91 protein-coding genes, 1 tRNA gene and 1 pseudogene (1 of these 93 running past the window's edge) are annotated in these 115,343 nt (G+C 52.4%); 22 read left to right on the top strand and 71 right to left on the bottom strand.

Translation table 11 applies throughout. From position 1 onward, the window contains the following. Positions 1 to 7, bottom strand: the start of a protein-coding gene (gene obgE, locus VCU37_RS05535; protein WP_336249639.1) for a GTPase ObgE. The gene continues 1,565 nt to the left of window position 1, outside the view; only the first 7 of its 1,572 coding nucleotides appear in the window; it begins with the start codon at positions 5 to 7; its stop codon lies off the left edge, out of view. 46 nt (positions 8 to 53) lie between these two features. Here obgE and VCU37_RS05530 point away from each other — a divergent pair, with 46 nt between their 5' ends. Further along, positions 54 to 1,280 carry a GNAT family N-acetyltransferase gene (locus VCU37_RS05530; RefSeq protein WP_336249638.1) on the top strand — a complete coding sequence of 409 codons (1,227 nt, stop codon included), beginning with the start codon at positions 54 to 56 and terminating at the stop codon, positions 1,278 to 1,280. Positions 1,281 to 1,321: 41 nt separating this feature from the next. Here the strand turns inward: VCU37_RS05530 and VCU37_RS05525 are convergent, their stop codons facing one another. Together VCU37_RS05525 and VCU37_RS05520 are read right to left on the bottom strand one after the other, a co-directional pair. Then, positions 1,322 to 3,049 (bottom strand): ABC transporter ATP-binding protein, encoded by a 1,728-nt coding sequence (locus VCU37_RS05525; protein ID WP_336249637.1) that lies wholly within the window; start codon positions 3,047 to 3,049, stop codon positions 1,322 to 1,324. Positions 3,050 to 3,053: 4 nt separating this feature from the next. Further along, complete coding sequence (locus VCU37_RS05520; protein WP_336249636.1) at positions 3,054 to 4,772, bottom strand: ABC transporter ATP-binding protein/permease; 1,719 nt, start codon at positions 4,770 to 4,772, stop codon at positions 3,054 to 3,056. Positions 4,773 to 5,763: 991 nt separating this feature from the next. On the opposite strand from VCU37_RS05520, the gene VCU37_RS05515 reads away from it, so the two are divergent. From VCU37_RS05515 to VCU37_RS05505, 3 genes are read left to right on the top strand one after another with little or no spacing between them, the layout of a single operon-like run. Further along, positions 5,764 to 6,819 carry a FecCD family ABC transporter permease gene (locus tag VCU37_RS05515; protein ID WP_336249635.1) on the top strand — a complete coding sequence of 352 codons (1,056 nt, stop codon included), beginning with the start codon at positions 5,764 to 5,766 and terminating at the stop codon, positions 6,817 to 6,819. A gap of 12 nt (positions 6,820 to 6,831) precedes the next feature. Further along, a complete protein-coding gene (locus tag VCU37_RS05510; RefSeq protein WP_336249634.1) occupies positions 6,832 to 7,830 on the top strand; it encodes an ABC transporter substrate-binding protein in 999 nt (332 codons plus the stop codon). Positions 7,831 to 7,852: 22 nt separating this feature from the next. After that, the gene (locus tag VCU37_RS05505) at positions 7,853 to 8,641 is read left to right on the top strand and encodes an ABC transporter ATP-binding protein (protein WP_336249633.1); all 789 of its coding nucleotides are present in this window, start codon (positions 7,853 to 7,855) and stop codon (positions 8,639 to 8,641) included. Between the two features lie 99 nt (positions 8,642 to 8,740). On the opposite strand, the gene VCU37_RS05500 is transcribed toward VCU37_RS05505, so the two are convergent. From VCU37_RS05500 to uppS, 13 genes are all read right to left on the bottom strand, one after another. Beyond that, a tRNA-Asn gene (locus VCU37_RS05500) sits at positions 8,741 to 8,816 on the bottom strand. A gap of 123 nt (positions 8,817 to 8,939) precedes the next feature. Continuing rightward, entirely contained in the window at positions 8,940 to 9,653 is a 714-nt protein-coding gene (locus VCU37_RS05495) for a septum formation family protein (protein WP_336249632.1), read from the bottom strand. 143 nt (positions 9,654 to 9,796) lie between these two features. Beyond that, positions 9,797 to 10,819 carry a PASTA domain-containing protein gene (locus tag VCU37_RS05490; protein ID WP_336249631.1) on the bottom strand — a complete coding sequence of 341 codons (1,023 nt, stop codon included), beginning with the start codon at positions 10,817 to 10,819 and terminating at the stop codon, positions 9,797 to 9,799. Between the two features lie 94 nt (positions 10,820 to 10,913). Further along, positions 10,914 to 11,039 (bottom strand): methionine/alanine import family NSS transporter small subunit, encoded by a 126-nt coding sequence (locus VCU37_RS05485; protein ID WP_336249630.1) that lies wholly within the window; start codon positions 11,037 to 11,039, stop codon positions 10,914 to 10,916. 9 nt (positions 11,040 to 11,048) lie between these two features. Next, the gene (locus tag VCU37_RS05480) at positions 11,049 to 12,674 is read right to left on the bottom strand and encodes a sodium-dependent transporter (protein ID WP_336249629.1); all 1,626 of its coding nucleotides are present in this window, start codon (positions 12,672 to 12,674) and stop codon (positions 11,049 to 11,051) included. A 159-nt stretch (positions 12,675 to 12,833) separates the two neighbouring features. After that, the gene (locus VCU37_RS05475) at positions 12,834 to 13,649 is read right to left on the bottom strand and encodes a metal ABC transporter permease (protein WP_336249628.1); all 816 of its coding nucleotides are present in this window, start codon (positions 13,647 to 13,649) and stop codon (positions 12,834 to 12,836) included. Beyond that, on the bottom strand, positions 13,646 to 14,383 hold the full coding sequence (locus tag VCU37_RS05470) for a metal ABC transporter ATP-binding protein (protein ID WP_336249627.1): 738 nt from the start codon (positions 14,381 to 14,383) through the stop codon (positions 13,646 to 13,648). The genes VCU37_RS05475 and VCU37_RS05470 overlap by 4 nt, the downstream gene beginning before the upstream one ends. Continuing rightward, complete coding sequence (locus VCU37_RS05465; protein WP_336249626.1) at positions 14,380 to 15,435, bottom strand: metal ABC transporter substrate-binding protein; 1,056 nt, start codon at positions 15,433 to 15,435, stop codon at positions 14,380 to 14,382. Before VCU37_RS05465 ends, VCU37_RS05470 begins: the two co-directional genes overlap by 4 nt. Positions 15,436 to 15,593: 158 nt before the next feature. Next, positions 15,594 to 17,912, bottom strand: a complete 2,319-nt coding sequence (locus VCU37_RS05460; protein ID WP_336249625.1) for a putative bifunctional diguanylate cyclase/phosphodiesterase — start codon at positions 17,910 to 17,912, stop codon at positions 15,594 to 15,596. Between the two features lie 63 nt (positions 17,913 to 17,975). Then, positions 17,976 to 19,814 carry a DNA primase gene (gene dnaG / locus VCU37_RS05455; protein WP_336249624.1) on the bottom strand — a complete coding sequence of 613 codons (1,839 nt, stop codon included), beginning with the start codon at positions 19,812 to 19,814 and terminating at the stop codon, positions 17,976 to 17,978. Positions 19,815 to 19,828: 14 nt separating this feature from the next. After that, positions 19,829 to 21,175 (bottom strand): glycine--tRNA ligase, encoded by a 1,347-nt coding sequence (locus tag VCU37_RS05450; RefSeq protein WP_336250059.1) that lies wholly within the window; start codon positions 21,173 to 21,175, stop codon positions 19,829 to 19,831. A 209-nt stretch (positions 21,176 to 21,384) separates the two neighbouring features. Then, positions 21,385 to 22,320, bottom strand: a complete 936-nt coding sequence (locus VCU37_RS05445; RefSeq protein WP_336249623.1) for a GHMP family kinase ATP-binding protein — start codon at positions 22,318 to 22,320, stop codon at positions 21,385 to 21,387. Further along, positions 22,317 to 23,051, bottom strand: coding sequence for a polyprenyl diphosphate synthase (gene uppS / locus VCU37_RS05440; protein WP_336249622.1), 735 nt, complete (start codon positions 23,049 to 23,051; stop codon positions 22,317 to 22,319). Before uppS ends, VCU37_RS05445 begins: the two co-directional genes overlap by 4 nt. A gap of 165 nt (positions 23,052 to 23,216) precedes the next feature. Between uppS and def the strand changes: the two genes are divergently transcribed. The 3 genes from def to VCU37_RS05425 are packed head-to-tail and all read left to right on the top strand — an operon-like array spanning position 23,217 to position 26,279. Beyond that, complete coding sequence (def, locus tag VCU37_RS05435; RefSeq protein WP_336249621.1) at positions 23,217 to 23,732, top strand: peptide deformylase; 516 nt, start codon at positions 23,217 to 23,219, stop codon at positions 23,730 to 23,732. A 25-nt stretch (positions 23,733 to 23,757) separates the two neighbouring features. Beyond that, positions 23,758 to 24,672 (top strand): methionyl-tRNA formyltransferase, encoded by a 915-nt coding sequence (gene fmt / locus VCU37_RS05430; RefSeq protein ID WP_336249620.1) that lies wholly within the window; start codon positions 23,758 to 23,760, stop codon positions 24,670 to 24,672. A gap of 8 nt (positions 24,673 to 24,680) precedes the next feature. Then, positions 24,681 to 26,279 carry an RsmB/NOP family class I SAM-dependent RNA methyltransferase gene (locus tag VCU37_RS05425; RefSeq protein ID WP_336249619.1) on the top strand — a complete coding sequence of 533 codons (1,599 nt, stop codon included), beginning with the start codon at positions 24,681 to 24,683 and terminating at the stop codon, positions 26,277 to 26,279. Between the two features lie 68 nt (positions 26,280 to 26,347). Here the strand turns inward: VCU37_RS05425 and VCU37_RS05420 are convergent, their stop codons facing one another. The 19 genes from VCU37_RS05420 to efp all read right to left on the bottom strand — a co-directional run bounded on the left by VCU37_RS05420 (position 26,348) and on the right by efp (position 53,408). Then, on the bottom strand, positions 26,348 to 28,213 hold the full coding sequence (locus tag VCU37_RS05420) for a primosomal protein N' family DNA-binding protein (protein WP_336249618.1): 1,866 nt from the start codon (positions 28,211 to 28,213) through the stop codon (positions 26,348 to 26,350). Positions 28,214 to 28,215: 2 nt separating this feature from the next. Next, entirely contained in the window at positions 28,216 to 30,255 is a 2,040-nt protein-coding gene (locus VCU37_RS05415) for an EAL domain-containing protein (protein WP_336249617.1), read from the bottom strand. Between the two features lie 211 nt (positions 30,256 to 30,466). Then, entirely contained in the window at positions 30,467 to 32,776 is a 2,310-nt protein-coding gene (locus tag VCU37_RS05410; protein ID WP_336249616.1) for a putative bifunctional diguanylate cyclase/phosphodiesterase, read from the bottom strand. A 38-nt stretch (positions 32,777 to 32,814) separates the two neighbouring features. Next, on the bottom strand, positions 32,815 to 34,011 hold the full coding sequence (metK, locus tag VCU37_RS05405) for a methionine adenosyltransferase (protein ID WP_336249615.1): 1,197 nt from the start codon (positions 34,009 to 34,011) through the stop codon (positions 32,815 to 32,817). 96 nt (positions 34,012 to 34,107) lie between these two features. Beyond that, positions 34,108 to 34,401 carry a DNA-directed RNA polymerase subunit omega gene (gene rpoZ / locus VCU37_RS05400; protein ID WP_336249614.1) on the bottom strand — a complete coding sequence of 98 codons (294 nt, stop codon included), beginning with the start codon at positions 34,399 to 34,401 and terminating at the stop codon, positions 34,108 to 34,110. A 129-nt stretch (positions 34,402 to 34,530) separates the two neighbouring features. Continuing rightward, a complete protein-coding gene (gmk, locus tag VCU37_RS05395; RefSeq protein WP_336249613.1) occupies positions 34,531 to 35,115 on the bottom strand; it encodes a guanylate kinase in 585 nt (194 codons plus the stop codon). A gap of 30 nt (positions 35,116 to 35,145) precedes the next feature. Continuing rightward, entirely contained in the window at positions 35,146 to 35,475 is a 330-nt protein-coding gene (gene mihF / locus VCU37_RS05390) for an integration host factor, actinobacterial type (protein WP_336249612.1), read from the bottom strand. 72 nt (positions 35,476 to 35,547) lie between these two features. Next, positions 35,548 to 36,216, bottom strand: a complete 669-nt coding sequence (gene pyrF / locus VCU37_RS05385) for an orotidine-5'-phosphate decarboxylase (RefSeq protein ID WP_336249611.1) — start codon at positions 36,214 to 36,216, stop codon at positions 35,548 to 35,550. Next, complete coding sequence (locus VCU37_RS05380; protein WP_336249610.1) at positions 36,213 to 37,151, bottom strand: dihydroorotate dehydrogenase; 939 nt, start codon at positions 37,149 to 37,151, stop codon at positions 36,213 to 36,215. The genes pyrF and VCU37_RS05380 overlap by 4 nt, the downstream gene beginning before the upstream one ends. After that, positions 37,148 to 38,044, bottom strand: a complete 897-nt coding sequence (locus VCU37_RS05375) for a dihydroorotate dehydrogenase electron transfer subunit (protein WP_336249609.1) — start codon at positions 38,042 to 38,044, stop codon at positions 37,148 to 37,150. Before VCU37_RS05375 ends, VCU37_RS05380 begins: the two co-directional genes overlap by 4 nt. Beyond that, entirely contained in the window at positions 38,041 to 41,382 is a 3,342-nt protein-coding gene (carB, locus tag VCU37_RS05370) for a carbamoyl-phosphate synthase large subunit (protein ID WP_336249608.1), read from the bottom strand. The genes VCU37_RS05375 and carB overlap by 4 nt, the downstream gene beginning before the upstream one ends. Further along, positions 41,375 to 42,643, bottom strand: a complete 1,269-nt coding sequence (carA, locus tag VCU37_RS05365; RefSeq protein WP_336249607.1) for a glutamine-hydrolyzing carbamoyl-phosphate synthase small subunit — start codon at positions 42,641 to 42,643, stop codon at positions 41,375 to 41,377. Before carA ends, carB begins: the two co-directional genes overlap by 8 nt. Positions 42,644 to 42,740: 97 nt before the next feature. Continuing rightward, complete coding sequence (locus VCU37_RS05360; protein ID WP_336249606.1) at positions 42,741 to 43,625, bottom strand: aspartate carbamoyltransferase catalytic subunit; 885 nt, start codon at positions 43,623 to 43,625, stop codon at positions 42,741 to 42,743. Further along, positions 43,603 to 45,783: a GGDEF domain-containing protein gene (locus VCU37_RS05355; RefSeq protein WP_336249605.1), complete on the bottom strand. Its 2,181-nt coding sequence runs from the start codon at positions 45,781 to 45,783 to the stop codon at positions 43,603 to 43,605. Before VCU37_RS05355 ends, VCU37_RS05360 begins: the two co-directional genes overlap by 23 nt. Beyond that, positions 45,776 to 48,070, bottom strand: a complete 2,295-nt coding sequence (locus VCU37_RS05350) for a GGDEF domain-containing phosphodiesterase (protein WP_336249604.1) — start codon at positions 48,068 to 48,070, stop codon at positions 45,776 to 45,778. Before VCU37_RS05350 ends, VCU37_RS05355 begins: the two co-directional genes overlap by 8 nt. Beyond that, positions 48,043 to 50,181, bottom strand: coding sequence for a putative bifunctional diguanylate cyclase/phosphodiesterase (locus VCU37_RS05345; RefSeq protein ID WP_336249603.1), 2,139 nt, complete (start codon positions 50,179 to 50,181; stop codon positions 48,043 to 48,045). The genes VCU37_RS05350 and VCU37_RS05345 overlap by 28 nt, the downstream gene beginning before the upstream one ends. Next, positions 50,178 to 52,340 (bottom strand): EAL domain-containing protein, encoded by a 2,163-nt coding sequence (locus VCU37_RS05340; protein ID WP_336249602.1) that lies wholly within the window; start codon positions 52,338 to 52,340, stop codon positions 50,178 to 50,180. Before VCU37_RS05340 ends, VCU37_RS05345 begins: the two co-directional genes overlap by 4 nt. Positions 52,341 to 52,363: 23 nt before the next feature. After that, positions 52,364 to 52,843, bottom strand: a complete 480-nt coding sequence (gene nusB, locus VCU37_RS05335) for a transcription antitermination factor NusB (RefSeq protein ID WP_336249601.1) — start codon at positions 52,841 to 52,843, stop codon at positions 52,364 to 52,366. 7 nt (positions 52,844 to 52,850) lie between these two features. Then, the gene (efp, locus tag VCU37_RS05330; RefSeq protein WP_336249600.1) at positions 52,851 to 53,408 is read right to left on the bottom strand and encodes an elongation factor P; all 558 of its coding nucleotides are present in this window, start codon (positions 53,406 to 53,408) and stop codon (positions 52,851 to 52,853) included. Here efp and VCU37_RS05325 point away from each other — a divergent pair. Genes VCU37_RS05325 through VCU37_RS05310 form a run of 4 tightly spaced genes read left to right on the top strand, consistent with a single transcriptional unit; the run spans position 53,407 to position 56,590 of the window. Further along, complete coding sequence (locus tag VCU37_RS05325; RefSeq protein WP_336249599.1) at positions 53,407 to 53,538, top strand: hypothetical protein; 132 nt, start codon at positions 53,407 to 53,409, stop codon at positions 53,536 to 53,538. The genes efp and VCU37_RS05325 overlap by 2 nt on opposite strands. A 58-nt stretch (positions 53,539 to 53,596) precedes the next feature. Further along, positions 53,597 to 54,400 (top strand): hydroxyethylthiazole kinase, encoded by an 804-nt coding sequence (thiM, locus tag VCU37_RS05320; RefSeq protein ID WP_336249598.1) that lies wholly within the window; start codon positions 53,597 to 53,599, stop codon positions 54,398 to 54,400. Further along, positions 54,397 to 55,059, top strand: coding sequence for a thiamine phosphate synthase (gene thiE / locus VCU37_RS05315; RefSeq protein WP_336249597.1), 663 nt, complete (start codon positions 54,397 to 54,399; stop codon positions 55,057 to 55,059). Before thiM ends, thiE begins: the two co-directional genes overlap by 4 nt. A 49-nt stretch (positions 55,060 to 55,108) precedes the next feature. Next, positions 55,109 to 56,590, top strand: coding sequence for a bifunctional hydroxymethylpyrimidine kinase/phosphomethylpyrimidine kinase (locus VCU37_RS05310; protein WP_336249596.1), 1,482 nt, complete (start codon positions 55,109 to 55,111; stop codon positions 56,588 to 56,590). A 43-nt stretch (positions 56,591 to 56,633) separates the two neighbouring features. On the opposite strand, the gene aroB is transcribed toward VCU37_RS05310, so the two are convergent. The 21 genes and pseudogenes from aroB to alaS all read right to left on the bottom strand — a co-directional run bounded on the left by aroB (position 56,634) and on the right by alaS (position 82,732). After that, positions 56,634 to 57,728, bottom strand: coding sequence for a 3-dehydroquinate synthase (aroB, locus tag VCU37_RS05305; RefSeq protein WP_336249595.1), 1,095 nt, complete (start codon positions 57,726 to 57,728; stop codon positions 56,634 to 56,636). Beyond that, on the bottom strand, positions 57,725 to 58,291 hold the full coding sequence (locus tag VCU37_RS05300) for a shikimate kinase (protein WP_336249594.1): 567 nt from the start codon (positions 58,289 to 58,291) through the stop codon (positions 57,725 to 57,727). Before VCU37_RS05300 ends, aroB begins: the two co-directional genes overlap by 4 nt. Before the next feature lie 175 nt (positions 58,292 to 58,466). Continuing rightward, positions 58,467 to 59,630, bottom strand: a pseudogene (gene aroC, locus VCU37_RS05295) (chorismate synthase); the annotation flags it as partial. Positions 59,631 to 59,680: 50 nt separating this feature from the next. Beyond that, the gene (locus VCU37_RS05290) at positions 59,681 to 60,541 is read right to left on the bottom strand and encodes a hypothetical protein (RefSeq protein ID WP_336249593.1); all 861 of its coding nucleotides are present in this window, start codon (positions 60,539 to 60,541) and stop codon (positions 59,681 to 59,683) included. Beyond that, the gene (locus VCU37_RS05285) at positions 60,541 to 61,236 is read right to left on the bottom strand and encodes a type IV pilus inner membrane component PilO (protein WP_336249592.1); all 696 of its coding nucleotides are present in this window, start codon (positions 61,234 to 61,236) and stop codon (positions 60,541 to 60,543) included. The genes VCU37_RS05290 and VCU37_RS05285 overlap by 1 nt, the downstream gene beginning before the upstream one ends. 3 nt (positions 61,237 to 61,239) lie before the next feature. Then, entirely contained in the window at positions 61,240 to 62,103 is an 864-nt protein-coding gene (locus VCU37_RS05280; RefSeq protein WP_336249591.1) for a hypothetical protein, read from the bottom strand. Further along, on the bottom strand, positions 62,103 to 63,197 hold the full coding sequence (gene pilM / locus VCU37_RS05275; protein WP_336249590.1) for a type IV pilus assembly protein PilM: 1,095 nt from the start codon (positions 63,195 to 63,197) through the stop codon (positions 62,103 to 62,105). The genes VCU37_RS05280 and pilM overlap by 1 nt, the downstream gene beginning before the upstream one ends. A gap of 91 nt (positions 63,198 to 63,288) precedes the next feature. Further along, the gene (locus VCU37_RS05270; protein WP_336249589.1) at positions 63,289 to 63,753 is read right to left on the bottom strand and encodes a prepilin-type N-terminal cleavage/methylation domain-containing protein; all 465 of its coding nucleotides are present in this window, start codon (positions 63,751 to 63,753) and stop codon (positions 63,289 to 63,291) included. Positions 63,754 to 63,841: 88 nt separating this feature from the next. Further along, complete coding sequence (locus VCU37_RS05265; protein ID WP_336249588.1) at positions 63,842 to 64,318, bottom strand: type II secretion system protein; 477 nt, start codon at positions 64,316 to 64,318, stop codon at positions 63,842 to 63,844. Positions 64,319 to 64,468: 150 nt separating this feature from the next. Beyond that, positions 64,469 to 66,649 carry a type IV pilus modification PilV family protein gene (locus VCU37_RS05260; RefSeq protein ID WP_336249587.1) on the bottom strand — a complete coding sequence of 727 codons (2,181 nt, stop codon included), beginning with the start codon at positions 66,647 to 66,649 and terminating at the stop codon, positions 64,469 to 64,471. 43 nt (positions 66,650 to 66,692) lie between these two features. Beyond that, positions 66,693 to 67,469, bottom strand: coding sequence for a PulJ/GspJ family protein (locus VCU37_RS05255; RefSeq protein WP_336249586.1), 777 nt, complete (start codon positions 67,467 to 67,469; stop codon positions 66,693 to 66,695). Beyond that, on the bottom strand, positions 67,466 to 69,352 hold the full coding sequence (locus tag VCU37_RS05250; RefSeq protein ID WP_336249585.1) for a type IV pilus modification PilV family protein: 1,887 nt from the start codon (positions 69,350 to 69,352) through the stop codon (positions 67,466 to 67,468). The genes VCU37_RS05255 and VCU37_RS05250 overlap by 4 nt, the downstream gene beginning before the upstream one ends. Positions 69,353 to 69,532: 180 nt before the next feature. Next, positions 69,533 to 71,668, bottom strand: a complete 2,136-nt coding sequence (locus tag VCU37_RS05245; protein WP_336249584.1) for a type IV pilus modification PilV family protein — start codon at positions 71,666 to 71,668, stop codon at positions 69,533 to 69,535. After that, the gene (locus tag VCU37_RS05240; RefSeq protein WP_336249583.1) at positions 71,637 to 72,431 is read right to left on the bottom strand and encodes a PulJ/GspJ family protein; all 795 of its coding nucleotides are present in this window, start codon (positions 72,429 to 72,431) and stop codon (positions 71,637 to 71,639) included. The genes VCU37_RS05245 and VCU37_RS05240 overlap by 32 nt, the downstream gene beginning before the upstream one ends. A gap of 3 nt (positions 72,432 to 72,434) precedes the next feature. Beyond that, positions 72,435 to 74,867 (bottom strand): type IV pilus modification PilV family protein, encoded by a 2,433-nt coding sequence (locus VCU37_RS05235; RefSeq protein WP_336249582.1) that lies wholly within the window; start codon positions 74,865 to 74,867, stop codon positions 72,435 to 72,437. A gap of 11 nt (positions 74,868 to 74,878) precedes the next feature. Next, complete coding sequence (locus tag VCU37_RS05230) at positions 74,879 to 76,105, bottom strand: type II secretion system F family protein (RefSeq protein WP_336249581.1); 1,227 nt, start codon at positions 76,103 to 76,105, stop codon at positions 74,879 to 74,881. Positions 76,106 to 76,116: 11 nt separating this feature from the next. Beyond that, on the bottom strand, positions 76,117 to 77,241 hold the full coding sequence (locus VCU37_RS05225) for a type IV pilus twitching motility protein PilT (protein ID WP_336249580.1): 1,125 nt from the start codon (positions 77,239 to 77,241) through the stop codon (positions 76,117 to 76,119). A gap of 58 nt (positions 77,242 to 77,299) precedes the next feature. After that, positions 77,300 to 78,097, bottom strand: a complete 798-nt coding sequence (locus tag VCU37_RS05220) for a shikimate dehydrogenase family protein (protein WP_336249579.1) — start codon at positions 78,095 to 78,097, stop codon at positions 77,300 to 77,302. Continuing rightward, positions 78,094 to 79,533: an endolytic transglycosylase MltG gene (gene mltG, locus VCU37_RS05215; RefSeq protein WP_336249578.1), complete on the bottom strand. Its 1,440-nt coding sequence runs from the start codon at positions 79,531 to 79,533 to the stop codon at positions 78,094 to 78,096. Before mltG ends, VCU37_RS05220 begins: the two co-directional genes overlap by 4 nt. Before the next feature lie 7 nt (positions 79,534 to 79,540). Continuing rightward, positions 79,541 to 80,005 carry a Holliday junction resolvase RuvX gene (gene ruvX / locus VCU37_RS05210; protein ID WP_336249577.1) on the bottom strand — a complete coding sequence of 155 codons (465 nt, stop codon included), beginning with the start codon at positions 80,003 to 80,005 and terminating at the stop codon, positions 79,541 to 79,543. Further along, entirely contained in the window at positions 80,006 to 82,732 is a 2,727-nt protein-coding gene (gene alaS / locus VCU37_RS05205; RefSeq protein ID WP_336249576.1) for an alanine--tRNA ligase, read from the bottom strand. Between the two features lie 106 nt (positions 82,733 to 82,838). Here alaS and VCU37_RS05200 point away from each other — a divergent pair, with 106 nt between their 5' ends. Next, positions 82,839 to 83,240: an HIT family protein gene (locus VCU37_RS05200; protein ID WP_336249575.1), complete on the top strand. Its 402-nt coding sequence runs from the start codon at positions 82,839 to 82,841 to the stop codon at positions 83,238 to 83,240. A gap of 78 nt (positions 83,241 to 83,318) precedes the next feature. Here VCU37_RS05200 and VCU37_RS05195 read toward each other — a convergent pair whose 3' ends face one another. Genes VCU37_RS05195 through hrcA form a run of 3 tightly spaced genes read right to left on the bottom strand, consistent with a single transcriptional unit; the run spans position 83,319 to position 86,310 of the window. Then, on the bottom strand, positions 83,319 to 84,068 hold the full coding sequence (locus tag VCU37_RS05195) for an RsmE family RNA methyltransferase (RefSeq protein ID WP_336249574.1): 750 nt from the start codon (positions 84,066 to 84,068) through the stop codon (positions 83,319 to 83,321). Beyond that, on the bottom strand, positions 84,061 to 85,203 hold the full coding sequence (locus tag VCU37_RS05190) for a J domain-containing protein (RefSeq protein WP_336249573.1): 1,143 nt from the start codon (positions 85,201 to 85,203) through the stop codon (positions 84,061 to 84,063). Before VCU37_RS05190 ends, VCU37_RS05195 begins: the two co-directional genes overlap by 8 nt. A gap of 30 nt (positions 85,204 to 85,233) precedes the next feature. Further along, positions 85,234 to 86,310 (bottom strand): heat-inducible transcriptional repressor HrcA, encoded by a 1,077-nt coding sequence (hrcA, locus tag VCU37_RS05185; protein ID WP_336249572.1) that lies wholly within the window; start codon positions 86,308 to 86,310, stop codon positions 85,234 to 85,236. Positions 86,311 to 86,509: 199 nt separating this feature from the next. Between hrcA and VCU37_RS05180 the strand changes: the two genes are divergently transcribed. Further along, on the top strand, positions 86,510 to 86,986 hold the full coding sequence (locus VCU37_RS05180) for a hypothetical protein (RefSeq protein ID WP_336249571.1): 477 nt from the start codon (positions 86,510 to 86,512) through the stop codon (positions 86,984 to 86,986). Between the two features lie 32 nt (positions 86,987 to 87,018). On the opposite strand, the gene hemW is transcribed toward VCU37_RS05180, so the two are convergent. Next, on the bottom strand, positions 87,019 to 88,134 hold the full coding sequence (hemW, locus tag VCU37_RS05175; RefSeq protein WP_336249570.1) for a radical SAM family heme chaperone HemW: 1,116 nt from the start codon (positions 88,132 to 88,134) through the stop codon (positions 87,019 to 87,021). A 7-nt stretch (positions 88,135 to 88,141) separates the two neighbouring features. Beyond that, positions 88,142 to 89,950, bottom strand: a complete 1,809-nt coding sequence (gene lepA, locus VCU37_RS05170) for a translation elongation factor 4 (protein WP_336249569.1) — start codon at positions 89,948 to 89,950, stop codon at positions 88,142 to 88,144. Positions 89,951 to 90,040: 90 nt separating this feature from the next. Here lepA and rpsT point away from each other — a divergent pair, with 90 nt between their 5' ends. Next, complete coding sequence (rpsT, locus tag VCU37_RS05165) at positions 90,041 to 90,313, top strand: 30S ribosomal protein S20 (RefSeq protein WP_336249568.1); 273 nt, start codon at positions 90,041 to 90,043, stop codon at positions 90,311 to 90,313. An 88-nt stretch (positions 90,314 to 90,401) separates the two neighbouring features. Here the strand turns inward: rpsT and holA are convergent, their stop codons facing one another. Beyond that, entirely contained in the window at positions 90,402 to 91,376 is a 975-nt protein-coding gene (gene holA / locus VCU37_RS05160; RefSeq protein WP_336249567.1) for a DNA polymerase III subunit delta, read from the bottom strand. 261 nt (positions 91,377 to 91,637) lie between these two features. Between holA and VCU37_RS05155 the strand changes: the two genes are divergently transcribed. Genes VCU37_RS05155 through trpA form a run of 5 tightly spaced genes read left to right on the top strand, consistent with a single transcriptional unit; the run spans position 91,638 to position 98,052 of the window. Continuing rightward, the gene (locus VCU37_RS05155; protein ID WP_336249566.1) at positions 91,638 to 93,278 is read left to right on the top strand and encodes an anthranilate synthase component 1; all 1,641 of its coding nucleotides are present in this window, start codon (positions 91,638 to 91,640) and stop codon (positions 93,276 to 93,278) included. Between the two features lies 1 nt (position 93,279). Continuing rightward, positions 93,280 to 93,921: an anthranilate synthase component II gene (locus tag VCU37_RS05150; RefSeq protein WP_336250058.1), complete on the top strand. Its 642-nt coding sequence runs from the start codon at positions 93,280 to 93,282 to the stop codon at positions 93,919 to 93,921. Next, a complete protein-coding gene (gene trpD / locus VCU37_RS05145; protein WP_336249565.1) occupies positions 93,918 to 94,934 on the top strand; it encodes an anthranilate phosphoribosyltransferase in 1,017 nt (338 codons plus the stop codon). Before VCU37_RS05150 ends, trpD begins: the two co-directional genes overlap by 4 nt. Before the next feature lie 2 nt (positions 94,935 to 94,936). Continuing rightward, positions 94,937 to 97,186 carry a tryptophan synthase subunit beta gene (trpB, locus tag VCU37_RS05140; protein WP_336249564.1) on the top strand — a complete coding sequence of 750 codons (2,250 nt, stop codon included), beginning with the start codon at positions 94,937 to 94,939 and terminating at the stop codon, positions 97,184 to 97,186. A gap of 11 nt (positions 97,187 to 97,197) precedes the next feature. Continuing rightward, a complete protein-coding gene (gene trpA / locus VCU37_RS05135) occupies positions 97,198 to 98,052 on the top strand; it encodes a tryptophan synthase subunit alpha (RefSeq protein ID WP_336249563.1) in 855 nt (284 codons plus the stop codon). A 22-nt stretch (positions 98,053 to 98,074) separates the two neighbouring features. Here trpA and VCU37_RS05130 read toward each other — a convergent pair whose 3' ends face one another. The 4 genes from VCU37_RS05130 to VCU37_RS05115 form a co-directional block, all read right to left on the bottom strand. Continuing rightward, on the bottom strand, positions 98,075 to 100,324 hold the full coding sequence (locus VCU37_RS05130) for a ComEC/Rec2 family competence protein (protein ID WP_336249562.1): 2,250 nt from the start codon (positions 100,322 to 100,324) through the stop codon (positions 98,075 to 98,077). Continuing rightward, positions 100,321 to 101,022 (bottom strand): ComEA family DNA-binding protein, encoded by a 702-nt coding sequence (locus VCU37_RS05125; protein ID WP_336249561.1) that lies wholly within the window; start codon positions 101,020 to 101,022, stop codon positions 100,321 to 100,323. Before VCU37_RS05125 ends, VCU37_RS05130 begins: the two co-directional genes overlap by 4 nt. 184 nt (positions 101,023 to 101,206) lie before the next feature. After that, positions 101,207 to 101,617: a FluC/FEX family fluoride channel gene (locus VCU37_RS05120; RefSeq protein WP_336249560.1), complete on the bottom strand. Its 411-nt coding sequence runs from the start codon at positions 101,615 to 101,617 to the stop codon at positions 101,207 to 101,209. Continuing rightward, on the bottom strand, positions 101,614 to 102,015 hold the full coding sequence (locus tag VCU37_RS05115; protein ID WP_336249559.1) for a fluoride efflux transporter FluC: 402 nt from the start codon (positions 102,013 to 102,015) through the stop codon (positions 101,614 to 101,616). Before VCU37_RS05115 ends, VCU37_RS05120 begins: the two co-directional genes overlap by 4 nt. 68 nt (positions 102,016 to 102,083) lie before the next feature. Here VCU37_RS05115 and VCU37_RS05110 point away from each other — a divergent pair, with 68 nt between their 5' ends. Beyond that, entirely contained in the window at positions 102,084 to 103,412 is a 1,329-nt protein-coding gene (locus VCU37_RS05110) for a D-arabinono-1,4-lactone oxidase (protein WP_336250057.1), read from the top strand. A gap of 505 nt (positions 103,413 to 103,917) precedes the next feature. Here the strand turns inward: VCU37_RS05110 and VCU37_RS05105 are convergent. Beyond that, positions 103,918 to 109,470 carry a DUF3320 domain-containing protein gene (locus VCU37_RS05105; protein WP_336249558.1) on the bottom strand — a complete coding sequence of 1,851 codons (5,553 nt, stop codon included), beginning with the start codon at positions 109,468 to 109,470 and terminating at the stop codon, positions 103,918 to 103,920. A gap of 113 nt (positions 109,471 to 109,583) precedes the next feature. Between VCU37_RS05105 and VCU37_RS05100 the strand changes: the two genes are divergently transcribed. Both VCU37_RS05100 and VCU37_RS05095 read left to right on the top strand, forming a co-directional pair. Continuing rightward, positions 109,584 to 110,087, top strand: coding sequence for a ferritin (locus VCU37_RS05100; RefSeq protein ID WP_336249557.1), 504 nt, complete (start codon positions 109,584 to 109,586; stop codon positions 110,085 to 110,087). A 29-nt stretch (positions 110,088 to 110,116) separates the two neighbouring features. Continuing rightward, positions 110,117 to 110,320 carry a hypothetical protein gene (locus VCU37_RS05095; protein ID WP_336249556.1) on the top strand — a complete coding sequence of 68 codons (204 nt, stop codon included), beginning with the start codon at positions 110,117 to 110,119 and terminating at the stop codon, positions 110,318 to 110,320. A 60-nt stretch (positions 110,321 to 110,380) separates the two neighbouring features. On the opposite strand, the gene VCU37_RS05090 is transcribed toward VCU37_RS05095, so the two are convergent. The 4 genes from VCU37_RS05090 to VCU37_RS05075 all read right to left on the bottom strand — a co-directional run bounded on the left by VCU37_RS05090 (position 110,381) and on the right by VCU37_RS05075 (position 114,912). Further along, on the bottom strand, positions 110,381 to 111,109 hold the full coding sequence (locus VCU37_RS05090) for a M48 family metallopeptidase (RefSeq protein ID WP_336249555.1): 729 nt from the start codon (positions 111,107 to 111,109) through the stop codon (positions 110,381 to 110,383). Then, positions 111,109 to 112,746: an alpha/beta hydrolase gene (locus tag VCU37_RS05085; RefSeq protein WP_336249554.1), complete on the bottom strand. Its 1,638-nt coding sequence runs from the start codon at positions 112,744 to 112,746 to the stop codon at positions 111,109 to 111,111. Before VCU37_RS05085 ends, VCU37_RS05090 begins: the two co-directional genes overlap by 1 nt. Positions 112,747 to 112,863: 117 nt before the next feature. Next, positions 112,864 to 114,168 carry a ferric reductase-like transmembrane domain-containing protein gene (locus tag VCU37_RS05080; protein ID WP_336249553.1) on the bottom strand — a complete coding sequence of 435 codons (1,305 nt, stop codon included), beginning with the start codon at positions 114,166 to 114,168 and terminating at the stop codon, positions 112,864 to 112,866. A 105-nt stretch (positions 114,169 to 114,273) separates the two neighbouring features. Next, positions 114,274 to 114,912 carry a flavodoxin gene (locus VCU37_RS05075; RefSeq protein ID WP_336249552.1) on the bottom strand — a complete coding sequence of 213 codons (639 nt, stop codon included), beginning with the start codon at positions 114,910 to 114,912 and terminating at the stop codon, positions 114,274 to 114,276. Positions 114,913 to 115,343: the final 431 nt, after the last annotated feature.

The following is a 115,343-nucleotide window of genomic DNA, read 5'->3' as shown; positions in this document are numbered from 1 at the left end:
CAAACATACGTCCAGCATAGGTTGGCACCGTGCCAAGGACTAGGATCGGTCCAATGACTGACCTTACTATCCGACCGCTAACCCCAGACGAACTGCCAGATATGGTTCGTGCCTTCCAGCGTTTATTTGGGGAAGAAACAACCCCCGATTCACAGGCGGCTGAAATTGACCCCTTAGATCCCAGCCGGTGCGTCGGGGCGTTTGCTGCGGACCGGATCGTTGGACATGTCGGTATATATCCATTGGATATTGCGGTTCCAGGTGCGACCGCACCATTGTGTGCAATCACTCTCGTGTTTGTTGACACAACGCACCGGCGTAAGGGGTTGGGTAAAGCATTGATGCTTCGTGCTATGCACCAAGCAGATGAACCAGTGGCCGCCTTGTGGGCATCCCGCCCTGGGTTTTATGAACGTCTTGGGTTTGAAGCCGGTATGGCCAGCTCGTTAATGAGTATCGATGTGGGTGACACCGTACCGTTACGACCGAATGCGCCCACCCTTGATGATGTACGCCGAGTACCACCTGCAATTGCAGAAATTGATCTTCCAAGGGTGTATGACCAGGCGCGACAATTCCGTCCTGGGCTAACGAGTCGTGATACCCGCTGGTGGAAACACCGCTTTATTGGTGATGCTGAGTGGCGCCGGTTTGGAGGTGGAGAACTCCAAACCGTGGTGGCCTATCGAGACGATGAGCCCGTGGCGTATGCCATTTTCAATCTAAAATCTTCTTTCGATCATCTCGGCCCCAACCACGAAATGATCGTCCACGAAGCCGTCGCAATCAATCCTGTTGACGAAGCCGCCCTCTTAGCCTGGCTATGCCAAGTTGACCTCGTTGGCAAGGTAACCGCCTGGTGGCGACCGGCTGATGACGCACTGAACTTTTGTTTAGTACAACCTCGCCATGCCGAAACCAAAACAACCGAGTCACTGTACGTCCGCATCTTGGATGTGCCAAAAGCCATTGCGGCACGCCACTATTTTGCAGACCTATCGTGTGTAGTTCGTATCGTTGATGACCACCTAGAACGCAATAACGGGGTTTGGCGATTCACCTTGGGGGCTTCAGGAGGACGTGCCGAGCGCATTGCAGATAGCGCCGCAGTTGACTGCACGATGGATATTCGTGGTCTAGCAGCCCTCTGGCTGGGTGGGTACAGCGTGCATACCCTCATAGGCGCGCAGCTGATTACCATACACACCCCGGCACTCACCCTTGCCCTGCACCAAGCCTTCAGTTCCCCAGTCGCACCCTGGTGTCCTGAGGTCTGGTAGCCCCGTAGGCCTACACCGGTTGCTTCGCTATGGGTGTGACATTAACGCTCAATCTGGTCACCGAGGAGTTCAACGTAGCGTTCGTTAGCGAGTAAATCTTGGTGGGTTCCTTGGGCTTCAATACTGCCGTTGTGTAACAACACAATATGATCAGCAATGCTGATCGAAGCCAATCGATGGGCAATAACGATCGTGGTTCGATTATCTCTCAGGTTTCGTACGTTTGATGCGATAGCCCTTTCTAAGAATGGGTCAATATTGGCCAACGGCTCATCGAGAATGAGCATGGTTGGGTTACGTAAAAAGGCACGGGCGATACCAATGCGTTGACGTTCCCCGCCTGACAGGGTGGTTCCTCGGTCACCAACACGACTGTCTAACCCGCCAAGGGTTGTAACAAGGTGATCAATATTGGCCGCCCTGAGCGCAGCCCAGATGGCATCATCACTTGCCTCGGGTTTTGCCAGCGAAAGGTTCTGGCGAACCGTTCCTGCAAAAATGTGACAATCTTGTGGGACGAGTGCAAGCTGTTGCCGGTAGGCGTCAGGGTCATATCCACGAAGGTTTAATCCATCAAAACAAATCTGACCGGCATCTGGGTCAAGAAAACGCATCGCAAGATTGGCAAAGGTGGTTTTCCCCGCCCCAGACTGACCCACAATCGCGATGGATCGGGTTGGGCTTGCCACGAGACTGACCTGGTTTAATACCGGTTGAACGTCATAGGAGAAACTGAGATTATCGGCTACCAGAGTTTGGGGATGCCCCTCAACTTTGGATAGCCCGGTATCGGGTTGACTCGGGATGGGGTCCTCAGCATCAAGAATGGTGGTGATGCGTTTCGCACAGGCACCGATTTCACCGAGTCTGCCTAGCATGGCAACCAGCCCGACCGCGGGTGTCGTGCTCATACCGGCCATGACGATGGCCAACGGCAGCAGTGTGCTCTCAAACTGACCATCAAGCACCCATCCGGTAAGCACCACAAGCAGTATCGTTGTGCCAGTTGCAGTTGCGAGTTCGGCATAGGCCATTTCTATGGTTTTGCGGATAGTTTGGCGATTATTGATTCTTTGGACATGGACCGTGAGGCGCTCAATCTCATGTTGTTGTTGCGCAACCATGCCTAAGGAACGCAACTCACGCTGACCTTGGATGGCATCGAGTACTGCCACGCGCAACTGCACAAGTGCATCACGCAGGTGAGCCCCTTGCCGTTGTTGAAGCGGCATGAGCAATAACGGGAGTCCAATCATCGTGATTACAGGAAACAACATCACAAGTCCGGCTGGTCCAACAATGCTGCATAGCACAGTGATCACGATGACCGGATTGATAACTGCACAAATAGCTGTCGATGCGGTGTGGGCGTAGAACCATTCCAATTGTTCGGCATCACTCATCGCGGCCGAGGCAACATCTGCCGTTCGCTTGCCGTGCAATCCAAGCGGTGCGATACGTTTGATTGCCGCATAGAGATGAACTCTAAACGTGTGCAAAATGCGATAGGCGACTTCATGAGACCACCACACTTCTAATAGTGTGGTGAGGGCATGGCTGGCAACTAACACGATAAGCAGGCTTATCAAGCCGGTGAGTATGGCGTCGTTATCGACGATAAACCGAGTAGTTATCCAAACAGAGGTCATCGTCACACCCATGAAAGTGAGCTGAGCTAATGCAGTAACCACGGTTGATGCAATAAATAAGGGTGTGCACTCGCGAAGCTGGCGTACTAGCCGCATGATGGCTCTCAGCGTTTCATTCATCGTTCTACTCCGTTGCTTCGTGGGCGTGTGCAAGTTCTGACCAGGCTGAGTGAGGATCTTTTGCCAGTTCGACGGGATTGCCAGCACAGGAAACGTGTCCGTTAGCCATGACAATGACATGGTCTGTTTTTGCCGCGGTGTCGATCCGATGTGTAACCAAAAGTAGCGTCAGATTCGGTCTCGCCTCACGCAAAGCTGCTAATAGCATTTGCTCGGTTTGTGTATCAATTGCAGATGTCGATTCATCAAGAACAAGGACGGGCGTATTACGGATAAGTGCACGCGCTATCGCCAAACGTTGCTTCTGACCACCTGATAAGTTTTTTGCATGCTCAGTAATACTCAAATCTAAAATAGTTTGTTTACTTGTTAGAGTATTAGATTCATCGTGTATATGGTCTGCTTGAGCAATAGCCAGAACTTCAAGCATCATCTCTTCAGTTGCTTCTGGATTTGCAGAAAGTAGTATTTCACGTATTGTCCCGGGGAAAATAATTGGATCTTGGGGTACAAGTGCTATCGTTTCTGATATTTCAATATCATTAGGGGTATGATCATTTATCCTGATTGTCCCTTGAGTTGGAGTATCGAATCCCATAAGTAATCCAAGGGCTGTTGATTTCCCAGAACCAGAAAGTCCCACAAGGGCAGTAGATTGACCGTTTTCGATAGAAAAAGTAACTCTATCTATCGCCAATGATGATGAATCAATATAATGATACGACACATTTGAAAAATGAATATCAACTTGATTATGTGAAATTGTTTTTACAGGTGACTCTATTTTTGTTTTAGTAGATTTATCAAAAATAGCATTCATTGAAGTTAATGCAGAAATACCAAAGAAAGCCTCATGCCAACAAGCAGTTAACTGGTTGAATGGTCTGAACATTTCTACAGAGAGCATCGTAATTAAAAACATGTCTGATAATGGCAATGTTCCTGCCTGAACTTGGAATATCGCCATGATTACCCCGAGGGAAGGGCCCAATACCTTCATCATGCCGCTTAGCCCGCTCTCCCCCAGTGAAAGCCGAAGCTGGCCGAGTGTCGATGTAAGCAGTTGATGAGATTGTTTATTCAGTCGGACCCCATAGCTATCTGCAGCACCAAATGACTTTAATGTAGCCATACCCATCATGGCATCAATGAAATCTGCATTTAGTTCTTCATACGCAACCCAGTGAGTGTATCCACGCTCAGCAAGCGCTTTGTCCCATAAACGAGGAATCAATACAACACTCACTCCGCACAACAATAGAACAAATGCGATTGACAGGCTTATCTGGGCAATACCTATACTGAGGGTAGCTGCGACTACGGTTGTAACGATAATCTGAACAAAATACTTTATGAAGTAAGACTCAATAGCTTCCACACCATCAGTGACTACTGATTGTATAGTTCCTGAACGGCCATACTCCATACGCATAGGACCTTGGGAGTACAACTCTTTGATAAGCTCCGTACGTAAATTGTGTTTGACTATTAAACCGGCACGGTTTTGAAGGAGCTGCCCAATAACTCCAACAATTGGTCGAATCAAAAGCAACGCTACGATAATAACTACGAGTACGACAATACGAGAAATATTTCGTTGTCCTAGAAGTTCTGTAAAGAGATAGGCATTCAGTACCGCCACAGCAATAAATATTCCGTATGTTAATAATCCAGCAATAATAGATGGCAGCAACAGCCAAAAGGTAAGCTGTGCAGCTTGCATGATTTTTCGTTGTTTAGCAAACACGTCACTTCTCTCGTATCAATATTGACAGTTAAGTATGAGGCATCAGAAAATAATTAATATCTTCCTCTGGTAGCAGTGTTTCACGCCAACCTAGCTCGACAGCCGCATTAAAGAGGAATAAGCCATCAAAGATTGCCTATAAGCGAAGCCACTGACTCCCAGGCAAACATTATTCCTAACCTTCTGATTGAATGCGTAACAGCGAGGAGCATACGAGGCCAAGAGCCCCCCGCCCCTCAGCATCTTATGTCAAAACGCTGGGCCCAGTCTTATGAGATCGCTGTTTGACCATGATGCCAATTCGTCAGTGTGATCCGATCTGTAACCGTGCTCACAACCTCAACGATTTCGACGTCGATGCCCGCGGTCGCAGACTTCTTCAATTCTGCAGTGGTCAGTCACCAACCGACTATCACCAGCAAGGACGGATGCCAAAGACTGCATTTTAGGGAAAGGATGTACCCAGAGGATCGGTGCCATTGCAGAACCAGCATTACATAGCGATCCCTCCTTAAAAGCTCAATGCGTAAATTGGTAAATGATAGTTAAGGTGTCTTAACCTTACTATTATGATAAACAATCTCCAATCTATTATCTGGTATACGGCTCTGGCAAAAGAGCTCGATATAGCCCACCACCTCCTAGCACTGGGCACAGCTCCGATTGGGGTTAGCCCTGCTGATGCCTTTCCTGTGAAGGGAGCGAAACAGGCACGGCGCTTAACAGCGTTCTATTGATCACGTATGGCGACCCCTCCCACTTCTGTGTGCATCAGCCATTGCGACGGAAGAGAGGTGCTTTTAGGTAAAGCCAAAAAATAATTACGTATATCACCTATGGGGGAATTATCGACCTGTAGAGAATCCTATATTAATCGGAAGATTGCAATGATGGAAGAAAGAATATATTACAGGTATAGCAATTATGGAATTACATCAATAGACTATTCACTAACTAATAGGCATAGGTGAAAGTTGATTTTATGATAATACCCACTATCCACAGAATAGTACTCATCAGCGCACTTTTAATATTACTATTATTTTCAATAATTCTAGCTATTATGATTGGTGCTACTGATATTTCTATATCAGACACTCTAGATGGCCTAAGAATATATTTTTTTGGAGAAACCAAGCCATTCTCCATATCAACAGTAGATATTGAGATTATTAATGAAATTCGTTTGCCTCGTGCCTTACTTGGTACTATCGTTGGTGCCGGGTTAGGTATTTCGGGGTTAACCATCCAATCGCTTCTTCGTAATCCGTTAGGCGATCCCTACATATTGGGTATTTCTTCGGGTGCATCCACAGGTGCTGCTCTTGTTATTGTTCTCGGAGGAAGTAGCGAGTTGTTATCCACACTAGGTGTAACAGTTGGTGCATTCCTTGGGGCGTTAGCCGCGATTGTTGCGGTCGGTTTACTGGCTATCTCTGGAGGAAGAACCACACCTACAAGGATCATATTTGCAGGGATGGCGGTAACCTACTTCTTTTCAGCTATCACGAGTTTGATTACCTTGATGGCAAAGAATGCAGCGGGGACCAAATCAGTGATGTTCTGGACCCTGGGCTCACTTGGATCAGCTTCCTGGAAGGACGTGTCGACAGCTGGCACCGTCGTTTTACTCGCATTTATTCTTCTGCTCTTGTTAGGTCGCCGGATTGATCTCCTGGAATTAGGAGATGATACCGCCCGGTCTTTGGGTACAAACCCATCATTCTATCGAAACTTTCTCATCATAATTGTGGCCTTTACTGTTGCAACTTTAGTCTCACTCACCGGATCTATTGGGTTTATAGGGTTAGTTATTCCTCATCTAGCTAAATATTTAGTAGGTTCAGTAGCAAGGGTAAATCTACCCATATGTGCATTATTAGGGGCCTTACTCGTTGTTATCGCTGACACATTTACGCGAATGATTATCCGACCCGCCGAACTGCCCATTGGAATTCTCACCGCGCTTGTCGGCACCCCGATGTTGATGAGTCTGGTTAAAAACCGAAACGAATATCAATAGAGAGGTACGATCATGTCCAGAATCAAATCAGTAGCAATCACCACACTTATTCTTATGATAGGTTCACTATCAGGTTGTGGTTCAACTAATGAATCATCTACAGGTTCATCAGCTTCTACCAGCGAGTCTGTCACTACTCCAAAGACGGTTAAAAGCTGTAATCAAGAGATAGTGCTTAATTCAACCCCCCAGAAAGTAGTCTCACTTGGTGTTACCGGACTGGCATACCTAGTTGCGGCCGGAGCTGAACAGCACATCATTGCACGAGCCAATGAATTCGATGAGCCTCCTGCCGCCTGGATTGGCACACGTGCTGATAATATTAAAGTATTATCTGGTGATCTCTCATTAGAAGGTCTTGTTGGATTAGATCCCGACCTTGCGTATGGAGGTGGCTTTTCTCCCACAAACCTAACTCCCACTCAAGTCACAGAAAAGAAAATACCTGCTGTCGTTGACAATCCTGAGTGCCATTACTTTTATCCAGACGTACCCGAAAATGAATCTTTTGATAACATCTTGTCAGAAATAACCGAACTTGGACAACTACTGAATACTTCTTCAGAAGCTGATAAAACAGTTCAAGAATTAAAAGATCAAATTGATACTATAAAGAAAGAAAATCTAGGGCAAGGTAGATCTGTATCATATGCATATTATTTTGGTGAGGATACAGAGCTGTTTAGCTATGGACAAAAAGGTGTTATGGGTGAAATTAATGATACCCTCGGGATTCATTCAGCTATCGATCCAAATTATCACCCCCATCAAGGACCTATCGCACCAGAAGCCTTTGTTAAGTCAGATCCCGATATGATCGTAATACTCGAAGGAATGGGCGGTGCAACTAAAGAGTCTACACTTGATCGCTTAAAGGAGATTCCTGGATATAGCGAAATGAAAGCGGTCAAAAACAATCAGATATTTTTTATAGAATCGGCAGCAGCATATGCTTCCCCTGGCGCAATTTATGGCATGATCGAACTCGCAGATCAGATAAAGAAGAATTAACGCTTCAGAAGGTAACTACGGGATGGCTGATTTTCCTCTCACCGTAAGTCACGTATCGGTATATTTTGGAGGCTATCAGGCACTAAAGGATGTGTCATTCCAGGTTTCTTTAGGAAAGATTCTAGGTATTGCCGGACCAAATGGGTCAGGAAAAACTACGCTACTACGAACGATGTTTGGTGCACAGCCAGTCGCAGAAGGAGAGATCAAATTATCTGGGAAACCGATTGCCCAGCTTAAAACATCACAGGTTGGACGAGAGCTTTCCGTTGTTGCTCAATTTGAACATAACATCGCTCGTATGCGCGTTCTTGATCTTGTCTTATTAGGTCGCTCACCGCATCGCAAAGACATCCAGGGTTTCAGTCGTAACGATCAGGAGATTGCGGAGAACGTACTAGCTCAAGTTGGTATGGATACGTTCAAACATCGCTATTTCGACACCCTCTCAGGCGGTGAACGCCAGAGAGTACTCATTGCTCGTGGGCTAGCACAGGCATGCCCTTGTATGTTGCTTGACGAACCAACCAATCACCTCGATATCAAGTATCAGCATCAGATTCTCGCCCTTTTAAGAAATGTCATCTCAACTGGTGTAATCATTTTGCATGACCTCAATTTGGTCTCTCGATACTGTGATGAGGTTATTGTCCTTAGCAATGGTGAGATTGCTTGCCGCGGTCACCCACAAGAAGTTCTCACAACACGTATGGTCAAAGAGACCTACGGTGTAGATGCGATTGAAACGCATGACGAAGGCGTCAAGCAGTTTATTTTTAGAGGTGAAGTCTCAGCAGCAAGGCATATGTAGATGCCACCCTGGAAGCGCCAACAATCCATCAGCTCAAGGTGTTATTCAAGTACTTCCCGGTACAAAGCCATAAAAACCGCCCAGTTGGGCGGTTTTTTGTGGCTCCGAGGGTGGGACTTGAACCCACAACCTATCGATTAACAGTCGAGTGCTCTGCCAATTGAGCTACCTCGGAATAGGCAGACCAGTATTGCATAATACGGCCTTGCTGTCTACCACTTTACGATAAAAACAAAAACCGTAATCCATGGTCGTTGGACTAGGGTTACCGAATATCGTACTGAGAAAGGTATGGCGGCTAGGGCTGTGTGGATACGGCTGGGGCTGGGGCAACGGGTGGTGCTGGGTTCACGGCTCCGGCACGCATATCACCGGTCAATGGTTGGGTTCCCGACCCATCAGCCATCGCACTGCCAGAGACCATACACACAATCGTTCGGGCCCCTCCCGCCCATTCACGACGGGCAGGGCCGGTCCAATTCACGGTTAGCTCACGCCGTTGGGCCAGTGGTTGACCGATAAACTCTCCTACCAAAATCGGGCAGTGTTCACCAGCCAATCCTTGTAAACGTGACAGTTGAGGTGCTGGAGCATTGGGCCCGTCGTTCAAATCAATAAAACCAACCACTTGGGCGTGATGCTCACCATTACACGGCACTCCAGCAAAGGAGGTATGCCCATCTTCGCCCCGGTTTAGGTTTACGCACTCCCCTACTTGGGCAATAGGTTGACCACCGGTGCTGAGGTGATGGGCCAAACTCCGTTCCGCCTGGCCTTCGGGATGTGTACTGCCACTGGGTGATGGTTCGGGCCGTTCACTAATCGCACCCGTAATCGCAATGGCACTGGCGGCGTCACCCGATGCTGAAGCCCATGCCTGGGGCGTTTCGGAAGTACGCTCCCCCTCCACCACAGGCGCTGGCGCACCAGGTGCGCTGCACCCACTGATCAACCCGATCGAACTCACAAGGAACGTGAGCTCCACGATTCTGCACTTCACACCGTTTGCCATTCCCCTAGTATCCCACATGGCAAGCTCAAGACGGCGACCGGGTATCTGACACCAATAAAAACCATCACCCCAATCCGTACGGTGGCTCTAAGACAGGCAAGTCGAGGTCACCCATGCCGGCTGGGGTGATGGAAATCTCAGGATTAATTGTGATGAACACTCTCTAAAATCGGTTCAATCAAGGCATCTGAACGGCCTTGTGCATCAACCGGGACACGCACATCACAGAGCTGGCCAAAGCCGTACCAGGTCACTACACGCAACTTGCCTTCTGGTGAATCAACAATTGAAGATACAGCGGGCATATGCCCTGTCGAGTACCGTCCGCTGCGTTCTGGCACGCCGTAGCGCTGGGGCGCCCCAAGGAGGAGTTGATCAACCATACTGGCCGGAAGTGATGTGCCGTTGCGTGCGGTAATGGTCGAACAGCCCGCCGCAATCACCTGACCATTAGCCGTTCGCGTAGCATACCCAGACAGTGGCACCCCTTGTACCTCGGTTGTGTAGGGAGTGGTAGCTCCGGGTAGGGTCAGTGACCAAGACCCGAGGTTCACCGTGCGCGGCCCATCAAGTCGCGTAGAGCCATCAACCGAGATAGGCACCGGGGTTGGTTCAACAGGTGCCTCTTCCGGTTCTGATGAAGACGTCTTGCTCGGCTGAGGCGGGGTAGCTGGCATCGACGGCATCGGTGCAGTGTGAGCCGTACCAACACCTTTGATTTCAGGGAGCTTGACCTTGGCCACTGCGTTCTGGTCAAGGTGATAGCGGCTTTCTAACTCTTCACGAAGTAGATCCATGTCCACAGGTGCCTTGGTCGCCTCAGGCTCAGGTTTAGGTGGTTCAGCCGCGGCTTCGATCATGTCCAATACCCGCTGATCACCGCCAATAATGAGTTCAACAGGCTTTCCACGTGTGCTTGGCTCACCTTGCTTGGGAAGGTGATTCAGCACAGTACCCTCACCACCATTGGGAGACGTGTGCAGACGGTAGGTCAAACCCATCTCTCGTAACGTAATAATGGCCTGGACCCCGTCCATACCAATGAGGTCAGGCACAAGCACAACATTGCTGGACTCTGCATTAAGCATCTCCTCAGCACCTACCGGCAGGGAACACCCTGAACCCAATAAGGCCAATGGAATCAGCAAAGCAACCAAGGAACGCATACCCCTCTAACGTCACGCAGAGTTATTGGCTTGAGCTAAAAATAACTGACCGTCACATCATCTCTTGTGACGGTCAGTTATGCCTGTGCTGGGCTTAGTGTTCAGCGCGCTTTTGTGCTAATTCCCGGTTATGTCGCATCAGCATGAAAATCGTTGCACCAAGACCGCCCCAAAGCACCACGATTGAGAACAGCATCATTAAGAGAGCACTAATCGTCATCAAAATCACCTAGGCATTCGAGTCGTTGGTTGTGGCGGATATGCTCGCGTGGCCGCCGGTGGATTCGGCTTTGAGTTTTGCATCTCGTACCGCATTGAGATCCTTCGTGTCAATGGCAGGGTCCCAAGGTACGAATGAGAGAATCGCACTTGCAATCAGGAGGACGACAACAACGCCCCAGCCAAAGACGGCGACATACCAGTTCGGGTAGCCCTCATAGGGAGCTGACGCCTTGTTGATGAACTCAAGAACCAGAGAAACCCCGAGGAGTGCTGGTGTGATGGCACCCATGCAGACATGCCACCAGTATCCGACGTGATAGGTTCCATCTTCATTGAGGTGCTCACGAAGGACACTGAGTTTTCGAACACCCCAGGTCACAATCAATGTGGTGGTTAGCCCAGCAGCCAAAATGGCAAACGCATTGATGAAAGCATCTACGGTGTCAAGGGCGTATAAGCCAGAGGTCGAGCCAAAGACCATGATGGACACGATGGCTGAGGGGATCATGACCACGAGCACCGCAGGACGGCGACTCCACCCTGTCTTGTCAATAAGGGCTGCAATGGGTACTTCAAGGATGGAGACCATGGAGGTCAACCCGGCAAAGACAAGAGAGAAGAAGAACAAGCCGCCCAGGAGCTCCCCAGCCGGAGCTTGGTTAATAATGGCAGGGAAAGCAATGAAGGCTAACCCGATACCGCCGCTAACGACGTCACCAACATCGACACCTTGGGCACTGGCCATAAATCCAAGGGCAGCAAAAACACCGATACCAGCAAGCAGTTCAAAACCAGAATTAGCGAAGGCCGCAATGGCGGCAGGGCCGGTCATGTCTTCACGGTCACCGACGTAGGAGGCGTAGGTAATCATGATGCCAAAGCCCACACTGAGGGAGAAGAACACCTGGCCATAGGCAGCGACCCACACCTCAGGGTTGAACAAGGCAGCCCAGTTGGGGGTAAAGAGGGCGTTTAACCCCTGGCTAGCACCAGGAAGGAGAAGGGACTGAATCACAAGGGCAACGAAAATAACCACCAACAGGGGCATGAGTACAACACTGAGTCGTCCGATCCCGTTTGATACTCCGGCAACCATGATGATGATCGTGACGAGCCAGACAATGATCATCGGCCACATATCTTCGAGAACGGGGACAAAACTAAACTCAGGGGATTCAGCAACCTTGAGTACTTCACCAAAGAAGAAGGCGTTGGGATCTGCACCCCAGGCTTTCGTGAGGCTGAAGTAGGCATACTGACCGGCCCAAGCCAAAATTGCTGCGTAGTACGACCCGATGACGAGACACGTCAATACATTCCACCAGCCAAGCCATTCAGTTGATTTGGCTAAGCGACGGAATGCTAGCGGTGCGGAGGCGCGGAACTTGTGCCCGATTGCATATTCAAAGAATAAGAACGGAACACCGGCTGTAAATAGTGCAACCAGATAGGGAATCAGGTACGAGCCGCCACCGTTTTCGTAGGCAACATAAGGGAAACGCCAGATGTTACCCAGCCCTACCGCAGAACCAACCGCGGCGAGAATAAACATCTTTTGGGAATTGAATTGTCCGCGTTGTTCACCACTGTCAGACTCAGCGGTGGGAGACGGCGAAGAAGACGGATCTGTCATACACGTTCCTTGAATTGGTATTGAGCGGGAAAAACGTGCAGGGAGGGCCATAGCCATCGCCGCTGAAGACTATTGGCCCAAACTGCAAGAGGACAGGATAGTGGGAAAACCCTCATTCATCTGCCTTTAGTCTTCTTTTCCTCTTGTTTAGGCAAAGCGTTAGTGCAATCGACGAGCTGCACTGAATGCCGTTAGTACGAATATGCCAATCGTTATGAGGACCGTTGTTGCCCCTGGCGCTGAATCTGCGATCACGCTTGTAACCATTCCGACCACCGCACCGAAGACACCAAAAAGCACGCTCAGTCGACGAATGCGCGCGAATCCAAATGTGATGTTTCGAGCACTGCCAACGGGAATAACCATCAAACTTGCAACAAGCAAGACCCCGACTGTGCGCAGTGAAATAGCTACGGTGAGGGCCGCAGCGACCATCACGATGGTGTTGTATCGCCCGACATTGAGTCCTTGGGTTTGGGCCATTTCTGGATCAGCATGAACCGCAATCAACTGCGGCTGAAAGAGTGTCGTACATCCCAATACCAGCGCCGTGCATACCCCAATAATCCAGAGATCTTGATTGGTCACACTTGTCAGTGAACCAAAGAGGAAGCTACTCAGCCCAGCGGCACCAGCACCAGCTTTACCGGCGAGGACGACACCGGTAGCCAGGCCACCGTAAAACAACACTGCCAACGCGAGGTCCCCGTTGAGTTTGGTGCGTGTACGCGCCCATTCGATGCCAATAGCACCGAGTACACACACCACCATTGCGAGAGGTAAGGGGGCTGTGCCCGTCACGAGGGCTAACCCAACACCGGCAATGGCAAGGTGCCCAAGCCCATCTCCTAACATGCTCATTTGCCGTTGAACGATGTATACCCCCATGGCAGGTGCAAGCATTCCCGTCAATATTGCCGCAATGAGTGCACGAACGATGAATGGTGCGGTTAACAAAGCGATGATGTCGTTCATGTTGAACAGGCACCCCCAGCATCATGACCATGGTCATGGGCACCCGCATCAGGAATAGATGTGGGAATACCAGGCTGATCTGCCACAATATGACCATTGTCAAGCACGATGGCACGTTTCAATACCGCGGTAAGGGGGCCATGCCCATGGACAACGGCACACAAGGTCATCCCGTCATCTGCCAACTGGCTAAGGGTGCGTGCGATCAGTATCTGGCTTTGCACATCAACCCCAGATAATGGTTCATCTAACACCAATACTTCAGGGTCGGTGGCCAGAGCACGAGCGATCAATACCCGCTGACGCTGTCCGCCTGATAAATGACCAAAACACTGGCCAATAAGATCATCGATGCGGGCACGTTCAATGGCAGTACGAATCGCGAGTTGACTCGCCTTGCTGAATGGTCGCCCGATCTGTCGCATACCAACTCGACCGGTCTCAACGATCTCTTCAACCGTGCCAAGTTCAAGGCCAGGGCTTGGATGCTGGGGCACCCAGCCCAACCGTTTCCAGTCCTGCATGTCCCCGATTGGGGTACCAAAAAGCCGAACTTCACCGTACTGCACCCGTTGCAAGCCACAGATCGTTCTCACCAGCGTGGTTTTCCCTGAGCCATTAGCACCCATCAGGGCAACCCGTTCACCAGCATGAATCGTAAGTGAGACATCATGCAATATACGGTGGTCACCCAAGACCACATTGGCTTGGGTGACCTCAATAACAGGATTCAACAGTTATTCGCCTTCGCAAGCGCATCAATATTGGCCTGCATCACCTCAAGGTAATCTTTGCCAGGACTGTCTGGTGAAAGACTTTCTAACGGGTCCAAGGTGGCAACCTGAATATTTAAATCTTGAGCAATTGACTCGGCAAGCGCGGTCGTGGCGGAGGGTTCAGTAAAGACCGTTGTGACACCAGCGCGACTGATTTCTTCACGAATAGCATTCAAGCGTTCAGGTGTTGGCTCTGCATCAGGGTCAAGTCCTTTAATACCGATCTGGCGTAAATCGTACGCATCGGCCAGGTATCCAAAGGCTGCATGGGTCGTCACAAATGGTTTGATCGTGCACCGGTCAAGACGCCGATCCCACTCGTCATCACGAGCATCAAGCGTTGACGCAATGCGAGTAGCGTTCTCTCGATACATCGCCGCATTCGCAGGATCTTGTTCACTCAATGCCTCGGCCAGTTTGGGCGCAAGATCAGCAAGCTCGTCGGGATCTAACCAAAAGTGAGGGTCGACTCCGCCTAAATCATGATCATGGTCATGGTCATCATGATCATCATCACCATCGTCATGGTCATCATGGTCGTCATGGTCATCATGATCTGCCAGTTCAAGTCGGATGAGCTGGCGTAAATCAACCGCTTTGCCCTGGCTTTTTGCAGCAGCGTCATCAAAGGCCGGGGCCAATCCATTGAAATGAATGACCATATCGGCATCCATCACCTCTTGGACTTGGCTGGGTGACAACTCAATGTGGTGGGCATCTTGACCTGGGGCTACCAGATTGGTGATGGCCACATGGTCGCCACCGATTTCTTTCGTCAACCACTCAATCGGGTAAAGGGCAGTTGCAACGGTAACTTTGCCCCCCTTTACCCCATTGGCGTCAGCTGTCATAGGTTCACTTGAAGCTGATGATGGTGAAGGGGCTGTCGTTGTGACTGATGATGTGGGGGCAGGTACAGGTGTGGACTGGGTTGAGGATGGCGCTTGATTTGAACAAGCTGCCAATGCCGCAACCGCAACGATGCTAAGTAATCCAGTACGAGTGGACATGGTCTTCTCCTCTGTTCAGATTCTGCGATATATGGCGAATAGACCACTATAAAAATGTAGACGGAGAATACCTATGCCAGTTACTGCATGAACCTTTGCATCAACAGAGTGACTGACTGGTCAATAGGGACACACCAACCAGTCTGTGCACCTGGTGACTAGGCACCTTTGGACATACACCGTTTCCCGTCCAGGATTTGACCACGGATTCCCATCGCCTGTAACCCATACAGGGGTTTGGAGTACAAGAACCCCTGGGCCAGGCCATAGCCCAAACCACTCAACGTTTTCGCAACATCGTGGGTTTCGACCCCTTCGGCAATGGCGGGGAACTTCAACGCCTTGGTAATGGTCAGTACCGCAGCAGCCATCGTTTCATCTGGGTCTTCTACCCCATCAGACAGTTCACGAATAAATGCCTTATCAACCTTTAGCAGATCAACCGGGAACCGTGCGAGGTGTGCGAGCGAACTATATCCCGTTCCGAAGTCATCAATGGCGAGCTTGACTCCGAGTTCGTGGATTTCAAGCAGTTGATTACGCGCAAGCTCAGGGTCAGATTGCAAGGCTGATTCGATAAGTTCGATGACAAGCCAGTTCGGGTCAATGTTGGTTTCTTCAATGGCACGACGGATATTCTCAGTTACTTCGCCAGTGGCCAAGTCGATCGGGCTGACATTGACGGTGATCCACACTTGGTCTTCTTCAGGAAGCCCATGGTTGAATTGGCTAATAAACCGGCATGCACCGTTGAGTACGATCAGGTCAACTTCACGCACAAGCTTGGTCTTTTCAGCAAGCTCAATGAATGCTCCAGCTGAACGGATCGACCCGTCAGCGTCACGCCAACGTGCGAGGGTTTCAAACCCGGCAATCGTTCCTGTTTCAAGATTGACAATCGGCTGGTAGACCGGAATGATCCACCCGCGTTCTAACGCGTGGCGTAAGCGAACTTCGGCATCGTGCTGGCTCGAAATATAGTCAACGAGATCTTGGTCGAAGATGTAACAGGTATTACGCCCGTTCTCCTTGGCGGCGACCATCGCTGCATCAGCGTTACGCAACAAGGCAGCCGCATCCATACCTTCGGTGCCGTTGTATTGGGCAATACCGATACTCGCGCCAAGGAACCACTCTTTATTGTGGACAAAGAAGGGCGGTGCAAGTTCAGCAATAATGCGTTCACCAACAGCAATGGCATCGGTTTCTTTTGGATAGCCAGGCAAAATCGCAACGAATTCATCACCACTTACACGGAAGAGTTCGTTCTCCTCACCCAAGATTTTGGTGATGCGTTGAGCGACAAGACGCAATACCTCATCACCTGCGGCGTGCCCGGCTGTGTCGTTGACAACTTTGAATCGGTCAAGGTCGATATAGAGCACACTCAAGGGCTTTTGTTTTAATTCGTCACTCAGTCGATCATGTAACGCTTTGCGATTACGCAACCCGGTAAGGGAGTCTTTAAAGGCATAGTTGGCCAGTGAGGTGCGTTCAGTGTCCGCGATGCGCTGAATGATGAGCTCTTTGCTTAAGAGGGCAGCTAACCGGCCGGCAACTAAGAAAGAAACGGCAAGACCAGCAACCAAGACCGGCCCACCACTTTGCCAAGAGTCAAAGAAAATGACCATCCCAGCGACGGTTACAGGTAGGGCCACCGTGGTAATCAGGGTCCAGTACTTAAAGCGTTTGGAACCAATTTCAAAATAGGGATTGCCTAACTGAGTTCCACTAATGGCGCCCAACAAACTCAAGACAAGTAGAGAATCACCCGGCTGAGGCAAGGAGGCATAGTTCATCAACCCCAATGCACCAGCAAACTCCAATAGGCCGGTGACACAAATGGTGGCACCGTATAACCGGCCAAAGGCTGAACTAATCCTCAGCGCAATACCGAGATGGAATCCAAAGGCAATACATGCACCCGCAACGACCAAGTGAATAGCGGTAAACCATGTTGGGGTGAACTTGAATACTGAATAGAAAATCTGCCAGAGCAGGAGTGAAACACCCGCTGTCAAGCCGATTGAATCTAAAAACCACGGACGAAGACTGAAGCGATCTGCCTCGTACACAAACATGCCGGCTGCACCAAGTTGGACAACCCGAGCAAAGGAGTTCATACCTTCTTTGACGACCCCGGGCACATTGGCTTCAAGGAACGGCGAGTGAATGCCCAAGCTGATGATCTCAATGAGCACACTGGCAATGAATAGAAACATCCACCGTTGCATGGTCCGTTCTCGGCGGAAGCGCATGGCAACCATACCAAGTGCCAAGATTGGAATGGTGTAGCCCAAAAACATTGGAACGAAGGAGGGTAACACCGATGTACCAGAGTCTTCCCACAGACCAAGTAACCAGGTGACCGCACACACACAGATCAACAAAATCCCAGTGGATGTGATCTGTTGGTTCGGACGATACGCCGGATAGGACCGGCGGTACCCAGTCGATGTTCTATCCTTTCTAGCCATTGATTGGAGCATAGGCCCCTGTCCTTAATCGTCTAACGCACTGTATGCAGATGCAGTTTCACATTAACCACTCATAGAACGCCACTTTTGATTCAGTGCTTGTGCTTTAAGCATGAGATCAGTGCGTTCTTGTCCTTGAGCGAATTCAATTGCGTTCAGTACGTCCTGCCATTGTCGTCTTACCAGGGCACGCTCCAAACTTGTTTGAAGCTGTGCTGCCTGTTCACTATCGGTCACGAACGATTCCGCCGTAACGAGCGCCCGAACACGGTCACGAGCCTCGTCATTGGGCATACGTTCTATGAGTTCATCGAAACTTATCGACTGCTGAACAGCTTGGATAACCTGTTTACTGAGTTCAGTTGTGAAATGTTCCGCAGATACTGTAATCCAACTCGGGTTTTGAAGAGCAGTTTGGATCGCCATTCGTTCAAGGTGAAGCTGGGCGTGCCGGGCTTTGTCCTGGGTTGGATGGTCAGCCTCACCGTATCCGGTGTTCGGGATCGACGCCCCAACGGGAGGCGGTGCCGTGGTTCTTGCGGTACGTCGTTGTTGGCGGTGAAGGGGGTAGGTCACATTCAATTCATCTTCAATACGCTGCCCGGGGATACCCACAACGGGGGCAACATAGTCAAAAATATATTGGTAGCGCAGGTCCCAACTCTCTAACTTGCCAAGTAACGGGAATGTGGATTGGTACGCTGCCCGACGCTGTTCTGGCGTGTCAAGCTGGGCATGGTCCAAGAGGTATTGGATTTGGAATGCAACTGCACTGACACGCAATGCCAAGGCGTTGGTAGTTCCTTCTAACCCCCGTTCATTGGCGAGGTCAGCGGGGTCGAGACCTTCGGGTAGTTTAACGATACCCAAGTCAGAAACGCCCGTTTGGGCTGCTAATTCCCGAGCCCGTTCTGCCGCTTGCATACCTGCGTCATCAGGGTCAAGGCACAACGTGATTGCGGTGTCGAGCCGTTCAAGCATCGCAAAATGTTCACCAGTCAATGCGGTTCCACAGGTTGCAACCACATTCTCAATACCAATTTGGGCAAGGCCAATCACGTCCATATAGCCCTCAACAACGTAGACATTATTGGCCTTGACGATGGCACGCCGCGCTTGAGCCAGCCCAAATAACACTCGACTTTTGTCATAGACCTCATTCTTAGGACTATTGATGTATTTCGGACCGGGGCCATCTTGCATTACCGTCACCCGTTGGGCTTCAGGAACAATACGGCCGCCAAAGGCCACCACGTCCGTTCCACCCCGATCTGCAATGGGATACATGACCCGTGCCCGGAATCGGTCGATTGGCCCGTGTCGCCCTCGTGTTGATAGGCCGGCCGATTCAAGATCATCAATACTGGCACCCTTGCCCATCAAGTAGGTACTCAGTCCATCCCACTGGTCTGGCGCCCACCCAAGATTCCAATGATCAATCGCCGCATCTTGGATATGGCGTTTACTCAAATACCGACGAGCTGATTCTCCGTCGGGGCCTAATAACTGCTGATGATAAAAGGTTGCCGCTTCTTGGAGTAACTCACGCAAACGCGTGCGTTTGCTCTGGGCGTGTGCCTGGCGAGTGGACTGGCGTTCATAGTGCAACGTCACCCCAAATTGGGCAGCCAACCGTTCCACAGCCTCAACATAGTTGAGCCCTTCAAGTTCCATCAAGAACGTAAAGGCGTTACCACCAACGCCACATCCGAAACAGTGGTACACCCCTTTTGTGGCGTCCAAGCTGAATGACGGGGTTTTTTCATTGTGAAAGGGGCAGCGCGCCATGAAGCGCCCTGGCCCACTTGCCTTCAACTCGGTGTGCGGGCGAACCACCTCATCTAACCGGATCACATCTTTAAGCCGGTCAATGTCTGCTTCGTTAATCCGCCCCTTGCCCATAGGCGCAGTCTAGATCATTTGACAACCGCACGAGCTTGGTCGAACTGGTCCTTCAAATAGGACACCAGCCGATCAATGGCGACTCGTTCTTGGGTCATTGTGTCACGATCACGTACCGTGACCGCACGGTCTTGCTCGACTGTCTCAAAATCCACGGTGACACAGAACGGAGTACCAACCTCGTCTTGGCGACGATAGCGACGCCCAATCTGGCCGGCATCGTCATAGTCCACATTGTCAAAGTGGGGCTTCAACAACGCATTCACTTCTTGGGCAGTGGGGACCAGTGTGTCTTTACGACTCAGCGGTAACACCGCTACCTTGACCGGTGCAATGTCGGGATGGAAATGCAAGACGGTACGGGTTTCAGTCCCACCTTTGGCAGTTGGAACATCTTCAGCGTCATAGGCGTCCACCAAGAATGCCAGCACGGCACGGTCCAACCCACACGCCGGTTCAATTACGTTGGGAATATACCGTTCGTCTGCAGCCTGGTCGTAATACGTCAGGTCCTTGCCAGAGTGCTCATGGTGCTGGGTCACATCGAACTGACCACGATTGGCAACACCTTCAAGTTCACCCCAACCCATGGGGAACTTGTATTCAAAGTCCACCGTGCCTTTGGAATAGTGACTTAATTCATCAGGCAGGTGGGGACGAATACGAATGTTCTCTGGACGGATGCCGTAGTTCAGCCACCAGTCATAGCGGGTACGAATCCAGTAGTTATGCCATGCTTCATCGGTGCCTGGCTTACAGAAATACTCCAATTCCATCTGCTCGAACTCACGAACCCGGAAAATAAAGTTTCGTGGTGTAATTTCATTGCGGAACGACCGGCCAATCTGACCAATCCCAAAGGGAATCTTCTTCCGACTCGTCAGTTGAATGTGGTTGTAATCAACGAACATCCCTTGGGCCGTCTCAGGCCGGAGCCACACCTGGTTAGCACTATCCTCAGCTGGCCCAACAAAGGTTTTGAACATCAAGTTAAAGTCACGCGGTTCAGTGAAGTTATTAACCATGCCGCAGTTGGGGCAATACAGCTCCCCATCCTTATTGGTCGGCAATTTATCCTGGCGTTGCCGTGAGTTGCAGTTCTTGCATTCAACAAGCGGGTCGGTGAACCCACCAACGTGCCCACTCGCTTCCCATACCTTCGGATGCATCAAAATAGACGCTTCAAGGGGAACCACATCATCACGAAGCTGGAACATATGGCGACGCCAGGCATTACGCACATTGTCTTTAAGCGCCACACCTAAGGGGCCATAATCCCACGCGCCACGCAGACCACCATAGATCTCTGAGGACTGGAAAATAATGCCACGGCGCTTACACAATTCCACGATCGTTTCCATCGTGGTCCAGTGATCGGTTACCTCATCAGGTGCGTCAGCAGGAACGAGCGGAAAATCCGGGTCAAAAGCAGGGGGTTGGTGGGCGTCGGTGGTCACAAGGGGCCTTTCTACACAATTGAAATCAGCGCATGAGTCTATCGGGTTTAGCGCATATATGTCGTGTGATCTGCATGTGGTGAGGAAGTCGAACCGGCACCATCATGGGGTATTCATGCGTGTGTAAGCGGACCTGCAAGGTCAGGGGTGGCAGTAGCAACGGGGTACCCTGTTTCGGCTGCCAGGATGGCAGTCAGTTCTTGTAACCGACTCGTGTGTGCCCGATGCGTTGTGTCACAAATGACGGCACTCAGCGTGCCAGAATGGCCGATGATGACGCCTAATCCGTCATAGGCTTGCCCAATAGCGTTGACGAGGTCCCAATGCGGTGTGTGAATTCGGTCTTGGGCTAGCGAGCCGCTCTCGGTGGCAAGTCTGCCCATTGTCGGCAGGTGTTGGTCAGTCAGCGCCGTCTGCATTGCCTGGAGTAACCGGTCAGCTTCTGGCTGTGGCGTGCTTTCTGGTTGATGCACCGTCTCCAGTGAGGCCGATGGGATCACGGTGACAAATGCAACCGGAGGGGTGGCTCGGTGGGTTCTCAGGACCTGAGCCTCATCTAAGGTGGCGGTAACGAGACCGGGATACATGATCGCATCGGTGGCTTCTATCGAAATGGCCATGGCATGCATGTCAGGTGGTGAGATAGGTGCATGGGCGGCTTGGCCGATAGCGGCACTGAGGGCGACAAGATCACTGGTCGATGAGGCAAACCCTTTGCCTTCGGGGACGGGTGATTGCACTCGCACCTCAATATGGTCCAGTGGAATATGGTTTGTGGCGGCCACCTGCTGAAGGATTTGTACCGCTTTGGGTTGAAGCGGTATCTCCTCATCATCCGCCGCCCAATGCGGCGGTCGGTGTTTGGATTGTGGATACGGGCCGGGCTGGGGATGAAGGGTAACCGTTGCCTGGGTTCGCCAGGTCACCGGACATGTGACCTGTACCCGACCAAAGGTTGGGTGATGCACTTGGAGCCACTCCCCTACGGTGGCGGCAACAGAAACTGTGGCGGTTTGTAGAAGGGGCTGCCCAACCTGTCCAATACTCACCCGTTAAGCCCCCCAAATCGGCGACTCCGCTGTTGGAATACGGAAAGCGCGTGCCAGAGGTGCTCGCGTCGCCAATCTGGCCACAAGGTGTCATCAAAAACCAGTTCTGCATAGGCCGCTTGCCAGATTAAAAAATTGGACGTGCGGTGTTCCCCACTTGAGCGCACAAGTAAATCAACGTCGGGCGCATCGGGCGCATATAAATGATCCTTGAGGGTGCGTTCACGAACCTTGCTCGGGTCAAGTTCGCCATTCGCCACCTTGGCCACAATGGCTTGTAACGCATCAACAATCTCAGCCCGACCACCATAGTTAAATGCAATTTGGAGGGTCATACCGGTGTTATCGCGGGTGCGTGCTTCGATGTCATTCATAATGGCAATAAGCCCACGAGGAATAGGAAATACGCGTCGCCCGATAAATCGCACCCGTACATTGCGTTCATGGAGTTCATCTCCACGACGCTTAAGGAGGTCCCGATTGAAGTTCATGATGAACTTCACTTCAGCAAGGGGTCGTTTCCAGTTTTCCGTTGAAAAGGCATAAATGGTCATCCAGGGCAACCCAACGGCCAGGGCACCTTCAATCACATCAAAGAGAGCAGCCTCACCCGCAGTATGGCCGACATGTCGGGGTTCTCCTCGCTCCTTGGCCCAACGACCGTTCCCATCCATAATGATGGCTACATGGGTTGGAATCGCGCTCAGATCTATATCAGACAGGCTGGTCATGGGGCCAGATTACTTGGCATACCAGCCCGATTGAATGCTCACTCAGAACAGACTCGCACAGCGCCACCACACCGTCAGTGAGGTATTCGGTGATAAGGCACCCTTAATCTGTCAGGTTGAGGCAGACTAGGGAGCTAACCAATCTGACAGCAACGGGGAGGATTCATGGCAATTTTGCCGGTACGACTATTTGGTGATCCAGTATTACGCCAAGAAGCTCGCCCTGTAGAAACCTTTGATGACCGGCTGCGTGCCTTAGCCGACAACATGATGGAAACAATGAAAGCCCACAATGGGTTGGGGTTAGCTGGCAACCAAGTTGGAGTGCTCCAACGTATCTTCACATGGGAGGAGCCAGACCTGGAAGCCCAAGGGGCGGTGATTAACCCGCTCGTGGAGTGGACCAGTGAAGAACAACAAGAGGGCGATGAGGGGTGTTTAAGTTTCCCTGGCCTGTTCTACCCCACCAAACGACCCCTAGAAGTGGTCATGAAGGGGCTGGATCCACATGGTGAAGAGCTGACCTTGGAAGGCGCCGGACTCTTGGCACGCATCATTTTGCATGAAATAGACCACCTCAACGGAGTGCTCTTTATTGACCACTTGGCACTCCATGACCGTAAGGCAGCCATGAAACGAATCCGTGCCGGTGAACTTGAACAAAACCAGTTGCGGCTGTAATTGACAACCTGACGAAAAGACTCTTATGCGTATCGCTTTTTTTGGCACACCGGACCCTGCGGTTCCTAGCCTCTCCGCTTTTATCGACGACTCCGACATCGACGTTGCTGCCGTTATCACCAACCCAGATCGACCAGCCGGACGCGGCCACAGACTGACGCCACCACCGGTAAAGATCGCCGCCTTAGACGCTGGTCTTCCGGTCTTTCAGCCAGACCAGCCGTCACAGATACGTCAAGAGCTCATTGCAATGCGCCTCGACGCAGCGGCAGTGGTGGCCTACGGTTCTATTTTGAAACCAGACATTCTTGAGTCAAGTGGTCACGGCTTTGTCAATCTTCACTTTTCCTTGCTCCCAGCCTGGCGTGGTGCCGCTCCGGTGGCATTCGGCATCGCCCACGGAGACACGGTTGGTGGGGTAACGTGTTTTCGCCTTGATGCAGGTATGGATACTGGAGATATTCTCACCCAGTTACCTATTCAGATTGATCCCGATGAAACGGCTGGTGCGTTAACCGAGCGGCTAGCGATTCTCGGTGCACCAGAGCTTGTGCGTGCGGTGCGTGGACTTGTGAATGGCGCTATTACTCCCCAGCCACAAGCACATGACCTGGCAACCTATGCAGCCAAAATTAGTTCTGAAGATGCTCGCATCGACTGGACGTTGCCCGCTGCAGTCATTCACAATCGTGTGCGCGCCTATAACCCGCTGCCGGGGGCACATACCAGTATCCAAGGGGCACGCTTGAAGGTGCATGCAACCCGGCTTACCACCGGTTCAGGGCAGCCCGGCCATATTCTCCGAGAAGACAAGGGATTCCCTGTTGTTGCCTGTGGTGAGGGGGCTGTCACGTTGGTTACCGTCCAACCGGCCGGGAAACCTCGTATGGCCGGTGATGCCTGGGCTAACGGCTACCAGCCTGACCGATTGGGCGATTAAAGGACATCATGAGTGGGATTGGCGACCAACGCCCTAAACGCAAGGCTGTACGCAAATCAGTGTCAGCAAAGTCACAGCGTGCGGACCAGTACAAAGCTGCAAAATCGACACCCACGAAGGCAGAGGGTGGAAAAAAGCAGACGACGGGATCGGGTAACCGTGCATCAGCGACCGGTTCCGGACGTAAGGGTCATACCGCCGACACACGCCGTACTTCCCACCCTGCTCAGTCACGCCACTCGCAGCGCCAGCCAGGGCGGATGCCAAGTGCAAGAACAACGGGTCATAATAAAGGGAGCGGGGTGCGGACCCGTCGGTTAGCAGCGAGTGTCCTTGCCCGAGTTGAACGTGACGATAGTTGGGCAACCCCTATCCTCGATGAGGCGTTGACACAAACCGACTTGGATGGGCGTGATAAGGCTTTTGTGTCCAACCTGGTATTTTCAACGATTCGGATGCAGGGCACCCTCGATGCGGTCCTCAATCAGGTATTACATACCCCGATCGACCAGCTTGACCCCCAGGTTCGGGCAACCCTACGAGTCGGAACGTGGGAACTCCTCGCCGGACATGCCCCAGACCATGCGGTGGTGAAAAGCCATGTGGATGCCATCGCCAAGGCGTCAAAGAGTCGGCATTTTGTCGGCTTTACTAACGGTGTCTTACGTGGGGTAATCCGCCAGCGCCAAGATTTTGACTGGCTTGGGGCAACCACCTTTCCCCATGATCGAGCGATGGCATTTGGGCTTGGCTATCCCCTATGGGTGGTTGAGTTCGCCCGAGAGCGATTCGGTGATCGTGCACAGCGCGTATTAGAAGCATCCAACACGCCAGCACCAACCATATTGCGTGCTATTGGGAGTGTTGACGCACTCTTGAACGATATGCACGATGCTGGTATCGAGGTGACAGCCCATCAGCACATTCCAGGAGCATTGGTGGTCCGTACGCGTGGCCGTGGTGGTGATTTACCTTGGGTTCAGCAAGGTCGAGCCGTCATTCAAGATGCAGCGAGCCAAGCGGTGGTACTCGCGGCGGTTGATGCCATGAATGCCGGTGACCGAGCGGTTGATCTGTGCGCTGCGCCCGGGGGGAAAACAATTGCTCTCGCGCAACATGATGTAGCTGTTCAAGCCAATGACCTGCACGATTTTCGATTGCAGCGCCTGCGTGATATGGCTGACCAGTTTGGATTGACCATTCCGATCACCGTGGGAGATGCCCGCACGTTCACACCTGAGGGTGGACTTGTTGACCTTGTACTTCTTGATGCACCATGTTCTGGCCTTGGAGTGATGCGTCGCCGCCCTGAAATCCGTTGGCGCCAACAGCCCGACGACATCACGGGGTTGGCTACCTTGCAGGGTGAGCTTTTCGATGCGGCGGTCAGGATGGTTAAGCCTGGTGGCAAACTGGTGTATTCCGTGTGTACGTGGACAACGGCTGAAACCGATGACGTGGTTCGTACCGCCCTTACCCGCCACCCCAATGTGAGTGTGCAAGGGGTACCGATTGATGTCGGCACCAACACCGAGTTTGGGGTGCAACTCGCCCCCGATACCGATGAAACGGATGGCATGTATATCGCCGTATTTCGAGTGGAGTAAGGGCAAGGCACGGGCAGATACAAGAACGGACGCCAGGGGATCTATACTCGAGCATGAGCCCCCGAGGGCTACAGGTGGATGGGATCCACATCCATACGGATACCAGTATCCGCTTTTGCCCAATCTTCTTGAATCGGACGCATATTCTTCAGCGTAGTGGGCAAATCAGGTGTTGTGACGAGTGTGCTCCCATCTTCATCAGGGCCTAAGACAATCACAGATGACTGTTCGGCGAGGGCTTCACACAAGGTGCTGACCGTCTCTTGGGTCATGCGTTCAAGACGAATGAGATGCCCAGCCGGGGGGAAATGCAGCGCAGCCCGACGGTCAAGTTCCCGATCCCAGAACAAGCCCGGGTTAATCAAACTGAATGCGGTGATGGCGTGGTGATCGGGCTCATAGGTTTGAATAATTACCCGTTGTGCGAGATGGGCCGTGTCTGCCCACAACCGTAACGCATCTTCTGTAGCGTCATAGTCAGGACGGCCAAGGAGTACATCGGGATCAACGATGACGGCCAGTTCAGCGCGCGCACCGCCAAGCCAGGTTGGGCTGGCCACCACCGAACCACGGGTCATCACCGCTATGGCCGGCCGAGTGGTCGGGCCAGGTTGGTTGAACCCTTCCATCGTCGTGATGTCGGCGTGAGGAAAGGTCTTGCGAAGTTCATTGCTGATTTGCGTCACACCGGCACGCTTAAACCCATAGCTCGTGGACGAACAGTGCGGGCAGGCAAATGGTTCCCCACGCCAATCACATACCCCGCACTGCCATTGCGTTGCTTGCGCGATCGGCTGGCGGTCGGGGGTATCTAACCCAGCTCCACACGCTGGACAGGCCATGCGCCGCTTACATCGCTGGCACCCGATAGAGCGGCCAGTTCCTTTCATCGCGACCAGGACGATCACTCGGCCACCAGCATTGAGCACGGTGGTGATCGCATCCAGAGCTGGCCCTGCTAGCCGTCCACGTCGTGCAATAGGCAATGTGTTGCGGTCAATCATGTGTATTGCCGGTGATGCGGTTTCAATCTGGCGTCGACTGGCCTTGTCGACACGAACATGGCCACCGGCGATTAATCGGGTCAGTTGCCCAGACGGGACGGCGCTGGTGATAAGTACTTCGCTGTGGTGTGTTCGGGCCCGAATGAGCGCCGTCTCTCGAATATGCGCACGCGGGGCACTGGGCATTTTATAGGCCGGGTTCGCCTCGTCAATGAGCACGATGAGCCCAACCGCTCCTGTTTGGCCGGGCCAGAGCGCACTTGACCGTGTCCCAATGAGAATGCGGGCCTGCCCGGTTCGCCAGCGCCAGAAACCTCGGTAGCGGGCAGATTGTTGGGTTTCACCACGCAGGTCGAGGACCATACGTCCAAAGGCCTTCTGGATGGCGTCACTGATAGGGCAATCCGGTAATGGGGTGATGATATGGGCTTGATAGCCAGCATCAACGACGGCGCGAATACGGGTCAGGATGGCATCACGCCCATCATCGTGCCAACCGCGTTCAAGGTGGGTGATGTGTCCGCCATCGTGCCAAGGTTGGGTTGGAATGGCTGGTGGGGAGGGCCATTGGGTGAGTTCACGTTCAACATATTTCACCCGGTCAGGGATCGCATGTCGGGTGACTGCCGCAAAGGTGCTCCCAAAGCGGTCAGCTACCCATCGCCAGGCGGCAGCGTCTGCCGGGTCAAAAAACGGTGGTGTCCGTACCACTGCATCAATGGGCTTGATCTGAGCAGGGTCGATAGCCGTCGATGTGGCCACCTCCATCACCCAGCCGGATGTGGACATACCATGAAAATGCAAGCGAACTGCACTCCCAAGCCGAATCTGGTCTCCCCCCGCAATCCCGTCAGGAATCGCATAGTCGAACCATCGGTCGAGGTGGATAGCTTTTACGACCGGGTAGAGGCGCGCATATCGCGCAGGCATACCTACCGTGCCCGTGCTACCGGTTGAAACTCTCGTGCCGGAAGTGGCGGCTGGTGAATCTGATAGAGCTCGGCGTCAATGAGTGCTTTGCCGGCAATAGGACCAGTGACCAGGGTCGTGCCCAGTTCTTGAAGGTAGCGCAGATGGTGGGTACTCACGCCTGCCAGGATAATGTTCATCCCCACATCACGAGACAGATTTATAAGTACCCGTACTACCGCCAGTGAGGTTGCTTCGTTCAGGTTAAATAACAGTTCTGGGGCTACACGCACCACATCAATAGGGGTATACGCGATTTCACCGACCATGGCCGGGCCAATCCCAAAGTCGTTAATGCCGATACGTACACCGGTTTCACGTAATTTGGCGAGGCCTTGGACAATGGAATCATCTTTACAACCAAAGACATCTTCTGAGACATTGATAATCAACCATTGAGCGAGATCGCCGGCATCAGAGAGACGACTTTGTAAGTTTTCCATGAAATCGGCATCACGAATCACAGCTAATGGCAAATATACGCTTACCGGCCGTGGATAGCCCGAGTCTGCCCAGGATCGCACTGAACGCAACCATTGGGTAACAACTAAATTGGCCAAATCAGTAGCACGACCGACACGTTCGGCTTCTAACCACATATCCATGGGATCGACTTTGCCTACTTCTAAGTCATCCCAGACTGGTACCGCCTCCAGCATCACCACTTCAGCATCTGGGAACACGCTATTTAAGACTGGCCAGAACTTTAAATTGAGGTTCCCTCGCCAGCCCACAATGGATCGCTGGAGGTCAATTTCTCGCTGACGTTGTAGTGCCAAGTGTTTTTGGAGATACACCCATCGATTCCGCCCCGTGGTTTTAGCGTGACTCAAGGCGGTAGCCGCTTCAGCTAATGCCTCATTCATACTTTGGCCTGGGTCAATGGAGGTCACCCCGATGCTGACCCCCACTTCGGAAATCAATTCATCGTGCCCAGCATTTAACACGATCGTGCCAATCTCTTTTAACGAATAATCTTGTTTGGGAACGACTAGGGCAAACTCGTCATTACTTAATCGGAATAGCCCTACGCTAGGACGTAGCACGGCCTTTAGTCGATCACAGTAACGCTTTAACAATGCGTCACCGGCAGAACTCCCCCGTAACTCATTGACCGCTTTAAACCCATCAAAGTCAGTAACGAGTAGCCAGGATGGCACCTCTACCTTAAACACACTTAAGGCATAGCGATTATCTGTGTTGGTGATTGAGTCAATTAATACAAGTTTTGTGAGTTCGGACATATAGTTTCGAGTATTGAGTCGCATACTCAAAACACGAATATTCACAAAGATGAATGTTAAGAGCATAAATACCCAGTTAAAGGTATCGACGCGCATAATGGTGCGAAAGGATATGTTTGGAAGATGCTCAGGCAGCGTAGGAATTAAGAACGCCCAAGCCAGACTGACGACGAGCACTACCGTGATCGTGTCTGGTTGCGGTCCGATGTACACCCGCCGCATCGCTGAATCCTTGGCAACTTGAATACCGATGACACATAACCAGGTTCCAGCAATCAGAATGACAGGGAAAAAGGTGTCTGGGTGAAGATTCAAATCTGAAATCATGGAAAGCAGGGCGGCTACCTTGATACTTTCACCGCCGATAGCCACCGTGAGCGTGCCCTCAGTTCGTCGACTCATCCACACGAGTGGGGCATAGGCAAGAAAGACAACGGTGTACACAATCCATAGCACAATCACGAGGCCATGTTCAGTCGTTATTTCAGTAATATACCGGCCATGTGATTCCCATATCCAAGCCACATAAAAGGTATTGAGAATGGCCATATCGGCCCACATCAAGCGGGACGCTGAGGATAACACCGACCCAATCTCACCATATAAGCTTGTGTACTGAGACATGATCATCAGCACACCCACCGCCATGGTCGCCCAAATCGGTGTCGTGTCTGGTAGGGTGGTAAAAATAGTTGTTAGTTCACGAACTACACAATTAACGATAACAGAAACAAACCATAATTTAACAACTGAAATCATTGGTATTTTGTGATTATGTTCACGCTGGAGCTTTTGAATATACCAATAACAAATAGCTGTTGAAATAATAGCAACAATACTTGTTACTATTGCATTTGACTTGGTTAATAACGCAATAACAGGAAATGCAATTAAGCCAATGATAGGAAAAATTGCATAATGTATATCGTTAAAAAATAGTCCTTTGTCTCTTGAGTAATGAACTGCAACGTTACTCATGAATGCCCTCCATGACACGACGCACTAATTGCGGAGTTCCTGGTGCTGCGGTCAAATCAATATCGCCGTTTTCAATTGGCCGCCCATAGAGCCACCCCTGGCCAAATACCGCGCCGGTGGCCACGACATGCTCGTGGACCTCCTCCGTTTCAATGCCCTCAACAATGACTTGCATACCAACGTCGTGACCCAGTGACACCATCGTGCGCAACATCGCGATGGATGCCGGGTTTTCAGGCACACCACGCAGGAGATTGCGGTCAATTTTGAGCACATCTGCTGGCAATGCGGTAATACGCCACACATTTGCCGCACCAGCGCCAAAGTCATCAAGGGCGATACGGGCACCTGTTTCACGGATACGGTTCAAAATATCCACCACAGAGCGGTCACTGGACACCGTTTCGGTTACCTCAACAATGATCCATTCGGCAGCTTCGCGGTCAGCTTGCAATGCTTCAATCAGCGCCGCCACCCCAGCAGGGTCACGGAGCTGCAACACAGAAATATTCAGGCTGATTTGGACTGGCGTACCCGCGTCTATCCATTCACGGGCACGTTTCATCGCCTGTCGGGTGACGTGCACACCAAGTTCACTTGAGAACCCTTCCCGTTCGATAATTGGGATGAACTCACCAGGTGAGATCGTTCCCAACACCGGGTGATGCCAGCGCGAGAGGGCCTCAACCCCAACAATCGGTCGTTCAGGTTTAGAAATGTCGTGGAGTGGCTGCCAGGCCAAGGTAATACCTGAGAGGCGCTCATGAACAAGGGCATTACGAATTTCGAGTACACGCTGGCGTTGGCCAATCATTTGCGGTGTGGCGCGTAAGTAATAGCCACGCCCATTTTCACGCACGAGTTGAAGTGCTGCGTCAGCATGATGGAGTGCCTCGATGGGCTGTTTAGGATCAAAACGCGCGGACCCGATTGAAAAACTGAGGCCTTTTACCTGTGGGTCATCACTACAGTTCAGCAATAGTTTGCCAATGCGGTCCACATCTCCGGCACGGTCATGAATCATGACGGCGAATTCATCGTCACCGATACGGAAGATCTTGCCGCTTTCGCCAAGGCGAGCTTCGATGCGTTTCACCATGCGGCGGAGGACATCATCACCGACAAAGTGTCCATAGACGTCATTCACGCTACTGAAGCCGTCAATGTCAATCACGAGTACCCAGCCAGGTTCAAAGGACATAGCCGAAATAAGTGCTAGTCGAGACCCACAACCAGTTAGGGAGTCTGTGGTGATTTGGGTATACACCTGCGCAAGCTGACGGCCATCACTAGCCCGTAGCTCGATCAGCCGCAATAGCACCAGGATCAGAAGCACGAGGTTGAATGGCGTTGACATGAACGTGCCCTGGAGTGACGTAAATGGGTTCCAAACAATCAACCACACCCACGTCCATATCGACATGACGGTTACCAAAATAGCGATTGAGGTATTGCCGTACTTGTACGGTTCCGCGTCCTCATTCTTCAACAGGATTTGGCGCCCCAAAAATGAACCGACTATGGCAAAGAGTAGTGTGATCGTCACCCAGGTTGCGGCACGTTCTTGGGTGGAGGGATTGGCAATAAACCAGGCAATAATGCCTGAGATTGTGAACATCTGTTGGCTGATAGCCAGAATCATCGAGCCACGAAGATGGAGTGCATAAAAGGCTAGTAACTGGATTTGGGCAATAGTGATGAGGACTAATCCCCACCCATAGATCTGGATGAGTGGAATGACCAGGTTTGTTCCCGTACTCGCGGCAACAACCATTGGGCCCACCCACTCGTTCGTGATCCAAACGATGGCGACCATACCAATGAGGAGACAATCCAAGAGTGCCCCAAATGTTCGCCCATACTCTTTGTACAAGGTTCGAGCAGGTACAAGCGTCTCCCAATGTCGCCATACCCCGTGTAACCCAATCAACATTGCCACAATGAAGGGCACCCAGTGTTCATTAGTACTGAAAATACTGATAAGCACATAGGCAGCGACCATACGGGCAAGCGTGGCACGTATCGTCGTGATTGATTGCCATAAGGGACCATCAAAAATAGTGGTGCTATAGATGAGATGAACCCCGTAGGAAAAGACCGCCATCAACGCTGCGGCAATGACCGCCTGCCCCATCCAGACCAAAGCGAGGGCGGCAAGGGTTACCAGCCCAATGACATACCAAAAGTAGGTTTGAACCGTGTGAACAACCGATTCCACAACCACGTGAGCTGGTGCCGAATGTGGCTCAGCTAGCTGGGTGGGATTTGATTGTGATGCTGTTTGGATCATGGGCGTGCTCAACGTGAGGGTATACCCGTCTCGCACGCGTCATGGCACCGCTAGTTCACCAGGCGCGACAATGCATCGAGACGGGTCATTTGTTCCCAAGGGAAATCGGCACGTCCGAAGTGACCATAAGCAGCAGTTGCACTAAATGTGGGGGTTAATAAATCGAGGTCTCGAATCATCGCCGCAGGACGCAGGTCAAAGACTTCTGGGATCGCATTTAAAATCTTGTCCGGGTCAACGGTTTCTGTCCCAAACGTCTCCAGTGAATACGACACCGGACTTGCTACACCGATAGCGTACGCGACCTGTAATTCTGCACGCTTTGCCAGGCCGGCAGCCACAATATGTTTCGCCACCCAGCGAGCAGCGTACGCCGCAGACCGGTCAATCTTGGTTGCATCCTTGCCACTGAATGCTCCACCACCATGGCGGGCCATACCCCCGTAGGTGTCAACAATAATTTTCCGCCCCGTTAGCCCAGCATCACCAACCGGGCCACCGATAACAAACCGTCCTGACGGGTTCACGAGAATCTCGTCGTCACTGATGGCAAGCTGATCACCGAGTACCGGATGGACAACATGCTCAATCACATCAGGGGTGAGATGGCCAACGAGATCAATCTCTGCCTTGTGCTGCGTACTAATCAACACACCGGTGACGGCCACAGGTACATGATTCTCGTATCGAACTGTCACCTGGGTTTTCCCATCCGGCATCAGATACGGCACCGTACCGTCATGGCGAACCTCAGCTAACCGCTGGGCTAAGCGGTGTGCCAAGGCAATCGGCATGGGCATAAGTTCGGGGGTTTCATCCGTGGCATAACCAAAGACCATCCCTTGGTCACCGGCACCAATTTGATCGAGGAGATCATCTCCGCTGCCATCGCGCACTTCAAGTGCGGTATCAACACCGCCAGCAATATCTGGGCTTTGCTCATCTAAGGTGACTAAGACACCGCAGGTATGGCCATCAAAATACGCCTCTGGCCGGTCATACCCAATCTTGCAGATAGTGTCTCGTGCAATCTGTGCAATATCGATGTAGGCCTCGGTACGTATTTCCCCTGTAACCAGGACTAACCCCGTGTTAATGACGGTTTCACACGCAACTCGGGCACGAGCAGGGTCAGGGTCTTTGGCTAGGACCGCATCTAAGACGGCGTCACTGATTTGGTCAGCCACTTTGTCAGGGTGCCCTTCAGTAACCGACTCTGATGTAAATTGCCACGTACGGTTTGCCATCGTGTTCCGTTCCTTACCAATTGTGGGTGACCAACGTTGTATACGCTTATCCAACAAAGGCGCACCGGTATCGGTGCGCTGCTGAGTGGTGAGCCGTTATGCCGAGGGGGCATCCCCATCGCTCAATTCTTCAACCTGTTCAATCAGATCTTGAATATGGTTGCGGGCATCACCGGCTTTTTGGACAACAATCTTGCCCGCAGCAATCTCTTCGAAGGCGATACTTAGGGGCTTATTTGACGTTGATTCCACCAGCGGGCGAAGGTATAACCCCATACCATCACCAAGGCTGTGATAGTAATCATTAATCTCGCGAGCCCGTGTCGCGCTGAGGTGAACAAGGGTGTATTTCGAATCAACCTTGTTTAACAGGTCGTCAATCTTGGCCATAGCATCTTTCCTTTACAAACGTTTGCCTGATCAGTCTAGGTGGTAGCTGCGTCGGCGCAGACCTTTCACAAGCCGATGAGTCATCATTGATGGACACAGATACCTATCAGCAACCGCGAATGGCGTGTACTACTCATCCAGGTGGCTGATAATGGCATCAATTTGATCAACCGCGTCGTTCAGATCGTCATTGATGACGACATGATCAAATTGATCTCGCATCGCGTATTCCTCCCGCCCAATCGCCAACCGTCGTGCAATGTCAGGGTTATGGTCCCCGTCACGTCCCTTTAATCGTGCTTCCAATACGTCCCAAGAGGGGGGAGCAATAAAGATGGAACGCAGCATGGCGTCACCGATACGACCAGGTCGTGACCGTACCTGGGCATGACCCTGACAATCAATCACCAAGATGATCGTATCGGTATCGGCTTGGTCGATGATGTAGCTGGGGGTACCGTAGCGATTGTCACCAAAGGTTGCCCATTCCAAGAATTGATCCTCACGAATCATCTGGTCAAAGGCTTCTGGTGTTAGAAAGTCGTAATCCTCGCCTTGGACTTCGCCTGGGCGTGGAGGGCGAGTGGTCGCTGATCGTGCCAAGGTTAATGTTCCGTCTTGTGCATGACGCTCAAGAAGGGCACGCACAATCGTGTCCTTACCCACCCCACCTGGGCCACTAATAATAACGATATGTTGCACGCGCTGGCTCATAGCACAAACCTAGCGTGTGCCGTGGTTGGGTTACGTACCCTTTTTGGTAGATCCAATGATGGCGACGAGCTCTTCGCGCTGGCGAATACCAAGGCCTTGAACTCGTCGTGATTCACTAATATCGGCTTGTGTCATAATGCGTAGGGCGGTTTTAGGACCTACCCGAGGTAATGAGCACAATAAATCCACTACACGTGTTCGCATCAGCACAGGATCTTCCTCGGCCATTTCAAACACATCAATTAAGTCAAGTTGTCTGTCCTTAAGAGCAGCCTTGACTGCTGCCCGACGACGGCGAGCCTCTAACGCATGATTCAATGCCTCAGTACGCTCAGTCGTGGATCTGGCTGGGACCGCCATGAGAGCTCCTAGAAAAGTCAGCACGTATACAAGCCTTACCGTACTCACTTTGCCTAGGGTGATATAGAGGTCTTAGTGCTGTCCGTTCAAGCGACTTATGACCTTTAAGGGGGTAGGATCACACGTGATGGGACGACCTACCACTAGATATGTGGCACCCATTGCACGTGCAGCTTCAGGAGTAGCCACACGTTTTTGGTCACCAACCGCACTGCCCGCAGGACGGATTCCTGGAACAACCGTGATCGGCGTATCGCCAATCACCCGACGAACACCTACAAGATCTGGGGGTGCACACACCACTCCGGCAGCCCCCGCATCAATCGCCATCTTGGCTAATCGTTGAACCTGAGTATTCACATCTTGACCCTGCCCAACAACCGACAAGGTTTGCGCATCAAGGCTGGTCAACACTGTGACGGCAATAACACGAACATCGGGCGCGGCTTCTACGGCTGCCGCGATCATCTCCGGTCCCCCACTGGCATGCACCGTTAGCAACGACACGCCGAGCGCATTGCATTGGCGAGCCGCGCCTGCCACGGTATTGGGTATATCGTGCAACTTGAGGTCTAGAAACACCTCGGCATGGTCGTGGACTGATCGCACCAGGTCAGGGCCGTGTGCACAGAATGCTTCTAACCCGATTTTCACCATACCCACATGAGGACCAAAGTCAGTTGCCCACGCCAAAATTTGTGCGCGGTCAGGATGGTCGAGGGCCACGATCAGTGGGTTCATAGTTTTACTGACCCGGTGAGTGCCCTCGCGTGCGCAATACCCCGCTTGGCTAGCCACCGAGGGAGCTCTTCAATGATGTCAAGGGTTTGAAGCGGGTTGGCAAAGGTTGCCGTTCCCACCGCCACAGCGCTGGCACCAGCCATCATGAACTCGACCACATCTTCAACATTACGGGCGCCACCCATCCCGATAATGGGTAGCTCTGGCAATGCTTGGTGGATTTGGTGTACGGCACGAATGGCGATTGGTTTCACAGCAGGACCGCTAAGCCCACCGGTAATAGCAGCCAGTTTGGGGAGACGCGTATTCACATCGATAGCCATTCCAAGGGTCGTATTAATAACACTGACCCCAGCCGCACCAGCACTGGCTGCCGCTTCAGCAATGAGCGTGATGTCAGTTACATCAGGAGTTAATTTGGCAAATACTGGCACCACTGAGGCTCGCGTCACCGTGTTGATCACATCATAGGTAGGGCCTTCAGTGCAGCTAAAGACAATGCCGCGATTCTCAACGTTCGGGCATGAAATATTCGCTTCAATTGCCACAATGCCGTCCAGGCCGCGGAGTTTTTCTGCCACCACCCGAAACTCATGCGCCGTTCGTCCCGCGATGGACGCGATAATCGGAATGTTGTGGTCAAGCATCCACTGGTAGTCCGTTTCGAGCCACCGTTGAACACCAGGGTTTTGAAGGCCGATAGCATTGAGCATGCCTGACGCCGTTTCAGCCATACGCGGTGTTGGCAACCCGGCCCGCGGCTCAACGGTCAAACTCTTAACTACAACCGCCCCAAGTTTATTAACATCAAAAAAGCGGTTAATTTCACGCCCGGAACCGAACGTGCCTGAGGCTGTTACAACTGGGTTCTTTAATACAAGATTCCCTAACTGCACCCGGAGGTCAACATTGGCCGGGTCTACACGACGGCTCATTGGTCGGTTTCCTCCTTAGTATCCACCGGCACGGGCAGGGCTCCAATGGCATCCCAGTGCACCTTCGCTCCGTTAAACACTGGCCCTTCTGTGCATGAACGCAAGTTATACACCTGCCCTTTGCGTTCCACGGGCATCACACAGGTCCAGCACACCCCCGTGCCACAGGCCATTGCCTCCTCAACGGCTACACGCACAGGAATCCCATTGGCAACCGCAAGCTCACTCACGGCACGTAACATACCCATCGGACCACAGGCATAGACCAGCCCTACACGGCCTTCCTCGATGTGCCGTTTCATGACGTCAGTCACCACCCCTTGTTCACCAAGGCTGCCATCCTCCGTAACTAAAAACGTGGTGGCACTCAGGCGCTTTGCTTCAATGATATTGAACAGGCGGTCTCCATCTTTGGCGCCGATAATCATGTCTGCTCGGAAGCCCTTTTGTTGGAGCACCGTGGCCAGGTAGAGCAACGGGGCAGCCCCATATCCCCCACCGACGAGGAGGCAGTTCACATTCTGAGTTGGAATAGGGAAGGGGGTTCCTAACGGGCCAACGAGGTCAACCAGGTCCCCTTTGGTCCGTTCAGCTAACCACTTGGTGCCTTGGCCAACGAGGTCAAAAATAATTTCAACGGTGCCGGCCCAGTCACCGTGGCGACTAACACGATAGATCGAAAAGGGGCGACGCAACATGGTGTTGTGCCCTTCTACCCCAATCGTGATGAACTGGCCAGGTTGGGCGCGGTCAGCAATTTCTGGGCTAACGAATTGGATGCTGTAATAGCGGCCAATTTTGCTTGTGGCCAATACTTCACAGCGGGCCCGCAATGGCCCTTGGTCGCGCCCTTGCACACTCTGGGCAGCACTGGTCGTAAAGATCGAACTCATATGAGCGACTCCTCCTCTGTTCCCGCAGCCACACGTTGTAAGGATGCTAGGTGATCTTGGATGCTGTTCACCTGGCTATCAGCACGGCGTTGGGCCTCAATGCCCAGAATAGTAACCAAAATACCTGGTGCCGTAGTCACACTGGGCACCCCGCCCATCACCGCGGCAGAACGAATTTCGTACCCATCGCTACGTGCACCTGACCCTGTTGGGGTGTTGAGTACAAGTGCAATCTCACCATCGCGTAGCCGTTGGTCAATCGCTCGGTTACCTTGACCAACCTTTTCTACTACTTCAGCATCAATCCCCACCCGCTTAAGGGCGGCAGCGGTGCCTTGGGTAGCCACGATGTCAAAGCCCATGGCCTTCAATTGTTTCACCGGGAAAATCATTGATCGCTTATCACGGTCAGCCAAGGAGACGAATACACAGCCTTCGGTTGGCAACGTCATCTTGCCAGTGCCCCCTTGTGCCTTGGCAAAGGCATGGCCAAAGTCTGCATCAATCCCCATTACCTCACCGGTTGAGCGCATTTCGGGACCTAAGCGGCTATCTGCACCAAGGAATCGGTTGAACGGCAGGACGGCCTCTTTCACCGCATTCCAGGGTAAGGGTGGACGATCAATGAAGTCATCACCGAGGGGTTGCCCATTCACTCGAACCTCTGCCAGTGTCGCTCCGGCCATCACTTGTGCCGCCACCTTGGCCATGGGGATACCTGTTGCCTTAGAAATAAAAGGTACGGTACGACTTGCCCGTGGATTCGCTTCTAGAACCAGGACTTCCCCATCACGAACCGCAAATTGGATATTAATAAGTCCGCGAGTGTTTAAGGCGTTGGCCAGTGCTTTCGTCGTGCGTTTCAGCTCGTCCATCACGTTGGCACTCAACGTGATGGGTGGAACCACACACGAAGAGTCGCCTGAGTGCACACCAGCTTCTTCAATATGTTCCATCACCCCACCGATGTAAATATCCGTACCGTCAAATACAGCATCAACATCAACTTCGGTGGCATGTTCTAAAAAGCGGTCAACCAGCACCTGCCCGGCTCCAGCGTTCACATCAAGCCAGGCACGCATCTGATCGGGTGAGTAGACAATTTCCATCGCACGCCCACCCAATACGTAGGACGGGCGCACGAGCACCGGGAAGCCGATCTGTTCACCAATACGTAGTGCCTCAGCCTTACTGTTAGCAATCGCACCTGGTGGCTGGGCTATCCCCAGTTCGGTACAAATCCGGTTGAACTCACCACGGTCCTCTGCCAAATCAATATCAGCCGGTGAGGTGCCAAGAATTGGTAACCCGTTTTCAGCCAGTTCAGCTGCGATACGCAATGGGGTTTGCCCACCAAATTGTACGAATGTCCCTGCAATATCGGCGAACCCTTCGCCACCTTCGGCATAGGCCACTTCAAGGACATCTTCAACCGTCAACGGCTCAACGTAGAGTCGATGGGCCGTGTCATAGTCCGTGCTCACCGTTTCAGGGTTGCAGTTAATCATCACCGTTTCATACCCACCCCCACTTTCGGGGTTGGCGGCAGTGACAACGCCATCGGCCATAGCCCAGACCGCATGCACACAGCAATAGTCAAACTCGATGCCCTGGCCAATCCGGTTTGGTCCACTTCCGAGAATCAGTACCCGTTTGCGGTCTGCCGGACGGACCTCGGTTTCTTCTTCCCATGTTGAGTAGTGATAGGGCGTGTTGGCATCAAACTCGGCACCACACGTATCAACTGTTTTAAAGACCGGTCGCAGGCCACGAGTATGACGGTGGACGCGTACCCGTTCAGCCGTGGTGCCAAGCACATCAGCAATCAAGTCGTCACCGAACCCGTGGCGCTTCACCTGGATAAGAAGATCATCAGACACGTTTGCCAACACTTCACATGCCCGTAGTTCACGCCGAAGTTCAACAATCAAAAGGAGTTGATCAACAAACCATGGGTCCCAACCGCTGAGTTCACTCACCCGTTCCACAGACCATCCGCGGGTCAAGGCGGCGTCAATATCGTGAATACGATGGGCAGTTGGGGTCTGTACGGCTACTTCGAGGTCCCGATCAGATAATGGTTTACCGGCCCCTGCTGGACCGGGTCGGCCGGTCAGCCCGATAGATCCATCTTCAAGCGAACGAATTGCTTTGTGCAGACTCTCGGTGAATGTCCGACCAATGGCCATCACTTCACCGACGGCCTTCATCATCGTGCCCAATGTTGGATCAGTGTCGGGGAACTTTTCAAAGGCCCAGCGCGGAATCTTGGTCACGACGTAATCGATGGATGGCTCGAATGCGGCCAGCGTGGTTTTGGTGATGTCGTTGGGAATCTCGTCAAGGGTAAATCCCACCGCAAGGAGGGCCGCAATTTTGGCAATGGGGAAACCAGTTGCTTTAGAGGCGAGGGCTGATGACCGGCTCACACGCGGGTTCATCTCGATCACCATCATGCGTCCGGTCTTGGGGTCCAGCGCAAATTGCACATTGGATCCACCGGTAGTGACACCAACACGCCGCATCACGGCAAAGGCGGCATTGCGCATGTGCTGATATTGCGCATCACTCAAGGTCATGGTTGGTGCCACGGTGATCGAATCACCGGTGTGGACCCCCATGGCATCAAGGTTCTCAATCGCACAGATCACCACACAGTTGTCGTTCTTGTCGCGCATCACTTCGAGTTCAAACTCTTTACAGCCCAGTAAGGACTCATCAATTTGAACTTCTGAAATAGGGCTTGCGTCAAGGCCTTCTCGCACAAGTGCTTCAAAGGCGGCACGGTCATGCACAATGCCACTTCCGGCCCCGCCAAGGGTGAATGATGCGCGGACGAGCAAGGGGAACCCGAATGCCTCAACGGCGGCCATCGCTTCATCAACGGTGGTGGCCCGCATACTTTTTGCCTGGTCAAGCCCTATTTCTTCCATCGCATCATAGAAGGCACGCCGGTCTTCTGCGAGACGGATGGTTTCTAAAGTGGCGCCTAACATTTCAACGCCATATTTGGCTAATACCCCGGTTTCAGCCAAGGTAACGGCGAGGTTTAATGCCGTTTGTCCACCAAGGGTTGGCAGAATTGCATCTGGTGATTCTTTGACGATGATTTGTTCAACGGTGGCTGGGGTAAGTGGTTCAATATACGTTGCATCAGCAAACTCCGGGTCGGTCATGATCGTTGCCGGATTGGAGTTCACCAGCACAACGCGATACCCCTGTTGGCGAAGCACTTTGCACGCTTGCGCACCCGAATAGTCAAACTCACAGGCTTGACCGATCACGATAGGACCAGAACCGAGAATAAGGATCGTTTTAATATCGGTGCGTTTAGGCATCCTTGGCCTCCTGGATCGTAGCCCGATGCCGTGCCATCAAGGCGGTGAATTGGTCGAAGAGGTAGCGACTGTCGTGGGGGCCGGGCGCACTTTCGGGATGGTATTGCACCCCGAATGCGGGGCGGTCTAAAAAGGCAATGCCCGAGTTGGTGCCGTCAGTCAGATTGATATGGGTTTGGATGACACGCCCGTAAGGACCAGAACCGAGTGTTTCAGTATCAACTGCGAAGCCGTGGTTTTGGCTGGTGATTTCTACCGCGATGTGGTCGCGGGCTAGCAATGGAAGCCATGGCCCCGGGTCTGTAAGGGTAGCGAGGGTATCGGCGACGAGGTTACGCACCGGATGGTTCCCACCGTGGTGGCCGTGGTGCATCTTGTACGTGCGTGCCCCGCCAGCTAAGGCCAGGAGTTGGTGGCCCAAACAGATACCAAATACCGGAATCTTGGCACCTAGGACCGTTTGAACGAGCACAACAGCATCATCAAGTACGGCCGGGTCTCCTGGACCGTTACTCAGCATGACACCATCGAACTGGCCATCAATTAAGGTTTGAGGGTCCGTACTCGCAGGGACGACGTCTATGGCACAACCGGCGGTGGCCAAGAGTGATTCGATGGTTGCTTTCGCCCCAAAATCAACCAGGGCAACGCGGTAGGGCTGATCAGGAATCACACCATGAGGGCTTCCGTCACTGCAATCCACACCTTCAGGAATCGGCTCATCCTTGATGGTGGACCCGGTGGGTTCAACGTGATAGGCCGCACCATGCATATCAACAAGATGCTGGCCTTCCATACTCGGGGCATCATTTAAAAACGGTTCGAGGGCATCCCAGGTGTGATGGTCAGTACTGATCACCGCATTCATGGCACCTTTATCGCGGATACGCCGAACAATGGCACGCGTATCAACATCACTAATGGCGACAAGACCCTGTTCACGAAGGGTTTCGGGAAGCGATGCCATCGCGCGGTGGTTACTCACACAACGTGCCATTTCCCGAACCACAAGTCCCGCGGCTTTCAACGATGGACTCTCGCTATCTGGAGCGGCAACACCGACGTTACCAATGTGTGGGGCCGTAAAAACAACAAACTGACCCGTATATGAGGGGTCAGTTAAAATCTCTTGGTAGCCAGTCATCGCCGTGTTTAACACTAATTCAGCAACGGTGGTACCTGGTGCACCAACCGATGTGCCGTGCACCAACGTGCCATCGGCTAGGGCTAAGGTCGCGCGATCAGGTTGGATCGTCCGCATCCCTACATCCACCTCTCGTCTCTTCACCGACAAAACGATGGAAGTATAGCCACCCCGAGGTAACTCGGGGTAACTTCCCCTGTGAACACGAGACTAGTTAGCTATTAATCGCCCAGTCCAAGGCAGCCATTCGTACTGCTACACCATTGCGGACTTGTTGCAAAATCAGGCATCGTGGGTCGTCAACCACAGCACTCTCAATCTCCACATCGCGGTTAATGGGCCCCGGATGCATGATGGCCACATGTTCAGGCAGTCGGTGCAACCGCTCACTATTGAGCCCATAGGCATCAACATAGGCTGAAAGATGTTCGAACCGTTCAACCATGCGTTCATGCTGAATACGCAATAAATACACCACATCAGTACCGATAAGTGCCTGGTCGAGATCGGTGTACACCTCAACACCCATGTGTTCAACATCGTTGGGCATTAACGACAGTGGTGCGACGAGGCGAATCGTTGCGCCCATCTTGGGCAACCCAGCGACCAAGGACCGCATCACACGACTGTGGGCGAGATCACCCACAATGGTGACTGTCACACCATGAATACGCCCGAAGTGTTGGCGGATAGTCAACAGGTCCAATAGCCCTTGCGTGGGGTGTGCACGTGAACCGTCTCCCCCATTTAAAACAGGCAGATCAACCCATTCAGCCACATTAAATGGCATACCGTTCTCGCGGTGACGCATCACAATGGCGTCAATACCCATTGCAGCGATCGTGCATACCGTGTCATACAACGTTTCGCCTTTAGCCATCGATGACCCTTGTGTTGAAAAGGTCATCACATTCCCACCTAATTTGTGAACGGCATGTTCAAAACTCAACCGGGTACGGGTGGAGTCTTCAACAAAGAGCGAACAAACTGTTTTACCGGCTAAGAGGGGTTGAGGACTTGTCTCAAGTTCTTCAGCGCGGTTTAACAGATTCGTAATGAGTTCGGGTGAGCAATCATCAAGTCCGAGCAGGTTGGGCATGGGTGTTCCAAAACTCCAAGGCATCTTCTGCCGTCATCGGTTGGCCCCAATGACGGCCTTGTCCATACATCGCACCAAGGCTTTGGGCTACTGCTGCGATACGTTCGGTATCTATTCCGCGGCAGACCACAGGCACATCCATCACTGTGCTACTACGAATAATGGCTTCTACCACCACTCGGTAGCCACGGTCTGTGACCATATCACGGACCAACACCGGGTCAATTTTGAGCAAGTCTAAAGGTAAGTGGGGTAAGTCAGTCAAATTCGTTCCCGTTGCCCCAAAGGAATCAAGACAGATCTGGATACCCCTCGCGTGAAAATCCTCAATGGGTATATGGGTTAAACGGGTGCGAGAATCCACCCCAATGGTAATCAAATCACCAGAAACATGGTGTTCAGCTAACACTTGATCAAGGACAGGTAACAATTCCAGACTGGCAAACTGCTGTTCATTCAAGAGCACGTGTACGGGTGCACTGGCTTGCTTCGCCCAGGCTACGGCATGTCCAAACAACCATTTGAACCATGGCCCGTTCAGTTGGTGGTATACCACCAAATCACGCGGCAACCCGGGGCGAATCCACAGGGGACGGACCATCATCGCAACCGGTGTATTGGTACGAAGATCCATGACCGGCGCAAACGTACAGGGCAATTGGTCGTCTCGTAACAATGTGTAGAGGTTTTCACGACTGATGGAATCCATCGCCTTTTGCCGGTCTGAAGTATCGGCTAACCGAATCGCGCCTCGCCCACCCTCACGAATCTGAGCAACTGCCAATTCAGCATTCAATATCAGGTCGTTGATATCGTGCATAGTTGAGAGTGACACACCTGCACGTGCCCCCAAACGCACTTCTTCTCCCCCCGGCAATCGACAAGGCTCTTGAATGACGTCAATTAATCGGGCAGCCAGGTGGGCGCCAAGTTCGGGCCGGTCAACGTGGTCTAGCAGGACAATAAACTGGTCGCCGCTGTAGCGCCCTGCAATGTCGTGGGGCCGCAATTCAGATTGAAGCCGCTTCGCCAGTACTTGAAGTGTTTCGTCGCCCGCAGTATAGCCATGAATATCGTTAATGTGCTCGAACCCGTCAAGGGCAATGATGACTAATGCGATGTCGTGCTGTTCTTGCGTGACTTTGTCTTCGAGCAGCGCCTTGATAGTCGTCAGATTGAATAGCCCCGTGGTGAGGTCGTGTTTAGCTTGAAACTCTAATTCGGTTGCCAGGGCGTTGACTTGTTGCATTTCATGGTCACGAATGGTGATGACCGCCTGCATACGAAAGAACAATAAGAGGGTGACCATCACACAGACCAATGTCAGGCGGGTGACGTTCCCTTCGCCCAAAATACCAAGCGTCAAGGGAATGTAGGCTGCGGCAACCGTTACGGTTACAACCCGTCCTGTTTGCAAACCTCGGGCTAGATGTTCAACTTCCAGGAGGTGCACCCCACCGGGAAGCCAGCAAGATATCGCCACAATGGTTGAAAATCCCATCAAGGCCATCAGTACGGGGATGGCCATTCCAGTGGGGTCTTTAGCGATAAACGTCAGTACCCCAATAATGGCGACTTGAAAGAGCATGCCATCAAATAAACTCTTGCTAAACCGAGGTAACGCAATGAGACGCTGAATGACGACAAGGGCAAGGGTGACGACGAAGACAACGAACGACCCGATCAATACGGGCGGATACCCCGCCAGATGGAGCGGCTCCCAAAACCCCGCCCAGGCAATCGTTGAATACACCGCTACCGCGATGATGGAGTCAATCACATGATCCCACACCGAGAGATGCATACCTTGCTTGGGTGATGCGGAAATCAGTTGCCCGAGATCATAAATAAACATCGAAAACGAAATCGTTGCCACCGCAAGCAGCAATGGAATAGCCACTTGACTGGAGACCGTGTCCGTTCCCAAGGCGATGACACCAAGGCATAGGGCAGCTTGAGCACAAAAGGACAAGAAACTTGAAAAGCCTGGCTGTGTCACTTCCTTTAGGCGGACCATGCCGACGTATCCGATGATGTTCAGCACGATAACCGCACCAAACACAATCATCGGAAGGTTGGAGGATGTAGAGACGGTTTTGATCAGGAAGGCGGCACTGATACCGATGGCTGCGGCAAGTGCAATGGCAGTTCTATTCATTGATTGCTCCTTCCCGCATACTCAAAAAGGTCCACCATTGCGTTGCATCATCAGGCGACAGTTCTTTTGTCCATAACCAGCCTTGTGCTTGGTGAGCGCCACCTGCGATTACAAGATTGAGGACCTGGTTACTTTCAACACCTTCGGCAATGATGTCCATCCCAAGATCTATGGCCATATCGGTCACGTTAAACAGCAATTGGCGAGAATCGTCATACCGAAAGGCTTTGGATATAAGCATTTGGTCAATCTTGATGAACTCGATGGGAAGACGAGAGATTTGAGCCATCGTCAGGCCACCCGTACCAACATCATCAATCGCAATACGAACACCTAGGTCATGCACTTGTGTTAGCGACATCATCAGTCGCGTCAAGTCGATAGATAAATCATGCTCTGAAAACTCAATGGTCAGATATTCCGGTGGTAGCCCAGAACGTTTAAGTGCCTGGCGTACATCAGTTACAAACGATGAGTTTTGGATATGAGAAATGCTGATGTTGACTGAGACGGGACATTTGATTGATGCAGCGAACTTCGTCGCTTCTTGTAATACCCATCGTCCAAAGGTGTCGGCCAACCCAACTTGCTCAAGGCTTTTTACAAAAATGGCGGGCGGTACGTCACTATTTCGCCAGCGAGCGAACGCTTCAAACCCCACGCAGTGGTGGTCGAGAGTGTTCATGATCGGCTGATACACCAGATAGAACGCATCATTGCGCATTGCTTCACGCAAGCGCTGATCAGTCACGGTCACATGGGCAACTTGTGCGATATGTTCAGGGCCCACCCGCACAATGTGGTTGCCCGGCTCTCGGAGTTCGTTAACGGCAACTTCACCCCAACGAATACCGTCCTCAAAATCACGATAGGTATCAACAATGACAAGGCCTGCATGAATGGCAACCTTGAGTGGCTGGTGATTACTCAAAACTGCGTCACTGATACGCGTAACCATGGCTTGAACCTGTTCTTCGGCGGCGTCCAAGGTTGCGGGTGGTTTAAAAATGATGATGAATTCTTCTCGACGAAACTGAAAAACTTCTGCATGATCCTCTACAGGTTCAGCGAGCGTATGGGCAATGATGTTGATTGCTTCATCACCGAACCGGTGACCGTAGATATCACGAATGACATCAACGCCCAACGCCCGAACATAGACAAGAACAGCGGGGTTGGAAAGACCCACATTTAAGGCGCTGAAGTGGTCCTCCATGACAGACCGCGACCATAAGTCCGTCAGGGGATCATGACTAATTTTGTGCCGTAGTTGTTGTTGTTGAAGGTAACGCTGGGCCAATTTGTGATCTCGTTCACCTATGAGTGTCCACATTCTGATGGCCAGCAAACACATCACAAGACTAACGAGCACAGACCATAACGAAATACTGATATTCAGCTCAACAAAGAAGGGAAGGCAAAGAAAGAGCACTACCCAGAGACCGATAATCCCAGCCCGTAACGTATTCGTTGGTTCTAGTGCAAACCGTGTTTCAAATCCTTCATGTGGGTTGCTCATCGTCATAGCAATGATGAGTGGCAGACAGATAAATGCCTGATAGGCCGTCACTGTCCACGTGACAAAGGGGACCTGATCGATGTGTTGGGCAATGGCGACGTCGCCAATAATCGCACCAATGACGGACAGGGCTAATCCAAGTTGGAGGGCAGGTATACGGCGCCGTCCGATCACAATTGCCGCGCCAAGGGTCACGAGACCCACGTTGCTGGCAACGATGGTGAGTACAGCCCAAAAGGATTGCCCGGCCTGCACCAGGGGCACAAATTGCAGCACGATAAGTCCACCAACCGTGCTCACACCGATAATGGTTAAATCTGAGAGGTGATGGACCACCAGGTTTGAGGTCGAAACCCGCTTATGGTTCCGAATCATGTCGTAGATAACAAAGGCGACCGGGAACGCAGTAAGCAAAAACCCGATGACGCCACTGATCACCCAGAGCCAGTGGGGTTCTTGGCCGGTAGCGAACGCTACTTTCACATGGTTTCCAGCCAATATGGTTGGACTAATCCCAAGCGTGATGTAGCGTGCACAGGGTTTCTCGTGATGTACCCGGCTCGCAGTTACCCAAGCACCAAGACCGATAATGACTGCAATGACATCCAAACTGATAACCGCCACAATGGTGTGTACCGCCATCCAGTTGACGGCAATGGCAACCATTCCAACAACGAGCAACAACCGCTGGGTCGTGTTGACGCGATAGCGGTTTCCAGAGGGGCGTTCTGGTGTAGAAGTTACGCCCGTTTGTGTTGGTTCCACCATTGGGCTCCCTTCGATAACGGCATTGGAGCACTCCAGAAATACCCTTGGGCCTGGTCGCATCCCAGTTCCTTAAGATGCTCAGCGACACGCTGATCTTCGACACCTTCAGCAATGGTTTTAAATCCCAGACCGTTGGCGGCATGGACTAACCCCGTGACCAAGGTTCGATCAGCATCGTTGTCCGTGATACCACTGACAAACATCCGGTCAATTTTTAATACATCAAGGGGGTATTCCATGAGCTGTTGCAAGCTAAACTCGCCAGTTCCAAAATCATCGACAGCGATACGAATCCCTTTGGTACGTAACGCATTCAAAATGTCGTTGGTCCGTTCCATGTCGGGCATGGCGCTGCGCTCAGTGATCTCTAAGAGCAATAGTTCACCCGGTAGCCCAGACTGGTCAAGTGCACGGAGTACATCGGTAACAAAATTGGGTGAGTGCATGTGGCGTGGACTGATATTGACCGCAATCTCACACCCTTGTTTAGCTGCCCATTGTGTTGCCGTTTCAAGTACCCAACTGCCAAACGCATCAGCAAGACCATTTTCTTCGATGAGTGGAATGAACTCAGCAGGACCAAGTGTGGCCCCCGGCCAACGGGCTAATGCTTCAAATCCCACCGTTGCCCCATCATGTAAATCAATAACGGGTTGAACCATCAGCGTGAATTGGTGTTGTAAAAATGCGGTTCGTAGTCGCTGGTCATTGGCAAAGGCGGACACACTCGCGCGTAGATCATCAACACCCAACATGGATATGGCGTGCTCACCATCAAGTTTTGCCCGATGCAGTGCTGCGTCTGCAAAGCGCATGACATCGGTCATCCGGTCTTGGCTTGTGGCTAATACCACCCCAATAGCTGAATCGAGATTCACCCGCCAGCCAATCCCTAACTCAATGGGCTGACTGATAGCCGTATGGAGATTTTCAGCCAAGGCCATTGCGGTGGGTCCGTCTGGACATTCGTGCAAGAGTACGCCAAACTCGTCACCCCCTAACCGTGCCAACGTATCAACACTGCGAATTTGGTTAGCGAGACGGTCAGCAATGATGGACAGCACCTCATCGCCGAGAAACGAACCAATTGATTCGTTTACAGCTCGGAACCCACCAAGGTCAATGTGATACACCGCAATGGTGCTCTCACCAGCCTCAGCGAGTCCGATCAAGAGTGCCTCTTGGAACCCGGTTCGGTTTGCCACTTTTGTGATCGGATCAATGAACTCAATCGTCTGTAATTCGGTTTCCACCGTGCGATAGGTTTGCTGTTCTCGATAGAGTGCACGGATCGCATCAACAAGCAATAAGGTGATGCCGACCAACGTGACCACGAGGACGAGGACAGTAATCCCGTTGGGAGTATGTGATTTCGTGTAGAGGGCGACAACGGGTAAACAGACCAGCAGCATGCTGAAAATGAGGATCGAAAAAATTGACCCACCCCTGGGGATTGGTGGCTGAGTCATCCACTCTTGGAACCCTAGTTGGAAGGCCATCACCGCGGCGTATGCCGTTGTAATGAAGGTACCGACCAGCGACACCACCAGACCCCATTCACTCCCGGTGTTTACGACGATGACAATAGCGATAGCTGATGAAAATGTGAGCAAGGCACCGAGTTGTGAAACCCATGTGGGGAGGAGCTGCCACATCACGGTATAGGCAACGGACACTGGCAGGATGACACCACTCGCAATCAAAATTGAGCGTGTCGTGGCGTCAATATCGGCGCTGCTTAACGGGAAATAAATGAGGTGATAGGTGATCCAGGCAAAGGACACAAAAGGAATGAGCAAGGATTGAAAGGTTTGACGCCCCATGCTGGTTAACCAATAGTCCGAGAGCCGAGTATCACTCAGTTCCCAGGTCATGCAGGCCACAAATCCACAAATACCAACCATGCCGATTGCCGCAACGAGCAGGGTGTCTTGGGCAAGGCCTAAGACCTTGCCACGGGCAAGTGCAAGGGCAATACTCAATATCAATAAGGAGAGAACCGAGTATCGTCCAATGACGCGACGGGTACGTTCTACGTATAACGATGCAGCCAACAGCAGGATCATCACGGCTAATAACGCGATTTCCGTGTACACGGCCCAAACCATCATTTTGCCACCGATTCCCATTCACCCCACAACGGGCCGTTGGCAAGGGTACAACCGGCATCAAGGACAATATCTCGGGTGGCCTGGCTTTCGACTCCCGTAGCCATCACACTTACATTCAGTCCGTTCGCAGCAATCACCACACTTTCAATGAGCGAACGGCTCCGCGGATCGCGAACTGCGGCACCAACGAACTGGCCATCCAAACTGAGGGTTTGTACAGGGAGTTCACGAATTTGGGTAAAGCTAAAGGCCCCAGTACCAAATTCTTCGAGTGCTAAACGAACCCCCATATTGCGGAGTTGGGTCAATACCTGTGATGGATGAGGGCCCTGGGCAAACGATATCCGTTCCTTGATACTTAATGTGATTTGATCCCGTGGAATCCGATAGGCTGACAGAAAGTCTTGGAGATCACCCACGAAGAACTGGTCGTAGAGTTGACGGGCTTGCACCATCACCCATATGGGGGTTCGTTTCGCCAAGGCAATTTGGCAGCTTTCCTTCAAGGTCCAGCGTTCAAGGTCTCTTGTGATGCCATATTCGCGGGCTGCGCGATAGAGCTGGGACCAAGAAATGTCATGGCCATCATTGAGATGCACTCGGGTTTGGATAGCGACAGTCTGGTCGGATGTGAGGTCAACGATTGGCCGTATTTGCAGTTCGATGGCGTTGCGTCGAATTAGTAAGCGGAGTTCTTCACCGGTGTATGGAAAAGGAACGTCGTGTGCTAATGGGGTGGCGGTGCTAATCGTTCCACGGCCAATACGTTTTGCTTGAACGAGGGCGGCTTCGGCTTGTTGAATGGCATGGTCAGCCGAGTCGTTGGGTTCTCGGTTGTAAACACCAACGCTGCACCCAAGTTGGACATGCCCAAACTCACCTAAGTCATAATCACCACGGATTGTTTCAAGGAGTTCGTTCGCGATAGCGGCACATTGTGACTGGAAACCAGCTCCGGCTACGCCGAAACTATTTGGCCCTAACCGGCCCGTAATAAACCGCCCATCGTTCCATTTGGTGAGTGTTTTACCCACATGGGCAAGTACCATATCGCCTGATTGTGGTCCCAGGGCGTCGTTGATACGGCGAAATTGGTCTAAATCTGCGATGAGGACAATCACCTCATCGTGACTGTCCATCATGCGCATTAGGTCTTCGATAAAGGCCCCGCGAGTTGTCAGGCCGGTTAGCCGATCAATACGCCGGGCTTGAACCAGGCTGCCTTCTGTCGAAATGCGTTTAACTTTAATAGCCAGGCTGTCACGAGTATGGACAACCGACCGTACTGCCATAATGGCCGTTAGCACGGTGACGATCCCAACGGGAATAGAAGTAGCACCCTGGCGAGAAATCACATGGCTCACCACAATCATGCTTATACAGGTGAGGGTGATAAACCATTGGCGCCATACCACTGTGCCTTCATCCAAAGCAGGGGTTTGTGGTTCGAACCGGTACCAGTACACGGCGAGATAGGCCAGGGCGGCAACGGTTACTGACGTGAGTGAGAGCACTGGGAGTAGCGCATCATTCGTATCGAATACATGTGCCGTGGCAATATCAATAAGTACCGAACTCACCATTGCGCCGGCCCACAGGGATCGCCATAGCCCGCCGCGGGGACGATAGGCAACAACTGCCATCGCTTGGAGTAAAAAGGCTGCGTCAACAACACCGATGACCCAACTGATACCGGGAATGATGCCACGGCTGACCAGTGGGGTGACAAGGCTAGAAAACACCAGCCACAGCAAGGTGATGGCGATGGACAGCACATCAATAGCCATCGCACGCGTACGAATCACTGAGGCACTGATCCGCAAGATTTCTGGAATCACAACCCCTGCGGTGACCAGCGAATAAATGGCGACCGTCTCAGGGTTCTGAGGAAGAATGGCTGTCATCATTGTTGGCTTCGCAACAACGAGTGCAATGGCGACAGCTAAAAACAGGCTATGTGACAGACGAAAGGCAAATACCCCAATGATCAAGGCACCGGCCATTATCATGGCGATTTGTGTGATCGTGTCTGTCAGAACAACCGTGACCAAACTCAGCACAAGACTGATCACGAGGACCATCGCCACGTTCAGTACGACACTGGTATATGACGAATAGTTCTCCTGATCATCCCCAATAGTCATAGTGTCCGCAGACACAGGGGCCGCTCCTCAGTACTGGGCTAATCTTCTCCAGATGGTTCTAGGTCAGTACTATCGGCCTCTTCTACTGACGCTGTAGCAGATTCCTCATCTCGGGCTTGGAGTTCTCGTTGAATAGCGCCCAATACCCCATTAACGAACCGCGGGCTTTCCGGCCCACCCAGTTCACCAACCAGGTTGACCGCTTCATTAATGGCAACTTCGAATGGCACATCTCCAAAGGCCATTTCCGCAATGGCGAGTCGCATCGCATTACGGTCAACTCCGGCTAACCGTTTAAGCATCCACCCATCAGCGTGGGACGCAATCATCCGGTCAATCGCCTTTCGATTGTCCTCGTACAAGGCGATCATAATTTTGGCATCAGTCGATACCGGTCCGCTAACCGGGCTGGTGCCACCAGTTTTTTCGAGCAGGGTCGACGCACTCACGCCTCGAACGTCCGCGGCAAACATGACGTTCAAGGCCTGGTGGCGTGCTTCGTGGCGTGTGATACTCACAGCTACCTCATGCGCGACTGACGTAATCTCCGGTGCGGGTATCGACTTTCACCGATTCACCAATATTCAAAAACAGGGGTACTTGGATTTCTGCCCCCGTTTCTAAAACAGCAGGCTTCGTGGCGCCACTGGCTCGGTCACCGGCGAGTCCTGGCTCAGTTTGGGTAATTTCAAGAATGACGTTGGGTGCCAAGTCGTAGTCGATCACTTCACCGTCGTGGAAAACAAGCTCAACCGTATCGCTCTCTTTGAGCCATTTCATTGCATCGGCAATCACGCTGGCTGCCACGTTGATCTGGTCATAGGTTGTGGTATCCATAAAGACATAGGCGTCACCCTCTTGATACAGATACTGCAACGTTGATCGCGTCACAATGGCTTGTTCAACGTCTTCACCGGCCCGGAAGGTCCGATCAACGTTTTTCCCGTCTGGGATGCCCTTTAATTTTGTGCGTACAAAGGCAGGGCCTTTACCCGGCTTGACATGCTGGAAGTACTCGACTTTCCAGAGCTTGTCGTCGATTTTAAGCGTCATGCCGTTTTTCAAGTTATTGGTACTAACCATGGTTCTCCTAGACGGGTTGTTCAGTGATATGAAAGTTTATGCGGTAGCTGCTCGTATCGCCTTGGTGCTGGGCTATAGTGAACCACGTACTGAACGCGCGTTGGCGCGATTGGCACGGGGTGCCGGATAGACCGGCTGAGAGAATACCCGTCGAACCTGCTGGCGCGAACAGCGCGGAAGGGATTGTCATGAGTCTAACCAGCAACGACCTTGGGGCTGTGTTACAAGCGGTTCACGACCAAGAACCGCTCGTTCAATGCATCACTAATGTGGTTGTCACAAATTTCACTGCTAATAGCTTGCTTGCCCTCGGCGCAAGCGCCGCCATGGCTGATTTGCCCGATGAAGCCGGACGTTTTGCTGAATTAGCCAGTGGCCTCCTCATCAACCTCGGAACGCCATATAAGGAACAGCGTGCAGGCATGTTGGAGGCGGTACGCCATGCAGACCAGGCACAAACACCCTGGGTACTTGACCCGGTAGCTGTCGGAGCATTGCCAGTCCGTACCAAACTGATCGAACCACTCTTGAGCTTTTCGCCAACGATTATTCGCGGCAACGCTTCAGAGATTGCCTTTTGTGCCGGTATCGGATCGGGTGGACGTGGTGTTGATGCCACGACCACCGTCGATGCCGTGGCTGAAGCCGCAACCACCTTTGCACACGAACAAGATTGTGTGTTGGCGATCAGTGGACCCATAGACGTCATTATCGCCCCCGATGGTCGGTTAGCCCGTATCGACAATGGCTCAGCGCTGCTCACTAAAGTCACGGGTGGAGGGTGTGCACTTGGTGCCGTGCTTGCGGCCTGTGCCGGTGTTACTGATGATCCCTTTATCGCCGCAGTGACCGGCACGGCATTGTGGGGTGTAGCTGCTGATCGAGCTGCGGCGCGTACGACAGGGCCAGGTTCATTTGCCGTAGCGCTGTTAGATGAAGTCGCCGCTCTCACTCCTGAATCACTTGCTGAAGGGGTGAATCTAACGACATGATTGACTGGTCGATTTATCTTGTAACCGACCCCGACCAGTGCGCCCAAATGGGCCGGAGCGTACCCGAAGTCGCCGGCTTAGCTGCACGGGCAGGTGCTCGCGTGGTCCAAGTTCGTGCTAAGGCACTCGACGGCGGGGCATTCCTCACCCAGGTGTTAGAAACTGCTGAGGCGATCGCTGAGACAGATGCAATCCTTATCGTCAATGACCGTATCGACGTCTTTCTCGCTGCACGGGCGGCATTAGCCGGGTCATCCGCACATGTCGATGGGGTGCATATCGGTCAGTCTGATTTACCGGCTGAAGCCGTTCGGGCGTTAATCGGTCCTGATGCCCTTCTTGGGTTGAGTACCTCTACCCTGGCCGAGGTTCACGCGGCAAACCAGTCACCAGCCGGTATCGACCTTCAAGGGATCGGTCCCTTCCGTGCAACCCCAACAAAGGCCGAAGCCTCCTATAGCATCGGCGTTGAGGGGATTCGTGCACTCACCGAGGCCGCAACCACCCCGACGGTAGCTATCGGTGGGGTCAAAGCAACTGACGTTGCAGCCTTACGTGGCGCCGGGGTGAGCGGTGTTGCGGTCGTATCGGCCATCTGTCTCGCCCCTGATGTTACGGATGCAACCGATGCGCTGGTTCGTTCGTGGAGAACCCCATGATGCTGCACCTCCAAACCGCAACCCTTTGATGTAGAACCGGAGTAAGAACATGAGTATTGCCAATGTGCTCAGCATTGCCGGAACCGACCCATCTGGGGGTGCCGGACTCTTTGCTGATTTAAAGTCCTTTAGCGCCTTGGGTGTCTATGGCATGGGTGCGATCACCGCGCTCACGGCACAAAACACACAAGGTGTGGCAGGTATCCATCGCCCCTCTCAAACCTTTTTGGCCCAGCAACTCAATGTGCTCGCCGACGATGTTCGTATAGACGCCGTGAAAACCGGCATGCTCTTTGACACTGACATCATTGAGGTTGTTGCAGCGTGGTTAGACCGAACCAACCCACCCATTGTGGTCCTTGACCCAGTCATGGTTGCCACAAGTGGTGACGCCCTCTTACAACCTGAAGCTGAAGATGCGCTTACCAATGTGGTATCTCAGGCAACGGTCATTACACCGAATATTCCTGAGTTAGCCGTCCTGGCAAGCCGATTAGGTGAACAGGTATCCCCAGCAACAACCATTGATGAAGCCCTTGCTCAAGCGGTGACCGTTGCCAATAGCACTGGCACGTTAGTTGTCGCCAAGGGTGGTCATGTGCCGGGTGGGCAAGTTGTCGATGCCTTGGTGATGCCCGATGGAACCATCACGCAATTCCACGGTCCCCGTGTGGATACGAACAATACCCACGGGACAGGTTGTTCGTTATCATCAGCGATGGCAGCACTCGCGGCGAAAGATGTGATAGACGGTCGTAATCTTGATTGGAAAGCCGTGCTTGCGCGTGCAAAACATTGGATGACGGTTTCGTTATTGGCTGCCGATGAATTATCGGTGGGCAATGGTCACGGCCCTATCCATCATTTTGCGTACCAGTGGGCACAGGCAGGTACCGAGCCACGATTGAACGGTGACCAGCTACTTAGCCTATGGTGGGACCGGATTGGCCAACTCCGCAAAGATATTGATGCCCTGGACTTTGTGCGGGCCTTAGGTGACGGGACACTTGCACAGGAACGCTTTATCACCTACCAAATCCAAGATGCGCTTTACCTCAGCACCTATGCCCGAGTCCTTGCTTCTGCAGCGGCGATAGCGCCAGATCGGTCCGCCCAAGCCTTCTGGGCGAAGGGCGCAAATGAATGTATCGAAGTTGAAATGACCCTCCACGACGCATGGATCCCCGAAGGGTCAGAGAACACCCCGATGGATGCTGTCACCACCGGCTATACCAACCACCTCCTGAGTCGAGCTCAACTGGGGCATTATGGGGAACTCATTGCCGCAATTCTTCCCTGCTATTGGCTTTATCAAGATATTGGCGACCGGCTCACGGCTCATAACCACCCTGACCACACCTTTCACAATTGGTTAACGATGTATGGCGATCCGGCTTTCGCAGAGGCAACACTCCAAGCCAAAACTCTTGTCGTTGATGCCTTGGACGCGGCGAGTGACACTGACCGCAAACGCATGTGGGAAGCCTTTTACGAAAGCTGCATATGGGAATATCGCTTCTTTGATCGATGACAAGGAAGCCTTGCCGTTACCTTATGTGACCCTGTACCGTCAGCTACGCCAAGATGTTGAGCGCATCAAGGATGACCTGGCGGTCTGGGTTCGTCACGACTTCGACCTGCCCGAGTCCGATGGGGAGCACAAAGCGTGTTTCCCCTGGCCGGTTCTTCTTATCCCGACTCAGTACAGAAAAGAGTTCGTATGGTTCGGCGACTTGGGCGAAATACTGGCCGAGCCGTGTTGGCAGCCCAAGACGACTCAGGAGGCCTTGGGTGTGAGCAACCAATTCGGTGTCTGCCATCCCCAAAAGGGCACCCATTTGTGCTGCCACAATCATGCCAAGACCAACCGCTTCACCGTGTAACCAGGTACCGTATCCACAGCGTTGTTCGATGGCGTGGCCTATGGTGTGCCCATAGTTCAAGTGTGCACGGATCCCGTGTTCAAAGGGGTCTTGCACAATGTGATCCACCTTGATTTGCGCACTACGGGCAATCAGTTCGGTGTAGACATCAACCGGCACCCGCACCTCGCCAGCAAGGGATTGCGCGTAGGTGGTGAGTAAATCAGCGATACGTACATCAGCGATATACGCATATTTAGCCATTTCACCCAACCCCGCTCGGCGTTGTCGCCCATCGAGGGTGGCCAATACCATCGGGTCGATAATAACTGCGGCTGGTTGGTGGAAGGCTCCCACAAGGTTTTTGCCGGCGGTAAGGTTTATCCCGGTTTTCCCACCAATGGATGAATCGACCATGGCGAGGACTGTCGTTGGTACCTGTATTACCGGCATCCCACGGTTGTAGGTTGCCCCAGCAAACCCGGCCATATCTCCGATAACGCCTCCACCAATCGCAACCAACTGGTCTTGACGTCCAGCAGCAATCGTTGCCAGCGATTCCCAAATCGTGGTCACCTGCTCAATGGTTTTATTCGCTTCACCGTCATCAATAATGATTGTGTGGAGTTCACGGTCAGCCAATCCTGCAGCGATCTTCTGCCCATACTGGTGGTGCAAATAGGCGTTCGTAACCGTGATGACCTTACCTGCCTGGTCAGGCAAATACGCTCCAAGGCGTTGTATTGCGCCGGATTCAACAGTGATTGTGTGCTCGTGACCGGCAAGGGGAACGTGAATCGTTGTCATGGGTGTTTAGGAGGACGGTGGCCAATGATACGTAGAATCTCGGTGATAACGGCTTCTCCGCTTTGTCCGCCATCCACACGAATAATGTGATGAGCCGCACTTCGATACGCCTCGTCACGGGCATCACGCAGATCATTGACGCGCCGGTGCAGTTCATCCGCACTTGTTGCGTCAGCTAATAGAGGCCGGTGTGCACGACTCACACGGCTTCCCATACGCCCCACGAGAATGTCAGGTTCTACATCAAGCCAAAAAATGGTCCCGTTTTTGCGTAAGACTGCGGTGTTAGCTTTGTTTAATACGGTGCCACCACCAACCGCGATAACTTGACCGCGTTGTTGACAAATCCGACTAACTGTTTCAGCTTCGGCTCGCCGAAACCCGTCTTCACCGTCTTGGGCAAAGATCTCTGCGATGGTTTTACCAGTGTCAACCTCAACCTGGGCGTCAGTGTCGATGAATGGGCGACCTAGACGTTTTGCGAGGCGTAAGCCAGTGGTGCTTTTTCCGGCTCCCATGAGGCCGATCAGCACAAGGTTTGCTGGTGCAGCGTTGCCACTCATGGTTCTATTGTGAATCAGTTTGTATCGCCGTGTTGGATTGGGGAGGAGCCGCTGCACCAAAACGGTCTTGATGATCACCACGTCCACCTTCCGGGGTGAGGTAGTGACCACCCGCTACGGGGTCTCCTTGGACAACCGTGGTGGCTTGCCCGCGTGGTCGCCACGTGGTGGACCTATAGGCAGCCAAATTACGTTTAACTTCGTCCAGGCTATCCCCACCGGTCTTTTCGAGTAGGAACGTGGCGAGGGTTTGAGCGACGACAGCTTCACACACCACACCGGCACGGGGAACGGCGCACACATCGGATCGCTGGGTGACGGCCTGTGCGGCCTCTCCGGTTGCTAAGTCAACGGTGGGGAGTGGGCGCATCAAACTGGCCAATGGTTTCATGTGGGCTTGGACAGCCAGTACGCCGCCAGTGCTCATTCCCCCTTCGACCCCACCGGCGCGTTGGCCTTCGCGGTTCACCACCCAAGGCCGATCAGGATCAGGCATCATCGCATCGTGGGCCATACTGCCAGGCACCGTAGCTACCGCTTGGCCGAGCCCAAACCCAATGGCTTTCATCGCTTGGATACTCATCAGACCTCCGGCGATTGCGGCATCAAGTTTGCGGTCGGCATGAACGTGGCTCCCTAGTCCGATGGGGAGGCCATAGGCCAGTACTTCAACGGTGCCACCCACCGTGTCAAGGTTCGCTTTGGCCTGTTCGATACGCTCAATCATTGCCTGTGCGGTCGGTGGGTGAATACAGCGAACGCTATCTGCATCAATCACCGATAGGTCGTCGGGGGTGGGTATCGGCACATCATCAGGAATGGACACTCCCCCAATGGTGCGCACGTGGCTGAGGACCTCAATCCCAACTTCGTGTAAGAGTTTGCGCGCAAAATATGCCAGAGCAACCCGCATCGCGGTTTCTCGGGCACTGGCCCGTTCGAGAATGTCACGGACATCATCACGGTCATATTTCACTACCCCGACAAGGTCAGCATGGCCGGGTCGTGGCCGGGTCAGCATGGCACCGCGGCCAGTTTGATGGAGTGCCTCCAGGTCTTCTGGGGTATCAACACCCATGGCATCGACCCATTTCGGCCATTCGGTATTGTGAATGACCACGGCGATGGGGCTGCCTAGCGTTTGACCGTGACGGACCCCACCTAAGATGTCAAATTGGTCTTGTTCAAAGACCATACGAGGGCTTGCCCCATACCCCAATCGACGGCGAGCGAGTGCGACGGCCAGTTCATCACGGTTAACGGGGACACCAGCCGGCATCCCTTCAAGAATGCCGACAAGGGCAGGCCCGTGACTTTCTCCTGCTGTCAATACCCGCATTGCCTAGGCCTCCTCCGTTGTGACTGGAACGCCTAGGGTAGCTGATGGGGCTATTTGTCGATGACCTGACCGGCGCAGATACTGAACCGGCTATCACCAAACAGCATCGTGGCACAGTCTTTACCGTCAGTTGTTTGGACACTCAGCAACTTGAATCGTTGGGCGAATTGTTCACCAACGCTCGGGTTGTAGTCCACCCCATTCACGGTTACGACCGCTTTGTTCGCCGGGTCAACGGACTGCAACCGAACCCGTGTGGCGCCTACTTCAACCTGGCCACCGGCACCAGTGCCAGCACTATTTGACGTGCCGTTATTGGAACCAGTTCCACCTGGAGAAACGGGTACCGCTGACGGACTTGCCGAGTTGCTCGCACCCGGTGCAGCAGGGACCGCTGTGGGTGTACCGGTACCAGGGCGACTTGGTACCGGCGAACGGCCATCACTTGATGGTGGCGTGATCGCAGCGGGAGGCAGCGTAGGACGGTTCAACCCGTCACTTCCACCTTGGCTGGTATTTGATCCACCATCAAACTGGTCACGGGCACCACCACGTTCACCTTCTTCACCCTGGCGGATGAGCTGTTCAAAGGGGTTTCGGGAGGTGTACACCTCAAAGGTTTCTGGTAATACCTGGCCACTCTGGTCCCCTTCTGCTGGTGTCCCATCTAGTGGGGCATCAGGAGACGCAGTTGCGCCATCGCCTTGTCCGTCAGCCGGAACGTCGCTAGCGCTGGCACCGTCGGTGGGTGCCAAGGTCACTTCAGCGCTCGGTGCTTGGGCAACATCGTTAGCGCCTGTCGTCTGTGGCGCCAGAACAAACGTGTAGAGGGCGTAGATGGCGGCACCGAGAATAGCCAGCCCACCCACAATCAAGATAACTGGGGATACTGAACGATTGTCATCAGCCATTACTGACCTCCCGCATCAGGAGTTGGCGGTGTGGCCGGTGCACCAGATTCACCGGGTGCTGGTGTTGCGCCATCAGAGGGTGAGGCACTCGGCTCAGGTGTCGGGATACCGTTATTCGCATTATCAGAGCCTTCGGGACGGTAGAAATACATCACGGATTCCATGCCCATGCTCATCGTCTCCCCACCAGTGGACTCATCGCTCTGGGGGCTGAGATTCACGCTCTGGGTGATCATGGCACGTCCAAGTTGAAACTCGATACGGCGCAAAAAGTCGATGAGGCGGAAGTAGTCGCCTTTCACAGTCGTTGAGACGGTCATCTCAGAGAGTTGCAACCCGTTATAGGGTTCTGCACCTTCCACATCGGCCGGTGCACCAAAACTCAAGTCTGTTACCTCAACGGAGGCGCTGTCGGCCACACCTTGCATACTCGCCAAGAACCCGGGCTGGTCTGGGCCGTCGGGTAAGAAGGAGGAAATACGGTTGAGCTGGGCGCGGGTGCGCACCTGGTTGGCTTGAAGGTCCTTTAACATGCTGATTTCAGCTTGCAAGGTGGCTTCTTGCTGTTGCAGATTTTGTTGCTCACTCGATAGGTCAGCTTGTTCTTGTAGCTGTGGTCCGATAAAGAAGAAGTAGGTTGCAAAGCCAACAAGGATGACCAGTGCCAGCGTGATTAAGGGTGCCTTGACATTCATGGCTTATTCCCCTGTCTCCGGTAGACCGTTACGGTAACGCCCAGTTAACGCCGCGGGGCCAATCTTGATATTGGTGGAGAACTGGCTCTTGGTGAGCTCCTCAACGGTGGTTGATGCTGAGCCAGCCAATACCCCTTCAGCCTTGGTGGCACTAGTTGAGGACAAAAAGACATCGGAGTACGAGAGCACTTCATCAAAACGGGCGAGGACAGATTCCACACCAGGGCTGTACTTTTCGATGGAGTAGCCCTCGATGCTGATATCCCCTATGGAGATAGGGGGCTTGGGCGGTTCGTTGGGATCAGGCGTTGCCCCTTCACTGGGTACCACGCTCGGATCATTACTCGTGCTCACCGCGTAGGCGGCTGCCGGTTCGATGTTCGCTGAGAACCCTTCCAGGGTTGCGGTTGCCGGCACCGTCATTGATAAATCGTTGAGCATACGTGCCCATGACACTTCACTGGACATGACGAGCTTGAGGTTGTCGTTGGCGTTCGCCAAGCGGTCAGCCTGTGCCTTGAACTCATTCAGCGCCGTCACCTGAGACTGCAGGGTATCCACGCGTACTTTTTGGGCGTCACGTTCAGCAATCATTTCTTGGGTATGACGCCAAACGAGAGCTGATCCTAACGCCATCGCCGAGATGCAGAGGGTGCCTGCGATAATACTGATCTGGAGCACCCGCTTAGAGCGTCGAGCATCAGCATAACGCGGCGGAAGGAGAATAACCCCAACGCTGGTTGGGCCAACTGGGACCGTGTGTTTTTTCCGGCCAAGGGAAAACCGTGTCGTGGTTTCTTCGGACGGCTGGCTGGGTGACTGATCAGGTGCATCGTCACCTTTGGGTTTGCGCAAAGAGAAAGCCATTAGTTCACCGGCGCACTCGTCAGCCCGACTGCCAGCGGCAAGAAGGGGTCGGCCGCCGAGAGGGTGGCCTGGTCAGCTAAGACATGCGAAGTATCCAACAAGTTAAGGGTACTGCCATACATCACGTTCAGGTTGATTTGACGTGCAAGGGTGTCGCCTAACCCAATCATCAGGGCACCTCCACCACTCAGCACAATGTCGGCGAGTTCAACGGCATTTCCAGATGTGCGATAGAAATTGATGGAGTTCTGGATCTCATCACTAAAGGCGAGTAGATGATTTTGAATGATGCGCCCAAACTGCCCATTGGGGTCAACCTGTTCCATCTTCAACCGTTCAGCCTGCTCTGGATTTAATGATCCAGTATCGGCAAGTGCATCCGTGATTGTCTGTCCACCCATCATGATCGTGCGTACGAATCGTGGAAGCCCACCGCTCACCACCACCACGAGTGTCAATGTGGCTCCAACGTGGACCAACACGTGCCCAGGGGTCCGCGGCGGGGCACTCCCCGTGGCATCGTAGGGCACCGTTTGGTTTGCCATGATGTCAAAATCAAGTTGGGCAAGGCCATTGGCATAGGCCCGTGTGAGCGCAAAGCCATCCAAGTCAACAGCCGCTGGAATGAGGCCCGCAAACTCAATCACATCGGTGAGCTGGTCAACATAGTCACGGGCCACCGCCACGAGAAGGCCGTTCATCGCAACGCCTTGTTCGGTCGCCGTTGTACCCAGGTACTGATAATCCATATAGGTATCTTCGGGTGCCATCGGCAAGGATTCGCGGGCATGGAGAGCCAGGTTCGCTTTGATCTGATCGAGTGGCATCTCCGGCAAATTCAATGCACGGGTGACCACTTGCTGGCTCGCTACCCCCACGGCGGCACGCGATGAAGAAAAGGCTTGTTGCTCCCATAATTGCCGGACCGCATCGGAGACGATTTGTATGTCTAAAATCTTGCCCTCGGCACACACCCCGGCAGGTAGGCGAACCTGGCCCAGTCGCAGGAGCGACGGAACCGGACCAGTGTGGTCAATCTCTACGGCTCGAACGGCGGTGGCGCCAATATCTAAGCCAATAAGTGTTTTAGCCAAAATGCCTGTCTTTATGGTTCGAGTTGTGGTTTAGGGAGAGCATAGAAGATGCCCGGTTATATGTCGTGCACCTTAAGCAGAACTTGAGGGTTTATTGTAATTGCACCCAGCCCGGTCCACTTACATTTAATGCCGCCTCACAGCCTTCTTCTGGAATCCAGTGTGAAATACTGCCCGTAATATGCGTATATTCAACATGTTGATTTGGGACATGTTTTGATTCTAAACAGAAGTTATAGCCCAAACGCCCCGGTTCTGCCTTATACCAGGCCGTGAGATTTTCTGAACGGAATGGGTCTTCTTGGGTAAAGTTGACCGTCTCATCAGTTGAGGCTGCGGGATCACCATAGGCGATAGATCGCGGATACAAGCCTCGATACTTCGTACTATTTGCCACCACCGCAACCATCAAGTTATGGGCGGCACTCATCACCTCAGCTTGACGCGCCCGTGACCGCTGGTGAAGAAACACAGGCGTCGAAATAACGGCCAAAATGCCAATAATTAAAATCACTACCAGGATCTCAATTAGCGTATAGCCATGTTCCGTTTGCATAACAGTTCCAATAAAAGATAAGGACAGCACTTCTGTGCTGTCCTTATCGGTTCCTTAAAGCCAACCTTTAGGGTTGGAAATACTCCGACTACTTACAACCATTAAGTGCTGTGGCATCAGCGGGAGCTGCACCCAAAGCAGTTGGGCTTGGCTGAATGCCACCCTTCTGGGAGTCATAGATGTATTCCTTGGGGGTGTTGTACAGCTTGGACGCGGCACAGACCTTGAACTCACCAGGGTTGGTAGCGTCAGCCTTGTAGGCGACGACAACGTCGGTGGCCTTGTAGGCCTTGGCAACTTCAGCTTGCAGACCCGGTGATGGAGACGCTGCATTAGCAGGGATAACCGTGCCATCAGACGGCGCCTTACCACCATTGGCGGTTGTTTCGGCGGCCACGTTCACGGCAACGTTGCGGGCAGCCGTTTCAGCAGCAGCATCCCAGGCGCGTGAACGCTGGCTCAAGAAGGCCGGGATTGCAATAGCGCTCAAGATGCCAATAATCAAGATGACAACCAACAGCTCGATGAGCGTAAAGCCGTCTTCATCCTTGAATTCGTGTTTCATAATTGTCCTTTATAAGTACGGGGTTGTGATGGGCCATCCTGGCCCGTTCACGCCTTGCCGGTGCAAGTGCTAGGCATGTCTACGGCAGACGTGTCAAGAGCTTGAGCATAATTTTTTGTGAATAATAGGTTCGCTCAAATCCCTTGAAATCTACGGATTATACTGGTGGTCGGCGCTCAAGTGAGCATCCCCGCCTACTTCAGCAAATCCTGTCAATCGATATGCAGTCACGCTCAATCCGGTAAATCCGGGTGGGAGGCTGCGCTCAAGGCGCGTGTCGTTGATGTAGGAGGCGTTGAGCCCGTGCATCTTGACCTCCCCTGCTGCGGTCTCATAATCAATGTGCAACAGAGGAGCATACCTGCTGAACACCGCTCCTGTCACCGTTGCCGCAATCGCACCAGAACTGGACGGCCCCGTAACGGTGACTGGCCGATCATGCATCAGGGGATTCTCAAGTAAGAACGCACCCGTTTCTGCCACGATCACCCCATCAAACAACGGCATGGTCAGCCAACTTTGTTTGGTTGGGATCGTGGTTCGGTCAACCGAGGAACTCGCTGGTCCTAACGCATCGGGCATATTGAGCCAGCCACGCAACTCAGCGTTGGACCACGGCCCCTGGTTATTCTCAAAGGCGCTTCTCCCCCGTGGTTTCAATTCATTGAGTTGAACCGGCAGGATAAACGGGGTACGGGGATAGCGGTAATACCGTTCGTTGGGGCGATTCTTGGCGTTACGAAAGGGGGGGTTATAAATGAATACGTTGCGCTGGGCCACAAGCCCCAGCTCATCATCGCTATTGGACGGAATCGCGTTTGTCGCCATATCTCGGTCGCTATAGCGAATACCGCCGGTCAAATAGATATTGTCCTCAGCGGTAAAGGTTTTGCGCTTTGCTGCTAACCCCTCAATAAATAGATCACCATTGCGGCAGTCATAGGGTGAAAGCTCTGTTCCAAGTAAGGGGTCACTATCATCACGGTTTGCGGGAAACCCAACACCCGTGTAGTTGCCCCAGCCATCGTTATCGCCTATGACTCGACTCTCACAGTCACGCTGTGGTGGAATGCGCTCAACCACAAAGATCGCATCGGTGGGCACATTGGTTAGCCGAACCCACGTGGTGGGATGGGTGGGGGTCAGCAACTGCCCGGCATTGGCTTCAGCAAACATCACGTCAGGCCGGGTGAGGTCGCGCAGACGCCCGTAGAACTGGTCAGCTACCTGGGCACACCACGGCGCACTGCCCTGATTAAAAGCGGCAGGGGTGTGCGGACTCCGCACGTACACATCATCACCGTGAAGGACCACTTGGGTGGATCCCATGAAGCGGCACACCTGCTCAGGCTTGGCGGTCCGTCGCAACTCTTTGAACTGGGCCGGTGGTGAGGTACGCCCACCATCCGTGGGCAGCAAGCTAAGAAACGTTTGTCGCCCCTGGGCACGCGCAGCATCTTGATTGTAGGTGCGAGGTTTCCGTGAATGAGTGCCAAAGTCAATCTTGCTGGCCGCAACCGAATCATTTGCAGTACCACCAACGATTTCCAATGATTGCGTGATCAGTGGCCAATCCGATATGCCGGTTCGCTGGCTTTGCGCGCTCCCAAAGAGGCCTTGCGTGCCATGTACCGTGAAGGGTGCCCCGGTAACAAGGTCACCAGAAACCCGGTCAAACCGATTCATATAGGGGCGAAAACAGTTCATCCACCGTTGTCGCTGAGGGATTTGGCTCTGGTTATCACACTGGGTTTCATAGTCAGATAAGGACAAATACCCACCAGCAGCGTTCACCGCCATCTGCCCTTGGGCGTCTCCTGACTGACGAAATTGGTCGATATAGGCGTAGCCTGCCGCATTGGTATATGGCCGTTCAACGGCGAGGGCCACACTCCCCTTTGACTTGCGTGAAATACGGTACTCAACCGAACGAAAAATGGTGGCGTGCGCATTAGCACGACCGGTCACCCTGAAAATAACGCCGGTAGGATCGCTCCGTAACACATCGTAGGTAAATTGTTCATCGTTCCGATCTGAAACCCGAACCCACTGCGCAAAAGCTGACTGTTTGACAATTTCAGGGAACTGCGGTGATGATAGGGCGTTCCGATCAAGGAGCGGTTTTGTTTTGGCTGCGTTCCACTCATCGAACTGGGCGTAGGCATTCAACCGATTCATAAAATCGTTGGCACCGGCCTCTACCGCTGAGTAGGACTTCGTTCGTTGTGTAGAAATATCATTTGACCGTATGGCAAATCGCGCAATGCCAATAAGCATCAAACTCACAGCCGAGAAAAGGACCATCGCACCGAGCACGAGGGGCAGACTCATACCCCGTTCATCAGGCCGTTGAGCACTCCTCGGCCCATACCGCCTAGCGCACACGCCCATATTGGGTCTCCCAACAGGTATTTTTCCAATTCGTGGTACGTTCACCCGTGACGGGGTCATTGGGCTGTATCTGCTCCATCAAACGAACCCACGCCCCAGCATGGCGAGCCTGCTTGGAGCGAACATTGTCCTTGCCTTTGCTATAGAGCTGCACTTGAAGTCCAACGATGGATTTTCGGCCTTCAACCGTTTGCAGTTCCTTATTCGTTAACGACGCAAAGCAGTTACCATACGGATTCTTAGGGTCAAAATCATAATCCCACTTGTAATAGCGGAAAATGTAGTACCCAGGGAGCAGGTTGCTGTAAATAACATGCTCTTTGCCTGTATCGGGATCGACCTGATAGAGCACCCCTTTACGGGCGCGATAATGCACCCAGTGGGGGGCTTGTCCAAACCCAGAGCTCCCATAGGTTAAGAACTTAATTTCTGACGCATTCGCAATTGCCAGATGCGGGTCGTCAGGCCGATCAGGATTAACCGTTGCACCGCGAATATTGGTTGAAATAACGTCGAGCGCATACTTAGCGCCAGCAGAGTCTTCGGCATGCTCAGCAATGCGGGTATAGATATTGCCAACCGTAATAAATGAGGTAAACACCAACACGCCAACAATAGAAGTGATCGCAATCACCACGAGCAATTCAACGAGCGTGAACCCACGATCAGCTATCTCAGGTTGGTTGATCCCCTGGGGACTTTGCTGTGAACGTAATTTATGAACAGATGGCGCACCCGTACTGCTCGTCAATCTACTCATTCCAGGGCACACCCTTCAAGGACTGGGCCACGAGGTTCACCGATGTAATATCCCACATTCAACTGATTTCGTTGAAACCAGTCGAGATAATTGTTGCCTGCGCGATATCCACTCAGGGTGTATACACCTCTAAGATCAAAGAGTTCATGTCGTTCGGCGCCGGCGCGAATGCACTCTTTTTCACCTTGGGCATTAATGCAGCTCAGCGAACAACTCGACCGTGCACGCATTGCGGTTTGCCCGGCCTCATTCACCTCAGTCATGGTTGGGGCATAAAAGTCATAGGTGTAGAGCCCATACGGAAAGGCAACCAGGAGTTGTTCCGAATAACCACGCAGGTTGGTACGTGAAAGCCACCCAAGGTGGAATGGCGGGGTATCGGTACACCCACTAAAGTCACGCTTATTCTCGCTCCGTAATTGATGGCTCCCAAACCGGGCATCGTCACCGATGTCATAAATATTTTTGACGACAACGGAATACGTCGAGTTGTAATCGAACAGTCGCTCTGGTCGATCCACCCCGTCTATAGCAGCAGGCCACATCGGGAGACGAAGGATAAAGGGAAGATCAGGCTTCCAGTTCGCCTCCGTATTTCCATCGACGGTTTTGATAGCCCCGTGCCGGTCACTTCCAGACATAATGCAAGACCCAACAACAAGGCGTTGCGCTACCCCACGTTTGGGGCGAGGCAATTCAACAATCGGCCAGTCGGCTTCTTCAACATAGGCATACTCACTCGCATGAAAATCTCCATCAGCCCATGTCGCTAATGGGCGAATGGTTTGCCTTGTCCCCTGCTGCTCGACAAGAGAAATAGGAATGGTATCAGGTAGCAAATAGTTGAAATGGACAGTCTCACCCAGTACATCATCCCATTTCGGCTTACATTGCATGTAATACTGCCATTTATTGCTGGAATCTAACAAGATCTCTTCAGCATGCGTGAGATACCCCTTATTCTGAAGTTCTGCACGCCCCTCCTCACCACGGCGGGCAATACGATCAATGCTCTCAATACCACGGTGTTCACCAACACGAATTGGTGTACGCATACGCAACAACCGTGGCTGCACGCAGTCAGCATGGGTGGCCCCCACCATTTGAGGAATGACCATGACCTGCCGCTTCGGCGTTAAGTCATATTCCACCAATCGGTTGCCACCAGGTACCAACGTGACATTTCCAAAGTAATCACTTTTTTGCGACAGTGTTTCAGTGAAGTTCTTAGTTACAAATGTAATTGGGACCTCTGGTTCATTTATACCGATAAAGGTGACACAGCCCTTTTTAGTTAAACCAGCCTGTTCTGTTGCAGTGCCCTTTCGCAATACAACGCGGATAGGCCCAGATTCTGCTTCTTTATACGGTGTGCGATTGATTCCGTCATAAACGTTAAACTTCACCGTCAAACTTGATTCCGTCACAATTGAATCGTCATCACGGCTTAAGAGGAAACTCGTGGTGTAACGGTCTCGACTTTCCTTGTGTGAGGGTGTCACCGTGACGGTCACCTTAATTAAGTCCGACGCCGACGTATGTTTCCCGATAACGGTGTCACACGCATCGCGCAACTCATAAATATTGCTCACCGGCTCAATTTCACGTTCTATTCGATAGGCACGGCCATCACCCCATGCCAACCGGTAATCGCGCTTCCGCTTCACCTTACCGTTGGAATCAAAGGCCCAACGACTGACCGGCACGGTCAATAAACGCTCAATCGAATCTTGCGCAATGGTGGCTGCGGTAATCCCTGCATCACTCCGAATAACCTGCCGAACACTAGTGACGACAACGGTGGCAACCATCGAAAGCACGATTGACAAAATCACCATTGACACCACAACTTCCATGAGGCTAATCCCAGCCTCATGGGGCATTGCCTTTGAGCGGCGAACCAACGTCTACCCCCTGTTCCATGCATTGAGATCCAATTGTCAACCAACGCAGGCGCAGATGGATTGGCCTCTCAACCATCCAACACGCCTACTTATCAGTCATCGGATGTTTCAGGGCAAAGATAAGACTTTAGTTAGTTTTATTTGGAAATGAGGCGTGTATCACTTTGGATCAAGGTGATCTGAGAATACTTCCGCATAGTTTGTCAGCCGATAGGCGGAGTCATTATGCCCGGAGAATCCTGGAGGGAGACGCTTCGTGAATCGGTCATCAAAGATGTACCGATGGGTCAGCCCGTACACCTCCACACCGCCATTGCGAGTATTTCGATCCAAGTGCATAACCGGTGAATACCGTGAATACACGCTCCCCGTCACCGTGACCTGCATCGGTTTCTCTCCACTTGAATACACAGCTGGCCTGCTTTCAAGGCTGTTCATATTCTCTAAAAAGAACGAGCCCTGCTCCGCAATGATGGCTGCGTCATAATACGGTAAGGCAAGCCAATATGGCTGGTCAGGTACTTTGACCAGCGTGGGATCTGCAAGAATATCACCAGGTTTGGTGGGCATTCGTTTCCAATCCGCAGGAAAGCTGTAGGTCCCTTGCCCGCCCCGGTCATTTCCGTTAATGTCCTTTTCCCGCGTCGGCAATGCGTAGGGTGTACGTGGCATTTTGCCACAGAGCCCACACCCACTCCCCTGTGGAGGATTGGGGTTATAAATAATGACATTGCGTTGGGCTAACAGACCAAGAAAGTCATCTGAGTTAGCGGGGAGGGAATTGTCATTTTGCCGGTCGGTATAGCGAATGCCTCCGGTCAAATAAATATTGTCCTCTGCCGCGAAGGTCCTGCGGAAGGCGGTGGCTCCTTCAATAAAAAGGTCACCATTCGCACAGTTGTAGTTCCGTTGTTGACCAGGTTCACCAGAAGATACCGAAGGTGGACCGCCGGGGAATCCCAAGCCATTTGACTTACCCGCCGGATTGGCCCCTTCAAGTGCACTGGCATTGCAGGAACCTACGGCGTGCTTGATGATAAACAATGCGTCATTCGGTAAGCCGTCAAATTTAACCCACGAGCTTTCATCCATCGGTCGGAGATAGCCCCCAGCTCGAATCTTATCTTTAGTAATATCTGGTCCTTGTGTTCGTTTAGTACGATCACGCAATAGCGGTGTCTTATTTTTGCACCACTCATTCGCCCGATCATTAAACGTCGGTGGGGTGTGTGGACTCCTTACATAGATCTCATCACCATATAAGATGACCTGAGTAGCTCCTGCAAACTTACAGGTATCGTAGATATCTTCTGAACTACTTACTTCAATATAGTTTGCCGACGGAGACCCAATCGTTTCGTCATACGGGAAGTAAGTTACCTTCTTACGACCCCGCATCGCTGCAGCCTCTAAGTCACCGTAATAGTTAAACTTACGGTCCTCAAAATTAGAAGGGTGTGTGAAACGATCCTTTTGACTATTAAAAATAGTGATTGATCCAGATACTTTGGGATACTCATTGATATCTGTTACTTTATTCAAAAATGACTTATAGCCATGAATCGTAAACGGGGCACCGGTGATATAATTACCTTCGACCATGTCCACGCCATTCCAATAGGGGCGCCAACAGTCATACCAACGGCTGATACCTTCTTGGCCGCAATAGTGGTCATACTCTGAAACGGTATATCGACGGCCAGAACGATTGGTACCCATCCACCCTTGGGGATGGTGGGAAGTGTTATCCAATTTTGCCTGCTGGGCATAGGCATCAACACTTGCATACCCGTACACGGCGGTGTACGCCACAGCACTGTCACTATTACGTGAAACACGATACTCGACCGAACGCTTGAGCCCATTCTGGTTACTCGAGCGACCCGTTGAACGAATAATTAGACCGTTGTTGTTACCAATAACGTTATAGGTGTATTGACCATTGGATGAGCCTTTTACATCCACCCACCGGGCCAACGCAGAGTCTTTAACAATGCTAGGCAGTGACTTGGCCTTTGCGGGGTTATTGCGGAACGTTGCGGTACGATCTGCCGTCCAACTGTCGAACGAAGCATAGGCATTGAGACGGTTGACGTAGTCCTGGGCACCGGCTTCGGCAGCCGCAAGTGCCTCAGTACGCTGCAATGCATAATCACTGTGCCGAACAGAAATGACGGCAACACCAATCAACAACGTGATCATCACCGAAAAGAGCAACATGGCTCCCAAGACCAACGGCAAGCTGATCCCGCTCTCATCACGCTTAATTGTCATCGAAAATCTCCCAGCAGCCACGCGGCCAACCTTTAATTAATGCACCTGTTTCGGGGTCTTTCGGATCAATAAACTCTCCAATACGAACCCACTTCGTATGTTCTTGTGGTTCCTGAAGTTTACTGTTCGTTTTATCATGCAAATGGAAACTAATTTTTATGCCCGCGATTGCATCTCGGGCATGAATTCCAATCCGGCCATCGTTATCTAAAACAACTTCACCATTTTCCAGAGTTGGTTTGACTGCAAATTCATGTGCTTCAATTTTTCTGAAACACTTATTTGAACCACCGTACTTCTTTGGATCAGCCCAGGTGTAATATTCAAATATTTCATTATCTAAAATACCATCAATTACCATACGAGATTGAGCAGTTTTATCTGTAACAATGGTGTCACCGGGATAGCGAACTTGGCGCAATTCATCGTTAATAAGTTGGTAGGACATGAGTATCGGCTTATTCGAGAGACCAACGCCACTATGTGTAAAAAAGACAATGCCACTTGGTGATGCACTGACAATACGGCCTAAACCAGCATTATTAGGGACAGCACCACGCACATTGAGCGATATTTCGTCAAGTGCTTGTTGACCACTCACGAATTCTTCGGTGCGCTCAGTCACTCTGGTCACGATGTTGCCCACCATAATGACTGTCGCGAGGACAAGGCCGCCAATGATGGACGCAATAAGCATCGTGACCATCAGCTCGGTGAGGGTTAACCCATCCTCACCGGCTGCAATGTTATTCCTCTGGGATGATTGAGTTGGACGCTTCATCATGATCTAGTCGTCATAGTCGTCGTAATAGCCGTTCCGACGGTTCTGATCGTTGTAGTCCTCATCACTGACGGGGTTACCAAACTCGTCGCATATGTACTCGACACCGCCATAGTCATTCTCTCTCCAGCAACGGGAAGGATCGTAGCCTTGCCCACCACCAGGGTTTCGCCCACCACCGGAGTTACCACCACCAGGGTTACGCCCACCACCGGAGTTACCACCACCAGGGTTACGCCCACCACCGGAGTTACCACCACCAGGGTTACGCCCACCACCGGAGTTACCACCACCGGAGTTACCACCACCAGCGCGTGGATCCGTTACCCCAGGGTTACCCGGCTTCTTGTCATCATGGGGGTTGTAACCATCTCTGGTGTAGTCACGATCATCTTCACTTTCCTTACCTCGCCCCAATGGGCAGTGGCGGAAGTCACCTGTATGGGCCTCGCAGGCATCCAAAATAGGCCCGCGTGGTAAGGGGTTGCGATTTCGGCGGATTGAAGTCCACTCATAGAAGTAACGTAAATAGCCGCCTCCGTATTTTTTCGACGCTCCCCAAAAGTCAGGGTCACGTTCCCAAAGTTTCGGCCGATACGGGACTCGAACATCCGTTTGGAATACGGTTATTTCCGGACCACCAGACACAATGCACGTCCGTGACCCGGCGTACCTGTCGGAACGTTTTTGGGGGTAGCACGTATTCCGTGTTTTGGTGACCTTCAGCTTTTGATCATTCAACTCCTGTTCATCTGGAGCAAAAATTGCGTAGGTAAATAGACCGTAGGGCAACGCCATACGTATCTGCATGTAGTTATTGTCTAGATCTACGCCTTGTAACCAGCCCACATCAAAGACAGGCGTATCTTGGCACCCGCTATACCAGTCTTCGTAGACGCCTTGGATGCGCCGATCTCCCCAGTCACGATCCTGCAATCCACTATCTTTCAGGTTTTTAATCACCAGGGGTAGATAGCCTTCAAGATCTGGATCCAAGACCTTAGGTTTGTACCAGCCTTCAAGTGGGATATTCCACATAGGAACCTTGACGATTTCTGGACTGCCGTTGGAAGCACTCGCAATCGTGGCACTAGAAACCGTGGTAATAGCACCATTTTCCTGTGATTTATTCATCAGACAAGATCCCACCATGATGTGGTGGTCACGCCGACTCTTAATATCACTATCAAACCCAAGGATGGGCCATTCACCTTCTTCAAGCCACGGCATACCGGGGACCGGAGCAAATGACGTTTCTGACCAGAACCCTAACGGGCGAACGCGATCACTCCTTGAAGCTTTCGTATCGACCTCTGAAATAGGAATAGTGTCAGGAAGGAGATACCAATAACTAAAATCTTCTGATCGATTGCTCTTACTCCGTTGACAGACCATGTAGTACTGCGGACGCTGAGCAGATACTAGGCGGCTTCTATCTGCTGCCGTGCGGTCACGCTCGTTTTTCGCCCCTATTTGTGAAACCTTTTCTTGACTCATGCGTGCGATATCACTTAGTGACTTCACTGCACGATTCTGAGGCGCAGCAATCGGCGTATTCATTTTGATTAGACGAGGAACAGCGCATTGTTCACGTAACGTACCCTGAATATCGGGTACCACCTGAATCTGAGCTGCTTTCTGTAATTCAAACTTCAATTCACGGTTACCACCGGAAATCAGATTGACTCGGCCCGAATACCGTGTTTTGTCATATGAAGTGAGACGATACCCATTTAAACGAAACTGAATAAGTGGAGATTTCCCGTCAATTTCCAAGAAGGTGATACACCCAGTTTTAGTGTCACCAGCATGCTTATGGGTTACTACACGACCATTATTAGCTAAAAACTTATCCTCAACATCAATATGAATCGGGCCACCATCTCGCTGCTCGTCATAGGGGCGTTTACCGCCCTTACCGTCAACGATTTCGAATCGAACGGTGACCGACGATTTCAAGAATGATGCATTCCCATCACGGGTAATAAACGTTGTTGTCGTATATTCATCCTGGTAAGGGCCGGTATCAGTTGACACTGTTAGCGTCAGGCGAACCATGTCAGCTTCTGAGACGCGGTGGCCAACTACCGCAGGGCAGGTGTCTTTAATATCTAAATTACTTTTGACTTTATCGAGCTCACGTTTGACGGTGTATGTCAACCCGTCAGTCCAGGTGATATGTTCAGTAATGCTGGGTTTTAGGTTGTTATTTGAGTCAAAGCCCCACTCTTTCACCGGAACAGCGATGAGGCGGTCAATCTGCTCTTGTGCAATGAGCGCGGCGTTTGAGGTGGCTTCACTCCGCGCAACTGTACGCAAACTATTGGCAATCAAACTTGCCACCATTGCCGTAACAATGGACAAAATGACCATTGATACGACAACTTCGATGAGGCTGATCCCAGCTTCACTATCCCGTTGATTACCTAGTCTTCTCACGGTTTAAACTCTTAACCTTGTAGCTGATTCATAAGTGTGAACATTGGCAAATACATACCCACAACCATCGTCCCGACGATACCGCCAAGGACTACGATCATGAGTGGTTCGAGGGCGCTTGCCATGTTGTCTGCAATCGTGTCAACTTCTTCGTCGTAGTAGTCAGCAACTTTTTCCAACATGATGTCGCTATTCCCGGTTTCTTCGCCAACGGCCATCATTTGCACCATCATCTGAGGGAACCATTGATTACCGACCAAACGACTACTCACTGATTCACCTTCACGAACTGCCTGGATGACAGGTTCGAGTGCATCTTCAATAACGGGTTGTCCCAGCGTTTCTTTAGTAATGTCTAGTGCTGTGACCACAGCTACGCCCGCGCGGAGCAAACTGCCGAAGTTACGGCTGAACCGCGCGATAGCAACCTTTTGCAAGAGCGGTCCAAACACCGGAATACTCAGAAAAATAGGGCTAACGATTTCACGATACCGGTCTGTTTTACGCACTTTTGAGTGGATAAATCCCAGGATAACGAGCACAAGGATGACCCAGATTCCCTTGGTGCGGAGTACATCACTCGCTGCGACCATCATGCGCGTCAGGAGGGGGAGCTGGCCACCAACCATATCGAAGAGACTTTGGAACTGGGGTACCACAAAAATCAACATGGCACCCGTTAACAAAATACTGAGAACGAGTACCACAATCGGATAGGTCATGGCCCCCGTTACTTTGCGTTTCAGCGCAAGTTCCTTTTCCATAGTGTCGGCAACACGTAGCAGCACTTCATCAAGCTGACCGGCGACCTCACCGGCTTGGGTCATGGACACAAAGAGCGGGGGGAACTCTTTGTGTTTGCCCATCGCCTGACTCAACGTTTGTCCTCCGCGAACATCAGCCCCAACGTCGTTGAGCACATCACGAAGTTTTGGGTTGGTTGTCTGGGCGGACATGATATTGAGGGCACGCACGATAGGGAGACCACTGTTAATCATCGTGGCGAATTGGCGACAAAAAACGCTCAGGTCTTTTAACCCCACCCGCTGCAAGAACCCAAGATTGATTTCTGTCTGGGCGAGACTGGCTTTCTTTTCCTCAAGGGAAACAGGTCGATAGCCAAGTTCAATGAGTTTTTCACTTACGGCAGCCTGATTTGGCCCCGACATGGAGCCCTTCTTTTGTTGACCGTTCGGGTCAAGTACGACATACGTGAAGGTTTTCGTTGTTGCTGCCATCGTTATTCCTCTTAGTGCAACTTAAGGTCTTCAGGACTGTGTGCGCGTGCCTTTGCGTCATCCATAGAAATCTGGTGTTCACGAACTAAACGAGCCAAACTCTGGTCCATGCTCACCATGCCATAACGGGCCCCGCTGGCGATAGCGGAGAACATCTGGTACGTCTTATTTTCGCGAATAAGGTTGCGAATCGCACTCGTGGCTACCATCACTTCGGCTGCGACCACGCGCCCTTTACCGTCGGTCTTGCGAACCAACTGCTGACAGACAATGCCTTGGAGTGTGTTACTCAACATCACTCGAATCTGGTCTTGCTGATCGGGTGGGAACACGTCGATGATACGGTCAACACTCTGGGGTGCGTCCTGGGTGTGCAATGTGCCAAATACCAGGTGGCCGGTTTCAGCCGCAGTTAAGCAGAGCTGAATGGTCTCAAGGTCACGAAGCTCGCCTACCAGAATCACGTCAGGGTCCTGACGCAAAACGTGTTTCAATGCGGCCTTGAAACTCTTGGTATCCAACCCCAATTCACGTTGATTGACGACCGCTTTCTTGTGGTTATGCAAGAATTCAATCGGGTCTTCAATTGTCATGATGTGAAGGGGTTTCTTCTCATTGATCATGTCAATCATTGCAGCCAGCGTTGTGGACTTACCCGAACCGGTAGCTCCAGTGACCAGAATAAGGCCACGGTGGAGGTTCGTGAACTCCTTCACCGACTCAGGTAACCCAAGGGTGTCAAAGTTGGGAACAACAGAGGGAATCGTACGCATAACTGCGCCGATTGAAGCTCGCTGCTGGAACACGTTGACACGGAAGCGACCGATATTGTCCTCAGCGTGGGCAAAGTCTAATTCCAACTGGTCTTCAAACGCAGCGCGTTGCCAGGGCCGCATGATGTTGTACAACACCGCTCGTAACGTCTGGTCAGTTAACACGTTCAACCCTGGAACTGGCGTGAGTTCAGAGTGCAAGCGGATAACTGGTGGACGTCCCGCCGTGAGGTGCAAGTCAGATGCACCTAAATCAACAAGATGCTTTAAGAGCTTCGGAAAGTTCTGTGGAGTTAAATTCACGCCTTGGGGCGATGGATTCTCCTGATTATTAGCAAATTTTGGAGGTGTAAAAGAACTCATACGTGTCCTAAGGTAGAGAGTCATTCCTGTATCGGTTACTTAGGACTGATTGTGAGTCTTATTTACGTCCAAGTGCCCTTTGCATTACGCCTGGTGGTGGCTGATGGGTAAACCACCGTTCAAATGCAGCCTCCGCCTGAGCTACCAGCATGCCTGTCCCATCTACTGCTTTGCCACCAGAATCACGCGCAGTAATGAGAAACGGACTATTTCCTTCATAGTTCAAGTCCAAGGCAATACGTCCTGGCCCCAATCCCATGTACTCAGCATCTAAGGACTCCCCATTTCGACCGAGCGGCGTCGCGTTAATAACGACACGTGGTTTGCCGTGCTTCGTTGGTGGCTGCCCACCGAATAGGCATGCCAGTTGCATGATGGCCTTGGCCCGATCTGGACGCCTGGCGACACAGGTGACCATGGCCCCTAACCGCCCTGCAGCCACGGCAGCGGCTCGTGCAGCGCCACCCGCGCCGATAATCTCAACCCAATCTTCTGCTTGAACCCGCAATTGGGTAAGTACGGTCTGGAGCCCAATAGCGTCGGTATTGTCAGCCCACAATTGCCCGTTATCCCAAAACAGTGTGTTGGCCGCCCCGACCCCACGGGCTTCTTCTGTTTGGGCATCAGCAAAGGAAAGGACAACCCCTTTATGCGGAATCGTGACATTTAACCCCCACATACCGATGGCGACCAGACCCTCAAGGGCAAGCTCAATACGGTCTGGAGGAACCGAAAATGCGAGGTAAACCGCATCAACACCGGCTGCTTCAATCGCGGCTGAGTGGATGACTGGGCTCAGGCTGTGGGCGACAGGAAACCCAACGAGCCCAGTCAGCCGGGTCTGCGCAGTGGTCACTGCTGCGCCGGTGCTTCTGTGGGTGCCGGCGGTGCTGCCTTCTCACGTTCGTTCATCAAACGACGAAGATTTGCCACATTTTGTTGGTGTTCTTCAAAGGAGGTCGAAAACGCATGCGTTCCTGCATTCAAGTCATTGACGACGTAATAGAAGAACGGCGTATCTGCCGGTGCTGCCGCTGCTTGCAAACTTGCTTTACCAACATTGGCGATAGGCGTAGGTGGCAACCCATCATTCGTGTACGTGCTCCATGCGCTTGAGAACTCATAGTCCGCATTCGTCAGGCGTGTGGGTCGATTACCAGTTGCCCGTGCGATCGCATACACAACTGTGGCATCTATTTGGAGGCGCATCGGTTTATTTAGGCGATTCCGGATGACCCCAGAAACAACCGGGCGTTCAGCATCCACCGCAGTTTCTTTCTCAACCAAACTGGCAATGATAAGTGTCTTATACAGGTCAAGGCCAGGAGCGGCACCGGCAGATTCCACCTGTTTAACGGACTCATCGACAAAGTGCTGGAGGACTTCTTCTGCCGTGTCCTCGGTATAGATCTGGTAGGTGTCTGGCCAGATAAAGCCTTCGAGTCGCTGAGCATCTGCAGGCAAATCGGTGGGCACCCATTCAGGTAGCTTCACGTTTGCCGCTGCCGCTTGATATTGCTCGGCGGTGTAGGGTGAACCGGGAGTTTGCCCCATCCGGTGGAAAATCTGGCCAGCGCTTAATCCCTCAGGAATCGTAAGTGCCCACGTTTTAACTTCTTTGCCTTCGGGTTTGGCCGTGATCACATCAAGGATCTCAGACACAGTCATTCCGCCGGCCAACTTGTAGGTACCTGGCTGGATCTGGTTCGCGCGACCATCTGCACGCGCCTCGTTTGAAAACGTAAAACTATTTCCAACAAGACCCGCATCGGCCAAAATCGTGCCGACCTCGGCAACCCCTTGCTGCTCAGGAATAACGACTTCTGTGGTAATTCCGCGACCAAGGGTGCCCGCGGTGCTCTGGGTCAAAAAGTCATGGAGCCACCAGGTACCGCCACCTAAGACTAGGACGAGTACCGCAATGGTCACCCATGAGCCAACACTTAACCCACGACGGCGAGGGATTTCTTCGTAGTAATACTCGTATTCGTCTTCGTAGACGTCATCCTCATCAGGTTCAAGTGGCAAATAGCGCTCTTCAAAGTCACGCGCATTGCTCGCTTGCTGTTTAACTTCGGCTTCACGAGCTTTCCGCTGGTCCTCAGCAAGGCGTGTTTGAGTGAGGCGGTCATCCTCTGAGCGTTTCGATGGTCGTGCAGGCTCACGCTCACCTTCAGCTTCACGAGCAAGGCGAGCACTCTGGCGTTCCAAGAACGCCTCATAATCAGCGCTAGCTTTCGACTTACGGAACCGCCAACGAGATTGGTCGCCTCCGTCAGAGGGTGATCCCATAGTGTTACTACCCTTCACCTGTGTGTGATTGTTCTAACCAGGAAGCCAAAATAACCTGTGCAGCCGCCATATCACGCTCACCACTTGCCCGTTTAGCCCGTTGTTTTTTCGCAGAAAGTCGAGGACGGTCACGTGGTCCACGGTCGGCTTGCCGACTTGAAAACCGTTCATCCATGAGTTCTACGTGTACATCAGGGCCCATTAAACCCTGGAGCTTATCGGCCAAGTCCCGCGCCGCCAAACTTGCTGGGGTTTCTTCACCTGAAAGACCCCGTGGCCACCCCACGATAATGGTGCGAACCTGCTGATCTTGTGCAATTTTGGCGATCGCTTGGGGGGCGTCGTCACCGCCAGGTACAACGGCATGGCCCGTGGCAACAAGACGATCAGGATCGCTCAAGGCAATCCCAAGTCGGACCGTGCCAGGATCAATACCCATAACACGGCCAGGGCGATCAGCGATCACGACCATTTAGGCTCCGGCGTTTGCCAAGCGATGTTGGGCTTCGTTAACAGCAGCGCTGATGGCTTCATCAAGTTTTGCCCCATTCTTTCCACCAGCTTGAGCAACTGGACCTCGGCCACCTGCGCCGCCCCCAACAATCTGGGCACCAGGACGTAGCACTTCAGCCGCATGGACACCGGCATCAACCAAATCATCGCTGACTGCGGCAAGGAGCATCGCTTTCCCGTCTTCACTCATCGTGCCAACAATGGCAACCCCCGATGAAAGTTTGGAGATGACACCCGTGGCGAGTGAACGCATTGTCTCATGGTCAGCAGCTTCAAGCACTGTTTGCACAATCGTTGCGCCTTCTCCATTCGCCAGCGTGACTGACACACCATTGGCGATGAGTTGATCAATCCTGCTCAAGACACTCGATTGACGAAGGGCCGCCATCTGCTTTTCAAGCGCCGCTAAGCGTTGCAACATTTCGGCAATCCGTTCGGGAGCTTGGGCCAGGGGTACCTTCAACTGCTTGGCAACTTGATCGGCGATTAGTGCTTCAGTACTTAATTGACTAAAGGCGTCCGTGCCGGTGAGCGCTTCAATGCGGCGCACATTATTCGCAATAGAGCCTTCGCTCAGAATTGTAAATAAGCCAATCTCGCTAACGGAATGAACGTGGGTACCGCCACAGAGTTCAAAACTGTAATCACCGATGCGTACAACCCGAACCTGGTCACCGTATTTTTCACCAAAGAGTGCAGTAGCCCCAGCTTTACGCGCCTCCTCTTGGCTCATAATGTCTGTTTCTACCGTGTCATTAGCAATGATCCGTTCATTGACCATCGCCTGAATGGCAGTCAGCTGCTCACGGTCAACCGATGAAAAATGAGGGAAGTCAAAACGGAAACGGCCCTGATCGATGGCGCTACCAGCCTGAGTGGCATGGTCACCGAGTACCTGTTTGATGGTGGCATGCAGAATATGGGTTGCGGTATGGCCTCGAGAAATACTGCTACGCCGTTTCGTGTCGATTGCAGCATGGACATCATCACGAACCCGTAGCGTGCCCGCTTCCACCACACCGTGATGCCAAATCAACCCGTCAGCTGGACTCGTCGTGTCGGTAACCCGAAAACGACCATTCGGGGTTGTGATAACCCCGTGGTCACCGAGCTGCCCACCACCCATGGCATAGAACGGTGTGCTCGCGAGCACAATGGTGACCTCAGCACCTTCCTCAACTTCTCCAAGAAGGTCATCGCCAGCAATGATGGCTGAGAGCTGGGAATCAGCTTCAGTGACATCACGCAAAAACTCGTTGAATCCCGATGTAGAAGCCACACGCTTGGCAATATCGGTTGTGCCAGCGATACGCTGATCCTTTGTGGCGGCTCGCGCCCGAGCACGCTGTGCCTCCATATGTTCTGCAAACGCATCACGGTCTAACGTCAGCCCGGCTTCTTCAGCGATTTCTACCGTAAGATCAACCGGGAATCCATAGGTATCGTGCAACGTAAATGCACTTTCTGCATTTAATGCTGTTTCACCTGACGCCTTGGTCCGTTCAATCTCGGTATTGAGCATCGTCAAACCACTTTGAAGGGTGCGAGAGAAGGTGTCCTCCTCAGCTTGGGCAACCCGGGTAATCAGTTCTGCCTGTTTCTTTAAATCTGGCCACGGCGTACCCAGCGTATCGATCACACTCGCCATCATGGGCGTCATCATCTGCCCATCAAAGCCAAGATGGCGTGCGCTCCGCACAATGCGACGGAGCAACCGTCGCAACACATATCCGCGCCCTTCGTTAGACGGCAATACCCCATCAGAGATCAGGAAGGCACTTGCGCGTGAATGTTCAGCAATAACTCTGAGTGCAACGTCTATCTCATAACCTTCTTGGGATTCTTCTTCAGCACCGTGGTAGCGACATGCCGTAAGGTCAATGGCCGTATCCAACATGGGGCGAAGTAAATCGGTTTCGTACACGTTCGCCACATCTTGTTTCAACATCGCCACACGCTCTAATCCAGCGCCCGTATCAACACTGGGTGCTGGGAGATTGCCAACAATGACATCGGTACCGTAGAGCTCTGGATCCCCACCATCGCTGCGTTCATATTGCATGAACACGAGGTTCCAAAACTCGATATACCGATTCTCATCTACCTCCGGGCCACCTTCGGCACCGTGGTCAGGTCCGCGGTCGTAATACAACTCAGTACACGGCCCGCAAGGACCGGCCCCACCTGTTGACCAGAAATTATCGGCTGGCCCCATACGAACAAGACGTTCTTTCGGTAAGTCGGTGCTGTTGAGCCAAATCTCAGCGGCCTCATCATCCTCTTTGAAAACACTCACCCAAATCCGTTCAGGCTCAAATCCCCAGCCGCCCTCTTCCAGTGGTTTGGTTGAGAGCTCCCATGCCCATGGGATTACTTCACGTTTGAAATAGTCACCAAAGGAGAAGTTTCCGAGCATTTCAAAAAAGGTGAGGTGACGGGTTGTCCGTCCAACATTCTCAATATCGTTTGTGCGGATACACTTTTGGGTTGTTGTCAGGCGGGTGTGGGGTGGTTTTGCTTCACCGAGGAAATACGGTTTGAACGGAACCATACCAGCGACATTTAATAACAGAGTGGGGTCTGAAGGAATCAGACTTGCACTAGGTAAAACCCGATGATCGTGTGCTCGGAAGAACTCCAAAAAATTAGAGCGGACCGCTTCTGAGGATGTTGATGACGATGTCATTAGGGCTCTTCCTTTTCTTGCTCGTGGTTTTACACGGGTACCTACGATACCCGTTGCGCCTTTGAAGGTATGCATTCACGAGGCAGGGAACTTGTATGCTCAACCTATGAGTACAGTCTTCACAAAAATTATTAACCGAGAGTTGCCTGGCCGATTTATCTATGAAGATGACGTCTGTGTCGTGTTTCTCACGATTGAACCACTGACACCGGGCCATTGTTTGGTCGTGCCACGCGCTGAAATCCCAACCTGGCTTGAGTTAGATGACCCGACTCGTAACCACCTCTTTGCAGTCGCCCAACGGATGGGCCGCGCCGTAACGACCGCATTTGGTTCCCCGATGGCTGCACTGATCATTGCCGGCTTCGATGTACCCCATACCCACCTTCATGTTGTTGGCGCAGCCAATGCTGACCAGTTGCATTTTGCCCACGCAACCAATCCAGGTGATGCAGCATTAGACGATGCCGCTGAGCGCCTCCGTGCTGCACTTGAGCAACTCCCCTAGTCCGTGTAGCACCCTTACGAACAGGCCCAACGGCCGACGCTATCCGACTGGTCGTTGAGATCTGTCACCTTGCTCGCCTTACCCTAACCGGCCAAGATGCCAGGCACCGAGTGCTGCTGCGGTAACCCCTGCCGTTTCGGTTCTCAAAATCTGTGGCCCCAACCTGGCCGGAGTCATGTTGCTCATCTCAACTTCTTGAGCGGTTAGCCCGCCTTCAGGACCGATAAGGAACACAAGATCGCCCACATCATGGCTGTCTAAGACGACACTCAGTGGTGTTGTGGCTTCTTCCCACAACACAATACCGGGCATATCGGTGGGTATCGAGCCTATCGGCGACACAGTCATCATCCACGCGCGACGGCTCTGTTCAGTTGCGCTATTCGCAATTGCTTGCCATCGGGTTACCAGCATTTGTGCTTTATTGGCATCAAGTTTTCGGTCGCATCGATCAGTCAGAATGGGATAAAACTGATCAACCCCTAGTTCGCAAGCCCGCCGTATAACCTCATCAAGTTTTTTCCCTTTGGGAATAGCCTGTACCAAGCTCAACAGCCACGGCCACCGTGTTTGGGTCCAGGTTTGTTCAACCACAACATGTACGTGCATGTTACTCAGCGACTGCACACGGGTTTGAGCTATATGACCACACCCGTCAGTTAAGCTGATGGGTTGTCCGGCACGGCTTCGTAACACCTGCGCGAGATGCTTAGATGCTTCACGACCAAGATGTACTACACCTGACTCAGCCTGGGCTGGCCAGTCAGGCACAATCAGATGGTGCCCAACTGTTGGGATCGGTTGATCTGCCGATAGCGGACTAGTCACCGGTGAAGGCATCCTTAATCCGGTCAAAGAACCCACGAGTTACGTGCTTAGCAGGATTAACATCTTCACCACGTCGTTTAGCAATACCTTCAAGTGCTTCACGATCTTCAGGGCTCAAATCCCGTGGGGTTTCAATCAGGCAGTGAACATGAAGGTCGCCACGCTCACTTGAACCGAACCGAGGCATTCCCTTGCCCTTCACCACCAGTTCACGCCCAAATTGTGTACCGGCAGGAATCTCAACGGGAACCTGTTCACCATCGAGCATCGTCACGTCTGTCGTTGACCCTAAGGCGGCAGGAATCATGCCAATACGCAATTCCATATGGAGGTCATCACCTTCACGCTGGAATGTGTTGTGACCGCTCACCCCAACGCGGACGTACAAATCCCCATTTGCCGCGCCTCGACGGCCGGACTCACCGCGGCCTTCAACTCGCAGTCGTTGCCCTGATGCAATACCAGCGGGAATACGAACCTTAATCTGTTCGTCTTTAACAACACGGCCTTCCCCGTCACACACCGGACAAGGATCTGAAATGACCGCCCCGTCTCCGCGACAGGTTGGGCAAATCCCTTGGGTCATCATTTGCCCAAATAGGCTATTGCGTACTTGTTGGACAACACCGCTGCCATCACAGGTTGGGCATGTCACAGGATCCTGTTTTGACTCGCTGCCAGTTCCCTCACACACATCACAGGTACGCCCAAGCCGCACATCTACCTTGCGTTCCACACCTCGGAAGGCTTCTTCGAGGCTGATAACGGTGTCAACAATCGCATCACGGCCTTCATTGACCGGCCCACGACGCCCACGTCCACCCATGCCAGGCTGGGCGCCAAAGAGCATAGAGATCAGGTCGTTAATATCGCCCATACCGGCACCGGCGAAGGGATCTCCGCCCATACCGCCCATACCACCCATCGGGCCACGTGGGTCACCGTATTGGTCATAGTTCGCGCGAGCCTGTGGGTTTTTAAGGACCTCATAGGCGGCTTGTAATTCTTTAAACGCATCTTCATCACCACCTGTATCGGGGTGAAGTTCTCGGCTTTTCTTGCGATACGCCTTTTTTAATTCCTCTTCGGTTGCGTCTTGAGACACACCCAAAATGGCATATAAATCTGCAGCCAACGTGATTTTCCTTTAGATACGTTCGAGTAGTTATGCAGGTTGATTATCGGAGCTTGAACCCGTCATGGAGCCAATGGCGTCACTCAGGACATCAGCAACAACTTCTACGGCATCCAGAGTGGCACTATAATCCATTCGCGTTGGCCCCAATATCCCTAAATGACCCTCACACGAGTCAGTAGCTTCATATTTTGTAGCTACAACAGCGTAGGGCGCTAGCTCCCGTAACGGGAGTTCCTCTCCAATTCGCACGGCTGGGTCAGCATCATTGAGTGCGTCATGGAGTACTTGCAAAATTGATACCTGCTCTTCAAGGGTTTCATACACCCGTTTAAAATGGTCGAGTTGCCCGTACGGATCAGCTTCCATTAATAATGACTGGCCGCCCACATACAGCGTTTGTGGTTGTGATTCATTTGATGCTTGCCACGACTCGGCAAGCTGGCTCAGCAACTCCGCAAGCTCTGAAGGGGCGCCAGGGATTAATCCGGTAATCGCACTTGGAGCGTCTGCGGCACATAAGCCAACAACAGCCATATTCACGACATGTCCAGATCGCGCAACCTCGTCACTCCCGATTGGGGCGGCCAGTTTGAGCATCCGCTTCGTTACTCTACCGGTGTCTGCAATGATGACGGCCAGAACCTGTTCAGGGCCGAGCGCAACGAGTTCTACGTGCTTAATCAGGGAGCGGTGGAATGACGGCGCCACCACAAGGCTGGCAAAACGGGTCAGTCTGCTCAGCGCACTGGTTGCCCGCTTTAATAAATCATCAAGGTCAGTTGCCCCACCAAGCATGTGGGTTAAGGCGGCTCGTTGGTCATCACTAATCACTAGCGGCTCTTTGTGATGCGTTCGCCGTGCAGAGAGGGCATCAACAAACCAACGGTAACCCTTGTCGGTGGGGATACGCCCGGCACTGATATGCGGATGGTCGATATACCCAGCTTCTTCAAGGGCAGCCATATCGTTCCGAACCGTGGCCGCGCTCACCCCGAGCCCGGTTTCTTCAACAATCGTCCGGCTTCCCACTGGTGCGCCTGAACGCACATGGGCTGCAATAATGCCCAACAATACGACCGCCTGACGTTCGGATAGTTGGGGCAAATTCGGAGACTGAGTACCTGTCATAGCCTCCAATGCTGCCATGCGTGTGGCCAAGTACCCATTTGTTCCTTGCCTTTCTCAAGATAAGGCATCAAATCTTTTGTATTCCACCATCACGTATGATTAATTATAGAGGCACTAAAAATATACCCCTTTTATCTATAGTAAATTACTTAATATCTACCATGGAGACTATATAATGGCATCTATACCATACGCTGACTATGGATTACTATTCATTGGTATTATCTCAGCCATAACAGCCTTTATCCAGTGGCGCGAGCAGAAACATAGGAATTCTATCGAATTGGCTTCCGGCCTAACGGCCTGGTGGGCTAAAAGCTGTAGTAATGAAGGCGATCTATGGGGTGTTATTATATATAATGCAACGTCGCTTTCGTTCTACGATATCGAGATTAAAGCGAGCGGGAATTTCAATCCCAATGCAAAGCCTATACAAATTCAGGCTATACCACCTGGTCGTTTCTATATTGAAGGCAAGCATGAGAGTGATACATACGATTGGGGATTTCCTAAAGAAATTAGAGATTATGCTCATAGCAACTATGAAGCTATAGTATGTTCAAAAAATCATACTATTAGACAAATGAGATATAGCGATTTTACTAATAAAAAATGGATTTGGAGTCCTGAACGAGGTATTACTTCATCTTAGTAAAGATTGCTTGCAAGGAATAAAAAGATCTCTTAAATGAGGGCACGCACAATGCCATCAACTTGGTTGAAATGAGTCGGAGGAACATGAATCATTTCACCTTGGTCGATTAGTAGCCCGGACGTATACAAGGCCTGCAGTTGTGCTGCGTCTAATGGCTCAACACGTGTTTTTGCAACACCCTCCACGGTACGCAACCCCATCATCAAGGCTTCAAGGCGCAGTGCATCAGCATCAAGTTGCTCACTCCCCCCTTCAGGTGACTGATGTTGGGCAATCGCCTTCAAATAGCGGTCAATAGAGCGAGTATTCCACCATCGCCGATTGCCAAGAGCTCCGGTCGCTCCTACCCCTGCGGCGAGCCAGTCATCACCGTGCCAATAGGCGAGGTTATGACGACAACGGTTATACGGGGTACGTGCCCAATTACTCACTTCGTAATGGTCCCAGTCACTAAGCAGTTCAGCAGTCACGGCTAAGCGTTCGCCCTGGAGATCCTCATCAGGGATGAGTTGGGGATTGATTTTCGCTCGTCGCCCATACGGAGTGGCTGGCTCCACGGTTAGCGCATAGGCACTGAGATGGTCAGGGCCAAGATCAAGGGCGGTCTGTAGGCTGCCAGCCCAACTCTCCACCGTTTCACCTGGGGTGCCAAAGATAAGATCCAAGCTCACTTGCGCGATGTTGGCATCACGTACGTGCGTAACCGCTTGGGCTACTTGCCCGGGACGATGCCAGCGACCCAACAGATCAAGCACCATCGGGTCAAAACTCTGTGCCCCCATGCTCACCCGATTAATCCCGTGGTCTGCGAGACAGTTGGCGGTTATTGCCGTCACGGTTTCAGGGTTAGCTTCAATCGTCCATTCCGCATCTGGCGCCCATTGGAATGCGGTGCTAATCGTGTCAAGCATCTCGGCTAAGTGCGTCGGCTCAAGCAGGGTGGGGGTACCGCCCCCGATAAACAAGGTGTGCAGGGTGTGGCCCTCCCACACTTGTCCAATACGGCGTAACTCCGTGCATAAGGCATCGACATAGTCAGCCATTTGATCGTCACGGCCAGCAAAGGTAGTGAAATCACAATAGTCACACCGTTTCGCACAAAACGGCACGTGAACATACAGCCCCCGTGGAGTTCCAACGGGCATACCCCGACTAATCCCCCACTGATAGCGCGGCAACAAAGGCTTCTTGGGGAACCTCAACGGTGCCCACACTTTTCATACGCTTTTTACCGGCTTTCTGCTTTTCAAGTAGTTTGCGCTTACGACTCACATCACCGCCATAACATTTGGCCAACACATCCTTGCGACGTGCCTTGACCGTTTCACGACTAATGATCTTTGACCCGATCGCTGCCTGGATAGGCACATCGAAGAGCTGGCGTGGAATCAATTCACGGAGACGGCCCACCATGCCTTTGCCATATTCATAGGCTTTGTCACGGTGCACAATTGAACTAAACGCATCCACGGTTTCGCCATTGAGCAAAATATCGACCTTCACCAGGTTTGCCGCTTTGGGTTCTGCCGGCTCGTAGTCCAGTGACGCATAGCCACGGGTGGAGCTCTTTAGCTTGTCAAAGAAATCGAACACAATTTCAGCGAGAGGCAGGTTGTAGCGAATCTCAACGCGCGTTTCGGTCAGATAATCCATTTTCAGCATCGTGCCGCGCCGACCTTCACATAACTGCATCACTGCCCCGACAAACTCACTCGGCGTATAAATCATGGCGTTGACAGTCGGTTCAACGATTGAGCTGATAAACCCAGCGTCAGGGAACTCAGCAGGGTTGGAGACGTGGAGCACCCCATTATTGGTGGTGGTTACGTCGTAAGCCACACTTGGGGCGGTTGCCACAAGCGGAATATTGTATTCACGGTCCAAGCGTTCAGTGATGATTTCCATGTGCAATAGCCCAAGGAAACCAGCACGGAACCCGAACCCTAGTGCTGCTGAGGTTTCTGGTTCAAAATTAAAACTCGCATCATTCACTTGAATCTTTTCCAAAGCATCACGAAGCTCTGGAAAATCTGCGCTATCAACGGGATAGAGCCCACAAAAGACCATCGGTGTGGGTTCACGGTATCCAGGCAAAGGTTCTGGGGCTGATTGTTTTCCACCTAAGGTGATCGTGTCACCGACCTTTGCCTCGCCGATCCCCTTGATAGCTGCCGTCAAATAGCCCACTTCACCAGGGCCAAGCTCATTAATGGGCATTGGCTCAGGGCTTGTGACGCCGAGCTCATCAATTGTGCCGGTAAACCCAGTAGCCATCATCTTGATGGCATCGCCGGTGTGGAGGGTGCCGTCCATAACGCGGGCGTACACAATCACCCCGCGGTAGGAATCGAAAATAGAGTCGAAAATAAGGGCGGTGGTTGGCGCATTCGGGTCACCGGTGGGGGCTGGTACTCGACGAACAATTTCTTCGAGCACCTCGGGAACCCCAACCCCGGTTTTGGCACTCACCTTCAAAATATCCTCTGGGTCTCCACCCAAAAGCCCACAAATCTCAGCGGCTACCTCATCAGGGCGTGCCGCAGGCAAGTCAATTTTGTTCAGTACCGGAATGACTTCTAATCCGGCATCGATAGCCAGGTAGAGGTTCGCAATCGTCTGCGCTTCCATCCCTTGTGCGGCATCCACCAGCAAAATGGCCCCTTCACAGGCGTTCATCGCCCGACTCACCTCATAGGAAAAGTCAACGTGACCAGGAGTATCAATGAGGTTCAAGAGGTATTCATTACCGTCGGAGGCGGTGTAGGGCATCCGCACACTTTGAGCCTTAATCGTTATGCCGCGTTCACGTTCAATGTCCATACGGTCTAGGTATTGATCTCGCATCTGGCGCGCATCAACTAGATTGGTAGCTTGCAACATGCGGTCGGCCAATGTGGACTTGCCGTGGTCAACATGGGCAATGATCGCGAAATTACGGATGCGGTCAATAGGGTAAGACATAAGGTCCAATGTTATCGCTTGCGCACAGTGCTACCCTGGCTGGCCTGTCTACACGCCGTTAATCACATCGCAAAGGATTTTGTAGTACCCATGGCAAATATTAAGAGCCAGATGAAGCGTAACCGCCAGACCATCAAGGCGACCCTTCGTAACCGTTCCATCAAGAGCGAGCTGCACACCTACAAGCGCAAGTTCTTGACCGCGCTCGAAGCTGGCGATGTTGATGTAGCCACCGAAGCCCTTCGTGATGTCAGCCGTAAATATGATGTCGCCGTGTCCAAGGGTGTGCTACACAAGCGCACTGCTGCGAATAAGAAGAGCGGTCTTGCTGCCCGGTTGAACAAGTTGACCGCCACCGCCTAGTCGCTGGCTCACCTCGTGTTGACGTGATCAACCACGGGTAGACCTTGAAACCCCGAACCGCCCGGGCAGGGCGGTTTTTGGCGTGTCATCAGCGCAAGATTTCACGATCCGGGTTTGGTACGGCCCACACCGGACTACTTGCAATGCTCAGCACACAGCGTTCTATCGCTGCTTGAGGTCCTAAATCACCGCTCTTAATTTCTACGTCGCAGGCGGCAAGATGACCCACCACCTTTGTCATTTCACCCGGTAAGAACCGCTGACGTATGGCTTGGAATTGTTGAATTTGCCCCCGAGGAACGTACACACCCCCTTCTTTTGGTGAAAGCTGGGTCACAACGGAGATCAGTTGGCGGACCTTATAGGTCAACCCGCCCAAAATGCTAAGTGGTTCATCTCCAGCTTCGAGACACCCCCGCAAGGCTTTCAACGCACCTTCAACATCTCCAGCAAGCATCTGGTCGGCAAGGACAAACACCCCCTTTGACCCGTAACCCACCACAACGTTGGCAACATCTTCACCCGTTACCGTGGGCTGTTGTACTGAGGCGTTGACTTGCGCAACTTTTTCGCCAATCAAATCGACGTTATAACCTGCCGACTCAATAATGGCGTGTACTGCTTCGTCGTTGGCCTGTAAACCGTGGCGAGCGAACTCATCATCAACAAGGCGTTCCCAGGCGGTTGTATCAGTATCTTTGGGGACAGCTAACTCGATAAATCCATCCTGATCCTTAATGGCCTTGACCAGCTTTTTTGATGAAATCGAACCGGTTGTTGTCAATATCAATTCAGCCGCCAAATCACCTGCAAGGATGTCAGCACAGAGCACCCGACCAGCTTCAGCGGACATCGTCTCAGCATTGCGGACGACAAAGACACGTGTTGATCCAAAGAGGTCAGCAGTTCTCAAATCGGGATACGTACCTTCTCGAAGATCGGCGCCGTGGACCTCAGTGAGCGTAACGTCTTGATCATCTTGGCTCAGCGTGGCTATTTGACTGGCTACTTGCCGTTGAATCGGTAACGAGTACGGACTGGTAATAATCCATGCGCGTGCCATGTCGCCTCCTCAATGCGTGTCGGGTAAAGGGTAGCGGCCAGATACCGAGCATCACCGTTGAACGAATATCCGTTATGCACATACCAAGAGAGACGCTACAGTGTGCCCATGTTGACATCGAATCTCCGCAAATGGTGGTGGCTCTCCTAACGGCGAGCCTTGATGTCTTATTGAACAACACTCGCCGGATTGGCGGGTGTGTTTTTGTTGTTGCCCATAGCAGCCCGCTATCTGGATTCAAACCACGCAGAAGCAGGCCCTATGGAATCACCCCCTTACACACTCACCTACCCCGTTGCATACCATGCAGACGGTGGGGCTATTCTTGCGACCCTCGCTGCTCAGCGCGTTATTGCTACCATCGATGGGCGCCCTGCTGATGCGGTATTGCTCGATAGTGCCGATATTGACGCCCGTAATCAACTGACCACAATCGTGATGCTTGAAGCATCACTGCGCGTGACGTGTACTGGATCAGAGGTGGTTGCTGAGGTACTCCCCCATGCTGAATCTGATGGTCAAGCTGGCCTTGATCGTCTTGCTAGCGCACTTCCTGATGCGATACGAGAACGCACCGCAACTACATTGCGACTAAACCTTCCGGTGCGTGGAGACAACCATACGGCCACCAACTATGAAGAACATGAGCGCTTACAAGCGATATCCACGCTTGAGCCGCTCCGTATTTTGGCTAACGCCTCGGTTGACCACCCCCACCTTCCACTTGAAGTCGGTGTGTTTGCCTTTGACTATGTGGCTGCTTTTGAACCGCTTCCTCGTGTAGGAAAGGGGTTGAATACGTGTCCGGATTATTTGTTTTATGACACCCGTATCATGCTGGTGATTGATCACCCAACGAAACAGGCAACGTTGGTAGGGGTATCCCACGACCAAACAGCATTAGCCCTTCGTCTTGATCAAATTGCCAAAGCGTTGACGACCGTCAACAACCGTGTGGGTGTCCAGAAACTTGACCGATCACCCCAAGTCCATACGCGATCCATTGGACATACCAAAGAAATCCATGCAATTCCAACCATTAGTGATACTGATTTTTGCGCTACCGTAACGCAGATGCGCAGCCATATTGAGGCTGGCGATATTTACCAAGTGGTTCCATCTCGCGGATTTACGATGCCATGCCCGGACACCCTTGGGGCGTACCGGATCCTTCGAGACGCCAACCCCAGCCCCTATATGTTTTATCTGGGTACGCCCACATTCGAGCTTGCTGGCGCTTCACCAGAGTCATCACTCCTGTACTCAACTGCACCTGGCAAAGTTGCGATCCGTCCGATAGCGGGAACTAAACCGCGTGGCCTTACCGCAGATGGGTCAGTGGACCACGAACGCGACACTCGACTGGAGTTAGAACTCCGCACTGATGAAAAGGAACTCGCTGAGCACATCATGCTCGTTGACTTGGCTCGGAATGATGTGGCCAGGGTGAGTACACCTGGTACACGACGAGTCAGCGCCCTCATGCGTGTCGACCGGTACTCACGGGTGATGCATTTGGTGTCAGAGGTGACGGGTGAACTGGCAAGTGACCTTGATGCCCTTGATGCCTTTCGCGCCTCAATGACCATGGGCACCTTGACCGGTGCACCGAAATTGCGTGCTGCCGCGCTGATTCGTGAAAGTGAAGGGATACGACGTGGTTCATACGGGGGCGCCGTGGGCTATTTACGTGGTGATGGTGAATTTGATACCTGCATCGTTATCCGTTCTGCCTTCGTTAAGGATGGGATAGCCCTTGTTCAATCCGGTGCTGGGGTGGTGCATTCCTCAGTACCCGAAATGGAAACTGCTGAAACAGTGCACAAAGCACGCGCGGTACTTGAAGCCATTGCCAAGAGCCAAGGGGCTGTACTCGTGATCAACCAAGACGGTGAGTGTTGAGATGCGTATCGTGCTCTTGGATAATTACGACTCATTTGTCTATAACCTTGTTGATCAATGTAGGGTACTGGGGGCAACAACGGCGGTGTACCGCAATAGTGCGCCGCTTAGCCAGGTCCTCGCCGCCCTCGAACCAACTGCCACTGAAGAAGCTGAAGGTATTCGGCCACTACTCTGTGTTTCGCCAGGCCCCGGTCACCCACGTACAGCTGGCACATTAATGGCACTTACCGAAGCCGCGCTGCGCCGTGGGATTCCCTTCCTCGGGATTTGTCTTGGGTTCCAAGGTCTGGTGGAACAATGTGGCGGATCCATCACTCGGATTGAGCCGGTTCATGGACAAGCCGACCGAATCTACCTCACCGCCGCTGGTCGACAAGAGCCAGGGTTCGTATCCCTCGCATGCAGTCACCTTGACGTCGCACGATACCACTCACTTGGTACACGACGGCTTCCCGACTCGCTCGTACCCCTAGCCCATACCGGCGACGATGTTGTGATGGCTGCCAAACATCACACACAACCGGCTATCGGCCTGCAATTTCATCCCGAATCGCTTTTGACTGGGCAAGGCCCAGCACTCTTAACGGCCCTTATTGGTGTGCTCACCGGGGCAATGAACAATGCAAGGAGGCGTACATGAGTACGTTATTACCCGCTGTCCAAGAACGTATCCAGGCGGTTGTTCAAGGTGAACGGCTGAGCCAAATCGAAGCCCATTCAGTTTTTGAGTCGCTCAGTAATGGGTTGGTTCCCGACGTAACGATCTCGGCGTTGCTCGCTGCCCTCCGTGCCCGAGGGGAAACCGCTGCGGAAGTGGCTGGCGCAGCCCAAGCGTTTCGTGCCGCAGCCGTCCCCTTTCCCCATACCGGCTTAGACCTGATTGACATTGTGGGTACCGGCGGAGACGGACATCACACCATCAATATCTCTACCGCTGCCGGTCTTGTTGGAGCCTCAATGGGATTATTTGTCGCCAAACACGGGAACCGCTCCGTGTCCTCACTAACTGGTAGCGCTGATGTCATCACGGCACTGGGTATTCCTATAGAACTTGAACCGGGTAGCGCCGCAGAAGCGGTCAAACAGGACCACTTTTGTTTTCTTTTTGCCCAGCGCTACCACCCGGCAATGCGCTATGTGGCTCCTATCCGCAACATCCTGGCCACCCCAACGGTATTTAACTTATTGGGACCACTCGTTAACCCTGCCCCATTGGCCTATCAAGTCATGGGGGTAGCAAATCCTGAGGTTTTAGACATGATCGCACAAACGCTTGCGTGCCTTGGGCGTAAAAAAGCACTCGTGGTCCACGGCTCCGGGGTTGATGAGATTGCCTTACACGGGCCGACTGAAATACGTGAAATTGACCGCAACGGTATACGCACGTACACGGTGACCCCTGAGTCATTGGGAATGCACACCTGGACCCTTCAAGACCTCGTTGGTGGTGACTCGGCAACGAACGCCCAGGCACTCAACGCGGTATTTGAAGGCAACGGAACGCAAGCCCACAAAGAAACGGTGGCCGTAAACACCGGCGCAATGTTATATACCGCCGGCCAGGCCGCCTCTATAGCAGAAGGTGCGCAAGCAGCGTTGGAACACATTCAGCGCGGTGCGGTCGCTGATCACCTTGCAACTATGAGGAAATAGCTATGTCTACCCCTATCCCTTCATCCCGCGTTCAACCTGAGAATGTACTTAAACAGATTATTGCCACTCGCACGACCCGACTTCCTGAACTTCGTGCACAGTATGGCCATCTTCGTGGCGTACAGCTTCCGCGTTCAACACGATCACTCGAAGCAGCGCTACGCACGCGTTCTGAACAAGGAGCGCCTCGCGCGATTGGCCCCGCCCTCGTTATGGAGTGCAAGTCAGCGTCACCAACCTTGGGCACCATCCGCCAGCACTATGACCCAGCGCGATTGGCCCAACAGTATGCCCCCTATGCGGCGGCCATTAGCGTGCTAACCGAACCTGATCGTTTTGGTGGTACCTTCACCCATCTCACCGCCGTTAGCAAGGTCGTACACCAACCGGTGATTTGTAAAGACTTCATCATCGATCCCATTCAAATTCACGCGGCACGCCATGCCGGGGCAGATGCGGTCCTCCTGATGCTTTCAGTCCTTGATGACACGGCCTACCAACAGTTTTCAGCGCTGGCGTCCGCACTCGGCATGGATGTCTTAACCGAAGTGGGCGATAAAGACCAGCTCAATCGTGCAATCGCACTGGGGAGTCGCATCATCGGCATCAATAATCGTGATTTACGCACCCTCTCAACCGACCTTGGGAAAACAGAAACCTTGGCCCCGCACGTCCCTCAGGGGGTTATTGTGGTTGGGGAATCAGGGATTCGAGACCGTAATGACGTCACGCGACTCACCCCATTCGTTGATGCCCTCCTGGTTGGCTCGCACCTCTCTGGCGCTGATGACCCCGCAACCGCGGCTCGTGACCTCGCCGGAGGGCAACCCTCCATGGGGCCAGACAGCTTGATCCACGATGATGCCATATTGCAGTGGAAACCGCGTTCGAGTGCGCAACTCGGTGACCAAGAACCGCATCAGCATGACCCGTTACGACAAGAACCGGAGCAGAACACCGTGCTACCGGCCTATTTTGGTTCCTTTGGCGGCCAATATGTGCCAGAGTTATTGATCCCTGCCCTGGACGAACTTGAAGCTGCGTTTGTCGACGCCATCGACGACCCGGGATTTATCGCGGAGATCAATGCGCTGTTACATCGGTATTTAGGACGACCCACCCCCGTCACCGAATTACGCAATCTTCCTGGTCATCATCGGGCACGCATTCTGTTAAAACGTGAAGATCTCGTACATGGGGGTGCCCATAAAGGGAATCAAGTACTTGGCCAAGCACTATTAGCCAAGCGCATGGGGAAGAAACGTGTCATAGCCGAAACGGGAGCCGGTCAGCATGGGACTGCTACGGCGATGATATGTGCGCTGTTAGGACTGGAATGCACCATTTATATGGGGGCCACTGATGTGGTCCGCCAAGCCGCCAATGTTGAACGGATGGAGTTGATGGGCGCAACCGTCATTCCCGTCACGGCAGGGTCAGGCACATTAAAAGACGCCGTAAACGAAGCCTTACGGGATTGGACGGCAACGTTTGGTACCAGCCACTATCTACTGGGTACGGCAGCCGGCCCACATCCATTCCCGACAATGGTGCGTGAGTTCCACCGGATTATCTCAACAGAAGCCCGTGCCCAGGTGCTCGCCCATACTGGTCGCCTCCCCGATGCCGTGGTTGCGTGCGTGGGTGGTGGGTCGAATGCGATTGGCACCTTTGCAGAGTTCATTGATGATGCGTCTGTCACCCTCTACGGTGTTGAACCCGCAGGGAAGGGCCTCCATACCGACCACCACGGCGCACCAATTCATGCGGGCAAAACGGGTCTCTTACACGGAACACACTCGTATTTGATGCGCACTGATGATGGCCAAGTGCTTGAATCGTATTCCATTTCTGCAGGACTGGATTATCCGGGGGTTGGTCCTGAACATGCCTGGTTAGCCCAAACAGGCCGTGCCACCTATGTGGGGGTAACCGACGATGAGGCTGTTGCAGCATTCTGTGCGCTTGCTCGCCATGAAGGCATCATCCCTGCCCTCGAATCATCCCACGCCCTTGCCCATGCGTTCCACCTCGCTGACGCGGCGCCTGACAGCCAAGACCCTCCGGTCATTCTTGTGTGTTTATCTGGCCGTGGCGATAAGGACCTCGACCATGTGCGCGACTATCTCGGCGGTTCGTTTAGCGATGATGGTGCTGTTGCCAGAGCGGCTGAACTCGTTGACCACGCCCGTGCATATCCTCACGGCTCATCGTCAATCCCTTCTTCGGCTGACCAACCCACAACGATGTAAAAGAGGTTCCTATGTCTCGTTATCCTGACTGTTTTAACCGGTTGGCCAAGCGCCAAGAAGGAGCATTGGTGCCCTTCACGATGGTTGGAGACCCCGACATCGAAGGAAGTTTGGCCGTTATTGATGCCCTCGTAGCGGGTGGTGCTGACGCTTTAGAACTTGGTATCCCCTTTTCTGATCCTGTAGCCGATGGCCCAGTTATTCAATCAGCGCATATTCGTGCGTTAGCTGCCGGTACCACGGCGTCAAGTGCATTTACGCTGCTGGGCACCATACGTTCTCGGTATCCTGACATACCAATCGGATTGTTGGTATACGCCAACTTGGTACACAGTTTGGGGTTGGCCACCTTTTATGAGATGTGTGCAACTGTAGGTGTTGACTCGGTCCTCATTCCCGATGTTCCGATTAGAGAGTCTGCTCCATTTACAAACGCGGCTCGCAATGCAGGGATTGATCCGGTGTATATCGCACCCCCTTCAGCAACCCAACCCACGCTCGACGCCGTGGCAACCGCAACACACGGCTATGTGTATGCCGTCTCCCGAGTAGGCGTTACCGGCACCGACCAAGAAGCTGAAACCACCGACCTTCCGAAGATTGTTGCGGGGCTTCGCACAGCTGCGTCGGCACCTATTTTGCTTGGGTTTGGTATCTCCCAACCCACCCATGTTCGAGCGGCGCTGGTAGCCGGTGCTGATGGGGCGATCACCGGTAGTGCCGTGGTGAAGATCATTGAATCTCATGTAGCGGTTTGGGAACAGGAGCCAACGACTGCGCAGGTGCAATCCTTACAGCAAGAGCTAGAAGCCTTTATTGCTTCAATGAAAGCAGCTACACACCGCCCAGAACTCGTTTCACCATAAGGCCCCAGCGGGCGACTCGGTGTTATAAGGCAACGGTGCACGTTCCATCGCGGTCGGTGCGATGTACACGCATGGCCTGTAACTGGTTGAGTACCGCGTGATGAGGATGACCGTACGGGTTGTCCTTCCCACAACTGATGATGGCCAGACTGGCTCCACAGTGTTCAAGAAAGCCTGGTGCGTTGGTATCCCCACCGTGATGGGGCACTTTGAGCACATCACATGATGACGAGCTGGTGTCCATGGCCCACTGGGCCTGAGCTTCAGCGTCACCGGTGGCGAGAACACGTACCCCAGACGGGCCAGTAATGCGCAAGACCACGGAAGCGTCATTGGGTTCGAGACCTTGATCGGTGCGCGAGGGGTGGAGTACCTCTACCGTCACGTGCCCAACGATGATGCGATCCCCTTTGGCAATCTCGGTGAGGGGCACCTGATGGGCAGCCACAATCGCTCGGATATCAATCGTGCGCGGCGCCTCAGCTTCAACATGTGCTGGGCTTGCCATGACCTGTGTACATCGCGTTGATCGTAATACGGCGTCTAACCCACCGGTATGATCAGTGTGGGCGTGGGTGATGATAACGGCATTCAGTTCAGCGATCTGTAATCGGCGAAGATGCTGACGAATGATCTCACCGTCCGGGCCCGTGTCGATCATGATCCACCCACTGGTTGGGTCACCCACTAAGAGCGCATCACCTTGACCGACGTCTAAGACGATGAATTGAGCCTGGCTGGGGAGCCGATGGGTGAGTATGAGCCCAGAAAACCACCGGACCGCAATGAGGATTGCCACCGTGTTGAGCACAAACTGCCCTCTAGAGATTATTGGTCCGCGGTAGGCACCGCTGGCCAGTTGTAGGGCAATCCATCGTGTCAGCAGACGGTTGAGGATCAGTACACCAACACTGAAGGCCGCAATTGTATTAACCAGGATAAAGAAATCAGCTCGGTTCGGATCAGCAAACCAATGCGCTATACCAAGTACAACCCGTATGGGATACGAGGTTGCTTGAGCAAGCCAAGTAGCCACGTCGTCGTTAATCGTGGCCAGCACCGTTGTCCCTACGGCCCCCCATTGGGCAAGGGTGGCCACTGGTGCAGCGATAACATTCGCCCATGGGCTTGCCGGTTGCAACGCTAATCCATAGACCAGGAGGACGGGAGTTGTAACGAGGTTTGCCCCAAGGGAAGCACCTAGCCCTTGACCGACCATGCTGACAATGCTGGGTATCTCATCTGCGATGAGTCGTTTCATCACAGCGACTCCGGCCAGTACTCCGACCGTTGCCCCCACCGAGAGCGCAAACCCAGCTTGTTGACCAATCCGAGGGTCCACGAGGAGTGCACCGGCTACGGTCATGGCCAAGCTCTGTGGCACATGGGCTGGTCGACCCAGTACCCCGGCACTCAATATGAGGGATGCCATCACTGCCGCGCGCACCACACTGGGATCAGCTCGGACAAGCCACACAAACCACCAGATACCAAATAAGGTAAGCAGGCGACCAATCTGTCGGCCAAGGGCAAGTAACCAAACGAACGCCAAGATGGCACCACTAATCATCGCAACATTTGACCCACTCACCGCAGTCAGGTGGCTCAGCCCAGATGTACGCATAGCCGCACGGTCATCGTTTGGGAGTAACCGATCATCACCAATCGCAAGTCCCTTAAGTAGCCCGGCATGGGCACGATGCAAGGGTTTGGTCACCTTGGCGAGTCGTTCATGAATACCGGCCGTTGAGCGATCCCACCATGAGGTCGGGCCTCCGATGTACCGAGTTGGACCACGAATAGTTGCCTGTATTCCTCGTCGGTTGAGGTACTGCCCAAATCCACCCGATGGCGGACTCATGCCGCCTTCTATGGTCAACCGGGTGCCGGCATAGCCATCAAGCGTGGCTTGTACCCAAACGACCTCACCGATGAGCTCTGGATAGTCATTCGCCTGCATAATAACGGCTGGGGCACCGTACTGGGTGGGATCGTCACGGAGTTCAACCTGGAGCACAAGGGGTGTTCCGTGTTGGGACAGGTCACGTAGTGGGCTGGGATTGGATGTCCACATGGTGATAGCCATCACGCCGAAGCCAGCGACCAGTCCGATTGCTGCAAGGATTGGCACCGGCTGCCAGGAGCGATGCCAACTCAATACGATGACCACCAAGCAAAGACAGCCACTACCCACCCCAACCCAGGGATGATAGTACACCAAGGTGCCTATCCAAATGCTCGCAGCCAGGACGGCGGCTTGGTATGTATTCATGGGCGGAGGTAGTCACGCAACCGATCAACGGTTTTGCGCCCAATACCCGGTACCGCTTCGAGATGGTCAACAGCGGTAAACGGACCATGTTCTTGTCGATAGCCAACAATCGCTTCTGCTGTTTTTGGTCCAACACCAGGAAGTGCTTCAAGCTCTTCTTGGCTGGCGGTATTGATAGAAATACGCCCTTGTCCATCTGGGTTGCCTTTGGCGGTACCGGATACGGGACCTGGTGCTCCCGGTGGTGGTGGTGGGATTGGCTCTCCACGCGCAGCCACGATGAGTTGTTGGCCGTCCGTCAGCGGCTGAGCGAGATTGATCGACCGTTCATCCGCCTGGTCGGTAAACCCTCCTGCTGCATTGATTGCAGCTTCAGCTCGTGAACCTGGGCTGAGTTCAACGACGCCTGGGCGGGTGACAGCACCAACGACGTGGACTGCGATAGCAGTTGGCGCCGGACTCGCTGAATGCAACACATCATGCTCGGAATCCTGGGGTAAGGAACTTGGTGGTATCGGCGCGGATGAAGATGCGCTGATGATTATGGGTGAAGGTGGTGCCGTTGAAAACTGTTCCATCGTTTTTGGTTGGGTCAACCACCAAGCCAGTGCACTTAACACCACAATCACACCGATCAGGGCCGCAATGTCCCTCGGACGCATCGTCCACCATACTGGTGTGTTGGTTGAATGAGCCATAGCAACAGCATGTCAATACCTACACATGCCTTTCAACCCTCTATATCTACCTGTGGATTATTTTGAGCTATATCCAAAACGTGTGGATAATTATCTACCCATTCCAATCGTCTTAATACTGATTGATCACGTGTGATTGATTGACCGCTTAGCTCTGTTCTTGAGCCAGGGACCCTATCGTTCGTTACATCACCACGGTGCCGACAACCAAGCTTGTGGATAACAAAAGTAAGCCACCAATGGTTGATACCGCGGCGTAGGTGACTGCCATATGCCACTGCCGGTTCATACAGAGGGAGATGAGTTCCACACTAAATGTTGAATACGTTCCTAAGGCGCCACAAAAACCAATTGATAGGGTCACGAACTCAACCTGGGAGTGATCAATGACCGTGGATACCACGCCAAGAAGCAAGCAGGCAAGCATGTTGGCCGCAAACGTACCCAAGGGGAAATGGGCCCGCGGCGTGCCTGGTGTTTGCATGAATGCATCGAACCTTGCACCAAGATCAACTGGCTTCATGACATGCCCGAATACCCAGCGCAGGACGGCCCCCAGTCCACCACCGAGGAACACACCTAAGAGCATCATCATTGAATAGCCTTTGGTAAAATGCGAACCGAATAGTGCCCTGCGAGGGCGCCAAGGGCGCAACCCATTGGCATGACGATCATAACAATGAGAAACGCAAGAATCTGGTGGGTTACAGCCTGGTCAACAAGGATAAAGATTGCCGTAGAGAAGGTAGTGAATCCGCCACAGAATCCTGAACCTAGGGCTGGTAATACCCATGACGGGTGTTGGGCTCGAGCGGCTGTCCATGCGATCAGCAACCCAAGGCAAAAACTCCCCAGGAGGTTCACCGCCCATATCCCGACGGGGAAGGCGAAGAGGTCACTCAACGCCCAACGGAGTGCACTGCCTAGCCCTCCACCCAAGGCTACCCAGCCCATTGTGGCGGCTGGGAATTGGATTCTTGCGGTTATATCCATATGAGGAAGCATAGAGGTCATGAACGCATTGTGGTACAACATCACTCCCGACGTTTGGAGACCTCGTGATGGTAGTGAGCCTTCCTAAGCCTGCTGGTGTGGCAGTAGTAGATCATCCCTGGCGTTCTTCATCAGGTGCCGTAACCGCCCATCCACATGTTCTTGCCTATCCCCGATCTATAGAAGCGCTCAGCGAAATTATCTGTGAGGTTGCTGAACGTGGTGGCACGATTCGTCCCGTTGGTGAAGGGCAGTCGTGTAACCCGATTATGGCCACCAATGACACGATGGTGAGCCTGGCTCAACTCAACATCCCCATGGTGGAGGTTAATGATACGGGGCCACGTCCGCTCGTAACGATGAATGCCGGGGCTGCTATCGGTGCGATAGAGGTGGCCCTCAGCAGCTACGGCTGTGCACTCCCCCAAGTATTTTCACCTAACGCCACTGCAACGTTGGGAGGGCTCATTGCAACCGCCGGGCGTGGGGAGGCAGCGATAGCCCCACCGCTACATGCTCACATCTTGGCGATGGAAATTGTTGATGGGATCGGCCATCGACGTTGGCTAACACACGAAGACGCCCTATTTGCGACGCGCTGTTCCTTGGGCACCTTGGGGGTCATCACTCGTGTAGCGATGCGGGTCCAGCCAGATACCAACTATGGCATTACCCGAGTTCGTGTACCGATGGAGGCCGTTTTTGCCGACTTTGAGGCTCATACCCAGGACCATGATGTGGTGTGGTTTGACTGGCTGCCCCACTCTAATCAGGCCTTGTTAACGATGATGGATAAGACTGATGAACCCGTGACGCCGGGAGGTAAGGCAGCTATCCGTCGTTTAGCACGACGAGGAATGCACACATTGGCTGCCAATTTCCGCCTCCCTCGACACCTTGCAGCAACGGGTATGGCATCACTCTGGTCAACGAATGAGGAGGTCCAAGCCGCTGCTCACGCTATCCCACCCAAGGACGTGCGTGGGGTACACCACATGGGTGCTGTATTACCAGCAGCGACGTGGAAGGACGCCATCTATGCCCTTTATGACGTGATGGTGAGTATGAATGTACCCGCCCCGCTTCCTGTACAAATTACTGCCGTTGCGCACGATACGAGTGCCTGGTTGAGTCCAGCAAGTAACGGACCAGGTGTGCAATTAACCTTGGCTGCAATCCCAGGGACCCGGCCTGGCCCTTGGTTTGGGGCGGCCATGGATGTGCTTCTCCATCACGGAGGACGACCCAATTGGGATGGGGTACATCGGTTGAGTCTCGAACAAATGCACGAGCTCTATCCCGAGATCACATCATTCAATGCGGTTCGTACCGAGTTTGATCCAGCGGGTGTTTTTTCTGGGGTGCAGGTTGCAACCTTGCTCGGACGAATACGATAAAATCTCACTCCATGTAATGAGGAACCTACAAAAAGTGTTTTAATAGCGCATTTCCCCAACTCTCTGGCAGAGTGTTCTGTGTTACCGCAAGCAACATGCAATGGAGTTCCTCATGTCTATCAACACTGTTACCGTCCTTGGCCTCATGGCTGCACTATTGGCCGGTCTCGTTGTTGATGCTGAGGTTTCAATTGCTGCTTAAGGTAGCAACAACACTGAACACACCCGTTTTTATATAATAAAAACACATACAAAAAGCCTGGCCTTAGGCCAGGCTTTTTGCATATTATAAGACACTATTCATATACTCACTCACTTAGTGCAATATCTACTATACTAATTGTATTTATATAGATAACTAATGGTATTATCGGCATTATTAGAACTATCATTTCTCCTCAAGGTAGAGGTGAAAGAACACCGAACAACGACAAGATGTCTGCATATCCTTTCAGAACAACAATCGACCTGGCGTAGCCAGGTCGATTACCGTTTGAACTACTCATTAAGAAGATGATCGGGTTAACCCACCACCTTGTTCAGTGATGAGTCCACGATGAAGTAACTGGTCAATCGTGGTTTCAATACGACGGCGAATATCTGGTCCCGTCCGTTGAAAACCCAGTACCGTAGCAACGGCAGGAATCAGGTTCGTACGTTCAATACCTATCGCATCATCAATCGTACACAAAATTGCGTACTCAAGTTCTTCCGGTGCAATTTGATCAATCTTACGGACACAATCAGGTGTATTTCGTCGTACCACCATTGGTACTTCTGAAGATGCGTACAAGAAATCATCTCGGACCATTACATCAGCAAGTTCTATGGCCCCTCGTATGGTTTCCTTTATTCTTGACCCCACGCTATCTATTGAGCTGTGTTCACGAATGCGGGTATTAACCAAACTCATATGAATAGGTGCCTCAGCACGTACAAGCGTTTCAATGAAGTCTTTGATCCGTACTGCGTTGATTGGGTTACGAATATCGACTGAGTCAGGAATATCCTCAAGGTCAGCGATCGTGTAATCCTGCACCCAGGATGGATTGTCATCCAACTGAATCTCAACTGACTGGATTTCAACAACCGAATCCTGCTCTTGATAATCGGGCACACTCATACGCCCTACAACAGGTTGAGCTGCGGCAGTTTCGAGCACAGCTTTCAACCGTTCTTGTTCACGGGAGCGATAGCGATACCAGTCCGTCCCCCAAATATGGTGCAATTGCCAACCAAGGCCTTCGAGAATCTCATGACGCAGGCGGTCACGGTCACGGGCTGCCCGGCTGGAGTGATACATCGCACCATCACACTCCACACCGATCATGAATGCGCCAGGCTGGTCGGGATGTTTAACACCAATATCAATGCGATACCCAGCAACCCCCACTTGCGGTTGCACTTCGTAGCCAAGGGATCGAATGTAGTCAACCACTGAATCTTCGAATGGTGACTCCGTATCACGCCCCTCAGGACCTAATTCGAGACTAAGGGCAACAGGGCCACGCTCGGCATAATCCAAATAACGCTTAAAGTGGCGGACACCTGCTGACCCCGTTTCTCGAATATCAGAGGCACTCATGGAGCTCACCACTTCGATCAGTTCCTTAGCCCGGGTGACGGCCACATTTAACCGACGTTCGCCACCTTCTCCGTTAATCGGACCAAAAGTGTTATAGACCCGACCGTGTTCATCTGGCCCATAGCCAATGGAAAAGATAATGACATCACGCTCATCACCTTGAACCTTTTCGAGGGTCTTTATAAAGAACCCGTGACTGCGGTCATCGGTGAAATACTGGTCTAAATCGGGACGTTCTTTACGTGCTAACTCGACTGCATTGGCAACAGCTTCTTCTTGGGCTATAGAAAAGGTCACCACACCAAGACTCTTGGTTGGCCGAGTCGTAAAGTGATGCATCACCCGTTCAGCCACCTTTTTGGCTTCAATCGGATTCGTTCGTCCCTTGCTTCGCATGTATACGCCCGGCACTTTGTAAAAGTTCACCCCAGCATCTTCAGATTTATCCAACGCCCCTGGGAACGTAATGAGTTTTGACTCATAGAAACTCATATTTGAAAATGCAATCAGGTGTTCGTGTCTGCTGCGGTAGTGCCAGTTCAGTGTTTGTTGCCTGAATGCCCCACTTGCCTTCATCAAATCCAAGATGGATTCATAATCCTTGGACATGTGCTCTTCGCCTTCTTCATCCAGGTCAGTACCCATCGTCTGGAAGAAATCGGTCGGAGGCAACTGTTTTTGATCACCGGCAACAATGACAGCCGATGCACGATAGAAGCAATTAATCGCATCACCGGGACGTACCTGACTGGCTTCATCAAAAATAACGACATCAAACATGCGCTCTGGCGGCAAATACTGGCTGACGGAATGCGGGCTCATCATAAAACAGGGATGGAGGCGAAGAATCACATCACGCGCCTGGTTGATCAAGTCATAGACCGGAATGTGCTTACGCTTTTTCTCGGCTTCACGCTGAATAACACGTGCTTGGCCATCAAGTGAACGTGGACGCCGGTCAAGTCCTTTTTCAATAATCGTGCTAATCGACGAACGCTGGAGTTGTTTGTCCAAATCACGGAATTGGATCACTAAGTCATCTCTAGACGCAGCACCTGAGAAACTAAATCGGTGGTCTACCCCTAATTGCGCATCAATCCATGATCGGTACACCGTGGCTAATAAGAAAGCGTGAACCTTCTCTGGCGGCAATTTAAGCGTTAAGGCATAGCTCACAGCATCGCCAAGGCCAAGGTTTTGTGCCTTTGCACACTGCTCTTGGAGTTCAAACCACTGCATTAACCCTTCTGCCTGAGCATTAAAGGCGGAAAAAAGATCATATGCACTGGCATAGTCACTACTGTCTTCTCGAAGTTCCGCTTGGCGTTCGGGTGTAAACCATTCAAGGAATTGCTCTGCCAACGTTTGGTAGCGGCTCACCAGTGAACCAGACTCGGCAATCGGGTAGCTCTGGGCCAACGCATCAAGTTGTTCAGGGGTATACCGATGAGCACTTGGTCGTTGGGTTACCGCCGTATGCATCGCTTTGATCCACTCAACCTTACGCATGAGCACTTCAGCTTCATGCAATGACGGCCTCTTTGCCTCCTGGTCAAGAGGGGCAGCGGCATGAAGTGCATGACGGGCTTGTGTTGCGGCTTGAAGTGCGCTATCAGCCCAGGTTCGCAAATAGGCAACCGCAACATAGGTCTGAATCGGTACGTCCGGCCCAAGCTGTTGGAACCGCATCACTACCCGTACAAGATCTTCGGCTATACCGATACGTTCGTTCAGTCGGGTTGTAACTGTTCCAAGTGCAGTCGGCACCACGCCATCAGCCTGTGTCCATTTTAAATGATTGGTCTGGACATCATGCAAGAGCTGTTGTACGGCTGCCCCATATTGACGAGCTGCGGCTTGTTTACCCGAGTCAAGCACCAGTTGTTCAGCTTCGTGGGGATGAATAATCGTCACCCCTTGCACCTGCTCAGTGACTTGGATCGTACGGCGTATCTTCTCCCAATCAAGCCCTGCATCCGGTGTTAAGAATGATGCAAAGACCGTTTGAGCTTGTGCGTTTAATTCCTGATAGCGCTGGCTCGCTTGCGCCCATGCCTGCGCCTCAGGTAGGTGTTCAACAGCGTCCTTCCATGGCAGTGGTGAGATTTCACCGATCAGTTGACGTAAGCGTTTATGGTCACTTCCAAGCCTGCCAAAAAGGCCTGTCGATGTGGACGCAAGCTGCTGAATTTCACTTAAGTCAACCTGTAAGGCTTGTTCAGTAAATACCCCTTCTACCGCTTGTGCCGTTTGACTAAGTTGGCCATAGGCATCATGCATCCCAGTTGCTACTTGTTTAGCAGTTGCCAATGCCTGTGGATCATTGATCCACCCCACATGAGGGGGGAATTGGCTGGTCATCACCTGGGCAAAACGGATAAGTGCAGCCACACCATCAAAGGTGGTGGGTACCTCAGCTCCAAGATGGTTGGCAAGCGCCTGTATCGCTTTTTCTAACGTGTCGACCTTCGTTTTACTGGCAACAAGCCCATCACGAATACCAATCATGTGACGGGCCGTTGTTTCACCGGTCAGTCCAGGAATCTGCCCCGCGGCTATATCACGAGCCGGTAACTGATGTTCAGCCAGTGGACGTACCTCTGCCCAGTTATTGCCAAATTGTTCTTCTATCTGACTGATGACCTGGTCTAATTCGACCGTACGTTGGTGATATCGAGCCACGGCTTGTATCAGTGCAGGGATTGCCGTGACCGTCAACCAGTGGTTGTGATGAAAGGACGGTTCTCGATGCCAGGTTTCGAGCAACGTAGCAACACGTTGTAAATCAGACCCGCTATTAAACCCAAAGCGTTCACGAATGGCGGTAGTTTCTGACAAGAGCTGTTGAATCTGCTCAAGAACAGGCAATATCTGTTGGAAGAGATAGCGAGGATCTTGGCGATTGATCGCACCATACCAAAGAGCATGCTTACCCTTTAATGCGGTAGGCCACAGGGCGGTGAGGCTCGCAATCAACTGTTCAAGGTCAGCCATTGTCTCGGCAGTAATCGTCAACGGGTCAAGCCCAAACGGTGGCCCCTGAACATCATTATGGAGGGCTTCAAGACGACCGAGCAGATCAAAGAAACTCATACCCAGGGGTTCACGGATTTCATTGGCTGCAGTCACATAGCCAGTCAGTTGCTCACGGATATCACGCAACCGACTCATTTCGACTTGACTCATGCGTGGCGGAGCTACGGGTTGGGTGACCAAAGCCTGGCCCAATTGGGCGGCAACAGCCTTCCGATTCGCCTTCTTGCTATGAAGCTCAAATAAAAACGGACCTAGCCCGTTATCGGTCAATCGGTCACGCACCACATCCAAGGCCACAGCCTTTTCTGAGACAAAGAGCACACTTTTCCCTGCATCAATCAGTGCCCCAATAATATTGGCGATCGTTTGGCTCTTACCCGTACCTGGTGGCCCATTCAGAATAAAGCTCTTGCCTTCCACTGCTGCTTGGATAGCTGCACGCTGACTCGAATCTGCGTCAAGGACAAGCGGAGTTGTTTCTGGTTCTGCAACGGTGTCAATGGTGGTGTGATCAACCGGTTCAAAATCGAAGGGAGATGCATCAGAACCAAGCCCGCCACCGATTGCACGAATAATCGGAGACTGCACGATCTGGGCTTCATTGTCCAACAAATCGCGATACATCGCCTCGTTCGCAAATGCGAATACATCAAGGCAGGCACGATCCTGAATACGCCATCCTGATGGCCAGTCAAGACTGCGATACCTTTCCAGCACATCATCAATACGGCCTTCTTCGACAAGGGCCATCATCTCTTCAGCTGGTGGGAGCTGGATACCAAATTCCTCATAGAGTTTGATACTCAGTGCTGGGTTAATAACCGCATCATCTTGAGAGAATTGGATATAGGGACGCGCTCCGGGCCGGTCAGATTCTAATACGACTGGAATCAATACCAGCGGACTGCGTCTCGCATCGCCACGGGTATGTTCTGTCCACTCCAATTCACCAAACCCCGCATAAAGCACACGGATACCCCTATCCATGTATTCGTCACGGGCTTTGATTTGTGTCTGGCGAAGGGACTTATCTACTTCAGCTTGAGTTTTTTGGGTAAAGACACAGGCCGCATGCTGAGCATCATTAACCACGCCCATTTCATAAATAAGGACGTCCTCATCGTCGATGATTCCATCCCCGTTGAGGTCCGTAAGGGCTTCGGTTGGTTTTAACCCGACAACATATGTTTCTTGGGATGATGCAATCTGGGTATAGACCTGTGCGGCAGTCTGCTGAACGAACTCGATGGTACGTGAGCGTGTCGGCCTAAAATTTAAAAGTCGGTTGTTACCATCAAGGTTCACCAACGCATCACGCCATTGGCTGAGTGCTTGTGCAACTTGCGGAGCAACTGGTTCACCCCCATCCAAATGCTGATCTTCGGGCACTTGTGGGGCATTGCCCCCAAACGGCGAGAACATATCGACGGCCACCATCTACCTCCACGTACATTGCGTAGGCCTACGTAGTGAACCATCGGCCAAGGGATGATACGGCATAAGTACTTCAGCAAAGCAATCGCAAGCGAATACTCCGCTAGACTCAGCGTATGGAATTAAATAAAGAACTTACCGACGCATTCAATACCCAAGTCACACTTGAACTGACCGCAGCCATCGTGTACCGCCAGCTCTCCATCGATATGCAGAGCCTGAATCTTCCCGGTATCGCAGGGTGGTTTAAAGCCCAATCAGCCGAAGAAGAAGAACACGCTGACAAATTCATCAGCCACATGCTGGACCGTGACGCCACTCCCCTTCTTGGCGAGATCCACGCCCAGCCAAAGCATGTCACAACTGTGCTAGAAGCCTTTGAAGCCGCATTGGCTCACGAACAGAAGGTTTCTGAGGCTATTCGTGACATCTACCGGTTAGCCCAATCCAACGGTGATATTGACGCCTACCCCCTATTGAACTGGTTTGTTGACGAGCAGCTTGAAGAAGAAGCCACGGTCACAGAAATTATTGGACGGATCAAATTGATCGGTGATGATGGGCACGGCCTACTCCGGCTTGATGAAGAACTGGGTGCCCGTGCCGGTGCTGGTGATTAGCACCCGTTCACACTAGTGGGAACGTCACCATGCGTAGCACCATCATCCTTTCCATCGTCGCCGCTGCTCTCTTGACGGCTTGTTCAGGTCAGCCAAGTGAGAATGCCACGGCCACGGCCATACCTAACGATGTGACGGCAAGCCCGGTAGCCGCTACACCTGAAGCGGTCAGCCCACAGGCGGTTACACCTCAAGCGGTAACGCCCGAAGCCGTTCCAGCAGCATCTGAATAGCACACGAACATCCCGACATTCTCCGCCCACCTTTTCGTTGGTGGGCGGTTACATGTCCAATTAGGTGCATAGCTCGCTCCGTGCCGCATCGTTCAACATGCGCTTGCGTTCTTGCCAATCAGGAAGAAACGTTGCCATCAATGACTTGAACCGTGCATTATGGCTACCTTCGAGTAGGTGCACCAGTTCATGCACAACGACGTACTCCAAACACATCGGGTCATACTTGGCAAGTTCAGTGTTGAAGCGAAGCACACCGGTTTGTGGCTGACATGTCCCCCATTTGGTTTTCATACGCCGGTAGGCAATACGGTGAACGAGCTGACCAATGACGGGTTGCCATTGGGCAACAAAGGGTGGAATAACCCGTTCGCTCTCTTGGCGGTACCACCGATCAAGCACCGTTTTGCGGGTACTCAGGTCAGCGTTGTGCGGCGTTGACAGGGTTAACTCCTGTCCATCAAATTGTGCACGACTCCTCTGTGCATAAGTGATGCGCAGCGGTACACGCTGGCCCCACACCAGATGCATTTCACCGGTGATGTACTGGTAGTCGGCGCATTGGCCAGAAGATTGCATTTCCTGTTGGTGCGCCTGAATCCAGGCCCAACGCCCTTGGATGGCTTCACGGACTCCTTCTAATCCCACGTGAAACGGTGCGGATACCCGAACCATACCGGCAGGCGGTCTCACCGAGATATTGATGTTCTTGATCGGCTTAAATATCACGTCCACAACCGTCCCCTGGACGGTGAGCTTTACGTGTTGTGGGGTGCGTTTGCCTCGCATTATGATGATGCCACGACGTCAATCCCTCGGACCTCTACGGCGCCTTCGTTGGCTTCGATTGTTACTGTTTTAATCTCACCTGCAGTGACCGAATCCGGTAGGGCAATCCGAATCGTCCCTAGCCGATACGTACCATTGTCATCCGTGGTGGCACGGTTCTTTAATACACTGTCACTCGGTGCTATGGATTGATCCCAGGTCTTACCATCAGCGAGTGTTACCCCAATGGTGATGGGTGTCCCAGGTGACTTCGCATCTGGCGCCCCAACGGGTGCGAGGTGAACGGCCAGCATCGTTGCACCAGCCACATCCACATTGGCTTTGGCTGCTTTGAGATGACTGACCTCATTCACCACTTCCATCACTCCCTGTTCAGGCTCAGGGCAGGGATTCTCTGCAGGAACCGGACTCATCGGGTCACTATGCCGGCAAACAGCTGCCGTACCCGGTTTCAGTGCCTGCAAATCGCTTGGTCCGATGTGGGTCACCTGCGTCCCAATGGTATGCGCAAGCCAGGTGACTGGCTGTCCGGCCAAGGTATCGGGCAGTGGCGCATTGCTGGTAACCCCCAGAGAGTCAGCTTGCCCTTTAACGGTTGTATTAAACCAGGCCGCTGCCACCGTGGTGAGGAGTTGTTCATGCGCACGAGCGTCGGGGCAGGCCACAACATCACAGGCGGTGCGCTCATCTTGTCCGGTTGATGACAAGGCACGGTTCACGAGCAAATGCCCGAACCCGGGTAGCGATGCCGCTAATGCAGGAGTCGTGCGTTCGGTACCAATGTGCTCAGCCAACCACAGATTAGCGGAAGCCCCAACATCAAGGTCAGCCTCTCCAGCCAATGCAAGATAAGGGATATCGGGACCTGCGGGTGAGAACTCGTTGGGATCAAACGTGTCATATGAAGGCCCGTATGCCAAGACGCTTTTGACATGGTCAGCGCCTAGCGTTTGTATCGCCGTATCAACCATCATGCCTGATCGTGAGTGCACGAATAACCCCACATGGTCAAGATCGACATGGCGAATAGCATCATCAAGGCCATAGGTTGCTGTGGTCCCGGAGATATCACTACGCAAGGCATTAACCAGGGTGCTGACCGTTTGGGTCCACAGGGCACGTTGGTCATAAGGATCATTGAGTCGATCACCTATGAACGCACCTGATACATCGGGAATCAATGCTGCATAGCCCTGAGCAGCCAGATGTTCACCTAAATAGGTCATGCCTCGATCAAAGCGCAGTTCCTCCACACCTTCTGGACACGGGTAGGCAAATTGTTCATTGGCACAATTGGGTACGCGAAGGTGGCTCACCACGATGAGTGGCGCGGGGGAGGCCTGTTCTGTTGGGACCACAAGTACCCCCCGGATTGGTGCACGATACTCCCCTGTTTGCGCATTCCCTAAATCAACTTCACTAATCATGGCCTTCCCACCGGGAGAGGTTGAAACCGTTCGTGGGGCAAACGAACGATCTTCAGGCGCATGGGGACCATCGGCGATAGGAACTATCTCAGCTTCATTACCCGCATCTGTCGGTTCAGGCGTTGTTGATGTTGACGGGGCTGGAGTCTGTGCACATGCCGTAAGCAGTACCGTTAATACGGTGGCTCCCGCAATCCAGAACTTCCCCATCCCCGCTTCTCCTTACCTCGTGCCATCAGCTTATGCGGATTTGTGCTGCCCAGGGTAAAGGGTGTACCCGTACCGCGATGGCCTCTTGAGAAGAATGCGATGACAAGGAAACGTTAGTTACATGGTCAACCGTTCATCCACAATGTGATGGGCTGGGACACCAAGGCCAACGAGTACATGGTGCATTTTAAGGACCGCGCTCGCCCCACCGACGATGACATAGCGCGCACACGAGAGGTCTTCACCCATCAGTTCAGCAATCGCTTCAGGTGTGTACCGGTGAATCTTGCGGTGATAGACCGTCTCTTCATGTGCTTCCTGAAGCGCTTCGAATTGATCGACATAGTAGAAGTCATCTTCGGTATGCACCGTGTGAAAAATGGTTACCGGTCGAATGGCGGCATAGCCCAAGGCCAAACTCAAGATAGGGGCAATACCTGTTCCCATGCCGATCAGCACAAGTCGTTGGGTTGGTGAATCGTCACGCAAAACACGGTTGAATCGGCCAAACGGTCCTTCGAGTTGCACAGTCGTATCAATTGGCACTTTGCTGATGTGTTGGGTGAAATCACCAAGTTCACGAATCGTGAATGTTAATAATCGTGTGTGAGGTGTTGTCTTTGGGTGGTGGGTAAAGGCCTCAAGATTGGTTGCTTCAACTGCAGGCGTATATGTTGCGGAGAATGGATGGGGTTCTGGCGATATTGCCGTTGTACCCCTAAACGAAAGAAAATAGAAGTCACCCGGTTCGTATCCAGGCGCTTGCTCATCAAGGCGGATCACAAGTTGATGGGTATCACGATTTAATGGCGTATTGGATAACACATATCCACGACGACGTTTTGATTCATTAACCACTGCTTTGGCCCATAGATATGTGCCAACAGCAAACACGGTGTACGCATCAATGACGATGAGAAAACCGGGAATGCTAGCAATTTTAGTAATGACGTGGACGTGAACGAGAATCAAGCCGATAACCACAAAGTGGAGTTGATGAATACGCACCGAAACTTGGTGTTTGAGTATACGGGTGACACGCTGCTTTATTCCCCTAGCGATGGGCATACGATCAACTAACCAACCACTCAGGAAGAAAATCGCATAGAGCAGGCCAAAAATAGCTAAATACCACGCAATCTGGCCAGTCCAATACACGATTGCCTTAGGTGTCTTTGTATTAAATACGTGAATGGTTCCTGCACCGAGTGCGAGAACCCCGAGAAAACCGTGGATGAAATATATTTCTGGGAGACCAATTCGCCGGTCAAGCCAACTCGGGCGCGCTGAGAGGGCCACACTGATAAGCCACCACACGTAGCAGATCGTGCCCAAATCATAAATGACGATTTTTTCTAAGGGTGCATCTAGCCCCATATGCAATAGGAGTACGAGTGGAGCAGGTAATACGAACAAGACCACAAACCAGGTTATAAACCAGGCGAGAGGATACCGTTTTAACACAACTAATCCCTTGAACACTCTTTGGTGTGCACATGTACTGATTACACGTGCACACCAAAATGGTTAGAACCCTAATTCCTTTAGCCAGGCTTCAACCGCATCTTTCGATTCAGCCGATTTCGGTCCTTCTATCGGTAGGCCTTTTAAGACCTTTTCACCCGAATACTTCTTTTCCATGAAAGTTTGTACACCACCCATTTCTGAGCCTTCATGGGTTACAAACGGCACGATTGTCTTTCCTTTGAGATCAACACCATCAAGGAAGGTTTCGATAATTTTGGGGTATTCGTCGTACCAGACAGGGGCACCAACAAAAACGGTGTCATAACCCGACACATCAGGGAGCGGATTTTTAATCTCCGGACGGGCGTCTGAATCCAGTTCCTTTTCAGCAACTTCAACGGTTTCGTCATAGGTATCTGGGTAGTCCTTGGCCGGAACAATCTCGTACTCATCAGCCTTCATGTAGTCCTTGATGAACATAGCCACACGTTTGGTATGCCCGATATCAAGGTCTCCGCCTTCAATTCCTTTCGTGCGTGAGAAGTACACCACCAGGGCTTTAGCATCTCCGCCACCAGAAGCTGCACCTGACTCTGATGCCCCGGTTGCCGATGTCCCAGATTGGCTACAGGCGGTCAACATCAGTACCAAACTAGAAATGAGCGCTACCAACCAGCTAACGTTGCGACGAATATTCATATAAGGCCTCCTTCATTTCTCTGTTACTTGATACACGTGAAAATAAAGGTTTCCTTAAGACTTCGTCAACTGTTTTCAGAGAATAAATGAAAATAAATCATCTTTTTACACCCTCGCCCTTGGTATTCATCACCCCTGGTTAGAGGCCTTTTGGCCTGGTGGTGGCAAGAATTATGCGGTTACACACCACGAGGACCCCGATGCGCGTATGCGTATCGGGGTCCTGAACCGTTACCGGTTTGTGGGATTGAGAACGACCTCCTGGCTAGTTCTCATTCGTTTTGGCAGTAGCCGGTGAGAAGGCACAGGCTTGTAATGAGCCCACGCTGTACCCACAGATCACGCGGGTTGGGGGTTTACGAGTCGCACCCGGCGCTAACCACGTCGCCGTCTCAGGCAATAAGGCATCCTTACCACTCAACACCACCGGC

This window comes from Stomatohabitans albus (assembly GCF_036336025.1).
Lineage (GTDB): Bacteria > Actinomycetota > Nitriliruptoria > Euzebyales > Euzebyaceae > Stomatohabitans > Stomatohabitans albus.
This window is presented reverse-complemented; position numbering and strand designations above follow the sequence as displayed.

What these genes read in the sequence shown, in the direction of transcription:
- VCU37_RS05530 (WP_336249638.1), top strand. Translation starts at nt 54, where the DNA reads ATGACTGACCTTACTATCCGACCGCTAACCCCAGACGAACTGCCAGAT.
- VCU37_RS05525 (WP_336249637.1), bottom strand. Translation starts at nt 3,049, where the DNA reads ATGAATGAAACGCTGAGAGCCATCATGCGGCTAGTACGCCAGCTTCGC.
- VCU37_RS05520 (WP_336249636.1), bottom strand. Translation starts at nt 4,772, where the DNA reads ATGCAAGCTGCACAGCTTACCTTTTGGCTGTTGCTGCCATCTATTATT.
- VCU37_RS05510 (WP_336249634.1), top strand. Translation starts at nt 6,832, where the DNA reads ATGTCCAGAATCAAATCAGTAGCAATCACCACACTTATTCTTATGATA.
- VCU37_RS05505 (WP_336249633.1), top strand. Translation starts at nt 7,853, where the DNA reads ATGGCTGATTTTCCTCTCACCGTAAGTCACGTATCGGTATATTTTGGA.
- VCU37_RS05495 (WP_336249632.1), bottom strand. Translation starts at nt 9,653, where the DNA reads ATGGCAAACGGTGTGAAGTGCAGAATCGTGGAGCTCACGTTCCTTGTG.
- VCU37_RS05490 (WP_336249631.1), bottom strand. Translation starts at nt 10,819, where the DNA reads ATGCGTTCCTTGGTTGCTTTGCTGATTCCATTGGCCTTATTGGGTTCA.
- VCU37_RS05485 (WP_336249630.1), bottom strand. Translation starts at nt 11,039, where the DNA reads ATGACGATTAGTGCTCTCTTAATGATGCTGTTCTCAATCGTGGTGCTT.
- VCU37_RS05480 (WP_336249629.1), bottom strand. Translation starts at nt 12,674, where the DNA reads ATGACAGATCCGTCTTCTTCGCCGTCTCCCACCGCTGAGTCTGACAGT.
- VCU37_RS05475 (WP_336249628.1), bottom strand. Translation starts at nt 13,649, where the DNA reads ATGAACGACATCATCGCTTTGTTAACCGCACCATTCATCGTTCGTGCA.
- VCU37_RS05465 (WP_336249626.1), bottom strand. Translation starts at nt 15,435, where the DNA reads ATGTCCACTCGTACTGGATTACTTAGCATCGTTGCGGTTGCGGCATTG.
- VCU37_RS05460 (WP_336249625.1), bottom strand. Translation starts at nt 17,912, where the DNA reads ATGGCTAGAAAGGATAGAACATCGACTGGGTACCGCCGGTCCTATCCG.
- dnaG (WP_336249624.1), bottom strand. Translation starts at nt 19,814, where the DNA reads ATGGGCAAGGGGCGGATTAACGAAGCAGACATTGACCGGCTTAAAGAT.
- VCU37_RS05450 (WP_336250059.1), bottom strand. Translation starts at nt 21,175, where the DNA reads ATGGAAACGATCGTGGAATTGTGTAAGCGCCGTGGCATTATTTTCCAG.
- uppS (WP_336249622.1), bottom strand. Translation starts at nt 23,051, where the DNA reads ATGACCAGCCTGTCTGATATAGATCTGAGCGCGATTCCAACCCATGTA.
- def (WP_336249621.1), top strand. Translation starts at nt 23,217, where the DNA reads ATGGCAATTTTGCCGGTACGACTATTTGGTGATCCAGTATTACGCCAA.
- fmt (WP_336249620.1), top strand. Translation starts at nt 23,758, where the DNA reads ATGCGTATCGCTTTTTTTGGCACACCGGACCCTGCGGTTCCTAGCCTC.
- VCU37_RS05425 (WP_336249619.1), top strand. Translation starts at nt 24,681, where the DNA reads ATGAGTGGGATTGGCGACCAACGCCCTAAACGCAAGGCTGTACGCAAA.
- VCU37_RS05420 (WP_336249618.1), bottom strand. Translation starts at nt 28,213, where the DNA reads ATGCCTGCGCGATATGCGCGCCTCTACCCGGTCGTAAAAGCTATCCAC.
- VCU37_RS05415 (WP_336249617.1), bottom strand. Translation starts at nt 30,255, where the DNA reads ATGATTTCAGTTGTTAAATTATGGTTTGTTTCTGTTATCGTTAATTGT.
- metK (WP_336249615.1), bottom strand. Translation starts at nt 34,011, where the DNA reads ATGGCAAACCGTACGTGGCAATTTACATCAGAGTCGGTTACTGAAGGG.
- rpoZ (WP_336249614.1), bottom strand. Translation starts at nt 34,401, where the DNA reads ATGGCCAAGATTGACGACCTGTTAAACAAGGTTGATTCGAAATACACC.
- gmk (WP_336249613.1), bottom strand. Translation starts at nt 35,115, where the DNA reads ATGAGCCAGCGCGTGCAACATATCGTTATTATTAGTGGCCCAGGTGGG.
- mihF (WP_336249612.1), bottom strand. Translation starts at nt 35,475, where the DNA reads ATGGCGGTCCCAGCCAGATCCACGACTGAGCGTACTGAGGCATTGAAT.
- pyrF (WP_336249611.1), bottom strand. Translation starts at nt 36,216, where the DNA reads ATGAACCCACTGATCGTGGCCCTCGACCATCCTGACCGCGCACAAATT.
- VCU37_RS05380 (WP_336249610.1), bottom strand. Translation starts at nt 37,151, where the DNA reads ATGAGCCGTCGTGTAGACCCGGCCAATGTTGACCTCCGGGTGCAGTTA.
- VCU37_RS05375 (WP_336249609.1), bottom strand. Translation starts at nt 38,044, where the DNA reads ATGAGTTCGATCTTTACGACCAGTGCTGCCCAGAGTGTGCAAGGGCGC.
- carB (WP_336249608.1), bottom strand. Translation starts at nt 41,382, where the DNA reads ATGCCTAAACGCACCGATATTAAAACGATCCTTATTCTCGGTTCTGGT.
- carA (WP_336249607.1), bottom strand. Translation starts at nt 42,643, where the DNA reads ATGCGGACGATCCAACCTGATCGCGCGACCTTAGCCCTAGCCGATGGC.
- VCU37_RS05360 (WP_336249606.1), bottom strand. Translation starts at nt 43,625, where the DNA reads ATGCCCAACCTGCTCGGACTTGATGATTGCTCACCCGAACTCATTACG.
- VCU37_RS05355 (WP_336249605.1), bottom strand. Translation starts at nt 45,783, where the DNA reads ATGAATAGAACTGCCATTGCACTTGCCGCAGCCATCGGTATCAGTGCC.
- VCU37_RS05350 (WP_336249604.1), bottom strand. Translation starts at nt 48,070, where the DNA reads ATGGTGGAACCAACACAAACGGGCGTAACTTCTACACCAGAACGCCCC.
- VCU37_RS05345 (WP_336249603.1), bottom strand. Translation starts at nt 50,181, where the DNA reads ATGATGGTTTGGGCCGTGTACACGGAAATCGCGTTATTAGCCGTGATG.
- VCU37_RS05325 (WP_336249599.1), top strand. Translation starts at nt 53,407, where the DNA reads ATGGTTCTCCTAGACGGGTTGTTCAGTGATATGAAAGTTTATGCGGTA.
- efp (WP_336249600.1), bottom strand. Translation starts at nt 53,408, where the DNA reads ATGGTTAGTACCAATAACTTGAAAAACGGCATGACGCTTAAAATCGAC.
- thiM (WP_336249598.1), top strand. Translation starts at nt 53,597, where the DNA reads ATGAGTCTAACCAGCAACGACCTTGGGGCTGTGTTACAAGCGGTTCAC.
- thiE (WP_336249597.1), top strand. Translation starts at nt 54,397, where the DNA reads ATGATTGACTGGTCGATTTATCTTGTAACCGACCCCGACCAGTGCGCC.
- VCU37_RS05310 (WP_336249596.1), top strand. Translation starts at nt 55,109, where the DNA reads ATGAGTATTGCCAATGTGCTCAGCATTGCCGGAACCGACCCATCTGGG.
- aroB (WP_336249595.1), bottom strand. Translation starts at nt 57,728, where the DNA reads ATGACAACGATTCACGTTCCCCTTGCCGGTCACGAGCACACAATCACT.
- VCU37_RS05300 (WP_336249594.1), bottom strand. Translation starts at nt 58,291, where the DNA reads ATGAGTGGCAACGCTGCACCAGCAAACCTTGTGCTGATCGGCCTCATG.
- VCU37_RS05290 (WP_336249593.1), bottom strand. Translation starts at nt 60,541, where the DNA reads ATGGCTGATGACAATCGTTCAGTATCCCCAGTTATCTTGATTGTGGGT.
- VCU37_RS05285 (WP_336249592.1), bottom strand. Translation starts at nt 61,236, where the DNA reads ATGAATGTCAAGGCACCCTTAATCACGCTGGCACTGGTCATCCTTGTT.
- VCU37_RS05280 (WP_336249591.1), bottom strand. Translation starts at nt 62,103, where the DNA reads ATGGCTTTCTCTTTGCGCAAACCCAAAGGTGACGATGCACCTGATCAG.
- VCU37_RS05270 (WP_336249589.1), bottom strand. Translation starts at nt 63,753, where the DNA reads ATGCAAACGGAACATGGCTATACGCTAATTGAGATCCTGGTAGTGATT.
- VCU37_RS05265 (WP_336249588.1), bottom strand. Translation starts at nt 64,318, where the DNA reads ATGAAACACGAATTCAAGGATGAAGACGGCTTTACGCTCATCGAGCTG.
- VCU37_RS05260 (WP_336249587.1), bottom strand. Translation starts at nt 66,649, where the DNA reads ATGAGTCTGCCCCTCGTGCTCGGTGCGATGGTCCTTTTCTCGGCTGTG.
- VCU37_RS05255 (WP_336249586.1), bottom strand. Translation starts at nt 67,469, where the DNA reads ATGAGTAGATTGACGAGCAGTACGGGTGCGCCATCTGTTCATAAATTA.
- VCU37_RS05250 (WP_336249585.1), bottom strand. Translation starts at nt 69,352, where the DNA reads ATGCCCCATGAGGCTGGGATTAGCCTCATGGAAGTTGTGGTGTCAATG.
- VCU37_RS05240 (WP_336249583.1), bottom strand. Translation starts at nt 72,431, where the DNA reads ATGATGAAGCGTCCAACTCAATCATCCCAGAGGAATAACATTGCAGCC.
- VCU37_RS05230 (WP_336249581.1), bottom strand. Translation starts at nt 76,105, where the DNA reads ATGGCAGCAACAACGAAAACCTTCACGTATGTCGTACTTGACCCGAAC.
- VCU37_RS05225 (WP_336249580.1), bottom strand. Translation starts at nt 77,241, where the DNA reads ATGAGTTCTTTTACACCTCCAAAATTTGCTAATAATCAGGAGAATCCA.
- mltG (WP_336249578.1), bottom strand. Translation starts at nt 79,533, where the DNA reads ATGGGATCACCCTCTGACGGAGGCGACCAATCTCGTTGGCGGTTCCGT.
- ruvX (WP_336249577.1), bottom strand. Translation starts at nt 80,005, where the DNA reads ATGGTCGTGATCGCTGATCGCCCTGGCCGTGTTATGGGTATTGATCCT.
- alaS (WP_336249576.1), bottom strand. Translation starts at nt 82,732, where the DNA reads ATGACATCGTCATCAACATCCTCAGAAGCGGTCCGCTCTAATTTTTTG.
- VCU37_RS05200 (WP_336249575.1), top strand. Translation starts at nt 82,839, where the DNA reads ATGAGTACAGTCTTCACAAAAATTATTAACCGAGAGTTGCCTGGCCGA.
- VCU37_RS05180 (WP_336249571.1), top strand. Translation starts at nt 86,510, where the DNA reads ATGGCATCTATACCATACGCTGACTATGGATTACTATTCATTGGTATT.
- hemW (WP_336249570.1), bottom strand. Translation starts at nt 88,134, where the DNA reads ATGCCCGTTGGAACTCCACGGGGGCTGTATGTTCACGTGCCGTTTTGT.
- lepA (WP_336249569.1), bottom strand. Translation starts at nt 89,950, where the DNA reads ATGTCTTACCCTATTGACCGCATCCGTAATTTCGCGATCATTGCCCAT.
- rpsT (WP_336249568.1), top strand. Translation starts at nt 90,041, where the DNA reads ATGGCAAATATTAAGAGCCAGATGAAGCGTAACCGCCAGACCATCAAG.
- holA (WP_336249567.1), bottom strand. Translation starts at nt 91,376, where the DNA reads ATGGCACGCGCATGGATTATTACCAGTCCGTACTCGTTACCGATTCAA.
- VCU37_RS05155 (WP_336249566.1), top strand. Translation starts at nt 91,638, where the DNA reads ATGGAATCACCCCCTTACACACTCACCTACCCCGTTGCATACCATGCA.
- VCU37_RS05150 (WP_336250058.1), top strand. Translation starts at nt 93,280, where the DNA reads ATGCGTATCGTGCTCTTGGATAATTACGACTCATTTGTCTATAACCTT.
- trpD (WP_336249565.1), top strand. Translation starts at nt 93,918, where the DNA reads ATGAGTACGTTATTACCCGCTGTCCAAGAACGTATCCAGGCGGTTGTT.
- trpB (WP_336249564.1), top strand. Translation starts at nt 94,937, where the DNA reads ATGTCTACCCCTATCCCTTCATCCCGCGTTCAACCTGAGAATGTACTT.
- trpA (WP_336249563.1), top strand. Translation starts at nt 97,198, where the DNA reads ATGTCTCGTTATCCTGACTGTTTTAACCGGTTGGCCAAGCGCCAAGAA.
- VCU37_RS05130 (WP_336249562.1), bottom strand. Translation starts at nt 100,324, where the DNA reads ATGAATACATACCAAGCCGCCGTCCTGGCTGCGAGCATTTGGATAGGC.
- VCU37_RS05125 (WP_336249561.1), bottom strand. Translation starts at nt 101,022, where the DNA reads ATGGCTCATTCAACCAACACACCAGTATGGTGGACGATGCGTCCGAGG.
- VCU37_RS05120 (WP_336249560.1), bottom strand. Translation starts at nt 101,617, where the DNA reads ATGATGATGCTCTTAGGTGTGTTCCTCGGTGGTGGACTGGGGGCCGTC.
- VCU37_RS05115 (WP_336249559.1), bottom strand. Translation starts at nt 102,015, where the DNA reads ATGGATATAACCGCAAGAATCCAATTCCCAGCCGCCACAATGGGCTGG.
- VCU37_RS05110 (WP_336250057.1), top strand. Translation starts at nt 102,084, where the DNA reads ATGGTAGTGAGCCTTCCTAAGCCTGCTGGTGTGGCAGTAGTAGATCAT.
- VCU37_RS05105 (WP_336249558.1), bottom strand. Translation starts at nt 109,470, where the DNA reads ATGGTGGCCGTCGATATGTTCTCGCCGTTTGGGGGCAATGCCCCACAA.
- VCU37_RS05100 (WP_336249557.1), top strand. Translation starts at nt 109,584, where the DNA reads ATGGAATTAAATAAAGAACTTACCGACGCATTCAATACCCAAGTCACA.
- VCU37_RS05095 (WP_336249556.1), top strand. Translation starts at nt 110,117, where the DNA reads ATGCGTAGCACCATCATCCTTTCCATCGTCGCCGCTGCTCTCTTGACG.
- VCU37_RS05090 (WP_336249555.1), bottom strand. Translation starts at nt 111,109, where the DNA reads ATGCGAGGCAAACGCACCCCACAACACGTAAAGCTCACCGTCCAGGGG.
- VCU37_RS05085 (WP_336249554.1), bottom strand. Translation starts at nt 112,746, where the DNA reads ATGGGGAAGTTCTGGATTGCGGGAGCCACCGTATTAACGGTACTGCTT.
- VCU37_RS05075 (WP_336249552.1), bottom strand. Translation starts at nt 114,912, where the DNA reads ATGAATATTCGTCGCAACGTTAGCTGGTTGGTAGCGCTCATTTCTAGT.